Source organism: Roseomonas sp. KE0001, assembly GCF_016107285.1.
Taxonomy (GTDB): Bacteria; Pseudomonadota; Alphaproteobacteria; order Acetobacterales; family Acetobacteraceae; genus Pseudoroseomonas.
On the sequence record NZ_RCVQ01000003.1, the window covers coordinates 332,346 to 442,113 of the forward strand.

General features: G+C 72.9%; 107 protein-coding genes and 1 tRNA gene (2 of these 108 only partly in view). 62 read left to right on the forward strand and 46 right to left on the reverse strand.

Features of this window, described 5'->3' with window-relative positions; all coding sequences use genetic code 11:
- The 10 genes from D9598_RS08060 to D9598_RS08105 form a co-directional block, all read left to right on the forward strand.
- Window positions 1–769 carry the 3' portion of a phage capsid protein gene (locus D9598_RS08060; protein ID WP_198365940.1) on the forward strand. The gene continues 65 nt to the left of window position 1, outside the view, so the window shows 769 of its 834 coding nt (coding positions 66–834); the start codon falls outside the window, past its left edge; it ends in the stop codon at window positions 767–769.
- Window positions 770–842: 73 nt separating this feature from the next.
- Window positions 843–1,412: a hypothetical protein gene (locus tag D9598_RS08065; protein WP_198365941.1), complete on the forward strand. Its 570-nt coding sequence runs from the start codon at window positions 843–845 to the stop codon at window positions 1,410–1,412.
- Between the two features lie 4 nt (window positions 1,413–1,416).
- Window positions 1,417–3,297 carry a hypothetical protein gene (locus tag D9598_RS08070; protein WP_198365942.1) on the forward strand — a complete coding sequence of 627 codons (1,881 nt, stop codon included), beginning with the start codon at window positions 1,417–1,419 and terminating at the stop codon, window positions 3,295–3,297.
- Window positions 3,297–3,737 (forward strand): hypothetical protein, encoded by a 441-nt coding sequence (locus D9598_RS08075; protein WP_198365943.1) that lies wholly within the window; start codon window positions 3,297–3,299, stop codon window positions 3,735–3,737. Before D9598_RS08070 ends, D9598_RS08075 begins: the two co-directional genes overlap by 1 nt.
- Window positions 3,738–3,802: 65 nt before the next feature.
- Window positions 3,803–6,172 (forward strand): glycosyl hydrolase family 28-related protein, encoded by a 2,370-nt coding sequence (locus D9598_RS08080; RefSeq protein WP_198365944.1) that lies wholly within the window; start codon window positions 3,803–3,805, stop codon window positions 6,170–6,172.
- A gap of 49 nt (window positions 6,173–6,221) precedes the next feature.
- Window positions 6,222–6,542 carry a hypothetical protein gene (locus D9598_RS08085; RefSeq protein ID WP_198365945.1) on the forward strand — a complete coding sequence of 107 codons (321 nt, stop codon included), beginning with the start codon at window positions 6,222–6,224 and terminating at the stop codon, window positions 6,540–6,542.
- Window positions 6,523–7,995 (forward strand): phage terminase large subunit, encoded by a 1,473-nt coding sequence (gene terL, locus D9598_RS08090; RefSeq protein WP_198365946.1) that lies wholly within the window; start codon window positions 6,523–6,525, stop codon window positions 7,993–7,995. Before D9598_RS08085 ends, terL begins: the two co-directional genes overlap by 20 nt.
- A 189-nt stretch (window positions 7,996–8,184) precedes the next feature.
- Window positions 8,185–8,568 (forward strand): hypothetical protein, encoded by a 384-nt coding sequence (locus tag D9598_RS08095; protein ID WP_198365947.1) that lies wholly within the window; start codon window positions 8,185–8,187, stop codon window positions 8,566–8,568.
- Window positions 8,569–8,605: 37 nt separating this feature from the next.
- Window positions 8,606–9,067, forward strand: coding sequence for a cell wall hydrolase (locus D9598_RS08100; RefSeq protein ID WP_198365948.1), 462 nt, complete (start codon window positions 8,606–8,608; stop codon window positions 9,065–9,067).
- A gap of 10 nt (window positions 9,068–9,077) precedes the next feature.
- The gene (locus D9598_RS08105) at window positions 9,078–9,431 is read left to right on the forward strand and encodes a DUF952 domain-containing protein (protein ID WP_198365949.1); all 354 of its coding nucleotides are present in this window, start codon (window positions 9,078–9,080) and stop codon (window positions 9,429–9,431) included.
- A 15-nt stretch (window positions 9,432–9,446) separates the two neighbouring features.
- Here D9598_RS08105 and D9598_RS08110 read toward each other — a convergent pair whose 3' ends face one another.
- Window positions 9,447–9,941, reverse strand: a complete 495-nt coding sequence (locus D9598_RS08110) for an MmcB family DNA repair protein (protein ID WP_304621599.1) — start codon at window positions 9,939–9,941, stop codon at window positions 9,447–9,449.
- 51 nt (window positions 9,942–9,992) lie between these two features.
- Here D9598_RS08110 and D9598_RS08115 point away from each other — a divergent pair, with 51 nt between their 5' ends.
- From D9598_RS08115 to D9598_RS08135, 5 genes are all read left to right on the forward strand, one after another.
- Complete coding sequence (locus tag D9598_RS08115) at window positions 9,993–10,511, forward strand: YcgN family cysteine cluster protein (protein WP_198365950.1); 519 nt, start codon at window positions 9,993–9,995, stop codon at window positions 10,509–10,511.
- Window positions 10,512–10,554: 43 nt separating this feature from the next.
- Window positions 10,555–10,869 carry a cupin domain-containing protein gene (locus D9598_RS08120; protein ID WP_198365951.1) on the forward strand — a complete coding sequence of 105 codons (315 nt, stop codon included), beginning with the start codon at window positions 10,555–10,557 and terminating at the stop codon, window positions 10,867–10,869.
- 197 nt (window positions 10,870–11,066) lie between these two features.
- Window positions 11,067–13,604, forward strand: a complete 2,538-nt coding sequence (locus tag D9598_RS08125; protein WP_198365952.1) for a response regulator — start codon at window positions 11,067–11,069, stop codon at window positions 13,602–13,604.
- A gap of 23 nt (window positions 13,605–13,627) precedes the next feature.
- Window positions 13,628–14,359 (forward strand): M48 family metallopeptidase, encoded by a 732-nt coding sequence (locus tag D9598_RS08130; RefSeq protein ID WP_198365953.1) that lies wholly within the window; start codon window positions 13,628–13,630, stop codon window positions 14,357–14,359.
- A 77-nt stretch (window positions 14,360–14,436) separates the two neighbouring features.
- Window positions 14,437–15,189 (forward strand): SDR family NAD(P)-dependent oxidoreductase, encoded by a 753-nt coding sequence (locus D9598_RS08135; protein WP_198365954.1) that lies wholly within the window; start codon window positions 14,437–14,439, stop codon window positions 15,187–15,189.
- Window positions 15,190–15,195: 6 nt separating this feature from the next.
- Here the strand turns inward: D9598_RS08135 and D9598_RS21360 are convergent, their stop codons facing one another.
- From D9598_RS21360 to D9598_RS08155, 4 genes are all read right to left on the reverse strand, one after another.
- Window positions 15,196–15,540, reverse strand: coding sequence for an Hpt domain-containing protein (locus D9598_RS21360; RefSeq protein ID WP_198365955.1), 345 nt, complete (start codon window positions 15,538–15,540; stop codon window positions 15,196–15,198).
- A 77-nt stretch (window positions 15,541–15,617) separates the two neighbouring features.
- Entirely contained in the window at window positions 15,618–16,853 is a 1,236-nt protein-coding gene (locus D9598_RS08145; protein WP_198365956.1) for a multidrug effflux MFS transporter, read from the reverse strand.
- 125 nt (window positions 16,854–16,978) lie between these two features.
- The gene (locus D9598_RS08150; protein WP_198365957.1) at window positions 16,979–17,836 is read right to left on the reverse strand and encodes a TIGR01459 family HAD-type hydrolase; all 858 of its coding nucleotides are present in this window, start codon (window positions 17,834–17,836) and stop codon (window positions 16,979–16,981) included.
- Complete coding sequence (locus D9598_RS08155) at window positions 17,833–18,894, reverse strand: quinone-dependent dihydroorotate dehydrogenase (RefSeq protein WP_198365958.1); 1,062 nt, start codon at window positions 18,892–18,894, stop codon at window positions 17,833–17,835. The genes D9598_RS08150 and D9598_RS08155 overlap by 4 nt, the downstream gene beginning before the upstream one ends.
- A 115-nt stretch (window positions 18,895–19,009) precedes the next feature.
- Here D9598_RS08155 and D9598_RS08160 point away from each other — a divergent pair, with 115 nt between their 5' ends.
- Complete coding sequence (locus tag D9598_RS08160; RefSeq protein ID WP_370591964.1) at window positions 19,010–19,879, forward strand: DMT family transporter; 870 nt, start codon at window positions 19,010–19,012, stop codon at window positions 19,877–19,879.
- A 175-nt stretch (window positions 19,880–20,054) separates the two neighbouring features.
- On the opposite strand, the gene D9598_RS08165 is transcribed toward D9598_RS08160, so the two are convergent.
- Window positions 20,055–22,379, reverse strand: coding sequence for a molybdopterin guanine dinucleotide-containing S/N-oxide reductase (locus D9598_RS08165; protein ID WP_232477019.1), 2,325 nt, complete (start codon window positions 22,377–22,379; stop codon window positions 20,055–20,057).
- Window positions 22,380–22,559: 180 nt separating this feature from the next.
- Here D9598_RS08165 and D9598_RS08170 point away from each other — a divergent pair, with 180 nt between their 5' ends.
- The 7 genes from D9598_RS08170 (at window position 22,560) to D9598_RS08200 (ending at window position 28,709) form a co-directional block, all read left to right on the forward strand.
- On the forward strand, window positions 22,560–23,021 hold the full coding sequence (locus D9598_RS08170) for a YccF domain-containing protein (protein ID WP_198365959.1): 462 nt from the start codon (window positions 22,560–22,562) through the stop codon (window positions 23,019–23,021).
- A gap of 17 nt (window positions 23,022–23,038) precedes the next feature.
- Window positions 23,039–24,307: an NAD(P)/FAD-dependent oxidoreductase gene (locus tag D9598_RS08175; protein WP_198365960.1), complete on the forward strand. Its 1,269-nt coding sequence runs from the start codon at window positions 23,039–23,041 to the stop codon at window positions 24,305–24,307.
- Window positions 24,308–24,341: 34 nt separating this feature from the next.
- On the forward strand, window positions 24,342–25,448 hold the full coding sequence (locus tag D9598_RS08180; protein WP_198365961.1) for an ABC transporter permease: 1,107 nt from the start codon (window positions 24,342–24,344) through the stop codon (window positions 25,446–25,448).
- Window positions 25,448–26,233, forward strand: coding sequence for an ABC transporter ATP-binding protein (locus D9598_RS08185; RefSeq protein WP_198365962.1), 786 nt, complete (start codon window positions 25,448–25,450; stop codon window positions 26,231–26,233). Before D9598_RS08180 ends, D9598_RS08185 begins: the two co-directional genes overlap by 1 nt.
- 3 nt (window positions 26,234–26,236) lie before the next feature.
- The gene (locus D9598_RS08190; protein WP_198365963.1) at window positions 26,237–27,256 is read left to right on the forward strand and encodes an MlaD family protein; all 1,020 of its coding nucleotides are present in this window, start codon (window positions 26,237–26,239) and stop codon (window positions 27,254–27,256) included.
- A gap of 38 nt (window positions 27,257–27,294) precedes the next feature.
- Window positions 27,295–27,900, forward strand: a complete 606-nt coding sequence (locus D9598_RS08195; RefSeq protein ID WP_198365964.1) for an ABC-type transport auxiliary lipoprotein family protein — start codon at window positions 27,295–27,297, stop codon at window positions 27,898–27,900.
- Window positions 27,901–28,025: 125 nt separating this feature from the next.
- On the forward strand, window positions 28,026–28,709 hold the full coding sequence (locus D9598_RS08200) for a hypothetical protein (RefSeq protein ID WP_198365965.1): 684 nt from the start codon (window positions 28,026–28,028) through the stop codon (window positions 28,707–28,709).
- Between the two features lie 22 nt (window positions 28,710–28,731).
- On the opposite strand, the gene D9598_RS08205 is transcribed toward D9598_RS08200, so the two are convergent.
- Together D9598_RS08205 and D9598_RS08210 are read right to left on the reverse strand one after the other, a co-directional pair.
- Window positions 28,732–29,388, reverse strand: a complete 657-nt coding sequence (locus D9598_RS08205) for an OmpW family protein (protein WP_370591965.1) — start codon at window positions 29,386–29,388, stop codon at window positions 28,732–28,734.
- A 128-nt stretch (window positions 29,389–29,516) separates the two neighbouring features.
- Window positions 29,517–30,497 (reverse strand): tripartite tricarboxylate transporter substrate binding protein, encoded by a 981-nt coding sequence (locus D9598_RS08210; protein WP_198365967.1) that lies wholly within the window; start codon window positions 30,495–30,497, stop codon window positions 29,517–29,519.
- Between the two features lie 214 nt (window positions 30,498–30,711).
- On the opposite strand from D9598_RS08210, the gene D9598_RS08215 reads away from it, so the two are divergent.
- The 3 genes from D9598_RS08215 to D9598_RS08225 all read left to right on the forward strand — a co-directional run bounded on the left by D9598_RS08215 (window position 30,712) and on the right by D9598_RS08225 (window position 34,257).
- Window positions 30,712–32,382, forward strand: coding sequence for a formate--tetrahydrofolate ligase (locus D9598_RS08215; RefSeq protein ID WP_198365968.1), 1,671 nt, complete (start codon window positions 30,712–30,714; stop codon window positions 32,380–32,382).
- A 26-nt stretch (window positions 32,383–32,408) separates the two neighbouring features.
- A complete protein-coding gene (locus D9598_RS21460; RefSeq protein WP_304621601.1) occupies window positions 32,409–33,599 on the forward strand; it encodes a tetratricopeptide repeat protein in 1,191 nt (396 codons plus the stop codon).
- Between the two features lie 205 nt (window positions 33,600–33,804).
- The gene (locus tag D9598_RS08225) at window positions 33,805–34,257 is read left to right on the forward strand and encodes a flagellar biosynthesis repressor FlbT (protein WP_198365969.1); all 453 of its coding nucleotides are present in this window, start codon (window positions 33,805–33,807) and stop codon (window positions 34,255–34,257) included.
- Here the strand turns inward: D9598_RS08225 and D9598_RS08230 are convergent.
- Both D9598_RS08230 and D9598_RS08235 read right to left on the reverse strand, forming a co-directional pair.
- On the reverse strand, window positions 34,238–35,272 hold the full coding sequence (locus tag D9598_RS08230; protein WP_198365970.1) for a hypothetical protein: 1,035 nt from the start codon (window positions 35,270–35,272) through the stop codon (window positions 34,238–34,240). The genes D9598_RS08225 and D9598_RS08230 overlap by 20 nt on opposite strands.
- A gap of 3 nt (window positions 35,273–35,275) precedes the next feature.
- Window positions 35,276–35,824: an adenine phosphoribosyltransferase gene (locus tag D9598_RS08235; RefSeq protein WP_198365971.1), complete on the reverse strand. Its 549-nt coding sequence runs from the start codon at window positions 35,822–35,824 to the stop codon at window positions 35,276–35,278.
- A 133-nt stretch (window positions 35,825–35,957) separates the two neighbouring features.
- On the opposite strand from D9598_RS08235, the gene D9598_RS08240 reads away from it, so the two are divergent.
- Window positions 35,958–36,149 (forward strand): DUF2842 domain-containing protein, encoded by a 192-nt coding sequence (locus tag D9598_RS08240; protein ID WP_198365972.1) that lies wholly within the window; start codon window positions 35,958–35,960, stop codon window positions 36,147–36,149.
- 22 nt (window positions 36,150–36,171) lie between these two features.
- On the opposite strand, the gene D9598_RS08245 is transcribed toward D9598_RS08240, so the two are convergent.
- A complete protein-coding gene (locus D9598_RS08245; protein ID WP_198365973.1) occupies window positions 36,172–36,921 on the reverse strand; it encodes a TorF family putative porin in 750 nt (249 codons plus the stop codon).
- Window positions 36,922–37,104: 183 nt separating this feature from the next.
- Window positions 37,105–37,181 (reverse strand) — tRNA-Pro (locus tag D9598_RS08250).
- Between the two features lie 191 nt (window positions 37,182–37,372).
- On the opposite strand from D9598_RS08250, the gene D9598_RS08255 reads away from it, so the two are divergent.
- Window positions 37,373–37,882 carry a cytochrome c gene (locus D9598_RS08255; protein WP_198365974.1) on the forward strand — a complete coding sequence of 170 codons (510 nt, stop codon included), beginning with the start codon at window positions 37,373–37,375 and terminating at the stop codon, window positions 37,880–37,882.
- 39 nt (window positions 37,883–37,921) lie between these two features.
- Here the strand turns inward: D9598_RS08255 and D9598_RS08260 are convergent, their stop codons facing one another.
- Window positions 37,922–38,614: a cytochrome b/b6 domain-containing protein gene (locus D9598_RS08260; RefSeq protein WP_370591966.1), complete on the reverse strand. Its 693-nt coding sequence runs from the start codon at window positions 38,612–38,614 to the stop codon at window positions 37,922–37,924.
- A 110-nt stretch (window positions 38,615–38,724) separates the two neighbouring features.
- Here D9598_RS08260 and D9598_RS08265 point away from each other — a divergent pair, with 110 nt between their 5' ends.
- The 8 genes from D9598_RS08265 (at window position 38,725) to D9598_RS08300 (ending at window position 44,579) form a co-directional block, all read left to right on the forward strand.
- Entirely contained in the window at window positions 38,725–39,699 is a 975-nt protein-coding gene (locus D9598_RS08265; protein WP_198365975.1) for a LysM peptidoglycan-binding domain-containing protein, read from the forward strand.
- Window positions 39,700–39,804: 105 nt separating this feature from the next.
- The gene (locus D9598_RS08270) at window positions 39,805–40,533 is read left to right on the forward strand and encodes a phosphatidylserine decarboxylase (protein ID WP_198365976.1); all 729 of its coding nucleotides are present in this window, start codon (window positions 39,805–39,807) and stop codon (window positions 40,531–40,533) included.
- Window positions 40,533–41,432 carry a phosphatidylcholine/phosphatidylserine synthase gene (locus tag D9598_RS08275; protein ID WP_198365977.1) on the forward strand — a complete coding sequence of 300 codons (900 nt, stop codon included), beginning with the start codon at window positions 40,533–40,535 and terminating at the stop codon, window positions 41,430–41,432. Before D9598_RS08270 ends, D9598_RS08275 begins: the two co-directional genes overlap by 1 nt.
- A gap of 163 nt (window positions 41,433–41,595) precedes the next feature.
- A complete protein-coding gene (locus D9598_RS08280) occupies window positions 41,596–42,294 on the forward strand; it encodes a serine protease (RefSeq protein WP_198365978.1) in 699 nt (232 codons plus the stop codon).
- Between the two features lie 140 nt (window positions 42,295–42,434).
- Window positions 42,435–42,869 (forward strand): CBS domain-containing protein, encoded by a 435-nt coding sequence (locus D9598_RS08285; protein ID WP_198365979.1) that lies wholly within the window; start codon window positions 42,435–42,437, stop codon window positions 42,867–42,869.
- A gap of 113 nt (window positions 42,870–42,982) precedes the next feature.
- Window positions 42,983–43,453, forward strand: a complete 471-nt coding sequence (locus D9598_RS08290) for a hypothetical protein (RefSeq protein WP_198365980.1) — start codon at window positions 42,983–42,985, stop codon at window positions 43,451–43,453.
- A 181-nt stretch (window positions 43,454–43,634) separates the two neighbouring features.
- Window positions 43,635–44,141, forward strand: coding sequence for a large conductance mechanosensitive channel protein MscL (mscL, locus tag D9598_RS08295; RefSeq protein WP_198365981.1), 507 nt, complete (start codon window positions 43,635–43,637; stop codon window positions 44,139–44,141).
- A gap of 45 nt (window positions 44,142–44,186) precedes the next feature.
- Window positions 44,187–44,579, forward strand: coding sequence for a metallopeptidase family protein (locus tag D9598_RS08300; protein ID WP_198365982.1), 393 nt, complete (start codon window positions 44,187–44,189; stop codon window positions 44,577–44,579).
- A 123-nt stretch (window positions 44,580–44,702) separates the two neighbouring features.
- Here D9598_RS08300 and D9598_RS08305 read toward each other — a convergent pair whose 3' ends face one another.
- From D9598_RS08305 to D9598_RS08325, 5 genes are all read right to left on the reverse strand, one after another.
- Window positions 44,703–45,422, reverse strand: a complete 720-nt coding sequence (locus D9598_RS08305) for an NAD-dependent deacylase (protein ID WP_198365983.1) — start codon at window positions 45,420–45,422, stop codon at window positions 44,703–44,705.
- A 93-nt stretch (window positions 45,423–45,515) separates the two neighbouring features.
- Complete coding sequence (locus tag D9598_RS08310; RefSeq protein WP_198365984.1) at window positions 45,516–45,998, reverse strand: copper chaperone PCu(A)C; 483 nt, start codon at window positions 45,996–45,998, stop codon at window positions 45,516–45,518.
- 95 nt (window positions 45,999–46,093) lie between these two features.
- The gene (locus D9598_RS08315) at window positions 46,094–46,471 is read right to left on the reverse strand and encodes a hypothetical protein (protein ID WP_198365985.1); all 378 of its coding nucleotides are present in this window, start codon (window positions 46,469–46,471) and stop codon (window positions 46,094–46,096) included.
- Between the two features lie 55 nt (window positions 46,472–46,526).
- Window positions 46,527–47,126: an RNA 2',3'-cyclic phosphodiesterase gene (gene thpR / locus D9598_RS08320; RefSeq protein ID WP_198365986.1), complete on the reverse strand. Its 600-nt coding sequence runs from the start codon at window positions 47,124–47,126 to the stop codon at window positions 46,527–46,529.
- A gap of 6 nt (window positions 47,127–47,132) precedes the next feature.
- Window positions 47,133–47,831 carry an arylesterase gene (locus tag D9598_RS08325; protein ID WP_198365987.1) on the reverse strand — a complete coding sequence of 233 codons (699 nt, stop codon included), beginning with the start codon at window positions 47,829–47,831 and terminating at the stop codon, window positions 47,133–47,135.
- Here D9598_RS08325 and D9598_RS08330 point away from each other — a divergent pair.
- From D9598_RS08330 to D9598_RS08340, 3 genes are all read left to right on the forward strand, one after another.
- Window positions 47,809–48,543, forward strand: a complete 735-nt coding sequence (locus D9598_RS08330; RefSeq protein WP_232477021.1) for an ABC transporter ATP-binding protein — start codon at window positions 47,809–47,811, stop codon at window positions 48,541–48,543. The two genes, D9598_RS08325 and D9598_RS08330, sit on opposite strands and share 23 nt — an antisense overlap.
- Window positions 48,540–51,044, forward strand: a complete 2,505-nt coding sequence (locus tag D9598_RS08335) for an ABC transporter permease (RefSeq protein WP_198365989.1) — start codon at window positions 48,540–48,542, stop codon at window positions 51,042–51,044. Before D9598_RS08330 ends, D9598_RS08335 begins: the two co-directional genes overlap by 4 nt.
- 143 nt (window positions 51,045–51,187) lie before the next feature.
- Window positions 51,188–51,973, forward strand: a complete 786-nt coding sequence (locus D9598_RS08340; RefSeq protein ID WP_198365990.1) for a Bax inhibitor-1/YccA family protein — start codon at window positions 51,188–51,190, stop codon at window positions 51,971–51,973.
- Between the two features lie 84 nt (window positions 51,974–52,057).
- On the opposite strand, the gene D9598_RS08345 is transcribed toward D9598_RS08340, so the two are convergent.
- From D9598_RS08345 to D9598_RS08360, 4 genes are all read right to left on the reverse strand, one after another.
- Window positions 52,058–52,636, reverse strand: a complete 579-nt coding sequence (locus tag D9598_RS08345) for a CarD family transcriptional regulator (protein WP_198365991.1) — start codon at window positions 52,634–52,636, stop codon at window positions 52,058–52,060.
- Window positions 52,637–52,942: 306 nt separating this feature from the next.
- Window positions 52,943–53,275 (reverse strand): ferredoxin FdxA, encoded by a 333-nt coding sequence (gene fdxA / locus D9598_RS08350; RefSeq protein WP_198365992.1) that lies wholly within the window; start codon window positions 53,273–53,275, stop codon window positions 52,943–52,945.
- Window positions 53,276–53,445: 170 nt separating this feature from the next.
- Window positions 53,446–53,754 (reverse strand): RNA-binding S4 domain-containing protein, encoded by a 309-nt coding sequence (locus D9598_RS08355; RefSeq protein ID WP_198365993.1) that lies wholly within the window; start codon window positions 53,752–53,754, stop codon window positions 53,446–53,448.
- Between the two features lie 13 nt (window positions 53,755–53,767).
- Entirely contained in the window at window positions 53,768–56,626 is a 2,859-nt protein-coding gene (locus D9598_RS08360) for a helicase-related protein (RefSeq protein ID WP_198366186.1), read from the reverse strand.
- Window positions 56,627–56,807: 181 nt separating this feature from the next.
- Between D9598_RS08360 and D9598_RS08365 the strand changes: the two genes are divergently transcribed.
- The gene (locus D9598_RS08365; protein ID WP_198365994.1) at window positions 56,808–57,368 is read left to right on the forward strand and encodes a hypothetical protein; all 561 of its coding nucleotides are present in this window, start codon (window positions 56,808–56,810) and stop codon (window positions 57,366–57,368) included.
- A 52-nt stretch (window positions 57,369–57,420) separates the two neighbouring features.
- Window positions 57,421–58,590, forward strand: coding sequence for an MFS transporter (locus D9598_RS08370; protein WP_198365995.1), 1,170 nt, complete (start codon window positions 57,421–57,423; stop codon window positions 58,588–58,590).
- Here D9598_RS08370 and D9598_RS08375 read toward each other — a convergent pair.
- Both D9598_RS08375 and acnA read right to left on the reverse strand, forming a co-directional pair.
- A complete protein-coding gene (locus D9598_RS08375; RefSeq protein ID WP_198365996.1) occupies window positions 58,587–59,444 on the reverse strand; it encodes a metallophosphoesterase in 858 nt (285 codons plus the stop codon). The genes D9598_RS08370 and D9598_RS08375 overlap by 4 nt on opposite strands.
- Before the next feature lie 496 nt (window positions 59,445–59,940).
- Window positions 59,941–62,637 carry an aconitate hydratase AcnA gene (acnA, locus tag D9598_RS08380; RefSeq protein ID WP_198365997.1) on the reverse strand — a complete coding sequence of 899 codons (2,697 nt, stop codon included), beginning with the start codon at window positions 62,635–62,637 and terminating at the stop codon, window positions 59,941–59,943.
- Between the two features lie 106 nt (window positions 62,638–62,743).
- Between acnA and ccmA the strand changes: the two genes are divergently transcribed.
- Together ccmA and ccmB are read left to right on the forward strand one after the other, a co-directional pair.
- Complete coding sequence (ccmA, locus tag D9598_RS08385; RefSeq protein ID WP_255528662.1) at window positions 62,744–63,373, forward strand: heme ABC exporter ATP-binding protein CcmA; 630 nt, start codon at window positions 62,744–62,746, stop codon at window positions 63,371–63,373.
- Window positions 63,370–64,020: a heme exporter protein CcmB gene (gene ccmB, locus D9598_RS08390; RefSeq protein WP_198365999.1), complete on the forward strand. Its 651-nt coding sequence runs from the start codon at window positions 63,370–63,372 to the stop codon at window positions 64,018–64,020. The genes ccmA and ccmB overlap by 4 nt, the downstream gene beginning before the upstream one ends.
- Before the next feature lie 43 nt (window positions 64,021–64,063).
- Here ccmB and D9598_RS08395 read toward each other — a convergent pair whose 3' ends face one another.
- From D9598_RS08395 to tsaD, 3 genes are read right to left on the reverse strand one after another with little or no spacing between them, the layout of a single operon-like run.
- The gene (locus tag D9598_RS08395) at window positions 64,064–65,086 is read right to left on the reverse strand and encodes an NAD(P)H-dependent glycerol-3-phosphate dehydrogenase (protein ID WP_198366000.1); all 1,023 of its coding nucleotides are present in this window, start codon (window positions 65,084–65,086) and stop codon (window positions 64,064–64,066) included.
- Window positions 65,087–65,093: 7 nt separating this feature from the next.
- Window positions 65,094–65,921 carry a 23S rRNA (adenine(2030)-N(6))-methyltransferase RlmJ gene (locus tag D9598_RS08400; protein WP_198366001.1) on the reverse strand — a complete coding sequence of 276 codons (828 nt, stop codon included), beginning with the start codon at window positions 65,919–65,921 and terminating at the stop codon, window positions 65,094–65,096.
- Window positions 65,918–67,006, reverse strand: a complete 1,089-nt coding sequence (gene tsaD / locus D9598_RS08405) for a tRNA (adenosine(37)-N6)-threonylcarbamoyltransferase complex transferase subunit TsaD (protein WP_232477023.1) — start codon at window positions 67,004–67,006, stop codon at window positions 65,918–65,920. The genes D9598_RS08400 and tsaD overlap by 4 nt, the downstream gene beginning before the upstream one ends.
- A 42-nt stretch (window positions 67,007–67,048) precedes the next feature.
- On the opposite strand from tsaD, the gene hemC reads away from it, so the two are divergent.
- The 6 genes from hemC to D9598_RS08435 all read left to right on the forward strand — a co-directional run bounded on the left by hemC (window position 67,049) and on the right by D9598_RS08435 (window position 73,086).
- The gene (gene hemC / locus D9598_RS08410) at window positions 67,049–68,134 is read left to right on the forward strand and encodes a hydroxymethylbilane synthase (RefSeq protein WP_198366002.1); all 1,086 of its coding nucleotides are present in this window, start codon (window positions 67,049–67,051) and stop codon (window positions 68,132–68,134) included.
- Window positions 68,135–68,138: 4 nt separating this feature from the next.
- Entirely contained in the window at window positions 68,139–68,882 is a 744-nt protein-coding gene (locus tag D9598_RS08415; RefSeq protein ID WP_198366003.1) for a uroporphyrinogen-III synthase, read from the forward strand.
- A 16-nt stretch (window positions 68,883–68,898) separates the two neighbouring features.
- On the forward strand, window positions 68,899–70,362 hold the full coding sequence (locus D9598_RS08420) for a COG4223 family protein (protein ID WP_198366004.1): 1,464 nt from the start codon (window positions 68,899–68,901) through the stop codon (window positions 70,360–70,362).
- Complete coding sequence (locus D9598_RS08425) at window positions 70,362–71,651, forward strand: heme biosynthesis HemY N-terminal domain-containing protein (protein ID WP_198366005.1); 1,290 nt, start codon at window positions 70,362–70,364, stop codon at window positions 71,649–71,651. The genes D9598_RS08420 and D9598_RS08425 overlap by 1 nt, the downstream gene beginning before the upstream one ends.
- 144 nt (window positions 71,652–71,795) lie before the next feature.
- Window positions 71,796–72,329, forward strand: a complete 534-nt coding sequence (locus D9598_RS08430; protein ID WP_198366006.1) for a GNAT family N-acetyltransferase — start codon at window positions 71,796–71,798, stop codon at window positions 72,327–72,329.
- Window positions 72,330–72,450: 121 nt separating this feature from the next.
- Window positions 72,451–73,086, forward strand: a complete 636-nt coding sequence (locus tag D9598_RS08435) for a glutathione S-transferase family protein (RefSeq protein ID WP_198366007.1) — start codon at window positions 72,451–72,453, stop codon at window positions 73,084–73,086.
- Window positions 73,087–73,131: 45 nt separating this feature from the next.
- Here D9598_RS08435 and D9598_RS08440 read toward each other — a convergent pair whose 3' ends face one another.
- The 5 genes from D9598_RS08440 to D9598_RS08460 form a co-directional block, all read right to left on the reverse strand.
- Window positions 73,132–73,569 carry a hypothetical protein gene (locus D9598_RS08440; protein ID WP_198366008.1) on the reverse strand — a complete coding sequence of 146 codons (438 nt, stop codon included), beginning with the start codon at window positions 73,567–73,569 and terminating at the stop codon, window positions 73,132–73,134.
- Between the two features lie 88 nt (window positions 73,570–73,657).
- Window positions 73,658–75,298 carry a DUF4214 domain-containing protein gene (locus tag D9598_RS08445; protein WP_198366009.1) on the reverse strand — a complete coding sequence of 547 codons (1,641 nt, stop codon included), beginning with the start codon at window positions 75,296–75,298 and terminating at the stop codon, window positions 73,658–73,660.
- A gap of 123 nt (window positions 75,299–75,421) precedes the next feature.
- Window positions 75,422–76,654, reverse strand: coding sequence for a CaiB/BaiF CoA-transferase family protein (locus tag D9598_RS08450; protein ID WP_198366010.1), 1,233 nt, complete (start codon window positions 76,652–76,654; stop codon window positions 75,422–75,424).
- Window positions 76,651–77,466, reverse strand: a complete 816-nt coding sequence (locus D9598_RS08455) for a CoA synthetase (RefSeq protein ID WP_232477024.1) — start codon at window positions 77,464–77,466, stop codon at window positions 76,651–76,653. The genes D9598_RS08450 and D9598_RS08455 overlap by 4 nt, the downstream gene beginning before the upstream one ends.
- Window positions 77,463–78,317: a CoA transferase subunit A gene (locus D9598_RS08460; RefSeq protein WP_198366011.1), complete on the reverse strand. Its 855-nt coding sequence runs from the start codon at window positions 78,315–78,317 to the stop codon at window positions 77,463–77,465. The genes D9598_RS08455 and D9598_RS08460 overlap by 4 nt, the downstream gene beginning before the upstream one ends.
- 112 nt (window positions 78,318–78,429) lie before the next feature.
- Here D9598_RS08460 and D9598_RS08465 point away from each other — a divergent pair, with 112 nt between their 5' ends.
- Window positions 78,430–79,011 (forward strand): GNAT family N-acetyltransferase, encoded by a 582-nt coding sequence (locus tag D9598_RS08465; RefSeq protein WP_198366012.1) that lies wholly within the window; start codon window positions 78,430–78,432, stop codon window positions 79,009–79,011.
- A 16-nt stretch (window positions 79,012–79,027) separates the two neighbouring features.
- Here D9598_RS08465 and D9598_RS08470 read toward each other — a convergent pair whose 3' ends face one another.
- Window positions 79,028–79,726, reverse strand: coding sequence for a dienelactone hydrolase family protein (locus D9598_RS08470; RefSeq protein ID WP_198366013.1), 699 nt, complete (start codon window positions 79,724–79,726; stop codon window positions 79,028–79,030).
- A gap of 298 nt (window positions 79,727–80,024) precedes the next feature.
- Between D9598_RS08470 and D9598_RS08475 the strand changes: the two genes are divergently transcribed.
- Window positions 80,025–80,555 (forward strand): flavin reductase, encoded by a 531-nt coding sequence (locus tag D9598_RS08475; RefSeq protein ID WP_198366014.1) that lies wholly within the window; start codon window positions 80,025–80,027, stop codon window positions 80,553–80,555.
- A gap of 56 nt (window positions 80,556–80,611) precedes the next feature.
- Here D9598_RS08475 and D9598_RS08480 read toward each other — a convergent pair whose 3' ends face one another.
- Window positions 80,612–81,850: a polyhydroxyalkanoate depolymerase gene (locus D9598_RS08480; RefSeq protein WP_198366015.1), complete on the reverse strand. Its 1,239-nt coding sequence runs from the start codon at window positions 81,848–81,850 to the stop codon at window positions 80,612–80,614.
- Window positions 81,851–82,051: 201 nt separating this feature from the next.
- Window positions 82,052–83,227 (reverse strand): NAD(P)/FAD-dependent oxidoreductase, encoded by a 1,176-nt coding sequence (locus D9598_RS08485; RefSeq protein WP_198366016.1) that lies wholly within the window; start codon window positions 83,225–83,227, stop codon window positions 82,052–82,054.
- 116 nt (window positions 83,228–83,343) lie between these two features.
- Here D9598_RS08485 and D9598_RS08490 point away from each other — a divergent pair, with 116 nt between their 5' ends.
- Window positions 83,344–84,285, forward strand: a complete 942-nt coding sequence (locus D9598_RS08490; RefSeq protein WP_198366017.1) for a diacylglycerol kinase family protein — start codon at window positions 83,344–83,346, stop codon at window positions 84,283–84,285.
- Window positions 84,282–85,139: an inositol monophosphatase gene (locus tag D9598_RS08495; RefSeq protein WP_198366018.1), complete on the forward strand. Its 858-nt coding sequence runs from the start codon at window positions 84,282–84,284 to the stop codon at window positions 85,137–85,139. Before D9598_RS08490 ends, D9598_RS08495 begins: the two co-directional genes overlap by 4 nt.
- Window positions 85,140–85,181: 42 nt before the next feature.
- On the opposite strand, the gene D9598_RS08500 is transcribed toward D9598_RS08495, so the two are convergent.
- Window positions 85,182–85,355 carry a hypothetical protein gene (locus D9598_RS08500; RefSeq protein WP_198366019.1) on the reverse strand — a complete coding sequence of 58 codons (174 nt, stop codon included), beginning with the start codon at window positions 85,353–85,355 and terminating at the stop codon, window positions 85,182–85,184.
- 162 nt (window positions 85,356–85,517) lie between these two features.
- Here D9598_RS08500 and D9598_RS08505 point away from each other — a divergent pair, with 162 nt between their 5' ends.
- From D9598_RS08505 to D9598_RS08515, 3 genes are all read left to right on the forward strand, one after another.
- Window positions 85,518–87,326 (forward strand): monovalent cation:proton antiporter-2 (CPA2) family protein, encoded by a 1,809-nt coding sequence (locus tag D9598_RS08505; RefSeq protein ID WP_198366020.1) that lies wholly within the window; start codon window positions 85,518–85,520, stop codon window positions 87,324–87,326.
- 62 nt (window positions 87,327–87,388) lie between these two features.
- On the forward strand, window positions 87,389–87,838 hold the full coding sequence (gene soxR, locus D9598_RS08510) for a redox-sensitive transcriptional activator SoxR (RefSeq protein WP_198366021.1): 450 nt from the start codon (window positions 87,389–87,391) through the stop codon (window positions 87,836–87,838).
- 90 nt (window positions 87,839–87,928) lie between these two features.
- Window positions 87,929–88,360 carry a DoxX family protein gene (locus D9598_RS08515; RefSeq protein WP_232477025.1) on the forward strand — a complete coding sequence of 144 codons (432 nt, stop codon included), beginning with the start codon at window positions 87,929–87,931 and terminating at the stop codon, window positions 88,358–88,360.
- 22 nt (window positions 88,361–88,382) lie between these two features.
- Here D9598_RS08515 and D9598_RS08520 read toward each other — a convergent pair whose 3' ends face one another.
- A complete protein-coding gene (locus D9598_RS08520) occupies window positions 88,383–89,009 on the reverse strand; it encodes a DUF882 domain-containing protein (protein ID WP_198366022.1) in 627 nt (208 codons plus the stop codon).
- 131 nt (window positions 89,010–89,140) lie between these two features.
- Window positions 89,141–89,683: an NUDIX hydrolase gene (locus D9598_RS08525; RefSeq protein WP_198366023.1), complete on the reverse strand. Its 543-nt coding sequence runs from the start codon at window positions 89,681–89,683 to the stop codon at window positions 89,141–89,143.
- A 185-nt stretch (window positions 89,684–89,868) separates the two neighbouring features.
- Here D9598_RS08525 and D9598_RS08530 point away from each other — a divergent pair, with 185 nt between their 5' ends.
- From D9598_RS08530 to D9598_RS08540, 3 genes are all read left to right on the forward strand, one after another.
- Complete coding sequence (locus D9598_RS08530; protein WP_198366024.1) at window positions 89,869–90,870, forward strand: glycoside hydrolase family 26 protein; 1,002 nt, start codon at window positions 89,869–89,871, stop codon at window positions 90,868–90,870.
- Between the two features lie 36 nt (window positions 90,871–90,906).
- Complete coding sequence (locus D9598_RS08535) at window positions 90,907–91,626, forward strand: 4'-phosphopantetheinyl transferase superfamily protein (protein ID WP_198366025.1); 720 nt, start codon at window positions 90,907–90,909, stop codon at window positions 91,624–91,626.
- A 226-nt stretch (window positions 91,627–91,852) separates the two neighbouring features.
- Window positions 91,853–94,924: an acetoacetate--CoA ligase gene (locus D9598_RS08540; RefSeq protein WP_198366026.1), complete on the forward strand. Its 3,072-nt coding sequence runs from the start codon at window positions 91,853–91,855 to the stop codon at window positions 94,922–94,924.
- 65 nt (window positions 94,925–94,989) lie between these two features.
- Here D9598_RS08540 and D9598_RS08545 read toward each other — a convergent pair whose 3' ends face one another.
- The 5 genes from D9598_RS08545 to D9598_RS08565 form a co-directional block, all read right to left on the reverse strand.
- The gene (locus tag D9598_RS08545; protein ID WP_198366027.1) at window positions 94,990–97,449 is read right to left on the reverse strand and encodes a glycogen/starch/alpha-glucan phosphorylase; all 2,460 of its coding nucleotides are present in this window, start codon (window positions 97,447–97,449) and stop codon (window positions 94,990–94,992) included.
- Between the two features lie 83 nt (window positions 97,450–97,532).
- Window positions 97,533–98,981 carry a glycogen synthase GlgA gene (gene glgA, locus D9598_RS08550; RefSeq protein WP_198366028.1) on the reverse strand — a complete coding sequence of 483 codons (1,449 nt, stop codon included), beginning with the start codon at window positions 98,979–98,981 and terminating at the stop codon, window positions 97,533–97,535.
- Window positions 98,981–100,258 carry a glucose-1-phosphate adenylyltransferase gene (gene glgC, locus D9598_RS08555; protein ID WP_198366029.1) on the reverse strand — a complete coding sequence of 426 codons (1,278 nt, stop codon included), beginning with the start codon at window positions 100,256–100,258 and terminating at the stop codon, window positions 98,981–98,983. The genes glgA and glgC overlap by 1 nt, the downstream gene beginning before the upstream one ends.
- A gap of 228 nt (window positions 100,259–100,486) precedes the next feature.
- Window positions 100,487–100,723 (reverse strand): hypothetical protein, encoded by a 237-nt coding sequence (locus D9598_RS08560; RefSeq protein WP_198366030.1) that lies wholly within the window; start codon window positions 100,721–100,723, stop codon window positions 100,487–100,489.
- A 185-nt stretch (window positions 100,724–100,908) separates the two neighbouring features.
- A complete protein-coding gene (locus D9598_RS08565) occupies window positions 100,909–101,310 on the reverse strand; it encodes an MAPEG family protein (RefSeq protein WP_198366031.1) in 402 nt (133 codons plus the stop codon).
- A 160-nt stretch (window positions 101,311–101,470) separates the two neighbouring features.
- Between D9598_RS08565 and D9598_RS08570 the strand changes: the two genes are divergently transcribed.
- Both D9598_RS08570 and D9598_RS08575 read left to right on the forward strand, forming a co-directional pair.
- Window positions 101,471–104,428: a glycosyl hydrolase gene (locus tag D9598_RS08570; RefSeq protein ID WP_198366032.1), complete on the forward strand. Its 2,958-nt coding sequence runs from the start codon at window positions 101,471–101,473 to the stop codon at window positions 104,426–104,428.
- 97 nt (window positions 104,429–104,525) lie between these two features.
- Complete coding sequence (locus D9598_RS08575; RefSeq protein WP_198366033.1) at window positions 104,526–104,987, forward strand: nuclear transport factor 2 family protein; 462 nt, start codon at window positions 104,526–104,528, stop codon at window positions 104,985–104,987.
- A gap of 55 nt (window positions 104,988–105,042) precedes the next feature.
- Here D9598_RS08575 and D9598_RS08580 read toward each other — a convergent pair whose 3' ends face one another.
- The 3 genes from D9598_RS08580 to htpG form a co-directional block, all read right to left on the reverse strand.
- Window positions 105,043–105,243, reverse strand: coding sequence for a hypothetical protein (locus D9598_RS08580; RefSeq protein WP_198366034.1), 201 nt, complete (start codon window positions 105,241–105,243; stop codon window positions 105,043–105,045).
- Between the two features lie 69 nt (window positions 105,244–105,312).
- Window positions 105,313–106,890 (reverse strand): aldehyde dehydrogenase (NADP(+)), encoded by a 1,578-nt coding sequence (locus tag D9598_RS08585; protein ID WP_198366035.1) that lies wholly within the window; start codon window positions 106,888–106,890, stop codon window positions 105,313–105,315.
- A gap of 120 nt (window positions 106,891–107,010) precedes the next feature.
- Complete coding sequence (htpG, locus tag D9598_RS08590; protein ID WP_370591968.1) at window positions 107,011–108,849, reverse strand: molecular chaperone HtpG; 1,839 nt, start codon at window positions 108,847–108,849, stop codon at window positions 107,011–107,013.
- Window positions 108,850–109,000: 151 nt separating this feature from the next.
- On the opposite strand from htpG, the gene D9598_RS08595 reads away from it, so the two are divergent.
- On the forward strand, window positions 109,001–109,768 hold the 5' portion of the coding sequence (locus D9598_RS08595; protein WP_198366037.1) for an ABC transporter substrate-binding protein. Its footprint extends 459 nt past the window's final position; only the first 768 of its 1,227 coding nucleotides appear in the window; it begins with the start codon at window positions 109,001–109,003; its stop codon lies off the right edge, out of view.

Genomic DNA, 109,768 nt, shown 5'->3' on the forward strand with positions numbered 1-109,768 from the left:
GCGGCAGGGCAGCAAGCTGCGCCCGACCGTGCGCAGCAAGACCGACATTCGCGGCGCCTCGACCATCTTCCCGATCGTCGGCCGCGGCACGGCGGCGGCGAAGGCGCGCAACGGCGCCGTGCCGGTGATGAACCTGGCGCATTCCAACGTCGAGTGCTTCCTGCAGGACTACTATGCCGGCGAGTGGATCGACCGCCTCGACGAGCTGAAGACGAATGTGGACGAGCGCCAGGTCGTCGCCAATGCCGGCGCCTACGCGCTCGGCCGCAAGACCGACGAGCTGATCATCGCCGCCCTCGACACCGCGACGCAGGAAGCCGTGGGCACCGCGCCGGGCACCGGGGACACCGACGGCCTGACCAAGGCCAAGGTGCTGATGGCCTTCGAGATGCTGGGCGCGGCCGACGTGCCGGATGACGGCAACCGCTTCGCCATCGTCGGCTGGAAGCAGTGGAGCCAGCTGCTGCAGATCGAGGAGTTCGCCAATGCCAACTATGTCGGCGACGACGAGCTGCCCTGGAAGGGCACGCAGGTGAAGCGCTGGCTCGGCGCCACCTGGATGCCGCATTCCGGACTGACCAGGAGCGGCAGCCTCCGCTTCTGCTACTTCTACCACAAGACGGCGGTCGGTCACGCCGTGGCCCAGGACATCGCCACGGACATCACCTGGCATGGCGATCATGCCGCGTACTTCGTCAACAACATGATGAGCCAGGGCTCGGTGCTGATCGACCAGGCCGGCGTCGTGCGGATGCGCGCCGCCGAGTAAGCACCGCCGGCCGGGGAGGCGGATGCCGCCCCGGCCATCACCGCACCCCCGCCCCACCAGGAGGTTTCGACCGATGGCGCTCTCCGCCCTCGTCCTCTGCTCGCGCGCGCTGCTCAAGATCGGCGCGCAGCCCATCGCCTCGCTCGACGAGGGCACCGCCGAGGCGGAGGTTGCGGCCAACCTCTATCCAGCGGCGCGGGACACGCTGCTCTCGGCCTATCCCTGGTCCTTCGCGACCGGGCAGATGGAACTGCCGCGCCTGCTCGCCACGCCGCACGCCGACTTCGCCTTCGCCTACCAGCTCCCGGCCGACTTCCTGCGCGTGCTTTCGGCCGGCGGGGAGGGGCGGGGCAGCGGCCTGGTCTACCGGCTGCACGAGAGCCGCCTGCACACCGACGCGCCGCGCGTCACCTTGACCTACCTGTTCCGGCCGGCGGAATCCGAGTTCCCGCCGTTCTTCGCCGCCGCGCTGGTCACGCGGCTGGCGGCGGAGTTCTGCATTCCGCTGACCGAGAGCACCTCGCGCGCCGAACTTCTGAACCGCCTGGCCGAGAGCGAGTTCCGCAACGCGCGCCTGACCGACAGCCAGCAGCACACCGCGCGCGCGCTGGAGCACTTCCCCCTGATCGCGGCGCGGGGGTGACATCATGGCCGGCGGCCGCAACACCAAGACCAGCTTCACCGCGGGCGAGCTCGGCGACGAACTCCTGGGCCGCCCGGACATGCGCGCCTACGAGAACGGCGCGCGGCGCCTGCGCAATGTCTTCATCCAGCCGACCGGCGGCGTCACCCGCCGCCCCGGCCTGCGGCATGTCGCCATGCTGCCTGGCAAGGCACGGCTGATCGCCTTCGAGTTCAACACCGAGCAGACCTATCTGCTGGTGCTGACGCATCTCCGGCTGCAGGTCTTCATGGACGACGCACCGGTCGCCGAGATCGCCGCGCCCTGGACCGAGGCGATGCTGGACCAGATCGCGCACACGCAGAGCGCCGACACCCTGCTGCTGGCGCATCCCGAGATGATGCCGCAGCGCCTGACGCGCGGCAGCCACACGGCCTGGAGCCTGGCCGCCTGGGACTGGGTGGCGCAGCCCTACTTCCGCTACGCCCCGCCCGGCCTGACGCTGGCGCCGAGCGGCACCGGCGGCACCGTGACGCTGACGGCCAGCGCCGCCTTCTTCCAGGCGGGCCATGTCGGCACGCGGCTGCGGATCGGCGGCCGGCGGATCGTCGTCACGGCCATCGCCTCGCCGGGCGTGGCGACCGCTGTCGTCGAGGAGACGCTGGCCGCTGCCGCCCCGACGGACGACTGGGACGAGGCGGCCTTCAGCGGCGTGCATGGCTGGCCGGTGACGCTCTGCTTCCATCAGGACCGGCTGGTGATCGGCGGCTCGCGCGATCTGCCGAACCGCCTATGGCTGTCGCGTTCGGGCGACCTGTTCAACTTCGACCTCGGCACCGGCCTCGACGACCAGGCGATCGAGTTCGCGCTGCTCTCGGACCAGGTGAACGCCATCCGCGCCGTCTTCTCCGGGCGGCACCTGCAGGTCTTCACCTCCGGCGCCGAATGGATGGTGACGGGCGATCCGATGACGCCGGCCTCGATCCAGCTGCACCGGCAGACGCGCATCGGCTCCCCCATCGCCCGCATCATTCCGCCGGTCGATGTCGATGGCAGCACGATCTTCATCGGCCGCTCCGGCCAGGCGGTGCATGAATACGCCTATACCGATGTCCAGCAGGCCTATCAGGCGAACGACCTGGCGCTGGTCGCGCGGCACCTGGTGCAGGAGCCGGTCTCGATGGTCTACGACCAGACGCGGCGCCTGCTGCACGTCGCGATGGCCGAGGGCTGGCTGGCGACGCTGACGCTCTACCGCACGGAGCTGGTCACGGCCTGGACGCGGCAGGAGACCGCCGGCGCCTTCCGGGCCCTGGCCGAGATCGACGGCACGGTCTGGTGCGCCGTGGAGCGTGACGGCCGCATCAGGCTGGAACGCTTCGATCCCGCCATGGCGGTGGATTCCGGCCTGACCGGCGCCAGTGCGACGCCACGGAGGATCTGGTCGGGCCTCGCGCATCTGGAAGGCCGGAAGGTGCAGGTGGTGGCCGACGGAACGCCGCTGGGCGGCGCGACGGTCGGGGGCGGCGCCGTCACGGTGGAGCCGGAGGCGCAGGCGCTGCAGGTCGGCCTCGGCTTCGCGCATGTCATCGAGCCGCTGCCGCCGCAGCTCTCCGGCGCGGCAGGGGCGCGCAGCGTGCCCCTGCGCCTGATCTCCGCCACCTTTCGCCTGCTCGGCACCGCGGCGCTCTCGGTCGATCTCGGAAGCGGCGCGAGGCCGGTGCCCTTTCGCCGGCTGGACACGCCGATGCTCGACGCGGCGCCGCCGCCCTTCACCGGCGACGTCACCCTGCGCGGCCTGGGCTGGCAGCGTGACGCCCTGCGGCCGCTCTGGCGGATCGAGGGCGAGACACCGCTGCCCCTGACGCTGCTTTCCGTCACCACCGAAACGAGGATGACCGACTGATGGCACAGCTCGCTCCGATCGCCACGCTCGTCGGCACCGGCGCCTCGCTCTATGGCACGGTGCGGCAGGGCCAGGCACAGGCCGCGCAGGCCAAGGCGCAGCAGCAGCAGGAGGCGGAGGGCCTGGCCCTGCGGCAGCAGCAGCTCGCGGTCCAGCAGGAGAGCGAGGCACGCGCGCGGGCCGACCGGCTGGAGCGCACCACGGCGGCCACGCGCGCGCGGCTGGCCGCCTCCGGCGTCAACCCGGACCAGGGATCGGCAGCCGCCATCACGACCGGGCTGGAACGGGATGCGGCGGAGGCTGCGGCGGACAGCAACGAGCAGTTCGCCACCCGCATGGCCGCCGGCCGCAGCTCGCTGCTGAACGCCGACGGCTCGCTGACCACCTGGCTGCGCGCCGGCAACGGCTTCAGCGGCGCACTCCGCTCCCTGCTGGAGTAGGGCGGCTCCGGCTCGCGCCGATGCGGCCCGGCCGCTCCCTTCCCCCCTTTCCAAGAGAGACCCGCATGGCCGAGCATATCCGCATCGGCGACGTCGCGCCGCGTGTGCACTACGTGGCGGACGGCGCGCAGACCGCCTTCGTCTTTCCGTTCCCCATCTTCGAGGAGGCGGATCTTGAGGTCCGCGTCGATGGGCTGGTGACGCAGGAGGGCTTCCTCATCCAGGGCGCCGGCGCCTCGGAAGGCGGCCTGGTCACCTTCCGACAGCCGCCCGCCACGGGCCGGCAGGTGCTGCTGCGCCGCGTTCTGGTGATGCAGCGGGTGACCGACTTCCAGCCGAACGGAGTACTGCGCGCCAACACGCTGAACGACGAGCTCGACCGCCAGACCGCCGGCCTGCAGGAGCTTCGCGAGGATCTCCAGGCCGCGCTCCGCGCCGCGCCCGGCGATGCCCCGGCGACGCTGACGCTGCCCTCGCGTGAGGGGCGCGCCAACAGGTTGCTGGCCTTCGACAGCCTGGGCAATGCCACCGCCGTCGCGCGCGAGCCGGTGCTCTTCGCGCCCTTCGCCGGCGCCATCGCGCGCACCGTCGAGGACAAGCTCGGCGAGCGGCTCTCGGTCCGCGACTTCGGCGCCGCCGGCGATGGCGTGACCGATGATGGTCCGGCCCTGCAGGCGGCGATGAACGCCGCGGCGGCATCCGGCAAGGTGCTCGAGATCGGCGAGGGGAGCCATCGCACGACATCGCCGCTGACCCTGCCCGGCGCCGCCGCCGGCCTCGTCATGCGCGGCAGCATCCTCTATGCCGGGCCCGGCGGCGGCGCCGCGCTGACCATCGGCGACGGCGCGGCCACGCGCAACCAGGGCAAGAGCTACCAGGGCCTGCGCGTGCTGCGCGCCAGCCTCTCCGACTGGCTGGACGAACGCGACATCGGCATCGTGCTGCGCAACCTGGACGCCTGCTCGGTCTCGATCGCGCGCGTCGAGGGCTTCACCATCGGCATCCGCACCCTCGGCGTCGAGCTGGGCTTCGAGGACAGCACGATCCATCTCGGGCGCATCGTCAACAACCGCATCGGCCTCGACATCCGCACCGCGACGGCCGAGGCCTGGAACAACAGCGTGCGCTACATCGGCGGGCACTTCGCCAACTCGGCGGCGACGCATCCCTCGATGGACCGGTTCGGCGTGCGCTTCTCCTGCGAGGCCGGCGCCTACAACCGCCACAACGCGCATCTCTTCCTCGGCCCCGGCTTCGAGCTGCAGCGGGGCGGTGGCGACACGGGCTATCCGCAGCGCGGCGCCATTCCCTTCCTGCTGGAGGCGGGCGACGAGCGCGGCATCCAGGCCGTCGGCGTCCGCATGGAGCAGTGCAGCCGCTATGTCGCGCGTCATGCCGGCGGTGCCAATGACTGCTGCTACGAGGTGAACTACGTCGGCAACTATGCCTTCGAGGGCTGTGCCGTGCACTATCCGGCGACGGCGACGCGGGCTGGCGGCACCGTCATCGCCCGGCACCAGGCCGCGGCGGCGCAGGGCTCCCCCCGCCTGGTCGCCGATGCCGGGCATGTGCGCGGCCGGGCCTTCCGCTGGAGCAACGACGAGATCGGCTTCGAGGGCATGGCCTGCCTGTCGGGCAACCCCGCCGGTCCGCCCTCGACGCTGGATGGCTTCGCCTTTCCGGGCCTGCCGGACATCGTCCTGAACGGCGACAGTGTCGGCCTGCCGACCAGCCGCGCCCTCGGCTTCGTCGTCGATGCCGCCGCCTGCAAGGAGTTCTTCGTCGCGGTCGAGGGCGAGCGGCTCCGCATCGTGGTGCAGCAGTTCGACGCGGGCGGCAACGTCATCCTGCAGGACCGGCCGGTGCTGTTCTCGAACATGAATGTCGTCGGCCGGTTCCCGGGCTCCGCCGAGGCGTCCAACGCGCACTGGTGGGAAGGCAACGCCAATATCGACAGCCTGGTGACCAGCGGCGGCGCGAGCCTGCCGCTGAACCGGCTGCAACGCGTCACCCTGCACGCCGATGCCGCCTGGGCGGTGATCGGCGTGCGGGGCGCGGCGGAGGGCACGCAGCCGACCGCCGTCCTGAAGGCGCTGCGGCTCTACTGCTCGGCGCTGCATGCGCCGGGCATCCTCTATGGCGGGTCGCGCCGCTGGGGCGTCCGCGAGCTGCAGGCGCGCCTCGACTTCGATCCGCCGGAGATCCCCGCCGGCGGCAACGCCACGCAGGTCGTGCCGCTTCCCTTCGTGCAGGGCGGCGACGTGGTGCAGGCCAGCCATACCGCGGCCTCCGGCTTCATCGAATGGAGCGCCGCCACCACCACCACCGGCCAGGGCGGCAGCGTCACCTGCCGCGCCACCAACCGGCACGGCAGCCTGGCGATCAACCTCGCCGCCGGAACCCTGTTCGTGCGCGCCACCAAGCCAAGGATCTGACCATGCACGGGACGTTCCATGCCGGACCCGAACCCGGACCGGAGACGCCATGACACGGCGCGAGATCGTCACGCCCGAGGAACTGCGCGGCGCCATCCGTCGCGTGGTGGACGACTACGAGGCCTTCGTCGCGCGCGGGCCATCCCCCGGCACGCATGACGATGCCAAGGCCTTCGCCGCGCATCACAGCGCGGCAAAGTCGGCCCTGACCCATCTGGAATACCTGCTGAAGCTCGTCCGCTCCGCCGGTGCCGGGGAGGAGCAGGGCGTGGCGGAGGCCGGCGCGTTGCTGCGGCAGGCCCGCAGCGCCCTGGTGGAGACCGCCGAAGCCGAGGAGGCATGCGAGGACGATGACGGACCCTCCGGCTGACCTGCTCGAATTCGTCTGGGTCTGGAACAGCCAGGCCGGGCAGGGCACGCCGCCCGTACACCGTCGCGTCCTGCGCTGGCTGGAGGGCCGTCGCGCGGCGGGTGACCACCGGCTGCTGCTGATGGCCTTCCGCGGCTGCGGCAAGTCCACGCTGGTCGGGCTCTACTGCGCCTGGCTGCTGTATCGCCGGCCGGAGACGCGCATCCTGGTGCTGGCGGCGGACCATCCGCTGGCCACCAAGATGGTCGCCACCGTGCGGCGCATCGTCGAGCGGCACCCGCTCTGCCGTCCGCTCGTCCCGGCCTCGCCCGAGGCCTGGGCGGTGGACCGCTTCACCGTCGAGCGGCCGGGCGCGCTGCGCGACCCCTCGATGCTGGCGGCGGGGCTCGGCGGCAACATCACCGGCCTGCGCGCCGATGTCATCGTCTGCGACGACGTCGAGGTGGCCGGGAACTGCGACACCGCCGGCAAGCGCGCGGAACTGCGGGAGCGGCTGGCCGAGACCGAGTTCATCCTGACGCCGGGCGGCACCATCCTCTATGTCGGGACGCCGCACTGCGCCGAGAGTCTCTACCGCACGGCGCAGGAGGGCGAGAGCTGGCTCGCCGGCTATCGCCGCCTGCGCATCCCGCTGCTGGATGGCGCGGGGCGCAGCGCCTGGCCGGAACGCTTCTCCGAGGCCATGGTGGCGCAGCTGCGCGAGCGGGTCGGGCCGATCCACTTCAGCCGGCAGATGCTGCTGCGGCCGGTGGCGGCGGAGGCGGCGCGGCTCGATCCCGCGCTGCTGATCCGCTACGCCGAGGAGATCGACTACCGCGAGGCGCAGGGGCGGCCGGTGCTCAGCCTGCTCGGCCGCCGCATGGTCTCGGGCGGCGGCTTCTGGGACCCGGCCTTCGGACGGCCGGAGCGTGGCGATTCCAGCGTCCTCGCCGCGACCTACGCCGATGCCGAGGGCAACCACTACCTGCATCGCATCGCCTATATCGTGCAGGAGCCGGACGCGCCGGACGATCCGGCGACCCAGCAATGCCGCGCCGTCGCGCGGCTGGCGCGGGAGCTGCTGCTGCCCGTCGTGCGCGTCGAGACCAACGGGCTCGGCAGGTTCCTGCCGGCGGTGCTGCGGCGGGAGATGGCGCGCGCCGGGGCGGCCTGCGCCGTGGTCGAGCAGCACAGCCACCGCGCCAAGCAGGAACGCATCCTCTCCGCCCTCGACCCGCTGCTGGCGGCACGGAAGCTGCACGCGCACGAGCAGGTGTTCCGCACGCCCTTCCCGGTGGAGATGGCCGAGTGGAAGCCCGACGTCGCGGGCACGCGCGACGATGCGTTGGACGCGCTGTCGGGCTGCCTGCTGGCCGAGCCCGTGCGGCTGCCCGGCGCGCCGCCCGCGGCGCGGGGGGCGGGCTGGCGCGGGATCGACGGAACGGTGCCCGCCCTGACTCAATCTTACATGTAAATGTTCTTGTTTTGTTTGCCATGGGGCCGGCCGGCGGCTAGAGAGGGGCTGTCAGCAGGCAAGTTGCGCCCGCGGCCCCGGCCATCCCGACCCCACCCCCCCCGATCGCTCCCCCACGGCGCCGTGTCATCGACCCTCCCCAGGGCCGATGGCGCGGCGCCGTTCCTCATGCTGGCCAAGGAGGGCCGGATGAACCCGCTCGATCTGGAACCCCAGACTCTGGCCACCACCCTGGCCGCGGCCGTCCAGGCGCCGGTCCTGCTCGTCCTGTTCTGGATGCTGCATGGCCTGCGTCGCGGCCTGCCCGGCCCCGGGCCCGACCTCGCCGACCCCGCGCAGCCCCCCCGGGCGGAAGGCGAGGCCCTGGCCCGGACCCGCGACGAACTGGCCGCCTTCAAGCTGGAGGTGGCGCGGACCTATGTGCCGCTGGCCCTGATCCGAGACGTCGACCAGCGCCTCAGCCAGCACCTGCTGCGCATCGAGGAGAAGCTCGACGCCGTCACCCGCGCCGCCACCGTCACCGCCGCCGTGCAGTCCGCCCGCCAGGGCTGGCGCGGCGACGATGCCCGCTGATCCCGCCCCCCGAACGCCCGCCGGACCGAGGACGCCCATGACGCCCATCACCGCTCCCGATCACGCCCCCTGGACCAGCTGCGCCCGGACGCCGCAGGAGGTGCTGGCCATGACCCTCTGGGCCGAGGCCGGCACCCGCCCGGTGCGGGCCATCGAGGCCCTGGCCGCGACCATCATGAACCGGGTCCGCCTGGCCGAGAGCGGGGCGGTGACGCATTGGGGGAAGGGCCTGGCCGCCATCTGCCGCGCGCCCTTCCAGTTCTCCTGCTGGAACCGCAACCACATCCGGCACATGCTGATGCTGGCCATTCCGCCCGGCGACCCCGCCATGGCGATCTGCCGGCGCATCGCCGCGCGGGCGGCGGCCGGGGCACTGATGGACCCGACCGGCGGGGCCACCCATGCGCATGCCACGGAGGAGATGCCCGACTGGGCGCTGCGCCTGCCGCCACTGGCCGAGATCGGCGGCATGCTGTTCTACCGGCCCTCGGAGGGCTAGAATCCCGGGCATGGAGCCCATCATCTACACCATGATCCGGGATGCCGACTGGCGCGAGGCCCGCGCCGCCGGCATCTATCGCGGCAGCGCGGAGGATGCGCGGGACGGTTTCCTGCATTTCTCGACCGCCGCGCAGTTGCGCGAGAGCGCCGCCCGCCACCGCGCCGGCCAGCCGGATCTCTGGCTGGTGGCGGCCGAGGCGGCGGCGCTCGGCGTCACGCTGCGCTGGGAGCCTTCGGGCGGCGCACGCCCCGGCCTCTTCCCGCATCTCTACGGCCCGCTGCCGCTCCCGGCGGTACGCTGGGCCATGCCTCTGCCGTTGCGGCCTGACGGCACGCATCTCTTCCCGGACGAGATTCCCTGAGCGGTCGGGGCGCCCTCACTCCACCTTCAGTGCCGCGCGCAGCTCCGCGGCGCCGGCGGGATCGCACAGGCCCTGCAGCCGCCCCGCCGCCAGCCGGGCATAGCGCAGCAGCAGCGACCGGCGCCGCGCCGGCGGCAGCCGGTGCTCCGGCGCCGGGCGAAGGATCGCCGCCTCCCCCTCATCCGCCACGATCAGGCCGACATCCTCCGGCAGAAGCGCCTGGGGGAAGTCGAGATCGACCGCGAAGAACAGACGGTCGCACCATTCCCGGTATTCGTGCCACTTGGCATCGGTCTGGAAATCGCGGGCGCAGCTCTTCACCTCGATGGCGGTGAAGCCGCCATCCGGCTCCAGCGCCAGGATATCGAGCCGCCGGCCCGTGGGCAGCGGCACCTCCAGCACCGGCGCCCAACCTAGCCGTCCACACAGGCGGCCCGCGGCGCGGCAGACCCGCAGCGTGCGTTCGGGAGGGGTGAGGAGCGGGAAGGGGGAGCCGGACATCCGTTCCATGTTCGCTCTCCGTTCCTTGGCGCGTCAAGCCCGGCTGGTGTAAGAGGAGCCATGGGCGCGGAACCCCCCTTCTGGAAGATCAAGCCGCTGGCGTCGATGAGCCGGGCGGAATGGGAAAGCCTGTGCGATGGCTGCGGCCGCTGCTGCCTGCACAAGCTGCGCGACGAGGACACCGAGGCCCTGGCCCATACCGCCGTCGCCTGTCGCCTGCTCGACATCGACAGTTGCCGCTGCCGCGACTATGCCAACCGCCGGGCGCATGTGCCGGATTGCGTCAAGCTGACGCCGCGACGGCTGGCCGGAATCGACTGGCTCCCCCCCTCCTGCGCCTATCGCCTGGTGGCGGAGGGGAAGGACCTGCCCTGGTGGCACCCGCTGGTCTCCGGCCGGGCCGGGACGGTGCACGAGGCGGGGGCCTCGGTGCGCGGCCGCGCCGTGCCGGAACGCGCCGTGCGTGACCTCGAGGATCACCTGGCCGACTGGCCGGGGGAATGGCCGGAGGAAGGGTCCGGGCAGGCGCCGACCGCCGGCCCGGCAACCGCCAGCCCGGCAGAAGAGGAGAAGCCCTGATGCGAAACCCCGCCCCCTCCACCCGCCGCCACTGCCGCGCCGCATGAGCGAGCCCCTGCGCTGCCGCGCCCCCGCCATCGCCACGGTGCAGATCGACACCTCCGACCTGCGCGTCACCCGCTGGGACTTTCCGCCCGGCTCCGAAACCGGCTGGCACCGCCACGGCTGGTCCTACGTGGTGGTCCCCGTGCTGGCGGGGCAGATGACGCTGGAACTGCCGGGTGGCGAGACCGCCAGCGTCACCCTGGTGCCCGGCGTCTCCTACGAGCGCAAGGCGGGCGTGGAGCACAACGTCATCAACAACGGCGATGCGCCTTTCGCCTTCGTCGAGATCGAGATGAAGGCCTATCCGGGCTGAAGCGGGGCGGGGATGGGCTTCTCTCGCCCGCCCGGGCTTCCTAGATTGATCGCGCACAACCCCGGCAGTGAGCGGAGCGGACCACGCCTCATGGCGCAGAGAGAGTATTTGTCGTCCCCCCACTCCCGTCGCGACGTGACCCCTCTCCCGGAACTCCCCCCCTCCGGCCCGTCCTGCCGCGCGGGGCGGCCGGCGCCATGAAGCAGCCGGATTTCATGGCGCTCCTCGACGCGGCGCCGCACCCCTACATGGTGCTCGATCCCGAGCTGACGCTGGTCTGGGCGAACCGCGCCTATCTCTCGGCGACCGGGCGCAGCGCCGCCGACATCCTGAATCGCAACCTTTTCCAGGCCTTTCCCAGCGGGCCGCACGACGCGGGTGGCAAGGCCGAGCGCCAGCTCCGGCAATCCCTCGGCACCGTGCTGGAAAGCCGGACGCCGCACAGCATCGCCCTGATCCGCTACGCCATCCCGCGGGAGATGGCCGGGGGCGTGGTCTTCGAGGACCGCTACTGGAGCGCCACCCACACGCCGGTGCTGGACGCCAGCGGGGAGGTGGCCTTCATCCTGCAGCAGACCGACGACGTCACCGAACTCCGGCGCTCCCGCGCGGCCCGCGTGGATGAGCAGGATCGTCCGGCGCGGCTGAGCCGCAGCCTGCTGCGGCGGGCGGAGGTGGTCCAGGAGGTCAACCTCGCCCTCGACGCCGAGCGCAGCCTGCTGCACCGCCTGCTCGAGCAGGCCCCCGCCTTCGGCGCCTTCCTGCGCGGTCCGGAGCATGTCTTCGAGATCGCCAACCAGGCCTATCGCCACCTGGTCGGCCGTGACGACCTGCTGGGCAAGCCGGTGCGCGCGGCGCTGCCGGAACTGAAAGGCCAGCCCTTCTTCGATATCCTGGACCGGGTGTACCAGACCGGCGAGGCCTTCAATGCCCGCGCCATGGGCGCGCGGCTGCGGCAGCAGCATGATGGCGAGCTGGCCGATCTCTATCTCGATTTCATCTACCAGCCGATCCTCGACGCCGCCGGGCAGGTGAGCGGCATCTTCGTCCTCGGCTACGACGTCACCGAGCAGCACCGCACCGCAGCCGAGCTGGAGCGCTACAAGGACCGGCTCGAGGACATGGTGCGCAGCCGCACCCGGGCGCTGGAGGAGAGTGAGGCGGAGCGGCGGCGAACCGAGGTGGCCCTGCGGCAATCGCAGAAGATGGAGGCGATCGGCCAGCTCACCGGCGGTGTCGCGCACGACTTCAACAACCTGCTGCAGATTCTCAGCGGCAACCTTCAGCTGCTGCAGCGCTCGCTGCTGACGGCCGAGGATCAGCGCCGGCTGGAGATGGCGCTCGGCGCCGTCGATCGCGGCGCGAAGCTCGCCTCGCAGCTCCTGGCCTTCGCCCGCCGCCAGCCGCTCGAGCCGCGCGCGGTCAATCTTGGCCGGCTGGTGCGCGACATGGACGACCTGCTGCGCCGGGCCCTGGGCGAGGCGATCGAGCTGGAGACGGTGATCGCCGGCGGGCTGTGGAACACCCTGGCCGATCCCGACCAGGTGCAGAACGCCCTGCTGAACCTCGCGGTCAACGCGCGCGACGCGATGGAAGGTGGCGGCCGGCTGACCATCGAGGCCGGCAATGCCATGTTGGACGACATGTACGCCCGGCAGCATGACGACGTGAAGCCGGGGCAGTACGTCATGCTGGCCGTCTCCGACACCGGCAGCGGCATGCCGCCGGAGCTTCTGGAGAAGGTCTTCGAGCCCTTCTTCACCACCAAGCGCGAGGGGCGCGGCACCGGCCTCGGCCTCTCCATGGTCTACGGCTTCGTCAAGCAGAGCCACGGCCACATCAAGATCTATTCCGAGGTCGGCCAGGGCACCACGATCCGCCTCTACCTGCCGCGCAGCCACAATGCCGAGGAGGCCGTGGCGCCGGCGGTGCCGGCCTCGCTGGAGGGCGGCAGCGAGACCATCCTGGTGGTCGAGGACGACCCCGTGGTGCAGGCCACCGTCGTCGATCTGCTGGGCGATCTCGGCTATACCGTGCTTCGCACCTCGGACGGGCAGAGCGCGCTGACGCTGGCGCGGAGCGGCGTCGCCATCGATCTCCTGTTCACCGACGTGGTGATGCCCGGCCCGGTGCGGGCGCCGGATCTGGCGCGGCAGGTCCAGACCCTGATGCCGCACTGCGCCGTGCTCTTCACCTCCGGCTATACCGAGAACGCCATCGTCCATGGCGGCCGGCTGGACCCGGGCGTGAACCTGCTGTCCAAGCCGTACCGGCGCGAGGATCTGGCGCGCAAGGTCCGGCACACGCTGAACAACCGCCGCCAGGCCCTGGCCGCCGCCGCCCTGCCGCGCGTGCAGATCCCGCCCGCCGCGCTGCCCGCCGCCGCGGGGACCTGGCGCGTGCTGCTGGTCGAGGACGATCCGCTGATCCTGATGGACAGCGAGGACATGCTGTCGGCGCTCGGCTGCCGCGTGGTGGGCGTGCGCGACGCGCCAAGCGCGCTGCGGGAGATGGAGCGGCAGGAGTTCGACCTGCTCTTCACCGATATCGGCCTGCCCGGCATGTCCGGCCCGGAACTGGCGCGGCTGGCCCGCGGGCGGCGGCCGGGGCTGCGGATCATCTTCGCCTCCGGCTATGGCGCGGCAGCGGCGGCCGAGATGCCGGACGCCCTGGCGCTGACCAAGCCCTATGGCCTGCGCGAGCTGGAAGCGGTGCTGCGCCGCGCCATGTCCTGAGCGGCGCCGGCGCCGGCGACCCCATGGCGGCGCCGCGGCGGGAGACGGTGCTGTTGCGGCCGGCCTCCGGCGCCGCCCGGCCCTGCCCGCTGGAGTGGCGGGCCTCGCCCCGCGCGCGGCGGATCACGCTGCGGCTGGACCCGGTCTCCGGTCATGCGGTGCTGACCCTGCCGGCCGGCCTGTCCGCCGGGGCCGGGCGCCGCGCCGGCCTCGCCCTGCTGCGTCGCCATGCCGACTGGATGGCGCTCCGCCTCGCCGCGCTCGGCCCGCCGCTGCGGCTGGCGCATGGCGCGGTGGTGCCGCTCGCCGATGCGCCGCATGCCGTGCTGCACCGGCCGCTGGCGGCGCCTGTGGCGGTGCTGCGGCCCGGCCGCATCCTGGTGGGCGGCGCCGCCGAGGGGCTGGCCGGGCAGGTGCTGGCGCTGCTGCGGCAGGAGGCGGGGCGGCGGATTGCCCTGCATGTCCGGCGCCATGCCGGCGCCCTCGGCGTCGCCCCGCGCGCCATCCGGCTCAAGGACCCCCGCAGCCGCTGGGCCAGTTGCACGGCCGGCGGCGTCCTGGCCTTCTCCTGGCGCCTCGTCATGGCGCCGGACTGGGTGCTGGCCTCGGTGGCGGCGCATGAGGTGGCGCATCTGCGGGAGATGAACCACTCGCCCCGCTTCTGGGCGGCGCTGGCCGGGCTCAGCCCGGATCACGCCGCGGCGCAGGCCTGGCTCCGCCAGCACGGCCCGCGGCTGCTGCGCGTCGGCGCCTGAGCCGCCGGCTTGCGGCTTCACCGCCGTGCCCGGCGCTGCCATACCGGAGGCCTCATCCTCGTCCCGGGAGTTGCCTCATGATCCTTCTTGTCACCGGTGCCACCGCCGGCTTCGGCGCCGCCATCGCCCGCCGCTTCGCCCAGGACGGCGCCCGCATCATCGCCACCGGCCGCCGTGCGGACCGGCTCGAGGCCCTCGCCGGGGAGCTGGGCGCGGATCGGGTGCTGCCCCTGACCTTCGACGTGCGTGACGCCGCCGCGGTGCGCGCCGCCATCGGCGGCCTGCCGGAGGCATGGCGCGACATCGATCTGCTGGTGAACAATGCCGGCCTGGCGCTGGGGCTGGAACCGGCGCAGCGGGCCGATCTCGCCGATTGGGAGACCATGATCGACACCAACGCCAAGGGTCTGGTCGCGGTGACGCATGCCGTGCTGCCCGGCATGGTCGCGCGCAATCGCGGCCATGTGGTGAACATCGGCTCGACGGCCGGCGAATGGCCCTATCCGGGCGGCAACGTCTATGGCGCGACCAAGGCCTTCGTGCACCAGTTCAGCCTGAACCTGCGGGCCGACCTCTTCGGCACCGCGGTGCGCGTGACCGACATCCAGCCCGGCCTGGTCGGCGGCACGGAATTCTCCCGGGTCCGCTTCCAGGGGGACGAGGCCAAGGCCGCCTCGGTCTATCAGGGGACCGAGGCACTGACCCCGGAGGATATCGCCGACGCGGTGCACTGGGTGGCCAGCCGCCCGGCGCGGGTTAATGTCAACACCCTGCAGGTGATGCCGGTCTGCCAGAGCTTCGGCCCGCTCCGCGTGCAGCGCGGCGGCTGAGGCGGCTCAGCCTGGCGGTGACGCCGCCGCCAGGTCGCGAAGCTCGGCCAGCACCAGCCGGAGCTCCTGCTGCACGCCGGCCAGCAGCGCCGACGCGGCCTCGGGCGTGGCCTGGCGCATCGCCAGGCGGGCCTGATGTGCCAGGCGCTGGGCACCGAGGCTTCCTGCGGCGCCCGCCAGGGCGTGGGCACCCTGGCTGAACGCCGCCATGTCCCGCTCGCCAAGCGCCACGGCCATGCGCTCGCCCAGCTCGGCGAGGTCGTGCTCGAAAGTCCGCAGGATGGTCAGGAAGACATCCGGCGGAAGGCCTTCGGACAGAATCGCGACGGTCGTGGGATCAATGGCTTGCACAACTGGACCGTGGCAAAGCCGGAACGTTCGGTCAATGTGTCGGGCCGGCGATTGTGCCGGGCGGGGCGGGGCTTCCGCTACTCGTCCTGATCGCGGCTGCGCCGGGCGCCACGCCAGGCCAGCTGGGCGCCGATGGCGCAGCCGGCCATGGTGGCGGCGGTGCCGATCCCCGACCCCAGCTCGACGGCGCTCGCCACCATCGTCATCACCGCGCCGAAGGCCATCTGCAGGGCGCCCACAAGGCCGGACGCGGTGCCGGCCAGTTGCGGCCGCACGCTGACGGCGGCCGCCACCGCGTTCGGCTGCGACACGCCGTTCCCGAGCGCCACCACCGACATCGGAATGAAGAAGATGACGATGGACAGCGGCAGCAGCGCCTGCGCCAGCACGGCCAGCAGGGCGCCGCCGGTGCTGACGATGAGGCCGAGCCGCAGCATCCGCGCCAGGCCCAGCCGGGAAGAGAAGCGGCCGGCCAGGTAGGAGCCGGCGCCGAAGGCCAGCGAGATCGCCATGAAGGACAGCGCGTAGGCGCGCGGCGTGTGGCCCATCCCCTCCATCAGCACGCGCGGCGCGCCGGCCATGAAGGCGAAGAACAGGCCGGTGGTGCAGGTGGTGATGGCGGCGTAGCAGCGGAAGCTGCGGATGGCGGCGAGCTGGACGAAGGCATGGCCCATGCCGCGCAGCCCCGGCAGCGGCTGCGCGGCGGGCAGGGTCTCCGGCAGGCGCAGGGCCAGCAGGCCGAGAAGGATGCCGAAGCCCACGCAGGCCAGCATGGTGGAGCGCCAGCCGAAGGCCGCCGTCAGCTCGGCGCCGAGCAGCGGCGCCATCATCGGCGCGACCGTCATGCCCATCATGACGAAGCCGATCTTGCTGGCCGCCTGATCGCGCGGGAAGACATCGCGGATGATGGCGCGCACCAGCACCATGCCGGCGCAGCCGCCCGCGGCCTGCGCCGCCCGCGCCACGATCAGCAGGCCGATGCTGGGAGCCAGCAGCGCCGCCAGAGAACCGAGGAGATAGATCGCGAGCCCGCCCAGCAGCACCGGGCGGCGCCCGTAGCGGTCGGACAGCGGGCCATAGATGAGCTGCCCGAGCGCGATGCCGATCAGGTAGATCGTCAGCGACATCTGCACCGTGGTGTAGGGAACGGCGAAAATCCCCGCGAGCAGCGGCAGGGAGGGGATCAGGATCTGCATGCTGAAGGGGCCGAGGCCCATCAGCAGGGTCAGCAGCCAAGTCTTCGGGACGCGGCGGGGCGGCGCCGCGAGACCGCTGGGTGTTTCTTCTTCCTGGACGATATCACGCGGGGACATGGCCCCAGCCTAGGGGCGGGCCGCCCTCCCGGCCAGTCGGGCCGGATCACGATGCATCTTCCCGCCATGCGCCGGGCGCAGCCATGCCCCTGGCCGGAAGCATGGCCGCCCCCGGGCGCCGGCTCCTACCAGCGCAGGCTGCGCAGCGCCGCCATGGGCGCCACGCCTTCCCGCGCCGCCTCGGCGTCGAGCAGCGTCGGCGAGGGATCGGGGCCGAGATTGTCGCCGGCCAGTCCGGTCAGCGCCCAGACCGCGTCCACCCCAATGGCGGCCGCGCCGGCGAGGTCGGTGTGCGGCGTGTCGCCGATGGCGACGATACGGGCCGGCGGCAGGTCGAGCGCCGCCAGCACGGTCTCGTAGACCATAGGGTCCGGCTTGCCGATCTCCATCACCTCGCCGCCCAGCTCCAGGTAGCGGTCGGCGAAGGCGCCGGCGCAGATCAGCCGTTGCCCGCCGACCATCACGGCGCGGTCCGGATTGGTGCAGACCATCGGCAGCCGTGCCGCGGCGGCGGCCTCCAGCATGGGCATGTAGGGCGCGGTGCTCTGCCGCCCATGCGCGAAGTCGGGGCCGGTGTTGAGCACGAAATCGGCCTCCCCGGCGGCGGTGGCCAGGGCGATGTCCAGCCCCTCGATCACCGAGAGGTCGCGCTCGGGGCCGATATGGAAGGCGCGCGTCCCGAGCTTGGCGAAGAAGGGGTGGGTGCGGTCGCGCAGCAGGGTCCAGGCGACCTCGCCGCTGGTCACGATGCCGTCGAACAGCCCGGCGCCCAGGCCCATCTCCTCCAGCGCCGCCTGCACCGTCCAGGAGCGGCGCGGGGCGTTGGAGAGCAGCACGATCCGCCGGCCGCGCGCGCGCAGCTCGGCCAGAGCCTCCGGCACGCCGGGATAGGGGCGCTCGCCATCGTGCAGCACGCCCCAGATGTCGAGGATGAAGCCGTCATGGCTTTCGGCGAGGGGGGCGACGGAGTCCAGGATCTTCATCGGGCATCGGCTCCCACGGCGTCATGGACATGGCGGAAGCCGTCGCGCCGCAGCAGCGCGGCCAGCTCCCGCTTGAGGCGCGGCACCAGGGCGGGGCCGGCATAGGCGAAGGCGGTGTAGAGCTGCACCAGCGCGGCGCCGGCGCGGATCTTCTCGTAGGCCTCGGCGCCGCTGGAGACGCCGCCGCAGCCGATCAGCGTCAGCCGCCCGCGCGCCAGGCCGAAGACGCGGCGCAGCAGGGCGGTGGAAGGGGCGAGGAGCGGCGCGCCGGAAAGGCCGCCGGTCTCGCCCCGGTGCGGGCTGGCGAGGCTCGCGGGCCGGGCGATGGTGGTGTTGCTGACGATCAGCCCGGCCACACCGTGCCCGGCGCAGGTCTCGACCAGGGCGGGCACGGCGTCCTCCGCGAGGTCCGGAGCGATCTTGACCAGCACCGGCGGCTGCCGCGGCGCGGCGGCGCGGGCGGCGGCCACGGCCTCCAGGATGGCGGCCAGCCGCGCCTCGCCCTGCAGGTCCCGCAGCCCCGGCGTGTTGGGCGAGGACACGTTGATGGTGACGTAGTCGGCGACCGGGGCGACGGCGGCATAGAGGGCGGGGTAGTCCCGCTCGGGATCGGCGCCTTCCTTGTTGATGCCGATATTGGCGCCGAGCACCGCCGGCAGCGGCCGCGGCAGCGCGGCGAGCCGGGCGGCGAAGGCCTGGACGCCCTGGTTGTTCATGCCCATGCGGTTGATCACCGCGCGGTCCTCCGGCAGCCGGAAGAGGCGCGGGCGCGGATTGCCCGCCTGCGGGCGCGGCGTCGTCGTGCCGGGCTCGACCAGGCCGAAGCCCAGGCGCATCAGCGCCGCGACGGCCACCGCGTCCTTGTCGAAGCCGGCGGCCAGTCCGATCGGGTTGCGGAAGTCGAGGCCCAGCGCCGTCGTCGCCAGCACCGGGTCGTCCGGGGCCGTGTCCCGGCCGGCGAGGCCGAGGGCCAGGGCCCGGAGCGCGAGGCCATGGGCACGTTCGGCATCGAGGCCGCGCATCAGCGGCATCAGGGCGGAGGCGAGGGCAGGGGTCATGACCGCCCGCTTGTGCCTTTTCGCGCCGCACAAGGGAAGGCCCCGTTTGCGCGGCGGATTGACCGCCGCCGGCCCAGGCCCGAGAAGCCGGGCGGCACCGGGAGGATGGAACGCCGTGCAGGGATCCCTGCTGATGCTGGCCGCGCTGGGCCTCTTCGCCGTGCTCGACACCAACAGCAAGCTGCTCTCCGCCAGCTACCCGGTCGCCCAGGTGGTGCTGATCCGGCAGGGGACGATGCTCTTGCTGCTGCTCCTGGCGCGGCTCCTCCGGCCGGGGGCGGGCGGGCCGCTGGCCACCGCGCATCCCGGCCTGCACCTGCTGCGCGCCGCCGGCATGCTGGGCTCGGCCATCGGCTTCTTCCAGGCGCTGCGCGAGATCCCGCTGGCCGAGGGCTATCTCGTCTACTTCACCGCGCCCTTCATGACGCTGGGCCTCGCCGCCCTGGCGCTGGGCGAGCGTCCGCCACGCGCCGTCTGGCTGTGGAGCGGGGTCGGCTTCCTCGGCGTGCTGGTGGCCATGGCGCCGGGACTCTCCGCCGGCGGCAGCCCGCTGGCCTATGCCTATGCGCTGCTCGGCACGGCGAGCTACGCGGTGGTGCTGACGGTCAATCGCGGCCTGCGGCACGAGCCCGGCATCGCCCGGCTGATCCTCTGGTCGGCGCTGCCGGGCGGGATGGTGCTGGCGCCCTTCGCCCTGGCCGGCTGGGTGCCGCCGTCGCCGGCCGACTGGCTGGCGCTGGCGCTGAACGGCGTCTTCGCGGGGCTTGCCACCATCTGCCTCGCCGGGGCCTTCCGCCGCGCCAGCGTGGCGCAGCTGGCGCCGCTCGAATTCTCCGCGCTGCTCTGGGCCATGCTGGCCGATCTGGCGATCTGGGGCACGCTGCCGGGCCTCGCCACCCTGGCCGGTGGCGCCATCGTCGTCGCCGCCTGCGTCATGAGCCAGCGGGCGCGGCGGACGCCTTCCGGGGCAACGGGAACGGCGTGACGAGGCACGCCGCCGGCGAGCGGCCGCCGGTGATCCGCGGGGCCTTCTCCGCCTCCGGCGCCGGGCCGACCCTCGCCCGGCCGGGCCGCGCAGCACCGCCTCGCGATCGCGGCCCCGTCCGGTCAGCCGGCGGAGCCGCGCCGATGCCGGCGGCGCGGCGTGCCGTCCGCCGGGCTCATTCGGCGGCGGTGGCCAATGCCGCCTCCGGCGGGTCCCAGGCGCGCACGGGCGGCAGGTTGCCGGTGAACTTCTCCACCTGCAGCACGGTGAGCTGGCCGGTGCAGCCCTGCGCCAGCCGGGAGGTGCCGGCATCGCGCGTCAGCACGTTCGGGTTGCCGTGCACGCAGAGCGGCATCTCCTCCTCCGGGTCCGCCGGGTCGTACCAGGCGCCGGTCGCGAGCTGCACCACTCCGGGCATCACCGCCTCGCTCAGCGCGGCGGCGGCGAGGCAGGCGCCGCGCCCGTTGAACAGCCGGACGATATCGCCCTCGGCGATGCCGCGCGCGGCGGCATCCGCGGGATGGATGCGCATCACCTCGCGCCCGCGCCGCTTGCTGTCGGCGCTGGTGCCGCCGAAGTCGAGCTGGCTGTGCAGCCGCGTCGCCGGCTGGTTGGCAACGATCCAGAGCGGGTTCGCGGCATCCGGCACGTCCACCGGCGCGAGCCAGGCCGGATGGCCGGGGCAGTCCTCGTAGCCGAAGCCGGCGATGGTCCCGGAGAAGATCTCCACCTTGCCGCTCGGGGTCGGCAGCGGGTTGGCGGCCGGATCGCGGCGGAAGGCGCCGAGGATGCCGCCGGTATCCTCCTCGCGCGGCAGCTCCAGCTCGCCCATCTCCCAGAAGGTCTCGAAATCCGGCGCGGGCAGGCCGCGCTCGGCCAGCGCCGTCCGGGTGCGGTCGTAGAGATGCGCGAGCCATTCGCGCGGCGTGCGGCCCTCGGTGAACTCGGCCTCCTTGCCGAGCCGCGCCGCGAGGCCCGCGAAGATCGCGTAGTCGTCGCGCGCCTCGCCGTAGGGCTCGGCCAGCTGGTGCATGGCGACCAGCAGCGGATCGGTGGTCGAGCCGGCGATATCCTCCCGCTCCAGCGTCATGGTGCAGGGCAGGACGATGTCGGCATGCCGCGCCGTGGCGGTCCAGGCGGTCTCGTGCACCACCAGCGTGTCGACGCGGGCGAAGGCGCGGCGCAGGCGGTTGATGTCCTGGTGGTGGTGGAAGGGGTTGCCGCCGGCCCAGTAGACCAGGCTGATCTCGGGATAGGTCAGCCTCTGGCCGTTGTAGTCGAAGGGCGCGCCGGGGTTCAGCAGCATGTCGCTGATGCGCGCCACGGGGATGAATTCCGTGACCTTGTTGCGGCCCTGCGGCAGGCCGGCGACCGGCACCGCCACCATGCGCTTGCCGTAATGCGCGATCGAGCCCAGGGCGTAGTTGAAGCCGCCGCCGGGCAGGCCGATCTGCCCCAGCATCGCCGCCAGCACGGCGCCCATCCAGACCGGCTGCTCGCCATGCTCGGCGCGCTGCAGCGCATGCGCCATGGTGATCAGCACGCGCTTGCCGGCGGCCTCCCGCGCGAGGCCCGCGATGCGCGCCTCCGGCACGCCGCAGATGGCGCTGGCCCAGGCGGCGGTCTTCGGCACGCCGTCGGTCCGGCCCATCAGGTACTTCTCGAACTCCGGCCAGCCGGTGCAGTAGGTGTCGAGGAAGGCGCGGTCGTGCAGCCCCTCGCTGGCCAGGGTATGCGCCATGCCGAGCATCATGGCGGTGTCGGTGCCGGGGGTGATGGTCTGCCACTCGGCGCCCGCCTCCTCCGGCAGGTCGTCGCGCAGCGGGCTGATCAGCACGAAGCGGCAGCCGCGCGCCGCCGCGGTCCCCATCGCGCCGCGCTCGATGTGCTGGCTGACGCCGCCACCCGCGACCGCGCTGTTCTTCACCGCCATGCCGCCGAAGGCCAGCACCATCTGGGTGTGTTCCATCACCTGCTCCCAGGTGATGCTGTGCCGCGTCACCGGCTCGAAGGGGCCGAGGACATGCGGGATGATGACGTTGGCGGCGCCGGCGCTGTAGCTGTTGACCGAGCGCACATAGCCGCCGAGCGCGATGTTGAGGAAGCGGTGGATCTGGCTCTGCGCGTGGTGGAAGCGCCCGGCCGAGGACCAGCCGTAGGAGCCGCCGAAGATCGCCTGCGGGCCGCGCGTGTCGCGCAGCCGGGCCAGCTCGCCGGCCAGCAGGTCCAGCGCCCTGTCCCAGGAGACGGCGACGAACTCGTCCCGCCCGCGTCGGTCGCTGGGGCCGGGACCGTTCGCCAGCCAGCCGCGCCGGATCATCGGTCGCGCGATGCGGGCGCGGTGGCGGAGCGCCTTCGGGAAGTTCTGCAGGATCGGCGAGGGGTCGGGATCGCCCGGATGCGGCTCGACGACGAGCGTGCCATCCTGCCAGCCGGCGCGGAACACCCCCCAGTGCGAGGAATGCGGCCGAAGCCCGCTGCGGTCCATCGGCTTGTCCATGCTGCGTCCTCTCTGCTGCGGCGGCGGCGCAGTCTGCGCCGGACGGGCGGGCCTGTCATCCCGGATGGCGGGGGGCCATATCCAGGGCCATATAGGCAGAGCGGTCCGAAAGGCCGCGCTGAAGCCCGGCAACCCGCCGCCGGGTCGCGGCATTGCGGGCGGGAGAAGAGGAGCATCACCGTGGCGCTGCTGCTGAACATCCTGTGGAACGTGCCCGGGCTCGGTTTCATCCCGGCGCTGCTCTGGCTGCTCGCGGCGGCGGTGATGGCCGTCACCATCATCGGCCTGCCTTGGGCGCGCGCCTGCCTGACCCTGGCGCATTACAGCTTCCTGCCCTTCGGCCGGCAGATCGTCTCGCGCAAGGACCTGACGGGCCTCGAATCCCTGGGCACCGGCCCGCTCGGCCTGCTGGCCAACCTGATCTGGTTCCTGCTGGCCGGCATCTGGCTCTGCATCTCGCACCTGACCCTGGCCGCCGCCTCGGCGGTGACCATCATCGGTCTGCCCTTCGCCTGGGCGCACCTGAAGCTCGCCGCCGCCGCCATCTTCCCGGTCGGCAAGCGGGTGGTGCCGAATGCGATGGCCGATGCCATCGCGCTGGGCCGCGGGCAGGAGGCGCTGTCCCGGCAGCGCGGCGGCTGAGGCGCAGAGGCGTTGGCGTGAGTGACCCCGACCTTCTGGTGATCGGCGCCGGGGCGGCGGGCATCGCCGCCGCCCGCGCGGCGCGCGCGGCCGGGCGCGCGGTGCGGGTGCTGGAGGCGCGGGACCGCCCGGGAGGCCGCGCCTGGACCGAGAGCGCGACCCTCGGGGCGCCCTTCGACCTCGGCGCCACCTGGCTGCACCAAGCCGGCGACAACCCCCTGACCCCGCTGGCGCGCGACGCCTTCGACCATGACGCGGTGCGCAGCCACCGCTGCCTGATCGGCGGGCGGCCCGCCGGCGCGGCCGAGATGGCGGAATACGACGCCGCCTATGCCGCCTTTCACGACCGCCTCCGCGCCGCCCGCGCCACGGCGGCGCCCGATGCCGCGGTGGCCGACCACGCGCCGCGCGGCGGGTTCTGGGACGCCACGGTGGCGCATTGGGAAGGGCCGGTGATCTGCGCCGCGCCGCTCGCCGCCATGGACCTGCGCGACTTTCTCGACACCCAGCTCGCAGGGCCGAACCTGCTGCTGCGGGACGGCATCGGCGGGCTCCTGGCGGGGCTCGCGGCGGAGCTGCCCGTCACCTACGGCGCGCCGGTCGAGCGGCTCTCCTGGTCTGGCCCCGGCGTGGTGGCGGAGGGGCCGTTCGGCCGCATCGCGGCGCGGGCCGCCATCGTCACCGCGCCGACTGCCGTGCTGGCCGCCGGCGCCATCCGGTTCGACCCGCCACTGCCGGCGGAGACGGAGCAGGCGATCCATGACCTGCCGCTCGGCCTGCTGAGCAAGATCGGCCTGCGCGCGGCCGGGGAGGACCGGCTGGACCTCGCCCCCTTCGCCGGGCTGGAGCGGCGCGTGGAGGCGGAGGACGAGGCGGCCATGACCTTCATCGCCTGGCCGTTCGGATGCGACCACGTGATGGGCTTCCTGGGTGGCGAGGCGGCCTGGGCGCTGGCGCGGGAGGGCGCCGCCGGCCTCGCCGACCATGCCCGGGCGGAGTTGCGCCGGGCCTATGGCGGGCGCGCCGCCGCCGCGCTGCGCTTCGACCGGCCGCTGGCCAGCGACTGGGGGCGCGACCCCTGGGCGCGCGGCGCCTATTCCCATGCCCGCCCCGGCCGCGCCGCCGCCCGCGCAGCCCTGGCCCGGCCCCTGGGCGGCGGGCGGCTGCGCTTCGCCGGGGAGGCCTGCCACCCGCGTCTCGCCGCCACGGTGGCGGGGGCCTGGGAAAGCGGTCACATTGCCGCGTGGGCCGCTCTGCAACCGGAGGACGTCCGATTCAAGCCTTAACCATCCCTGCCATGCAGCGTATCTGCTACGCTTGATGACAGCACAGGCGGAACAGGCGGGCTTCGACCGTCAGGACGAGACGCTGCGGCTGCGCGGTCCGCTGACGACGCAGCGTGTCGGCCCGCTCTGGCGGGAGGTGCTGCGCGCCGCGCCCGGCGCCCGCCGGCTCGACCTCTCGGCGGTCACCGCGCTGGACACCACCGGCGCCACCCTGGTCCTGGCCGGCGCCTCCGCCGCCTCGAAGGCCGACCCGGTGCCGATCGAGGGGGCGAGCGAATCGGTGGGCGCGGTGCTGGAGCGTGCGCGGGCCGCCCTGGCGGCGCCCCGCCCGGCCGCGGCGCCCGGCGGCCTGTCCTTCGTCGCCGCCACCGGCGCCTGGGGCGTCGGCCTGTGGCACCGCTTCTGGGAATCCACCGGCTTCCTGGGCGAGACGGTGGTGATGGCGTTCGCCGCCCTGCCGCATCCGCGCCGCATGCGCCCGGCCGATCTGTTGCGCCATCTGGACGAGGCGGGGCTGCGCGCCTTCCCGCTCACCGTGCTGCTCGGCACGCTGATCGGCGTCATCCTGGCCTTCCAGTCCTCCATCCCCATGCGCCAGTTCGGCGCCGAGATCTTCATCCCGCCCCTGGTCGGCATCTCCCTGGTCCGCGAGCTGGGGCCGCTGATCGCCGCCGTCATCCTCTCCGGCCGCACCGGCTCGGCCTATGCGGCCGAGCTCGGCACCATGACGGTGAACGAGGAGATCGACGCGCTGCGCATCATGGGCGTCGATCCCATGGCCATGCTGGTGCTGCCCCGCCTGCTGGCCGCCATGCTGGTGATGCCGGTGCTGACCCTGGTGATGAACCTCTCGGGCCTCGCCGGCATGACCGCGGTGATGATCGCCCTCGGCTTCCCGACGGCGCTGGTGCTGAACCAGCTGGAGCAGTGGCTGACGCTCGGCAGCCTCATCGGCGGGCTCGGCAAGTCGGTGCTCTTCGGCCTGGCCATCGCCATGATCGGCTGTCGCGCCGGGCTCTCGGCCGGGCGGGGGCCGCGCGCGGTGGGCGATGCCGCCACGGCGGCCGTGGTCGGCGGCATCGTCGCCACCGTCGTGCTGGACGGGCTCTGCGCCGTGCTCTTCTTCCGGCTGGGCTGGTGATGGACGGCTCCGCCTCCGACATCCACCGCGTCGAGGTGCGCGACCCCGTGGTCGAGGCGCGGGGCGTCGCCATGGCCTTCGGCAGCAACACCCTGTTCCGGGACGTGACCTTCCAGGTCGGGCGGGGCGAGGTCTTCGTCATCCTGGGCGGCTCCGGCTGCGGCAAGTCCACCCTGCTGAAGCTGCTGATCGGCCTCTATCCGCCGACCGCGGGCGAGATCCGCATCCTGGGCGAGGATCTCGGGGCGGCCGACGGCCGGGCGCGGCGGGCGCTGCTGTCCCGGCTCGGGGTGATGTGGCAATCGGGCGCGCTCTTCGGCTCGATGACCCTGCTGGAGAACGTCATGCTGCCGCTGGAGGAGCACACCCGCCTGCCGCCGGCGGCGCGCGAGCAGGTGGCGCGGGTCAAGCTCGGCCTCGTCGGCCTGTCGGATGCCGCCGACCGCCTGCCGGCCGAGATCTCCGGCGGCATGGCGAAGCGCGCCGGCATCGCCCGCGCCATGGCGCTCGACCCGCCGCTGCTCTTCCTCGACGAGCCCTCCGCCGGGCTCGACCCCATCACCTCCGCCGGGCTCGACCAGCTGATCCGCGACCTGGCACGCGACCTCGGCACCACCTTCGTCGTGGTGACGCACGAGTTGCAGAGCATTCTGGCCATCGGAGATCGCTGCATCATGCTGGACAAGCAGGCCAAGGGCATGATCGCCGAGGGCGACCCGCGCGAGCTGCGCGACCACGCGACGCATCCCACCGTGCGCGCCTTCTTCCGCCGGGAGGCGGCCTGAGCCATGGCGACATCCCGCAGCCTCTATGTCCGCGTCGGCGCGTTGATCCTCGCCGGCCTGGTGCTGGGCCTGGGCTTCGTGCTCTTCCTGACCGGCGGCGGTTTCGGGCGGCAGAACCTGGTGTTCGAGACCTATATCCAGGAAAGCGTCACCGGCCTCGAGGTCGGCGCGCCCGTGCGCTACCGCGGCGTGCAGATCGGCCAGGTGAGCGAGATCGGCCTGGTGAACGCCGAGTATCCGCCGACCAGCCGCAACGAGGCGATGGAGGCCTTCCAGCAGGTCCTGGTGCGGATGGCGCTGGACCCGAAGCGGGCGACCCTGGACAACGTCGAGGATGCGCTGCAGGCGGTGCGGAACGGATTGCGCGCGCGCCTCTCGAGCCAGGGCATCACCGGCGTCAACTATATCGAGCTCGACTTCGTCAATCCCGAGCGCTTTCCCGACCGGCCGCTGCCCTGGCGGCCCTCCTTTCCGGTGATCCCCGCCATGCCCTCCACCGTGGCGCAGGTGCAGAACCTGGCCGAGACGGTGCTGAGCCGCATCCAGCAGGCGCCGTTGGAGCAGCTGCTGACCGATGTCAGCGCCATCGTCAGCAGCGCCCGCACGCAGATCAGCGATGGCGACCTGGCGCGCATCCTGCACGAGACGGCCGACACCGTGAGCAGCCTGCGCGTCATGCTGAACGCGACCGATCTTCCCGGTCTGGTGGCCGAGCTGCGCGGCGCCGCCGGCGACCTTCGCGCCTTGGCCGGCGGCCCGGAGACCAAGGCGGCGCTGAACAACGCCGCCGCGGCGGCCGATGAGCTGCGCCGCTCGATGAGCCGGCTGCCGACGGTGATCACGGCACTGGAGCAGACGGCGCGCTCCGCCCGCAACACGACGCAGGACGCGAACGCCGATCTCGGGCCGCTGCTGCGCGATCTCCGGGCGGTGGTGAGCAATCTGCGCGACACGACCGAGACCCTGCGCCGCGCCCCCGGCGCCGCGCTCTTCGGCGCCCCGCCGCCACCGCCCAGCCGCTGACACGTCTCCAGCGCCAGACGAACGAGGGGAAGCCCCGCATGAACCGCCGCCACCTGCTCCTGCTGGCCCTGCCGGCCCTGGCCGCCTGCTCGGTGCTGCCGGACCGGCCCTATGTCGAGACCCTGCGCTTCCCGCTGGACCCGGTCCGCCCGGGAGGCCCCGCCGCGCCGCGCCGCCGCCGGGTCCTGCTGGTGCGGCTGATGCGCGCGGCACCCGGGCAGGACGTGCGCGGCCTGCGGAGCCGGCGGGAGGACGGCACGGAAGCGGTGGATTTCTACGCCGAATGGAGCGCGCCGCCGGTGGAGCTGGCGGAGGAGGCGACGCGCCGCTGGCTGGCGCGCTCGGGCCTGTTCGCCGCCGTGCTGGCGCCGGGCAGCCGGGTGCGGGCGGATCTGATCCTGGAGAGCGAGCTGACCACGCTGATCGCCGATCTGGGCGCCGGCGAGGCGCGGGCGGGCATCTCCGGCGTGCTCAGCCAGGACGGGGGCAATGCGCCCCGGCTGCTGGCGCAGATCTCGGCGCGAGGCCGGGCGCCGCTGCCGGCCGGGCGGCCGCTGCCGCCCGAGGCGCTGGCCCAGGCGATGACGATGGCGATGGCCGATGCCCTGACGCAGCTGGAGCGCAGGCTCGCCCGCTACGCCTGACACCCCCGGCGCTTAACCCTCCGGCAACCTGCCGTCCGATAGTCTCGAAAAGGAGAATTCGCGGCGGAGAAGGTGCTCCACATGAGACGGTTCCACAGCCGGCCCCTGCAGGGCGGCGGTGCCTGATGGCCGAGGGCGATAGCTGGGACGAGGTCTGGCAGGCCTATGACGTGGGTCGGGCCACCCTTGCGGCGCCGCGGCTCAGCGACGCCGCGATCCTCGACCTGCTCGGGCCCTCCGACGCCGATGTGCTGGAGGCCGACGAGGCGCTGGCCCGGCGGATGAGCGTGACGGGCCCGCCGCCGGTGGCGCATCCCGGCCTCAGGCTGGGCTGCTGGCTGATGCTGTTGCTCGGCGCCATGGGGCTGGGCGTGCTGGCCGCGCCGCGCCTGGAGCCGGCGCTGGCCATCGCGCAGCTCTGGTTGCGGCCCGATGTCGGCACCCTGCTGGAGACGCTGCAGGCGAGCCCCGGCCAGTTCGCGGCCAGGCCGATGCCCGCCATCGCCGCCAGCCGCCCCGGCGGCGCCGGCCGCTACCTGGACATGCTGGCGCAGGATCTGCGCAGCGGCTGGAGCGATCCGGAGGCGATGCGGCGCCTGGTCGTGGCGCGGCAGTCCGGCCCCGGCTGGCTGCGCGATCCCGCCCTGCCGGCCCTGGAGCGGATCCACAGCATCGCCGCCACCGGCTGGTCGAGCGTGCGGCTGGAGATCGGGCCGGCGAACGGGCGGGGCGGCCTCAGCCTGGATCTGGACCGGCGGGCGGGCGCGTGGCAGGTCGCGCGCTTTGCCCTGCTCGACTCCCGCCCCTGAAGCCTGCCTCCGGGTCCCGCCGTCAGAAGCGGTAGCGGACCGAGGCGCCGACGATCCAGGGATCGAGATCGGCGCGGGCGCTGATGGCGCCGCTGTTCACCGCCACGTCCGGGCGGAGGAACAGCTTCTTGACGTCGAGGTTCACGCCCCAGTTCGGCGTGATCTCGTAATCCACGCCGGCATTCAGCGCCCAGCCCCAGGCGTTCTTCACATCCACCTTGCTCACCGGCGGCGTGCGGCCGCCGCCCTCGCCGTAGAAGACGGTGTAGTTGATGCCGGCGCCGACATAGGGGCTCAGGCGGGATTGCGGCAGCGGGTGGAACTGCAGGGTGAGCGTCGGCGGCAGGGCCCAGACGCGGCCGAGATCGACATCGCCGATCGCCGAGCCGCGCACCTCGACGTCATGCCGCGTCGTCGCCGCGATCAGGTTGAGGGAGAGGTGGGGCGTGGCGAAGTAGGTGAAGTCGAGCTGCGGGGTCGCGGTGTCGGACGCCTGTGGCTTGCCGCCGATGGCATCCACACGGCCGCCCTTCTCCGGCAGCACGCCGATCACGCCGAAGCCCAGCACCATGTCGCCGGCCCGCTTGCCGCGCACCGCGTCCTGCGCCAGCGCGGGCCCCGCCAGCAGCGCCGAGCCCATGACCACCGCGGCCAGGGCCGCCCCCATCCTCTTCGTCACGTCCGTAACCTTCATCCCATCGGGCGGCGAGAGCGCCGCGCGACGGGAGGCTTAGGCCCGGCCGCCGGGCGCCGCCTTGATCTGAATCAGGGCGGCGCGATTCCGGCGCGGGAGACGCATCCGGGGTGCTATTCGGGCTTGATGCCGGCGGTCTGGATGACCTCGCGCCAGCGCGCGATCTCGGCCTCCTGGAAGCGGCGGAACTCGGCCGGCGTGCTGCCGACGACGGTGAAGCCGATCTGCTCCAGGCGCGGCTTCACCTCCGGGTGGTTCAGGGCCTCGGCCATGGCGGCGTGCAGCCTCTCCTGCACGGGCGCGGGCAGGCCGGCCGGCGCCATCACCGCCTGCCAGGAGGTGACGACGAAGTCCTGCAGCCCGGCCTCGGCCGAGCTCGGCACATCCGGCAGGATCGGGTGGCGCCGCGCATCCGTCACCATCAGGGCGCGCAGCCGGCCGCCCTGGATATGGCCGGCCACCGTGCCGAGGTTCTGGAAGGACATCTGCACATTGCCCGCGATCAGGTCGGTCGCCGCCGCCGCGCCGCCGCGATAGGGCACATGCGCGACATCGACGCCCATGCGCTGCTTGAACAGCTCGGTGGTCATCTGGTCGGAGGAGCCGACGCCGCTCGTCGAGTAGGAGGCGCGCTGCGTCTTCAGCCAGGCGACCAGCTCGGCGACGGTCTTCGCCGGCACCTTCTCCGGATTGACCACCAGCACGTTGGGCGTGGTGACGGCCAGCGTCACCGGCGCGAACTCCTTCACCGGGTCATAGCCCAGATCCGGCCGCAGCGCGGCGTTGATGGCGAAGACACCGATCGAGCCGCAGAGCAGGGTGTGGCCGTCCGGCTCGGCGCGGGCCAGCAGCCGGCCGGCGATCTCGCCATTCGCCCCGGCCCGGTTCTCCACCACCACCGGCTGGCCGATGGTCTGGCTCATGCGGTTGGCGATGGCGCGGGCCACGATGTCGCTCGGCCCGCCGGCGACGAAGGGCACCAGGATGGTCAGCGGGCGGTTCGGCCAGGCGGCCTGCGCCCGGGCGGCGGACAGGGCGGGCAGGGACAGCAGGGGCGTCGCGGCCAGGAGGCCGGTGAGGTCGCGGCGGAGCATCGGGTCGTTCCTCGGCGGTTCTTGCTTATGGAGGTACGATGACACGATCGCGCCCGGGCGCGCCAGGGGGGGCACCCGCCAGCCCGGCCCTGGCATGCCCCGGCCCTGGCATGCCCCGGCCCTGGCATGCCCTGGCCCTGGCAAAGGCGTCTTGCCCGGCGGCTGCGACCTGCGGATAAGCGGGAGGCGTCCCCTCAGCCCGGCAGGAGCCCTGATGACCACCGATCTCGACATCGCGCGCGCGGCCACCCTGCTCCCGATCCAGGAGATCGCCGCGCGAGCCGGGATTCCCGAGACGGCGCTGGAGCCCTATGGGCGGCACAAGGCGAAGATCGGCCTGGATTTCGTCGCCGCGCAGGATGGCCGGCCGGAGGGCGCCCTGGTGCTCGTCACCGGCATCAGCCCGACCCCGGCGGGCGAGGGCAAGACGACGACGACGGTGGGCCTGGGCGATGCGCTGAACAGCCTCGGCACGAAGGCGATGATCGCGCTGCGCGAGCCCTCCCTCGGCCCCTGCTTCGGGGTGAAGGGGGGCGCCACTGGCGGCGGCCATGCCCAGGTCCTGCCGATGGAGGAGATCAACCTCCACTTCACCGGCGACTTCCACGCCATCACCGCCGCCAACAACCTGCTGGCCGCGATGGTGGACAACCACCTCTACTGGGGCAACGAGCTCGGCCTCGATGCGCGCCGCATCGCCTGGCGCCGCGCCATCGACATGAACGACCGCGCGCTGCGCGCCATCACCGCCGGCCTCGGCGGCGTGCCGAACGGCTTCCCGCGCGAGGACGGCTTCGACATCACCGTGGCCTCGGAGGTGATGGCGGTGTTCTGCCTCTCGCGCGATCTGGCGGACCTGCAGGACCGGCTCGGCCGCATCATCGTCGGCCAGACGCGGGAGGGGCGGAACGTCACCGCCCGCGACCTGAAGGCCGACGGCGCGATGGCCGCCCTGCTGCGCGACGCCCTGGCGCCCAACCTGGTGCAGACGCTCGCCGGCAGCCCGGCGCTGGTGCATGGCGGGCCCTTCGCCAATATCGCGCATGGCTGCAACAGCGTCATCGCGACGCGGCTGGCGCTCAGGCTCGCCGATGTGGTGGTGACCGAGGCCGGCTTCGGCGCCGATCTGGGCGCCGAGAAGTTCCTCGACATCAAGTGCCGCGCCGCCGGCCTGGCGCCGGCCGCCTGCGTCGTCGTGGCCACCGTGCGGGCGCTGAAGATGCATGGCGGCGTCGCCAAGGCGGCGCTGGGGGCGGAGGACGTGGCCGCCGTCCATCGCGGCATCGCCAACCTGGCGCGGCATGTGCAGAACATGCAGAAGTTCGGCCTGCCGGTGGTGGTGGCGCTGAACCGCTTCACCTCCGACACGGAGGCCGAGATCGCGGCGGTGAAGGCGGCCATGGCGCGGCTCGGCACCGAGGCGATCCTCTGCACCCACTGGTCGGACGGCGCCGCCGGGGCCGAGGCGCTGGCGCGCGCCGTGCAGGGGCTGATCGCCGCCGGAAGCGCGCGGTTCGAGCCGCTCTACAACGACCATATGTCGCTCGCCGGCAAGATCGAGACGGTGGCGCGCGAGATCTACCACGCCGAGCGCGTCGCCATCCCGCCGCCGGTCGCGGCAAAACTGCGGCGCTTCGAGGAGCAGGGCTTCGGCCATGTGCCGGTCTGCATCGCCAAGACGCAGTACTCCTTCTCGGCCGATCCGACGCAGCTCGGCGCGCCGGAGGGGCATGTGCTGCCGCTGCGGGAGGTGCGGCTCTCGGCCGGGGCGGGCTTCGTCGTCGCCATCGCCGGCGAGATCATGACCATGCCCGGCCTGCCGCGCCGCCCGGCCGCCGAGGGCATCGGCCTGGATGCGCAGGGCCGCATCGAGGGGCTGTTCTGACGCCCCCGCCCGACACCGTCGCGCTGCTGCGCGAGGCCTCGGCGCGCCACGCGGGTGGCGACCTGGCGCGGGCCGAGGCGCTGTACCGCCAGGTGCTGGCGCGCGACCCGCGCGAGGCCAATGCGATGAACCTGCTCGGCGTGCTGCACCGCCAGCGCGGCGACCTGCCCGGCGCGCTGCGGCTGATCCGCCGGGCGTTGGCGCTGCGGCCGGAGGCGCCGGTCTTCCTCGCCGCGCTGGGCGGCGCCCTGGCCGAGGCGGGGCGGCTGGAGGAGGCGGTGGACGCCCTGCGCGCCGCTCTGGCGCGGCGGCCGGACGATGCGGTGAGCCTGCGCAATCTCGGCCAGGCGCTCTGCGCCCTGGGCCGGCCCGGCGAGGCCCTGGCGCCGCTGCGGCGCGCGGTGGCCCTGGCGCCGCGGCAGGGCGAGGCGCATCTCGCCCTGGCGCACGGGCTGCGCGAGGCGGGCGACCCGGCGGCGGCGCTGGAGGCCGCCCGGGCGGCGATGGCCCTGCCTGGACTGTCCGAGGCCCTGGCGCGGCAGGCGGGCTTCCTGCTGGCGGCGCTGGGCGGGGCGGCGGCGCCGGCGCGCGCCCCGGCCGCCTATGTGCGCGACCTGTTCGACCAGTACGCGCCGCGCTTCGCCGCCGAGCTGACGCAACGCCTCGGCTACCGCACGCCGGAGGCGCTGGCGGAGCTGCTGCGCGACTCGGGCGTGGAGGCGGCGCGGCGGCTGCGGGTGCTGGATCTCGGCTGCGGCACCGGCCTGTCCGGCCTGGCCCTGGCGCCCTTCGCCGCCCGGCTGGAAGGGCTCGACCTCTCGCCCTGCATGCTGGCCGAGGCCGCCCGGCAGGGCTGCTACGACGCCCTGCACGAGGCCGACCTGCTCGACTTCCTGCCCGGGCAGGCCGGCCGCCACGACCTCATCGCCGCCGCGGACGTGCTGAACTACCTGGGCGACCTGGCGCCGGCGCTGCGGGCCATGCGGCAGGCGCTGCGGCCGGGCGGGCTGCTCGCCTTCAGTGTCGAGCTGGGGGAGGGGCCGGAGCCCTTCGCCCTGGGCCCGGGGCTGCGCTACCGCCATGCCCCGGACCCGCTGCGCGCCTGCTGCGCCGCCGCCGGGCTGCTGCCGGTGGCGGAGCGCGGGCTGGCGCTGCGGCGGGAGCGGGACCAGCCCGTGCCGGGCCTGCTGCTGCTGCTGCGAGGCCCCGCGTCTTGAGCCTTCGGTAACCCGCGGGCGACAGATTGCCGTTTCGTCACGACCAGCCTGCCGCTGGAGACGGAATGGAGGCGGATGTGCCCGCGCAACGTGAATTCGCCCGCCGGGGCCGGACCGGCCCCCTCGCCGCCCAGGGTCCCATCCCCGGCGCGCGCCCCCCGCTCGGCGCCCCCGGGCGCCCACCCCGCTCCTGAGGGCTCCGCTCATGTCCACGCTCGTGCTGGAACTGCGCCAGGGCGACCTGCTGCTCGTCAATGGCGCCCCGCTCCGCTTCCGCAACCGCGCGCGGGTGGAGCTCTGCGGCCAGGCCCGCTTCCTCTTCGGCAAACAGGTGATGCCGGTGGAGGAGGCGGTGACGCCCGCGCGGCAGATCTACTACGCGCTGCAGACCGCCTATGTCGGCCGCGAGGAGGAGCGCGCCGCCGGCCTCTCCCTGGCGCGGCTGCTCATCAGCGAGGCCGGGGCCAGCTTTCCGGCCGGCCCCGCCGGGCTGCTGCGCGCCGCGCTCGAGGCCGCGGAGCGGGACCAGTGCTATCAGGCTCTCAGGCTGGTCCGGCGCGTGATCCAGCATGAGGATGCGCTGGCGGAGCCGGCGCCGGAGGCTTCGGCGCCGCCGGGCATCGGCGCGGTGGCGGGCGTCAGCCGGGCTGCCAGCTGAGCCGGCGCAGCAGCCATTCGCGATAGGCGAGGACGGCTTCCGGCGGCGGCAGCAGCGTGCCGATGGCGGCGCGGAGCTCGGCGCCCACCAGCGCCGGCCCGGCCCATTCCAGGCTTTGCCGGCCTTCCTCCTCCTGCCAGCGCAGCGCCGCGCGGCGCCAGGTCGCGACGATATCCGCCGAGGTCAGGCCCGGCAGCACGAGCGCCGCGCGCAGGCGCAGCGCGGCGAAGCCGGCCTGCACGGCGAGCTGCTGCGGCGTGGCGGGCAAGGCCGGGGGCAGCAGGGAGGGCAGGTCGGGGCTGTCGCGGCGCTCGGGCGTCTCCAGCTCCGCCCAGGGCGTCAGGCCCAGCTCCAGGGCGCGGCGGCGCGGATGCGGCGCGGCGATCACCATCGCATCCGCCTCGCCGCGGGTGATCGCCGCCTCGGCCGCGGCGCCGGACAGGCCGAAGAGCGGGGCGGCGGCGTGGCCGGTCAGGTCCAGCGCCATCAGCGCCGCGGTCTCCGGCGCCTCGGGGCCCGGCAGGGCGAGGCGGAGCGGTCGGGCCGAGGCGGGCGCGGGCAGGCCGCGCCCGGCCAGCACGGCCCCCTGCCAGGAGGCGCAGAGCGGCAGCCAGTTGGCCGGCTGGAACTGGGCGCGGCTCTCGCCCACCAGCCGGGCATGGGCGGCGAGGCCGGGCAGCACCAGCAGGGTGCGGCCGTCGCCGCCCTCCAGCGTGGCGAAGCGGTTGGCGGCGGTGACGCCGTCCGGACCGCCCAGGATGCTGGTGCGCAGCGCCATGGCCTGGGGCAGGGCGCGGGCCAGGCCGGCGGCGACATTCCGGGCCCATTGCGCGGCGGCGCCGTTCTCGGGGCCCGGCAGCAGCAGGGTGGTGCTGTCGGGCAGCAGGGCGGGCGGCAGCGCCTGGCCGGCGGCGGGGCGGCCCAGGATGGCGGAGCCGCAGCCGAGGCCACCCAGCCCGGCGGCGGCCAGCAGGGCGCGCCGGCCGCAGCGGGGGAGGCCGCCGGCCGCCCTCACGGGTCAGTCTTCATAGGCGGCCAGGGCCGCGACGGGGACATCCAGCCGGTCGCGGCCGCGCAGCCCGGCCAGCTCGATCAGCACGGCGGCCAGCGGCACCTCGGCCCCGGCCCGGCGCAGCAGCTCGACGCCGGCCGCCATGGTGCCGCCGGTGGCCAGGAGATCGTCCAGCACCACGACGCGGTCGCCCGGCTTCACGGCGTCGGCCTGCATCTCGATCCGGTCGGTGCCGTATTCCAGCGCGTAGTCGTAGCCGATGGTCTCGCCCGGCAGCTTGCGCGGCTTGCGCAGCATGATGAAGCCGAGGCCGAGCTCCAGTGCCAGCGGCGCCGCGGTCAGGAAGCCGCGGCTCTCGATGCCGGCCAACAGGGTCGGGCGGTAGGGCCGGACGACCTCGGCCAGCTGCGACATGGCGGCGCGCCAGGCCGGGCCGTCCCGCAGCAGGGTGGAGATGTCGTAGAACAGGATTCCGGGCTTCGGGAAGTCCGGGATGCCGCGGATATGCGCCTTCAGGTCGAAGGCGTCGGTGGCGGCGGGGGGCTGGCCGGGCATCGGGGTCTCTCGGTCGGGTCGGGCCGGAAAAGGCCGGGATGGGGGGCGGACACTAGGCGCGCCGGGCCGCCGCTGCAAACGCCACGTCGGATGGAGGCTTGGCGAAGCCGTGCCATGCTGCCAGGAACGGGCGATGCCACGCATCCTTCTCGCCACCCTTCTCGGCCTCGCGGGCCTGCTGCTCTACCTCGGCCTGGTGCTCTGGCTGGGCGACCGGGTGCAGCGGCTGCACTGGACGCTGCAACTGGTCTTCTACGTGCTGGCCGGCTTCGTCTGGGTCTTCCCGATCCGGCGGTTGATGTTCTGGGCGGCGCGGAAAGACTGATCCGCGGCCACCCGCCGGGCGGTCAGAAGGCCCTGCTCAGTGTCACCATCGCCCGCGCGTCGCAGTATTTCGCGCCGGCGAAGCAGTCGGTCTTGGACAGGTTGGTGTCGTAGTAGCCGACCGTCAGCACGAAGCCGGCATAGATCTCGCGCGAGACCGCGACCGACCAGTTGGCGTAGTCCGGCGCGCCGTAGCGGGGGTTGCGGTCGATCCACTGATAGCCGAAGCGGCCGGCCAGGGTGAAGTCGAGCGGCAGGCCGACATCGGCGCCGGCCTCGAGATAGACGGCCGATCCGGATTCGAAGTAGAAATCGGGCGACCACGCGGCGGTGCCCAGGAACTTCACCGGGTCCAGCGTGTAGCTCGCCTTCGCCATGGCCTCGAAGTAGTTGTAGTCGTATCCGCCTTCGGGCTTGTCGTAGCCGGGATAGGTATAGAAGACGCCGCCCAGGTCGAGCGCCAGCCCGCCCACCTCGAAGCGGTAGCCGGCCAGCAGGTCGAGCTCCTGCCGCGCGTTGCTGCCGGGGAAGGTGACGTTGCTGAGGAAGCCGCCGACATAGAGGCCGCTCTCATGCTGGACGTCGAGCGTCAGCGAGATGGCGGGGCGGTTGCGCGTCTGCGAGATGCCGCGGAACAGGTAATCGGAACTCACGGCCGGCGTGGCGGTCACGGTCAGGCCGACACTGTCGATGGTGGTCTGCGCCGCGGCCGGAAGGCTGAACGACAGAATGCTCAAGGACAAGGCAGAGGCGCAGGCCAGGGGTGATTTCATGGATGTGTTTCCCTCGGCCGGTGGCTTCCCTGCCACCGACCGCAGGGAACGCCGAGCAAGATTCCTGCCAATCCGAAACGAAGCCGGAGGGGGGAACCATCGAGGGATGGAGAACCGAGAAGCCCCGCCTGCCGTTTCCCTGGAGGGAAGGGCAGGCGGGGCTTCCGCCCGGCCGGATCATTTTGGTCGGAGCGAGAGGATTCGAACCTCCGGCCCCTGCGTCCCGAACACAGTGCTCTACCAGGCTGAGCTACGCTCCGTCGTTCCGGCCGGGCGTCATCGGGTCAGGGCGCGGCGTATACCGCCCCGCCGGGGGCTCGGCAAGGGTGGGTGGAGGGTCCGGCGCAGAAAACGGTGCGGAAAAACCGACGGCCGCTTTTCGGCTTCCAATTTTTGTGGCGCGCGAGGCTCAATGCTTCCCCTGCCACTTCTCCTGCCGGAGTTGAACCCGATGAGACTGAAGCCCCTGCTCCTGGCCGGTGCGCTCGCCGCGGCCGGCCCGCTGATCGCCTCCGCCTTCCTGCCCACCCTGACCGGCCCCTGGATCGGCGCGGCCCAGGCCCAGGGTAATGCCGGTGCGGGCAATGCCGGTGCGGGCGATGCCATCGCCGAGCGCAAGGCGGGGCTGAAGCGCATGGCGGGCCATATGGAGGCGATCAAAGGGATCGTCGATGGCGGCGGCGCGGTGGCGCCGGTGGCGGAGCGCGCGCAGGAGATGACCCGCTTCTTCGAGGGCTTCCCGGCGCTCTTCCCGCCCGGCAGCGATCAGGGCGAGACCAGGGCCCGGCCGGAGGTCTGGTCCGACCGCGCCGGTTTCGAGAAGGCCGCCGCCAATATGGTGCTGGCCACCCGCAAGCTCGGCGAGGCGGCGGGCAGCGGCGACACCACGGCGGTGGCCGCCGCCTTCCGCGAGACCGGGGGCACCTGCGGCGCCTGCCACCGCGGCTACCGCGCCCGCTGAGCCGGAGCCGCCGGCCCGGCCCCCCGGGGGGCCGGCGGTTCAGCCCAGGGTGGACAGGGCCCAGACCAGCGCGGCCGCCAGGCCCAGCAGCAGGACGGCCAGCACCGGCGAGCCGAGGCGCGGCGGCTCGCCCGCCCAGCTCGCCGGCAGGCGCTTCACGCCCGTCACCATCGGCCGCACCAGGTCCTGCCGCTTGGCCAGGGCGTAGAGCAGCACGGCGAGGATGTGCAGCCCGGCCAGGGCCAGGATCAGGTTGAAGTTGCGGATGTGGATGAAGGTCATCCAGTCGCTGAGCCAGCCGGGCGCCCGCGCCGCCAGCGGGCCGCGGGTGAAGATGAAGTCGTCGGCGAAGAGGCCGCTGACCGCCTGGAGCAGCAGCACCGCCAGCAGCAGCAGCACCATCCAGCCGCCGGCGGCGTTGTGGCCGAGCTCGGTGTCCGGCTCGCGGCGGAAGAGGTGCCGCAGATGCCCGAGCGCGGCCAGCGGCGAGCGCAGGAAGCGGCCGAAGCGCGCCGTGTCGGAGCCGACCAGGCCCCAGGCCAGCCGGAACAGCAGCAGCGCCAGGATGATGTAGCCGCTGGTCAGGTGCAGATCCATGCGCCCGGTCTCGGCGCTCCACCAGGACAGGCCGATCAGCGCCACCATGCTCCAGTGCAGGGCCCGGACCCAGACGTCCCAGACCTTCACCCTGACCTTGGCCCCGGCCTCCCCGTGCTTCATGGCCTCCGGCACTGGCCCCTCCTTCTCCGGTCCCGCCGCGATAGGACATGCCGTTGCCGCCACCCGGCAAGAGCCTTCTGGTCCTTGTGGCGGAGGGGCGATCCGGGCCAGATTGCGATATCATGATGACAGCGAAGCGAAACGGCCTTCCGGCCCTGCTGGGCGGGACGGCGCTGCTGGCCCTGGCCGGGCTCGCCGGGTGGCTCTGGATGGCGCCGCGGGCCCCGGAGCGGCCGGTTGTCGTGGCCGCCCCGCCGGCGGCGGCCCCGGCCGCCACCACCGCGCCCGCGGCCGACCGGCCCGTGGCGGGAGCGCCGCGCTTCGACATCGCCCGCATCGGCGCCGGTGGCGATGCCGTCATCGCCGGCCAGGCCGCGCCGGGGGACGAGGTCAGCCTCACCGGCAATGATCGCGAGCTGGGCCGGGCTCGCGCCGATTCGCGCGGCGCCTGGGTGATCCTGCCCGAGGTGCCGCTGGCGCCCGGGACCCATGCGCTGTCGGTGCAGGCACGCGGCACCGATGGCAGCAGCCGGCTGGGCGGGGAGACGGTGGTGGTGGTGGTGCCGGAGCGCGGGGGCGAGGCGCCGCTGGCCGTCCTGCTGCCGCCGCCCGAGGCCCCCGGGCTCACCCCGGCGCGAAGCCTGGCCGGCACGCCGGGCCGGCTCGGCCTGGAGGTCATCGAATATGACGAGGAGGGGGCGATGCGCTTCGCCGGCGGCGCCCCGCCCGGCAGCCTGCTCCGCCTCTATATCGATCAGGCCCATGCCGGCGAGGTGCGGGCGGACCGGGAGGGGCGCTGGGAGATGCAGCCGGCGCCGACCCCCGAGCCGGGCCGCCACACCCTGCGGCTGGACCAGATCGGCGCCGGCGGCAAGGTGGCGGCGCGGCTGGAGCTGCCCTTCCAGCGCGACCGCCATGCCGGCCCGCCGGCGGCGGGGCAGGTGGTCGTGCAGCCGGGCAACAGCCTCTGGCGCATCGCCCGCCGCAGCTATGGGCGCGGCACGCGATACACGGTGATCTACGCGGCCAACCGGTCGCAGATCCGCGACCCGGCCCGGATCTACCCGGGGCAGGTCTTCGCCCTGCCGGCGCGCTGAGCCGGGCCGGGCGCCGAACCAGGGGGCGCGCAACCGAGGATCAGACGGCGGGTTGTCCCGCCGGGAGTTGTTTGGCTCCCCGCGACAGACCATAACCGGGGCATCATGGCGCTTATCGAAAGCCTTCGTCTGGTTCTGGCCCCGCCGCATCCGGCCGGCCGTCCCTTCATCATCGGCGGCGCGGCGGTGGCCGTGGTCGGGGGCCTGTTGCTGGGCTCCTGGCTGTTCTGGCTCGGCGCCGCCTTCACCGGCTTCTGCCTGTACTTCTTCCGCGATCCCGAACGCGTGGTGCCGGACCGGCCGGTCTTCGTGGCACCGGCCGATGGTCGGGTGGTCAGCGTGGCCCAGGCCGTGCCGCCCGCCGAGCTGGGCCTCGGCCCGGCGCCGCGCTGGCGCGTCGCCATCTTCCTCTCCGTGCTCGACGTGCATGTGAACCGCAGCCCGGCGGATGGCGTGGTGACCAAGATCGCCTACCGCGCCGGCAAGTTCGTCAATGCGAGCCTGGACAAGGCCAGCGAGGACAATGAGCGCAACGCGCTCGCCATCCGCCTGAGCAACGGGCAGGAGATCGGCGTGGTGCAGATCGCCGGCCTGATCGCCCGCCGCATCCTCTGCGACGTGCGCGAGGGGGACAGCCTGCGCGCCGGCGAGCGCTTCGGCATCATCCGCTTCGGCAGCCGCACCGACCTCTACCTCCCCGAGGGCGTCCGCCCGCTGGTCCTGGAGCACCAGCTGATGGTCGGCGGCGAGACGGTGATCGCGGAGCTGGACCCCGCGCCGCCGCGCCGCGCCGAGGGCCTGGCCGACCCCGCCGCCGCGGGTGGCCTCCTCTGATGGATGCGTCGCGCCGCCGCCGCTTCCGTTTCGCCCGGCGGCAGCGCCCGCGCCTTCAGGGTCAGTCCTTCAACCGGCTGATCCCCAACATCCTGACCCTGCTCGGCCTGTGCGCCGGGCTGCTGGCCATGCGCTTCGCGCTCGACGAGCGCTGGGAACAGGCGGCCGCGCTGATCATCCTGGCCGGCGCCATCGACGGGCTGGACGGCCGCCTGGCGCGGCTGCTCAAGGCGACCAGCCGCTTCGGCGCCGAATTCGACAGCCTGGCCGATTTCCTCTCCTTCGGCGTCGCGCCCTGCATGGTGCTGTATCTCTGGACCATGCACGACTATCGCGGCATCGGCTTCGTGCCCTGCGTCATGTTCGCCGTCTGCATGGCGCTGCGGCTGGCGCGCTTCAACGCCGCGCTGGAGGCGCCCGTGCCGCTGCCGGGGCCGGCGCCCAAGCCGGCCTATGCGCAGAGCTTCTTCACCGGCGTGCCGGCGCCGGCCGGCGCGCTGCTCGCCATGTTCCCGGTCTTCACCTCCCTCGCTTTCGCCGGCTGGGGATGGGACAGCATGGCCAACGCGGTGCGGCATCCGCTGTTCGTCGGGCTGATGCTGATCGGCACGGCGCTGATGCTGGTCAGCACATGGCCGACCTGGTCCTTCAAGAACTTCAAGGTGCGGCGGGAATACGTCCTGCCGCTGCTGCTCTCGATCGGCGCCTATGCCGCGCTGCTGGTCAGCGAGCCCTGGGCGGCCCTGGGGGCGGCGGGGCTGATCTACTGCGCCATGCTGCCCTTCTCGATGCGCTCCTACCTGCAACTGAAGCGCGAGACGGAGGCCCTGATGGAGCCCATCGGCCCCTCGCCCGAGGAAGGCGTGGCGGAGGCCATGCCGGGGCAGCACCGACCCTGACGGGCCTTGCCGCCGGCCGGCGGTGAGGCTCGCAGGCCCGCATGGATCATTCTTGAGACTCCCGCGCCGGAATGCTAAGGATCCCAGGGGTTTCCACGAACATCCTTAACAGATACTAGAGATGTTCAGGGGAAATTAAACCTTTTGGTTTGATGGAGCGGCGATGCGGCGAGGCTGGACAAGGCGGCGTCTGCTGGTCGGGGCGCTGGGCGTTCCGGCCCTGTTGTCCGGCTGCGCGTCGCCGCTGGCGGAGCAGGCGCTGGGAACGCCCGCGCAGGACATCGCCGCGACCGGGATCGCCGCCCTGGAGGGCCGTGGGGTCGCCGTGGCCTTCGATGCCGAGCATGTGCTGACCTGCGCGCATCTCCTGGGCGGGAGCGGGCGGCTCCGCCTGACGCGCGGCGATGGGCGCAGCGAGGCCGAGGGCGTGGTTCTCGCCCGCAGCCGCCGCATGGATCTCGCCGTGCTGCGCGTCCCGCGTGGCTTCCTGGCGCCGGTCCTGCGGGCCGCCGACCGCCCGCGCGAGGGCGAGACGGTCTGGGCGGCCGGTGTGCCGCAACTCGGCGCCGGCATCGCGCGGGGTCATGTCGAGGCGCCGGATGCCGAGATGCCCGGCTTCGGCCGTGGCTTCACCGCCCGCATGCCGGCCCTGATGGGCTATTCCGGCGGTCCGGTCGTGGATGCGGAAGGGCGGCTGCTCGGCCTCACATCGGCCCTGCCGGACCCGGGCGCGGCCGGGGCGCTCGCCCTGCTGACCGGCGCCGACCTCGACGGGCTGACGCGGCGGGACCGCCGGATCTTCGCCCTGGCCATCCATCGCGCCGAGGCCGAGGCCCTGCATCTGCTCTCCCTGACAGGGTAGGGTCCGCAACCGGAGCGCGCGGGGGATCACCGAGTTTTACCTGGACTTCGCTTCCCGCCCGCCGGCATCGTTCCGCGTGACAACCGAAGGAGGGGCGGCCGCCCCGGCCGGGCGCCCCTCCGGAATGAGGGAAGCGTGCCATGACCATCTCCCGGATCCTGCGCGACAAGGGCACAGAGGTCGTCTCTGTCGCCCCCGAGGATGACGCCATCGCCATCGCCCGCGTGCTGGCGCGGCACGGTATCGGCGCCGCCCTGGTGCGCGACGACACCGGCCGCATTCTCGGCATCGTCAGCGAACGTGACATCGTGCGGGCCCTGGCGCGGGACGAGGCCGCCGCCGCCCGGCTGCCCGCCACCCGCCTGATGACCGCGGTGCGCCACACCGTGCTGCCCGAGACCCGCATCACCGAGGCTCTGGCCAAGATGACGGAGGAGCGCGTGCGCCACCTGCCGGTGATGGAGGCGGAGCAGCGGCTGATCGGCATCGTCTCCATCGGCGACCTGGTCAAGGCGCGGATCGCCGATGCGGAGAACGAGGCCAGCGCCCTGCGGGACTACGTCACCTCGGCCTGAGCCGGCTGCGCTCCCAATGGCGAGTCCAGTGGCGAATCCGGCGGCCAAGCGCCAGCGCAACCTTTCGCGCCGGTCCGTGTTTGGCGCTCAGGATGACCACAGGGAGAACTGCCATGAGGATCCTGATGATCGGCGCCGCGGGTCTGGCCCTGACCCTGGCTGCCTGCGGCACCAACGAGCGTGACCGGGTGCAGGGCGGTGCCGCCGCCGGCGCGGCCACCGGGGCCGGCGTGGGCGCGCTGGGCGGGCCGGTGGGCGCCGCGGTGGGCGCCGTGGTCGGCGGTGGCGCGGGCGCCGTGACCGGCGCGACCACCTCGCCGAGCGAGGTGAACCTGGGCAAGCCGCTCTGGCGCGATCCCGAGGTCCGCACCCCGCTGGATGAGCAGAATCGCAGCCGCGCCCGCAGCTCCAGCGGCCAGCGCGGCACGCGCGGCGGCGATGTCAACGCGGCCTTCATGGGCGGCGGCATGGTCGTCGAGGAAGGCGGCACGCCGCGCAACCCCGGCACCGCCCCGGCCTCCACCACGTCCACGGGGACCCCGGGCGCCACGCCGGTCAATCCGGCGCCGCACGCTACCCCGTAAGGGCCGGCCTTCCCGGCGGCGCGCCACGCGGGAGATGGCGCGCCGCTCTCCGGGATGTTCCCTCGGTCACGGTTCCGCCTGGTTTCAGAGTGTGATGATGTGTGGCGGGCCGTCGCCGCAGGATGGCGCCGGCCGCCCCGCCGCATCGCCTTGTGCCGCAAGGCCTGACCGAGGATCCGCCATGAAGCCACCCATTCCCGTCCGCGAACCGCAATGGCTGAAGGAATTCAAGGCCTTCATCATGCGCGGCAATGTCATCGACCTCGCGGTCGGTATTGTCATCGGCGCGGCCTTCACGACCATCGTCAATTCGCTGGTCGCCGACATCATCAACCCCCTCATCGGTCTGCTGATCGGCGGCGTGGACTTCTCCAACCTCTTCGTGGTGCTGAGCGGCGAACGTGGGCCCTCGCTGGAGGCGACGCGGCAGAGCGGTGCCGCGGTCATCGCCATCGGCCTCTTCATCAACGCCATCATCAAGTTCCTGATCGTCGCCATGGCGATCTTCTGGCTGCTGCGCGTGCTGACCAAGCTGCGCATCCGTGAGGAAGCCAAGCCGACCGAGCCGCCGGGCCCGACGACGGAAGAGAAGCTGCTGATGGAGATCCGCGACGCCATCCGCGATCAGGGCCCGTCCACGCCGCTGCCGGCCTCGCCGCTGCCGGCGCCGACACCGCCGGTCCGCTGAGCGGCGCGGTCGCGCCCGGACAGGGGTGGTGATAGAAGCCTGGTCATGCGCTTCAACCATCCCCCCTCCCTCGAGGATCTGCAGGAGATGGCCGAAACGGCCTTCTCCGCCATCCCCCAGGCCCTGCGCGACGCCGTCCGCGGCACCGCCATCCTGGTCGAGGACGTGCCCGACGAGGCCACGCTGGAGGCGCTCGATCTCGAGCATCCCTGGGAACTCACCGGCCTCTACCGCGGCATTCCGCTGACCGAGAAGACGCATCTCGGCGTCGCCTCGGAGCCGGACACCATCCTGCTCTACCGCGAGCCCATTCTGGTGGAGTGGATCGAGACCGGGGAGGATCTGTTCCGCCTGGTCCGCAACGTGCTCATCCACGAGATCGGCCACCATTTCGGCTTCTCGGACGAGGACATCGCCCGCCTCGAGGGCGAAGGCTGAACCGCGGCCCGCCGCGGGCTTGGAGCAGATCCCGATCAGGTGGACTTACCTGATCGGGTGAGGCGGCTCTCGAGAACACTGTGCTGGAGCGGCTGCCGTGAGCCGGTGCGAACGGAAACCGCGCTAGCGGCATTCGGCCAGCAGGCCCTCCACGAAGGGCGGCACGATCTCGGTGGCGGGGCCGCGGTCCACCTCGTCGAAGAGATGCGACACGGCGCTGGGCTCGAGGTTCAGCTCCACCGTGCGGGCACGGTCGCGCACCGCCTCGATGAAGCCCGCCGCCGGATGCACCTGTCCCGAGGTGCCGATGGAGAGGAAAAGCTCGCAGCGCTCCAGCGCCGCCCCGATCAGCGACAGGCCGCGCGGCTCCTCGCCGAACCAGACGATGTCGGGCCGCAGGCCCCCCGCCTGGCCACAGGCGGGGCAGGGCGTCTCCGTCGAAAGATCCTCCGCCCAGTCCTGGCCCCGGCCGCAGCGCAGGCATCGCACGCGGCACAGGCTGCCGTGCATGTGCAGCAGGTGGCGCGTCGCCCCCGCCATGGCGCGGTCGTGCAGGTCATCGACATTCTGCGTCACCAGCAGCACCGGCGAGGGCCAGTGGCGCACCAGGCGCGCCAGGGCGTGGTGCGCGGCATTGGGCTGGATGGCGGGATCACGCAGTTGCGCCCTGCGGGCGTTGTAGAAGGCATGCACGCGGGCCGGGTCGCGCGCGAAGGCCTCGGGCGTCGCGACATCCTCGATCCGGTGCTTCGCCCACAGGCCGCCCTCGTCGCGGAAGGTGGCGAGGCCGGATTCGGCGGAAACCCCGGCGCCGGTCAGGATCAGAAGAGGTGGTGCGCTCATGCCCCGCAGAACTGGGGCGCGGCCGGAGGCGGATCAAGCCTCCGGGGGACCATCCGCGGCGGCGGGGCGGGCACTCCCCCCGCCGCCCTGGCCTCAATGCTGGTGCTGACCGCCGCGCGCCCCGGCGGCCTCCACCGCCAGATCGACCTTCACCGCGCCCGCGCGTTCGAAGACCAGCGTGACCGGCACCTGCTCGCCCTGCTTCAGCGGCTGCTTCAGGCCGATCAGCATCAGGTGGTAGCCCCCCGGGGCGAGCGTCACCTCCTGGCCGGGGGCGATGGCGAGGCCGCCTTCCACCGGCCGCATGCGCATCACCCCGCCATCCTGGATATGGGTGTGGATCTCCACCGCGCGGGCGATGTCGGCCTGGCCGGAGACCAGCCGGTCGGGCGTGGCGCCGGTGTTGCGCAGGGTCATGAAGCCGGCGCCGGTGCCGTTGGCCGGCGCGGCGCGGCTCCAGGGATGGCCGATGGCGATGTCGCCGGCGGTGTAGCTGTGCGCCAGCGCGGCGGCCGGCAGGGCGGCGGCGGCGAGGAGGCCGGGCAGCAGGAGGGAGAAGGAGCGTCGGGACGGCATGATGGCTCACACGGGCTTTGGGCGGCCGAGCGCCGGGACGATGCCGTCCGGCGCCGCCGCCTGGAGAGGACGGAAGGCGTGGCGAGGTCTGGTGCTCAGGCGAGGGGCGGTCCGCGCGGCCCGTGCGCCGCGGGCCATCGGGCCGGACCGGGCCTGTCCGGCGCGCCCGTCATGGTCGGCGGGGCGGCCAGGGCGAGGGCGGCCCCGGCCTGGGGCGTGAGCGGCGGCAGGCCGGTCTGCGGCGGCGGATGGCAGGCCAGGCAGCCGCCCTCCGGCGCCGCGAGGGGGGCGCCGCCTTCCTCCGCCGGCGCGTGCCGCAGCAGCAGGCCCTCCGCGGTGCAGATCGGCACCACCCAGCCGGCCTCGCGCGCGGCGCCGCGCAGGGCGTGATGCAGACAGGCGGCCGGGACCGCGGCCGCCTGCAGCAGCAGCAGGCCGATCAGGACCGGAAGGAGGCGGCGCGGCCGGGACATGCCCCCTGCCTAGAGCAGATTCCGATCCGAGGACATCACCCGATCGGACGCCGCCCTAATGCCCCGCCTCGTGGCTGGCCAGGGGATCGGGGGAGGGATCGAGGGGCGGGCGCGGCCGGCCGTCGAGGGCATAGTCCACCTCCGCCTCGTAATGCGCCTGCTCCTTGCCGAGGCGGGAGGAGAAGAGGCAGAAATGGTCGATCGGCACCGGGTCGGGCCGGAACAGATTGTGCGCCTGGACGAAGGCGATGAGCTTGTCCGGCGCCGCCTTCTCGGTGCGGGCCAGGGTGACGTGCGGGGCGAAGCGCCGCCGCTCGGGCGGCAGGCCGGCGCGCTGCAGGGCGGTCTCCACCTTGCTCTGAAGGTGCAGCAGCGCCTCGTTGCGCTCCGCCTTCACATGCAGCGAAAGCAGCCGGCCGGCCTTCTCGAACAGGTCGACGCCGCCAAGCTGCAGGTCGAAGGGCCGGGCGCGGATGCCGGCCAGGGCCTCGTCCACCTCATCCGCCTGCCAGCCCTCGATCTCGCCGATGAAGCGCAGGGTGAGGTGGTAGTTCTCCGGCGGCACCCAGCGGGCGCCGGGAATGCCGCCCGCCAGGTCGGCCAGGTGTTCCCGCAGCGTATCCGGGATGGGCAGGGCTACGAAAAGGCGTGGCATGATGGCTCATCCTCCCTGCACCTTGGACAACAACCTCCGCACGGCGGGAAGCATCCGCCGTGCCACTTCCTCCGCGCCCCGGGCATTGGGGTGGATGCGGTCGGGCTGGTTGAGCGAGGGCTCGCCAGCGACGCCATCCAGGAGGAAGGGGTAGAAGACCGCCTCGGGATACTCCCGCGCCAGGCGCTGGAAGGTCTCCGAGAACTCGCGCCCGTAATCGGCGCCGAGATTGGGTGGCGCCAGCATGCCGGCCAGCAGCACCGGCAGGCCGCGCGCCTTCAGCCGGGCCAGGATGTCGGACAGGTTGGCGTAGGTCTCGGCCGGCGGGACGCCGCGCAGCCCGTCATTGCCGCCGAGCGCCACGATCACCGCCTGGGGATCGTCGGCCAGCGCCCAGTCGAGGCGCGAGCGGCCGCCCGCCGTGGTGTCGCCGGAGACGCCGGCATCCACCACCGTCACCGCCGCGCCGGCCTCGCGCAGCAGCGCCTCGAGCCGCCGCGGCAGCGCCTCGGCATGGTCCAGCCCGTAGCCGGCGGTGATGGAATCGCCCAGCATCAGCAGCCGGACCGGCTCCGCGGCGCGGGGGCCCGGGATCGCGGCGGGCAGCGCGATCGGGATGAGATACAGTCCGAAACCGAAAAGGGCCCTTCGCACTGCGGCACGGCGGCCATATCTGCGGATCATGCTGGACGCACCCAAGGCCATCCCTTCCTCCGCCGCAAGCCCCGATGGCCCCGCCGCACCGCTGATTCGGGCAAGGGGCCTGACCTTCAAGGTGGCGGCGGCGGGGGGTGAGGTCAACATTCTCCGCGGCCTCGACCTCGATGTGGGGGCCGGGGAGGCAGTCGGGCTGGTTGGCCCCTCGGGCTCCGGCAAGACCAGCCTGCTGATGCTGCTGGCCGGTCTGGAGCGCCCTTCCGGCGGATCCCTGAGCGTCGCCGGGGCGGATCTGGCGGCGATGGACGAGGACGCGCTCGCCCGCTTCCGCCGCGAGAGGCTCGGCATCGTCTTCCAGTCCTTCCACCTCGTGCCGACCATGACGGCGCTGGAGAACGTCGCCATCCCGCTGGAGTTCTCCGGCCGCGCCGACGCCTTCGACCGCGCCCGCGAATCCCTGGAGAAGGTCGGGCTCGGCCACCGGCTGGAGCACTATCCAGGCCAGCTCTCGGGCGGCGAGCAGCAGCGCGCGGCCCTGGCCCGGGCCGTGGTCGCGGGCCCCAGCCTGCTGCTGGCCGACGAGCCCACCGGCAACCTGGACGGCGCCACCGGGCAGAAGGTCATGGACCTGCTGTTCGGCCTGCGCGAGCAGCTCGGCACCACCCTGGTGCTGATCACCCACGACCCGGCCCTGGCCGCGCGCTGCGGCCGGCGCCTGCGGATGGCGGACGGGCTGCTGGCCGGGGACAGCGCCGCATGAGCCAGACCCTGCGGCTCGGCTTCCGCTTCGCCCGGCGGGAACTGCGCGGCGGCATCAGGGGCCTCAGGATCGTGCTGGCCTGCCTGGCGCTCGGCGTCGCCGCCATCGCCGCCGTCGGCACCCTGCGCGCCGCCACCGAGGCCGGGCTGGTCGAGGACGGCGCCCGCATCCTGGGCGGCGACCTGGAGGTGCGGGTCTCCTACCGCCCCATGCCGCAGGCGGCGCGGGACTGGATCGCCGCGCGCGGCGGGCGGCTCTCCGAGGTGGTGGAGATGCGCGCCATGGCGGTCGCCGCCTCCGGCGAGCGCGCCCTGGTCGAGCTGAAGGCGGTGGACCAGGCCTATCCGCTCTATGGCGCGCTGACGCTCGACCCTCCGCAGGCGCGACTCGCCCCCGGCACGGTGGCGCTCGACCCGCTGGTGGCCGAGCGGCTCGGCCTGCGCCCGGGCGATTTGGTGCGGCTGGGCGAGGCCCGCTTCCGCCTCGCCGGCACCGTCGCCTCCGAGCCCGACAAGGTGGCGAGCCCCGCCATCCTCGGCCCCCGCGCCATGATCGCGCTGGCCGACGTGCCGGGCACGGCGCTGATCCAGCCGGGCAGCCTGGTGGAGTACCACTACCGCATCGCCCTGCCGCAGGGGACCGATCCGGCCGGTTTCGCCGCCGCGCTGCGCGCCGCGCAGGATGACGGCGGCTGGCGCATCCGCGACGCGCGCGATGGCTCCCCGGGCGTCAGCCGCTTCCTCGACCGCGCCGCCTCCTTCCTGACGCTGGCCGGGCTGACCGCGCTGCTGGTGGGCGGCATCGGCGTCGCCACCGGCGTGCGTGCCTGGCTCGACCAGCGGGCGCGGACCATCGCCACGCTGCGCTGCCTCGGCGCCCCGGCGCGGGTGATCTTCGTCACCTACCTGATCCAGGTCATGGCGCTGGCCGCGCTCGGCATCGCCATCGGCCTGCTGGCCGGGCAGGGGCTGACGCTGCTCGCCGCCCGCGCGCTGGAGAGCGTCCTGCCGGTGCCGCCGCGCCTCGGCTTCCACGCCCGCCCGCTGGCCGAGGCGGCGCTCTACGGCGTGCTGACCGCCCTGGCCTTCGCCCTCTGGCCGCTCGGCCGGGCGCGGGAGATCCCCGGCGCGGCGCTGTTCCGCGACGCGGTGCAGCCCCAGGCGGCGCGGCCGCGCTGGTCGCTGCTGGCGGTGAACGCCGCCGCCGTGCTGGCGCTCGTGGCGCTCGTCGTCGGCACCGCCGAGCAGCCGCGCTTCGCGCTCGGCTTCTGCGGCGCGGCGCTGGGCACGCTGCTGCTGTTCCGCCTCGGCGCCGCCGGGCTGATGGGGCTGGCGCGGCGGCTGCGCGGCGCGCGGCGGCCGGCGCTGCGGCTGGGCCTGGCCAATCTGCACCGGCCCGGCGCGCCGACGCCGCTCCTGCTGGTGGCGCTCGGCATCGGGCTGACCACCCTCTCGGCCATCGCCATGATCGAGGGCAATCTGCGCCGGCAGATCGGCGGTCAACTGCCGCAGGCGGCGCCGAACTTCTACTTCATCGACATCCAGTCCGATCAGGCGCAGCGCTTCGACGAACTGGCCCGGGCGCAGCCCGGCGTCGCGGAGGTGCGGCGCGTGCCCTCGCTGCGCGCCCGCATCAGCGCCATCAAGGGCGTGCCGGTGGAGCGCATCCAGGCCAGCGAGGACACCGCCTGGGCGCTGCGCGGCGATCGCGGCCTGACCTACGCGGCGACGCCGCCGGAGGGCACGCGCCTCGTCGCCGGGGAATGGTGGCCGGCCGATTACCAGGGGCCGCCGCTGCTCTCCCTCGATGCCCGGCTGGCCGAGGGCTGGGGGGTCGGCCTCGGCGACACGGTGACGGTGAACGTGCTCGGCCGCGACGTCTCCCTCCGGGTCGCCAGCCTGCGGCAGATCGAATGGCAGGGGCTGGGGCTGAACTTCGTGCTGATCGCCTCGCCCGGCCTGCTCTCCAGCGCGCCGCACACGCATATCGCCACCGTGCGCGGCGATCCGGCGCAGGATGCCCGGCTGCTGCGGGTGGTGACCGACGCCTTCCCCAATGTCTCCGGCATCCGCGTGCGGGACGCGCTGGAGGCCGTGGCGGGGCTGCTGGAGCGGCTCGGCGCGGCGATCTCCGCCGTCGCCGCGGTGACGCTGGCGGCCGGCGGGCTGGTGCTGGCCGGCGCCATGGCCGCCGGGCAGCGGCGGCGCATCCGCGATGCCGTGGTGCTGAAGGTGGTGGGCGCGACGCGGGCGCAGATCCGCCGCGCTTGGATGGTGGAGTTCGGCCTGCTCGGCCTGACCGCCGGCCTGCTGGCGGCGCTCTGCGGCACGGCGGCGAGCTGGGCCGTGGCGCGCTTCGTCATGCGGACGGACTGGATCTTCCTGCCCGGCACCCTGGCCGCGACCATCCTCGGCTGCACGGCCCTGACCCTGCTGCTGGGCTATGCGGGAACGGCGCTGGCGCTCCGCACCCGCCCCGCGCCGCTGCTGCGCAACGAATAGGCGGCGGCCGGCGCGGCGGGGGGCGATGAAATTTTCCTGGCGGATGGAGGGCCGCCGCGATAACCGTTGATCGAGATTACGAATCTTCCATATATGATCGCGACACCCGCGGATTCTCCGCGCTGTGAGGAGTTTCGAACCCTATGGCCTCTGGTCCCGACTATCGTTACACGACGGGCGCGACCGGCTGGGGCCGCGCGGCGACGACCGACGCGGCCGCCATCGACGCCGGCCTGCGCGCCTATATGCTGCGCGTCTACAACTGGATGGCGTCCGGCCTGCTGCTGACGGCGATCGTCGCCTATGTCATCGCCAACACCGGCGCGGCCGACCTGTTCTACACCCGCGTGATGACGGCGCGCGGCGCGGCGACGCAGCCGACCATCCTCGGCCTCGCCGCCATGTTCGCGCCGCTGGCCTTCGTGCTGGTGCTCTCCTTCGGCGTCAACCGGATGAGCAAGAGCACGGTGCAGGGGCTGTTCTGGCTGTTCTGCGCCACCATGGGCGCGAGCATGTCGAACATCTTCGCCATCTACGTCGGCGCCTCGATCGCCAGCACCTTCTTCGTCACCGCCGGCATGTTCGCCGCGGTCAGCCTCTACGGCTACACGACGAAGGCGGATCTGACGAAGCTCGGCTCCTTCATGATGATGGGCCTGATCGGCATCATCATCGCCGGCCTGGTGAACATGTTCATCGGCAGCCCGGCCATCGCCTTCGTCATCAGCGTCGTGGGCGTCGTGGTCTTCGTCGGCCTCACCGCCTGGGACACCCAGCGTATCAAGGCGGACTACATCGAGTACGCCTATGCCGAGGGGTCCGAGATGGCGGCCAAGCGCAGCGTCTTCGACGCGCTGGGCCTCTACCTGAACTTCATCAACCTGTTCCAGCTGCTGCTGCAGTTCATGGGCGTCCGCCAGCAGGACTGACCGTCCCGCCCGGCGCGAACGGGAACGGCCCCGGAGGCTTCGGCCTCCGGGGCTTTTTTCATGCGGGCTGTCTCATGCCCGCCCTCAGCCCTGCTTCAGATGCTCCAGCAGCTTGGTCATCGCCGCCGACTTGTCGGTGCCGTCCAGCGCCGCCACCTCGGCCGCCAGCCGGTCCATCGCCAGCTCGTAGATCTGCCGCTCGGAGAAGGACTGGTCGGGCTGGCCGACATTGCGGTGCAGGTCACGCACCACCTCGGCGATCTGCACCGGGTCGCCGCTGTTGATCTTCTGCTCGTATTCCTGGGCACGGCGGGACCACATGGTGCGCTTGATGCGGGCGCGGCCCTTCAGCGTGTCCAGCGCCTCGTCCATGGCGCCGCCGGCGGCGAGCTTGCGAAGGCCCGAGGAGGCCGCCTTGTTCAGCGGCACCCGCAGCGTCATCCGGTTCTCCTCGAAGGTGACGATGATCACCTTGAGTTCCTGCCCGGCCACCGCCATGGTCTCGATGCCCTGCACCTGGCCGACGCCATGGGTCGGATAGACGACGTGGTCGCCCTCCCGGAAGTCGCTGCCGGGATTGCCGAGGGGCTTGGGCGGCGGGGCGGGACGGACGGGGCCGGCGGCGACGCCCTCGCTGGGGGAGGGGGCCTGGCCCTCGGCCATGCCCCGCCGGGCGCCCGGCCGCGCGGGGGAAGCGGTTCTGGTCTCGGCCGCGGCCGGCTGGGATGAGGGGGTAGAGGTTTTCGCGCCGGCGGGTGACTTCATCCGCTTCCTACTCCTGCGAACCGGTGGTACGGAGACGGGCATGGCCACGGGCGCCCTCCCCATGGCCTGCCTCAATCCTACGCAACCTGAAAGGTTGGGGCGGCACGGCCGTACCGGCAACCGGACCCGCGGGAACCATAGCAAAAAAAACCGCTTCCGTCACGCCAGGCCCCCGCGCGCCGGTTGGGGCCGTGGCGCGCCGCGTCAGGGCTGGCCGGGGTTGGGGCTCAGCAGGGCCTTCTTGTCCGGCTTGCCGTTCCATTCCTCGGCATCGGCCGGCGCGTCGCCCTTGCGGGTGATGTTGGGCCATTGCTGGGCATAGTCGCGGTTGATCTCGGCCCAGTCGGCGGCGCGGTCGTCGCTGTCGGGCACGATGGCCTCGGCGGGGCATTCCGGCTCGCAGACACCGCAATCGATGCATTCGTCCGGATGGATGACGAGGAAGTTCTCGCCCACGTAGAAGCAGTCCACCGGACAGACCTCGACGCAGTCCATGTACTTGCAGCGGATGCAGTTCTCGGTGACGACGTAGGTCACGGTCGGAATCCCTCTGCGCCACGCACCGGGCGCACCTGATCTATGTCTGCGGCCCGTGTCTGCGGCCCGGTCGCCCGGGCCGGCCGCGTGCGGCGGAGAAATGGACTGCCGGCGGGCCGGAGGCAACCGTCTTTCTGGCCCCGCCCGCGGAGGGCAGGGCTGCGGCCTGGTCAGGTCCCGCCGCCGCCCGCCGCGTCGAGATCCTCGTAGAGGCCCCGGGCCTCGGGCGCCGGGCCGCGCCGCGCGGCCAGGGCCAGGATGCGCCAGACCCGCACGGTGCCGTGCTGCGGGCCGCCCAGCGCCAGGGTCAGGATGTCACCGGGCCGCAGCCGGGCGTGCGCCTTCTCCACCGGCTGGCGGTTGAGGCGGACCGCGCCGCGCTCCACCAGGCGGGAGCAGTCCGCGCGGGTCTTGGCCACCCGCGCGCACCAGAGCCATTTGTCGAGCCGCTGCCAGTCCCGGTCCTCGGTCTCCGCCACGGCGCCGCCGCCGTCAGTCCTTGCCGAGCTTCAGCCGGGCCAGCACGGCGAAGGGGCTGTCGGGGTCGGGGCCCTTCTCCCGGGCGGGGGCGAAGCTGTAGGAGCGGCCTTCCTGGCGGTCGTCGCGCGGGCGGCGATCGCGCCGCTCGTCGCGCCGTTCATCCCTGGGGCCGCCCTTGCCCTGGAAACGAGGCGGGCCGTCGCGACGCGGCGGGCGCTGGTCGTGGCGCGGGCCGCGCTCGGCGCGGGCCTCGCCCCGCGGCGCGGCCTCGGCCGGAGCCCCCTCGGGGGATGCCGCCTCGGCGGCCGTTCCCTCGGCCGGCGCCCCGGCGGCGGGCCGGGCCTCGCGCGGCGGCCGCTCACCCCCCCGCTCGCTTCCTCGCTCGTTCCCTGGGCGGGACCGCTCGCCACGCCGCTCCCCGCGGGGGCCATGGCGCGGCGGGCGGCCGCGGCCGTGATCCTCGCGCCGGGCGCTGACCATGGCGGGGCCGGGCGGGCCGAAGGCATCCTCGGCCAGGGTCTCGGCCGGGATCAGCCGGAAGCCCAGGGTCTGCAGCACCACCGGCAGCACATCCGCCTTGACGCCCAGGCGGCTGGCGACATCGGGCGGCAGCATGGCCGGCGCCCGGCGCGTCAGGTGGCCCAGCTCGCCGGCGACCCGCTCGGCGACATCGAGGCGCAGCATCACCGGCCCGGCCATCACCCAGCCCATGGTGGCGGCGAAGCCTTCCGGCCAGTCCTCCGGCGGCGGGACGGAGACCAGCCCGCCGCCCGGCAGGGCGGGTGTCGGGCAATCCGCCTTCAGTGCCCAGAGCTGCGCGCGCAGCGCCATCGGGCGCGGCTTCAGCATCTCGGGCAGATAGAGGGCGAAGCGGCCGGCGCGGATGCCGATGGCCTTCAGCTTCTGCCGCAGCTCGGGGTTGATCTCGGCCTCGGTGCCGCCGGGCATCAGGCCGAGATACTCCCGCAGCCGGAAGGCCGGGCCGCGCAGCGTGTTGTCCTCCGCCGCCTTGGCCTCGACCGTGTCGAGCGCCGCGAAGTCGCGCTTCAGCATGGTTTCCAGCCATGTGGCGAGGCGGGAACGCACCCGCTCGCGCTGCGCGCCATCCAGGAACTCGGAGGCCAGCGGCTCGATCAGCGGCTTGTCCGGCGCGGGGCCGGGCCTCAGGCGCGCGATCTCGGCACCGTTCCAGGTGATGCTGTGGGTCGGGGTCAGGGCGAAGGCGTCGTCGGACGCCGTTTCCATCTCAGTCACGCGCTTCGGCATCTCACTCTGCAGGGCACGGCGGGCAGCACGCAGGACGAGCTTGCGCTCCTCCCCATTACCCGCAGACGCATCGGGTTCAAACACGAAACCCGTCACATGGCCAACCGGATGGCCTTCTACCACCACCTCCCCCTTGCGGGTCACGGCGGAGAGCAGCTCTTCCGCCGAGTCGTCGAGGCGTCGGATCAGGTGCGCGGCCCGTCGGTCGACGAAGCGGGCGGTCAGGCGCTCGTGCAGCGCGTCGCTGACCGCGTCCTCGGCGGCGCGGGCCTCGTTCTGGTAGCGGGCCGCGTCGCGGAGCCAGTCGGCACGGGCGGCGATATAGCTCCAGACGCGGATGGCGGAGAGGCGGGCCATCAGCGTGTCGAGGTCGCCCTCGATGCTGGCGCATTGCGCGATCTGCGTGCCCACCCAGTCGGCGGGCAGGTGCCCCTCGCGCGCCAGATGCGTGAAGACGCGGGCGCAGAAGCGGGTGTGGCTGTCATCCGCCAGCTTGCGGAAATCCGGGATCTGGCAGGTCTCCCAGAGCAGGCGGAGGCGGGCGCGGCCGGTCGCCAGGGCGCGCACCTCGGCCTCGCGCGAGAGGGCGGCCAGGGTGATGTGGTCGGTCGCGTCATGGCCCTTGGCCAGGCCCGGCACCGGCGGCGGCGCGGCCAGGCTGTCGAGCAGCGCGTCGATGCCGCTGAAGTCGAGCTCGGCATTGCGCCAGGCCAGCGTCATCAGCGCCTCGAACTGGTGCTCCTCGATCTTGCCGACGATCTCGTCCGGCAGGGGCGGGCAGTCGGCGGTGGTGCCGAAGGTGCCGTCGCGCATGCCGCGCCCGGCGCGCCCGGCGATCTGCGCCGCCTCCTGCGCCGAGAGCGGGCGGGGGCGGTGGCCGTCGAACTTCTGCAGGGAGGCGAAGGCGACATGGTCGACATCCATGTTCAGCCCCATGCCGATCGCATCCGTCGCCACCAGGAAGTCCACCTCGCGGTTCTGGTACAGCGCCACCTGGGCATTGCGGGTGCGCGGGCTGAGCCGGCCCATCACCACGGCGCAGCCGCCGCGCCGGCGGCGGATCGCCTCTGCGATGGCATAGACCTCGCCGGCCGAGAAGGCGACGACGGCCGAGCGCGGCGGCAGCTTGGTCAGCTTGGCCGGGCCGGCATAGGTGAGCTGCGAGAGGCGGGGGCGCGTCTCCACCTCGGCCTGCGGCACCAGCCGCTGCAGCAGCGGCCGGATGGTCTCGGCGCCGAGGAACATGGTCTCGACGAGACCGCGCGCGTGCAGCAGCCGATCGGTGAAGACATGGCCGCGATCCGGGTCGGCGCAGAGCTGGATCTCGTCCACGGCGACGAATTCCACCCGCCGGTCGAGCGGCATGGCCTCCACCGTACAGGCGAACCAGCGCGCCTCGGGCGGGACGATCTTCTCCTCGCCGGTGATCAGGGCAACATGGCGGGCGCCCTTGGCGGCCACCATGCGGTCGTAGTTCTCCCGCGCCAGCAGGCGCAACGGAAAGCCGATGATGCCCGAGGCATGCGCCAGCATGCGCGTGATGGCCAGATGCGTCTTGCCGGTGTTGGTGGGGCCGAGCACCGCCTTCACCCGCGCGGGGAACATGGCTCCGCCAGCGCTGGAGGAGAGGGGGCGCTGGAACGGACGCTGGGCGAGATCGGGCATCGCCCCGCCTGTGTGGCGCCAAAGGGGGGGATTGGCAACCGCCCGTTACAACTTGGCCTCCGGCCTTAACCGGGCGGCAGGGCCTGGCGGGCATCCTGCGGCCTGATCCCGGAACAAGACCATGCGGCGCACCACCTTCCTGATGACCACGGGCCTTTCCGCCCTGCTGGCGCTGGCCGGCCTGGGCGGCCTGGCCGTGACCATGGGCGCGCGCTGGCTGGTGCAGGAGGTGGCGGCGGAAAGCCAGGCCGCCGCCTGGCGCCAGGACCTGGCGTTGCAGGCCGCGATCCTGGCCGGGCGCGCCGCCCGGCTGGAGGCCGGCGACGCCGCCGCGGGCGGGGTGGAGCTGGAGCGGCTGCGCGCCGGACTTGTCACCCTGCTCGGGGACATGGCGGCGGGGGAGAGGCCGGAACTGGCCAGCCTCGCGGCGCGGTTGCCGGCCTCCCCCGGCCCCGCCATCCCGCCGCTGCGGCGGGCGCTGGAACGGTGGGGCGGCGAATGGACGGAGGCGGGGCGGCAGGCGCAGATGCGGGCCGGGCAGGCGCGGCGCCGCCTGGGCGCCCTGCTGGAAGGCCTGTTCTCCGCCGGGATGGTGTTCACCGCCATGGTGATGCTGCGCGCCGTCCTCGGCGTCATCTGCGAGCGGCGCGCCGGGGCGGGGGAGGCGCCGCCGGCGCCCTGAGGCCGGCGGGGCTTCGCAGGCCGCCCTGGCGGGCGCAGCCTGTCCGGCGACCATGCCGCCCCGATTCGCGATCATCCGCTACGTCCTGCTGCTCGGCAGTGTCTTCGCCGGCATCGGCGTGGTGCAGCCCTTCCTGCCGGCCTTCCTGGCGGCACGCGGCCTCTCGCCCGGGGAGGTCTCGCTGGTGCTGGCGGCGGGCTCGGGCATCCGCCTGCTGGCCGGCCCGCTGGCCGGCCGGGGCGCCGACGCGCTGGGTGACCCCCGGCTGCTGCTGGCGCTGGCCGCCCTGGCGGGGGCGCTGGCCTCGGGCGGCTACCTGCTGGCCGGCACGGTGCTCGGCTTCCTGCTGACCCAGCTTGCCTTCCATGCCGCCTCGGCGCCGCTCACCCCGCTGACCGACACGCTCTGCCTCGCCGCCGCGCGCCGGGACTGGCTGGATTACGGGCGGGTGCGCGCGGCGGGCTCCCTGGCCTTCATGGCGGCGGCGATGGTGGCCGGCTGGCTGGCCGGCCGGCTGGGGCTCGGCGTGGTGCCGCTGCTGATGGGCGGCGCCATGCTCGCCACCCTGGCCGCCGCCCTCCTGCTGCCCCGCGCCGCGACGGAGGGCCGGAGCCTGGCGCGGCGGCGGGAGGGCGGCTTCCGCGCCACGCTCCGCCTGCCGGGCTTCATCCGGCTGCTGCTGCTCTCCGGCCTGATCCAGAGCAGCCACGCGGCCTACTACGCCTTCGGCAGCATCCACTGGTCGGCGGCCGGGCTCAGCGCCACCGGCATCGGCCTGCTCTGGGCGCTGGGGGTGGTGGGGGAGGTGCTGCTCTTCCTGCTCGGGCGGCGGCTGGTGGCGCGCCTCGGCGCGCGCGGCCTGGCGCTGCTCGCCGCCGGGGCCGGGGTGCTGCGCTGGAGCACCCTCGCCGGCACCGCCTGGCTGCCCGCCCTGGTGGCGACGCAGCTGCTGCACGCCCTCACCTTCGGCGCCCAGCACCTGGCGGCCATGCAGCTGATCCTGGCCCTGGTGCCGCCGGCCCAGGCCGGAACCGCCCAGACGCTGCATGCGGCGCTGGGCGTGGGGCTGATGAGCGGCAGCATGACGCTGCTCTGCGGCCCGCTCTATGCCGCCTGGGGGGCCGGCGTCTTCCTGGTCATGGCCGGCCTCTGCCTCCTGGCCCTGCCGCTGGCCTTGGGCCTGCCCCAGGGCGGGGCGGGCGCGTCGGCGGCTCCGTCCTAGACGGCGGGAGCGACGGCCTCCGCCTCGTCCAGCGTGTGCGCCGGCCAGGCCGGGGCGGCGGCGCTGACCCAGGCATGGCCGTTCCAGCGGCGCGGCTCGATGCGGGCCTGTCCCTGGCGGATAAGGATGCGGTTGTAGGCATTGGGCTCGCCCCGCAGCCGCGTCGAGATGGCCGAGCCGGCCTGGACCACCAGCAGCTCGGGCCGCGCCGGGCCGCCGGGCCGCGCGGTCTCGGCGACGCCCCGGTGCAGCCGCACATAGCCCCGGTGCAGGTGCCCCGAGAGGATCAGCCGCACCCCCGCCGCCTGCAGGCGCTCCAGCGCCGGCGCGGCGCGGCGCGCCAGCGGCGTGTCCGGCGCGTCCTCCGGCGCCAGGAACGGATGGTGGGCGACGACGATGCGGAACAGGCCGGGCGGCGTCTCCTCCAGCCGGTCCAGCAGGCGCCGCAGCCGGCTGCGCTTCACGCGACCGCCCTCCCAGGAGAGATGCAGCCCGCCGCGCACCACCGTGTTCAGCCCGATCACCGCCATGACCTCGTCGCGCCAGACGGGCTCGGTCTCGCCGCCGATGAAACGGTGCCAGCGGCCGAAGGGATCGAGGAAACGCTCCCAGGGCCAGTAGTTCGTGATGTCGTGATTGCCCGGCACCACCAGCACCGGCGCCTTCAGCGCCTCCAGGAAGCGCCGGGCCGCCTTGTACTCGCGCGAGCGGGCCCGCATCGTCAGGTCGCCGCTGACCGCCACCAGATCGGCCGGGTCGCCGTTCAGCGCCGCCAGCAGCCCCTCGGTCGCCGTCGGGTCGATCCGGTTGAAGTGCAGGTCCGAAATGTGATCGATGCGGCGCGTCTGTGGCATGCCCCCTGTCCCTGTGCCTCCCGTTCCTGTCCAGCTCCGCCCTTGTCCTCCGGCGCGCCGGGGCCGGCGGCCGTCTCCGCAGCGTGAACGCCGCGCCGCCCCGATGGATGCGCCGCACCACCAGGCCCACTGTGTAAGCACGGCCTCCCGCTTGCGATCAGCAGGGCTTGAATGTCCTCGAAGACAGCGCCATTTCAGGATTTCTTCATTGTTGGGCGCGAATACTGAGACGGTCGTCGAGCAAGGAGATAGGCTCATGTCCTGGACCACGCATCAGCAGCCCCTGACCCCCCGCAACCTTTTCCGAGGGCTGGTCGACCTGCCCTGGGGCGCGCCGCTCTATGGACCGGTGCGGCCCCGCCGCCCCTGAGGGCGGCCTCCGCCACGATGGGCGCGTGAAAAAGCCGGGGTCAAGCCCCGGCTTTTTTGTCGTCCTCGCCCCGGTGGGGGATGGGGCCAGGCCCGAAGGCCGGCCCCAAGGCTGACCTGGGGCCGATCAGGCGGCCTTGGCCATGTTGCGCAGCACGTAGTGCAGGATGCCGCCGTTCTTGTAGTACTCGACCTCATCGGCCGTATCGACGCGGCACTGCACCTGGGTCGTGGTGGTGGTGCCATCCGGCCGGTGGATGACGAGATCCAGCAGCATGCGGGGCCGGAGCTCCTCGAGGCCCAGGATGTCGATGGTCTCCTCGCCGGTCAGGCCCAGCGTCTCGCGGCTCTCGCCCGGCTTGAACACCAGCGGCAGCACGCCCATGCCCACCAGGTTCGAGCGGTGGATGCGCTCGAAGCTCTCGGTGATGACCGCCTTCACGCCCAGCAGGAAGGTGCCCTTGGCCGCCCAGTCGCGGGAGGAGCCGGTGCCGTATTCCTTGCCGCCGAAGATCACCAGCGGCACGCCCTCCGCCTTGTAGCGCATGGCGGCGTCATAGATCGGCAGCACGTCGCCCGAGGGCTGGTGCCTAGTGATGCCGCCCTCGATGCCGGGGACCATCTCGTTCTTGATGCGGATGTTGGCGAAGGTGCCGCGCATCATGACTTCATGGTTGCCGCGGCGGGCGCCGTAGCTGTTGAAGTCGTTCTGCCGGACCTGGTGCTCCAGCAGGTACTCGCCGGCGGGCGAGACCTTCTTGATGTTGCCGGCGGGCGAGATGTGGTCGGTGGTGATAGAATCGCCCAGCTTGGCCAGCACCCGCGCGCCGCGCACCGAGGCGATCTCGCCCGGCTCCGGCTGCATGCCCTCGAAATAGGGCGGGTTCTGCACGTAGGTGGAGCCGGAGTTCCAGCGATAGGTGTCCGAGCCGGCATCGACGCGGATCGCCTGCCACTGCGCCGGCCCCTTGAAGACGTCGCTGTAGCGCGCCTGGAACATCTCGCGCGTGACGACGGAGGCGACGGTGTCGTTGACCTCCTTCGTGCTCGGCCAGATGTCCTTCAGGTAGACCGGCTGGCCGTTCGAGCCGGTGCCGATGGCCTCCTTGGTCACGTCGAGCGTGATCGAGCCGGCGAGCGCGTAGAGCACCACCAGCGGCGGCGAGGCCAGGTAGTTGGCGCGCACGTTCTGGTGCACGCGGCCCTCGAAGTTGCGGTTGCCCGACAGCACCGAGACGGCGACCAGCTTGTTCTCCTCGATGGCGTCCACGATCGGGTCGGGCAGCGGGCCCGAATTGCCGATGCAGGTGGTGCAGCCATAGCCCACGGTCTGGAAGCCCAGCGCGTCCAGGTGCGGCGTCAGCCCGGCCTTGTCGAGGTAGTCGGTCACCACCTGGGAGCCGGGGGCCAGCGAGGTCTTGACCCAGGGCTTCGGCTTCAGACCGAGCGCATTGGCCTTCTTCGCCACCAGGCCGGCCGCCACCAGGACATAGGGGTTCGAGGTGTTGGTGCAGGAGGTGATGGCGGCGATCACCACGTCGCCATGGCCGAGGTCGAAATTCGAGCCGGCGACGGGCACGCGCAGATCGGCCTTGTCGCCCGGCACGCCGAGATTGCCCGAGGCCAGCTCCTTGGCGAAGGCGGGGGCGGCGTTGGTCAGCTCGACGCGGTCCTGCGGGCGCTTCGGGCCGGCCATGGAGGGCACCACGGTGCCCATGTCCAGCTCCAGCGTGTCGGTGAAGACCGGGTCGGGCTGGCCTTCCTCGCGGAACATGCCCTGCGCCTTGTAGTATTCGCGCACCAGGTTGATGCGGTGCTCGTCGCGGCCGGAGAGGCGCAGATAGTCGAGCGTGACCTCATCGACGGGGAAGATGCCGCAGGTCGCGCCGTATTCCGGGGCCATGTTGCCGATGGTCGCGCGGTCGGCCAGCGCCATCTCGGCGAGGCCGGGGCCGTAGAACTCGACGAACTTGCCGACGACGCCCTTCTTGCGGAGCATCTGCGTCACCGTCAGCACCAGGTCGGTGGCGGTGACGCCCTCGCGCAGCCTGCCATGCAGCTTGAAGCCGATGACGTCGGGGATCAGCATGGCGATCGGCTGGCCGAGCATGGCTGCCTCCGCCTCGATGCCGCCGACGCCCCAGCCCAGCACGCCGAGGCCGTTCACCATGGTGGTGTGGCTGTCGGTGCCGTAGCAGCTGTCGGGATAGGCGAAGGTCTCGCCGGCGTCGGTCGCGGTCCAGACGCCCTGGGCGAGGTATTCCAGGTTCACCTGATGGCAAATTCCGGTGCCGGGCGGGACGACGCGGAAATTGTTGAAGGCTTCCTGGCCCCAGCGCAGGAACTCGTAGCGCTCGCCATTGCGCTCGAACTCGATGTCGACGTTCTGCTGCAGGGCGGTGGGGGTGGCGGAGACGTCGACCATGACGGAGTGGTCGATGACCAGATCGACGGGCACCAGCGGATTGACGCGGCGCGGGTCGCCGCCGAGCTTCAGGATGCCGTCGCGCATGGCGGCGAGATCGACCACCGCCGGCACGCCGGTGAAGTCCTGCATCAGGATGCGGGCCGGGCGGAAGGGAACCTCCTTCTCGCTCCTGCCCTCCTTCACCCATTCGGCGATCGCCTCGGCGTCCTTCACCGAATAGGCGCGTCCGTCCTCGAAACGAAGGACGTTCTCCAGCAGGACCTTGAGGCTGTAGGGCAGGCGGCTCACGTCGCCGATGCTCTTCGCCGCCTCGGGCAGGCTGAAGTAATGATAGGTCTTGCCGTCTACCGTCAGGGAGCGACGCGCCTTCAGGCTATCCTGCCCGATCATCCGCATGGTCCGGGGTCCCTTGAGTGATTTGCTGCGAACGCTGCCGCTTATTACACGCTGTGCGCCCCCGGTCCATTGCCGGGGCGGGGCTCAGGAACGCCGGGGGGCAGGCTTGCTGGAAGCGAGGGACATGGCGGTGCGGCGCGGGGGAAGGGTGGTCTTCGCCGGTCTTTCCCTCACCCTGCGGCCCGGGGAGGCGCTGGTGCTGACCGGGGCGAACGGCGCCGGCAAGTCCAGCCTGCTGCGCCTGCTGGCCGGGCTGCTGCCGGCGGCGGCGGGCGAGCTGCTCTGGGAGGGCGCGCCGGCCCTGGCCGATGCGCCGGCCCATGCCGCGCGGCTGCGCTACCTGGGCCATGCGGATGCGGTGAAGCCGGCGCTGACGCTGGCGGAGAACCTGGCCTTCTGGTCCCGCCGCTGGGGCGGCGACATCGGCGCGGCCCTGGCGGCGGCGGATCTGGCGCCGCTCGCCGACCTGCCGGCGCGGCTGCTCTCGGCCGGCCAGCGGCGGCGGCTGGCGCTCGCCCGGCTGGCCCTGGCCCCGGCGCCGCTCTGGCTGCTCGACGAGCCGACGGTGGGGCTCGATGCCGCCAGCATCGGGCGGCTGGGCGGGCTGCTGGCGGCGCATCGCGGGGCCGGCGGCATGGTGGTGGTGGCGACGCATGTGGCGCTGCCGCTGCCGGAGGCGCGCGGCCTCGACCTCGGCGCCGCCGCCCCGCCGGAGAGCGAGGACTGGCCGGCATGATGGCGCTGGTCGGGCGGGAACTGCGGCTGGCGCTGCGCCATCCGGCGGAGACCCTGGCGGCGGTGCTGTTCTTCCTGCTGGTCGTGGCGCTCTTCCCCTTCGGCACCGGCCCGGCGCCGGAGCTGCTCGCGCGGCTGGCCCCGGGCGCCCTGCTGGCCACGGCCCTGCTGGCGGCCCTGCTGCCGCTCGACCGCCTCTTCGGCGCAGAGGCCGAGGATGGCTCGCTGGACCAGCTCCTGCTCTCCGGCCTGTCGCGGATGGAGATCGCGGCGGCCAAGGCGGCGGCGCACTGGCTCTGCACCGGGGCGCCGCTGCTGCTGGCCACGCCGCCGGCGGCGGCGATGCTCAACCTGCCGGTCCCGGCCTGGAGCACGGCGGCGGCGGTGCTGGGGCTGGCTACCCTCTACCTGTCGCTGCTCGGCACGGCGGGGGCGGCGCTGACGCTCGGCGCGCGGCGGGGCGGCGTGCTGCTGCCCCTGCTGGTGCTGCCGCTGGCCATCCCGGCCGTCATCTTCGGGGCGGCGGCGATCGAGGCCGCGGCCTCCGGCCTGCCGGCCCGGCCCTTCCTGCTGCTGCTGGGCGCGCTGGTGGCGGCGGCCCTGCCCCTGGCGCCGCTGGCCGCCGGCGCGGCGCTGCGGGCCGAGTGAAGGCATCCCCGCTCACCGGGGCGGTGCCGCTGGCCGGCCGCCCTCACACCTCGTGCCGCCGCGGCCGGGCCATCAGCTCGCGCATCGCCCCCGCGACATCGACCCGGCCCGCCAGCACGGCGGCGACGGCTTCGGTGATCGGCATCTCCACGCCGGCGGCGGTGGCGCGGGCCAGCAGGGCGGGGGCGGTGGCCACCCCTTCCGTCACGCTGTTGCGCGCCGCCAGGATCTCCTCCAGCCGCCGCCCCTGGCCGAGGGCGAAGCCGAGCGAGAAGTTCCGGCTGCCCGGCCCGGTGCAGGTCAGCAGCAGATCGCCCAGGCCCGAGAGGCCGCTCACCGTCTCCGCCCGGCCGCCCAGCGCCACGGCCAGCCGGGCGATCTCCGACAGGCCGCGCGTCACCAGCGCGGCGCGGGCATTCTCGCCGAGCCCGGCGCCCATCACCGCGCCGGCGGCGATGGCGACGACATTCTTGGCCGCGCCGCCGATCTGCGCCCCCACCGGGTCATCCTGGCCGTAGAGGCGGAAGGCGGGCGAGGCGAGGCGGGCGGCGGCGGCCTCGCGCAGCGCGGCGTCGGTGCTGGCCAGGACGGCCGCGGCGGGCAGGCCGGCGGCGATCTCCTCGGCGAAGTTGGGGCCGGAGAGCACCCCCGCCGGCAGGCCGGGCCGCGCCTCGGCCAGGATCTCCAGCGGCAGGCGCAGCCCCGCCGCCGTCACGCCCTTGGCGGCGACCAGGCAGGGCGGCAGCGTCGCCGGGAGCGTCCGCAGCACCGCCGCCAGATGCTGCGTCGGCACCACCAGCAGCGCCAGCTCCGCGCCGGCCAGCGCCGCCCCGGCCTCGTGCGTGACCTGGATCGCCCCGGGCAGGCGATGGCCGGGCAGATGCGCCGCGTTCTCCCGCGCCGCCTGCATCGCCGCCGCCCGGCCCGCATCCCGCGCCCAGAGCGCGACGCTTCCCTCCGCCGCCATCCCATTGGCCGCCCCATGGGCTGTCCGACTGGTCCGGGCGGCCTGGATCGCCAGCGCCGTGCCCCAGGCGCCGGCGCCGATCACCGCGACCTTCTGCATGATGTTCCTATTCCTCGGCGATGCGATGGATGGCGAAGCCCTCGCCGGCCTCGCCCTGCCCGAGCCGCGCCAGCAGGACGGCGAGGATCTCCCCCGCCTCCTCCTCGAACCGCCAGGGCGGGTTGACGACGACGAGGCCGCAGCCGTTCAGCCGCTGCGGATCGGTGGGCTCGCGCAGCCAGAGCTCGCAGGCAAGGATGTCGCGCACCCCGCTCTCCGACAGCGCGGTGTGGAAGGCGCGCACCGGGGCGCGATGCTTGATCGGATACCAGTGCGCCTGCACCGCCGCCCGGAAGCGATGGGCGACCGTGGCCAGGCCCTCCGCCATGCGGGCGAACTCGCCCTCCTGCTCGAAGGGCGGATCGACCAGCACCAGGCCGCGCTTCTCGGCGAAGGGGGTCAGCGCCGTCAGCGCCTCCCAGGCGTCGCGCCGGTGCACGGCGGTCTGCGGGTCGCCGCGGAACAGGGTGCGCAGGGTGGCGTGGTCCTCCTCATGCAGCTCGCAGAGCACCAGCCGGTCGCGCGGGCGCAGCAGCATCCGCACCAGGGAGGGGCTGCCGGGATAGCGCGGCGGGAAGCCGGCATGGCGCACCAGGGTCAGCCATTCGGCCAGCGGCCCGTCCGTGATGTCGAGCAGCCGGCCGATGCCCTGGCGCCACTCGCCGGTGCGCTCCGCCGCCGAGCCGGACAGGTCGTAGGCGCCGATGCCGGCATGGGTGTCGAGCACGCGGAAGGGCGTGTCCTTGGCGGCGAGCCGCCGGACCAGGCGCACCAGGAGGGCGTGCTTGACGCAGTCGGCGAAGTTGCCGGCATGGAAGGCGTGGCGATAGTTCATGCCGCGTCCCCGGCGGGAGCCAGCTCCTCCAGCGGCCAGCGCGGGCGCGGCGCGTGGTCGAGCGGGTCGGTCAGCCCGGCCCGCAGCCGCTCGATCCCGGCCCAGGCGATCATCACCGCGTTGTCGGTGCAGAGCCGGACCGGGGGGGCGACCAGCGGCAGCCCGGCGCGCGCCGCCTCGGCCGTCAGCGCCGCCCGCACGCCCTGATTGGCGGCGACGCCGCCGGCCACCACCAGCGCGGTCGCGCCCGGCAGCATGGCCAGGGCGTGGCGCGCCCGGTCGGCCAGCACGGCGGCGACCACGCGCTGGAAGGAGGCGGCGAGGTCGGCGCGGTCCCGCTCCGCCGCGAGCTTCGGGATGGTCTGCGCGACGGCGGTCTTAAGGCCGCTGAAGGAGAAGTCGCAGCCCGGACGGCCGAACAGGGGCCGGGGCAGGGGGTAGCGCCTCGGGTCGCCGCCGGCGGCGAGCCGCTCCAGCGCTGGCCCGCCGGGCCAGGGCAGGCCCATCAGCTTGGCCGACTTGTCGAAGGCCTCGCCCACCGCGTCGTCCAGCGTCGAGCCGAGGCGGCGGTAGCGCCCCACCCCCTCGACGGCGACGCACTGGCAGTGCCCGCCGGAGAGCAGCAGCAGCAGGTAGGGGAAGGCGACGCCGCCCTCCACCAGCCCGGCCTCCCGCAGCAGCGGCAGGCGGGCGGTCAGCGCATGTCCCTCGAGGTGGTTGACCGCGACGAAGGGCAGCCCGCGCGCGATGGCCATGCCCTTGCCGAAGCCGGAGCCGACGATCAGCCCGCCGATCAGCCCGGGGCCGGCCGTCGCGGCGATGCCGCCCAGCGCCCCGGGGGCGACCCCCGCCTCGGCCATCACCTGGGCGGCGAGCGCCGGCAGATACGCCAGGTGGGCGCGCGCCGCGATCTCCGGCACCACGCCGCCGAAGGGGGTGTGCTCGGCCAGCTGGCTACGCACCGCCTCGGCCAGGATGGTGCCGTCCGGCGCCAGCAGGGCGGCCGCGGTCTCGTCGCAGCTCGCCTCCAAACCCAGAACCGGTCCACCAATCGGCGCCACGCGCATCTCCACCTTCTTTCCCATGCCGGCCTTTCCCAGGCCGGGCCGTGGTTCTATGACGCCGGCATGTCCTTTGCCCACCCCGCCCTGCCGTCTGCCCCGGCGGGCGCCGCCGCGCATCCCCCCGCCGCCCCGCATGCGCCGGGCGGCGGCGCCATCGGCGCGGCAGCGCCCCATGCGGCCGTCAAGCCCCATGCGCGGCGCTCCCTGCCGCTGCGCGTCGGCACGCGGGGCTCGCCCCTGGCGCTCTGGCAGACCCGCACCTTCCTCGACCGCATCCTGCATTTCTGCCCGGTGCTGCGGAACGCCAAGGCCTTCGAGGAGCATGTGATCACCACCTCGGGGGATCGCATCCAGGACCGCCGCCTGGCGGATATCGGCGGCAAGGGCCTCTTCGCCAAGGAGATCCACGAGGCGCTGCTCGACCGGCGGATCGACTTCGCCGTGCACAGCCTGAAGGATCTGGAAACCGAGATGCCGCCCGGCATCGTCCTCGCCTGCACCATGACGCGCGAGGACGCGCGCGACGCCCTGGTGCTGCGCGAAGGGCTGGCGCCGGCGGCCGGCGACGGCCCCTTCGACGCCATCCCGGCCGGGGCGCTGATCGGCACCGCCAGCCTGCGGCGGCAGGCGCAGCTGCTGCACGCGCGGCCCGACCTCAGGGTCGAGATCATCCGCGGCAATGTGAACAGCCGCCTCGCCAAGCTGGCCGGCGGCGCCTACGACGGCACGCTGCTGGCGCTGGCCGGGCTCCGGCGTCTCGGCCTCGAGGGCCACGCCACGCGGCTGCTCGACGCCGAGGCCATGGTGCCGGCGGCCGGCCAGGGCATCGTCGGCATCACCGTGCGCGCCGGAGACGAGGAACTGCACGAGCTGCTCGCCGGCATCGAGGACCGCGTGGCGCGGGCCGTCTCCCGCGCCGAGCGCGCCCTGCTCGCGGCGCTGGACGGCTCCTGCCGCACGCCGATCGGCGGTCATGCCCGACTGCTGCCGGACGGCACCCTCTTCCTGACCGGCCTGGTGGCCCGGCCGGATGGCAGCTTCCTGCTGAAGCGCGGCCTCGGCGGCGCGGCGAGCGAGGCGGAGCGGCTGGGCCGCGCGCTGGGCGACAGCCTGCGGGCGGACAGCCCCGCCGATCTCTTCATCGCCTGACGCCGTGCGGGAGCCGCCCGCCGTCCTGGTCACCCGGCCCGAGCCGGGCTGCGCCGAGACCGCCGCGGCGGTGGCGGCGCTGGGCTGGCGCCCGCTGCTGGCGCCGGCCCTGGTGCTGTCGCCCCTGCCGCTGCCCGCCGATATCGCGCATCCGGTCCAGGCCCTGCTGCTGCCCAGCCGCGCCGCCGCCCGAGCGCTGGCCGGCGCGCTGGACCCTGGCCTGCCGGTGCTGGCCGTCGGGCCCGGCACGGCGGCGGAGGCCGAGGCCGCCGGTTTCCGCGATGTCCGCCACGCGGAGGGCGAGGCGGAGTCCCTGGTCGTGCTGGCCCGTGCCCGGCTGCGGCCGCGCCAGGGCGCGCTGCTGCTCGCGGCCGGACGGGGCTACAGCCGGACGCTGGCGGCGGCATTGCGGGACCAGGGCTTCGCGGTGCGCCACCGCGCCGTCTATGCCGCCCGCCCGGCCACCGCCCTGCCGCCGGAGACGCTGGACGCGCTGCGGCGCGGCCGGGCGCGGGCGGCGCTGTTTCTCTCGCCGCGTTCGGCGCAGGTGACGCAGCGCCTGCTGCGCCGCGCCGGACTGGCCGAAACTGTGCGCGGCATGGTCGCGTTGGCGCTGTCACAGCGTATTGCGCAGTCCCTTGCGGGCATGCCCTGGCGGGCGATCCGTGCTACCCCGGCGCCCGATTCCTTGGCGCTGCTGGCCCTGCTCGGGCGGCCGGCGCCGGGGATGGAGGATGAGGTTGCATGAGGGGCAGGAGAGAGAGATGAGCGACACGCCGAAGAATGGCCCCAGGGGTGACGCCACCGGCAGCCGGCCGGGCGCCGGCCGCAAGGGAGGGCGGGAGACCCCCTCCATTCCACCCCAGGCCATTCCGCCCCGGGCTCTCTCGGCCTCCGAGGCCCGGCCTGCCGGCGCGCCGGCGGACCCGGAAACCACGATCCCGCCCCGGCCGCCCCAGGCCGAGGCGGCGCAGCCGGCGGCCCGGCCCGGAACGGCCTCCCCGGATGCCACCCCCCCGGCACCGCCTTCCGCCAGCGGCGAGGCGCCGGCCGCCCCGGCCGCCTCCGCGGCGCCGGCGGCTCCGGGCAGTGGCGCGGGTCCGCGCCGCGAACCGGCGGGCGGCAGTGGCGGAGGCGGCGGGCAGAAGCCGCCCGCACCGTCGCGCTGGGAGCGGATGGAACCCTATGGGCTGCCGGTCGCGGCCCTGGGCTGCGTGCTGGCGCTGATCGCCCTCGGTGTCGGCCTGACCGACCGGTCCCGGAAGCCGTCCGTCGATCCCGCCCGGGTGGAGGCGCTGGAGCAGCGCCTCGCCGCCCTGCAGCCGGTGCCGCAGCGGCTGGCGGCGCTGGAGAGCGGCCCGCTGGCCCGCCTCGGCCAGCGCCTCGACGCGGCCGAGGCCCTGCAGCGCGAGCGCGACGCCACGCTGGAGCAGTTACGCGGCCGGCTGGAGGCGCTGCGCAGCGATCGCGAGGCCCTGCAACGCCATGCCGATGCCCGTATCGACGAGGTGGAGAAGGCGCTGGCCCAGCGCATCACCGGCGCCGAGGCGCAACTCGCCCAGCGGGTCGCGGCCGCCGAGGCCGCCCTGGGCCCGCGCTTCGCCGCCGTCGAGACCTCCCTGCAGCAGCGCATCGCCGCGGCGCAGGAGGCGGCGCAGCAGCAGCTGGCGGCGCGCGACCGCGAGCTGGATGCCCGATTCGCCAATCTGGAGCAGCGCGAGACCCGCCTGGCCGCCGCCGAGCGCCGCCTCGCCCGGCTGGTCGGCAGCACCGCCGCCGAGGCGCTGCTGGAATCCGGCCGGCCGCTCGGCCCGGCGCTGTCCGGCCTGCCCGAGGCGGCGCCCGAAGCGCTGCGCCGCTATGCCGAGAGCGCCCCGCCGACGCTCGCCGGGCTGCGCCTCTCCTTCGAGGAGGCCGCCCGCGCCGCCGCCGCCCGCGCCGAGCCCGTGACCGAGGGCCAGAGCGTCTGGGAATCCGCCGCCACCCGCCTGGGCAACCTGGTCACCGTGCGGCGGGGCGACACCGTCGTCTGGGGCGATGCGGTGAGCGGCGAGATCGAGGCGGCGCGACGGGCGCTGGAGGCGGGCGACCTCGGCGGTGCGGTCCGCCGCGTCGAGGCCCTGGCCGAGCCGGTGCGCGCGCCGATGCAGGACTGGCTGTCGCGCGCCAAGGGGCTGCTCGCCGCGCGCACCGCGCTCGAGACGCTGCGCGCCGGAGGGCAGGGCTGATGCGCCGCGCCCTCTGGCTGCTGCTGGTCTGCCTCGTCGTCGTCGGCGCCGCCTGGGGGCTGATGCGCCTCGGCGGCGGGGTCGAAGTGCGGGTGGGCGAGTTCTTCATCGCCGTCTCCCTGCCGGTGCTGCTGCTGGCCCTGGCGGCGCTCTTCCTGGTGCTCCTGCTGCTGATCGCCCTGGTGCGCGGCATCATCCACTATCCCGCCCGGCTGCGCGCCCGGCGCGAGGCGCGCAACCGCGCCCGGGCCGAGGCGGCGCTGACCGGCGCCCTGGTCTCGCTGGCCGCCGGCGATGCCGACGGCGCGCGCAACCAGGCGCTGCGGGCCCGCCGCCTGGTGGGCGACAAGCCGCAGCTCCTGGTGCTGATCGCCGAGGCGGAGCGCATGGCGGGGCGCGAGGAGTCGGCCTCCGACGCCTATCACATCCTCTCCCGCCAGCCGGAGGCCCGCTTCCTCGGCCTGCGCGGCCTGCTGCGGCAGGCGATCCAGCGTGAGGACTGGGAGGCGGCGCAGGCCCTGGCGCGGGAGGCCGAGGCGGTCCAGCCGGGCACCACCTGGCTGCGGCAGGAGCGGGCGCTGCTCGCCCGGCGCACGAAGAACTGGGGCGAGGCACTGGCGCTGGCCGGCGCCGGCCCCGCCCGCGCCCCGCTCGCCCTGGCCGCCGCCGGCCAGGAGGCCGAGGAGGCGCGCAAGGCCGAGCTGGAGCGCGAGGCCTTCAAGGCCGATCCGGCCTTCGCCCCCGGCGTGGTGGCGCATGCGGCGCGGATGCGCGGCGCCAAGGCCGAGAAGCGCGCCCGCACCGTGCTGGAGCAGGGCTGGCTGGCCGCCCCGCAGCCGGACATCGCCGAGGCCTATCTGGAGGGGGAGGCCGACCCCCTGGCCCGCGTCAAGCTGGGCGAGGCCCTGGTGGCGCGCAACCGGGCGCATCCGGAAAGCCGCCTGCTGCTGGCGCGGCTCGCCCTGGAGGCCGGGCTGACGGGACGGGCGCGCAGCGAGCTGGAGGCCCTGGCGCAATCGGGCGAGATCGACAAGCGGGGCTATCTGCTGCTGGTCGAGCTGGAGAGGACGGAGCAGGGCGACACGCCGCAGGGGCGTCTGGCCGAGGCGAAGTGGCTGCGGGCCGCCGCCGAGGCGCCGGCGGCGCCGCAATGGTTCTGCGGCCATTGCAACCGCCCGCACGCGGCCTGGGCCCCGCTCTGCGAGGGTTGCGGCACGGTGGGCGAGATCCGCTGGGGCCGACGCGGCCAGGCGAACCTGCCGGCGCCGCTGGCCACCGCCGCGCCCTGATCCGGCGGCGGCGGGGCTTCCCCTGATCGGGATCCGCTCTAGGGTGAAAACCCAATTAGGAGGGGTGGAATGGGTGGGGAGCGGACATTTTCAGGTGGACGCCTTATCCCTTTAACCACGGCACTTTCAGCAGGAGGGCCGAGGATGGACGTTGAAACGCCGAGACTAATCCTGCGCCGACCGCGCCTGACGGATGTGCCGGCTCTGTTCAGATTCCTGGGTAACGCCCAGGCCATGCAGCACACCCACGTCGATGCCTCCTTGCGGAAGTGTCATCGCCGGGTCGCCGTCCACGAATGGCGCCGCCGCCGGGACGGCTACGCGCCGTGGACCATCGTGGCCAAATCGGACAGGCAGATTATCGGTTGGGGTGGGCTTTACGATGACCCGTTCGATCCAGGCTGGGGCGTCGAGGTGGCCTACTTCTTCCATCCATCGGCCTGGGGACAGGGCTACGCTTCGGAGATGGTCGCTGCCTGCATGAGCGTGGCGGATCAAACGCTACAGCTGCCAGAGGTGAGGGCATTCGCTCATCCGGCGAACGCGGGGTCGCAGCGCGTGCTTGAGAAGGCTGGTTTCGAGGTGGTGCGCTTCGTGCCGGAGATGGACCGCTTCCTCTACCGGCGACACCGCCAGGAGCTACGCACGGCGGCTTACCACTGGAGAGGGTGCCTCTAAGGACCGGTTTGGGTCGCCTGCCGCTATAGCCCCCGGCTCAAGGCCAGCGCCGGGAAGGGTGGAATCCCGACTCTCACCATGGCTTGTCTGGCCTATGCTGATGCCCTGGTCAGGGGCAACAATGAACGAACAACCGATCCTCTACGGAGCGTCCTACAGCGTGTATGTGCGTGCGGTCCGTCTGACCCTCGCCGAGAAAGGCGTACCTTACACCCTGGTGCCTGTGGATGTGTTCGCGCCTGGGGGTCCACCGGCTGATTACCTCGCCCGCCAGCCGTTCGGCCGCATCCCGGCTTTTGAACACGGCAGCTTTAATCTTTACGAGGCTGGAGCGATCATGCGCTACGTCGATGAGGTGTTTGCCGGCCCATCCCTCCAGCCGGAGGACGCCGAAGCCCGCGCCAGGACCAATCAGGTCATCAGCATCCTTGATTCCTACGCCTATCCCTCCCTGGTTCGAGGCATCTTCGTGGAGCGGGTATCCGTTCCCAAGCGCGGCCAAATCCCGGATGAGGCGAAAGTTCAGGCCGCCATTCCCATGGCGACCGCCTGCTTGAAGGCTTTGGCCGGCATCAGAGGTACGGGTCCGTTCCTGGCAGGCTCAGTACTGACGTTGGCTGACCTTCATGCAATTCCGATGTTCGCCTACTTCCATGCCGCCCCCGAAGCTGAGGATCTACTTCGCCCGCATGCTGGACTGCGGGAATGGTGGCAGCGCCTTGCGGACCGTCCTAGCGTCCTCGAAACGGCTACCTAAGACTGCATTGGGTCGATTGCGGTCATCCCTGATTGGGTTTTCACCCTAGCGCAGCGGTCGGCGCAGCAGCAGGCCGCCGCGGCGGAAGGCCAGGCCGAGCGCCACCGCGGGCAGGATGGCGGCGCAGGCCGGGCCGGGCGGCATCAGGCGCAGCAGCGCCGCCACCGCCTCGCGCCGCGGCGCCCGCTGGGCCAGGGCGAAGGCGAGCAGCAGGGCCGGCTCGTCGCCCCGCAATCGCGACTCCAACACTCCGCCGATGACGAGGCCCGCGGGCATGAGGCGCAGGGCGGCGTCGAGCGGCCCGGCCGCGGTGCCGGCACCCTCGGCGATCAGCGGCAGGCGCAACTCCGGCAGGCCCGGGCGGCCACGCCGCGCCGCCTCCGCCCAGCGCCGCACGGCTTCCAGCAGGACGGCCTCGGCCAGAGGCAGCGTCTCGGCTTCCTGATCGGTCCAGGGCCAGGTGGGTAGGCCATGTGTCGCCATGGGGGCAGCTCCGCCGGTATCCGGTTCAGGCTGCCGAAATTGAGAATGGTTCGCAAGTTATTCCGGGCCGCCGCCCCACGCGCCGCCCTCAGGCCATTCCGCCGTGGCCGGCCTGCTCCGGCGTGAGGCCCAGGCCGAGGGCCAGCGCCATCTCCGCCCGGTCCAGCACATGCGCCGCCAGGAGATCGGTCCAGTGCTGGACCAGCAGGGCGTCGGGCGCCTCGCCGGTCAGGTTCTCCCAGATCATGGCGACGAAACCATGGTCGGATCCGGCCTCCGGCAGGGCCTGGAACTCCGGCCCTTCCAGCAGGGCCCGCATCAGCCCTTCCGCGTCCAGCTGGCCGCCGCCCACCAGCCCCGCCCAGTGCGTCTGCTCGGCCGGGCTGGGCGCGCGGCCGAGCAGGGTGGCATGCGCCAGGGCGACGAGATGGCCCAGCGGGTCGGCGGCGGGGTCGGGGGCGAAGGCCGGGCCGCTTCCGTCCAGGGCGGGCAGCGGCATGCCGCCCGAGACGCCGAGCGGCCCGTCCAGCGCCAGGACCAGCTCGGCGGGGCCGGCGGGATGGCCCATGGCGAGCTGCCGCAGCCCCTGCGCCAGGGTCGCGCCCAGGCTGGCGCCGAACTGCGGGAGGAAGGCGTCGCTGGCCAGCAGGATGGCGGCGACCTCGGCCAGGGCGGTGCCATCCTCCATCGCCTGGATGCGCACCATCAGCCCCTCCTGCGCCGTCGGCAGGTAGTCCGGCAGGCCACCCCCGGCCTGGGTGAGCTGCAGCCGGTCCGTGGCGCCGAGCCACAGGATCTCGCCGGCGGACAGGCTGGAATGCAGCCCTCCCCAGGGGTCGGTGTCGATGCGCTCGGCCAGCCAGGTCAGCCGTAGGCTGGAGAGCAGGGTGGCGGAGGCCTCGACCTGGATGCGCAGCAGGCTCGCGGCCGGCATGAGCGGCGGCAAGGGGTTGTCCAGCGGCGTGGCGGCGGGCGGGGGCGGGGATTCGGGTGGCGATTCGGGCGGTGAGGGGGGGAGTTCCGGCGGCGGCGGCGATTCCGGTGGGGGCGGCGATTCCGGTGGGGGCGGCGATTCCGGCAAGGCCGGCGGCGCCGGCGTATCCTCCTCCGTCGAGCTGTTCTCTACCTTCACGTCGAGCAGGAAGCTCGCCTCGTTGCGGCCGTCCGAGACCTCGATCATCACCTGGATGGTGGTGCCGCCCTTGCCGAGCAGGTCGCGCCAGGGGAGCAGCTTCAGGAACTTTCCATCCACGATCTCGAAATCGGCGATGTCGAGGCCGGCGACGCTGAAGGTCAGCAGCCCGTCCGAGGTGTCCGGGTCGGCGCCGCGCAACTGGCCGATCATGCCGCCGATGTCGTTCTCCAGCACGGTGCCGCCGGTCTGGAAATAGACCCGGCTGGGCGGCGCGTCGTCATAGCCGCGCAGCGTGACGGACCAGCTCCGGTCGGCCGCGCGCCAGCCCTCGGCGTAGAACAGCTCCAGGCCGAAGGTGAAGACGGGGTCGGTGCCCGAGGCATAGGCCTCGCGGTCGAAGGCCATCACCGGCGTGATGAGGACCTGGCCCAGCAGGGCGTCGTAGCTGGCCTCGAAATACTGCGCGCCGAGGCCGGTCAGCCGGGCCTCCAGCAGGCCCTCCGTCACGGCGGGCGTCAGGACGGCGAGCCAATCGCCCTCCCGGCCGTTCTCCAGGATCTCGCCGGGCACCTCGCCCGAGACCAGCAACTGCACCGCCACCCCCTCCTTCCGATCCCGGTGAGGGTGGAGGGAGGCGGTGAAGAAAGCCTGACCGCGCCGGGGCTCTCCCGGGGGGTGCGGCCCCGGGGAGCACAGCTTGGGGGCGCGGCCTCGCGGTCAGCGCCGCTTCTCGACCAGCACGCCCTCGTCCTTCAGCGCCGCGATCTGCTCGTCGGTATAGCCGTGCCGCTTCAGCACCGCCTCGCCATGCTGGTTGAAGGCGGGCGAGGGCGCGCGGGTGCCGCCCGGCGTGCGGGAGAGCTTGATCGGCGTGCCGAGGGCGCGGAACTCGCCCAGCTCCGTGACCATGCCGCGATGCGCGGTGTGCGGCTCGGCCAGCGCCTCGTCCACGTTCAGCACCGGGCCGGCGGGCAGGCCCGCGGCCAGCATGCGGTCGCAGAGCGCGTGCCCGTCCTCCTGCGAGAGCCGCGCCTCCAGCGCCTCGGTCAGCGCCGCGCGGTTGGTGACGCGGTCGCCATTGGTGCGGAAGCGCGGGTCCTCCGCCAGCCCCTCCAGGCCCAGGAAGGCGCAGAACTTGCGGAAGGCCGGGTCATTGCCGGCGGCGACGAAGATCTCGCAGGTGCGGGTGCGGAACTTCGAATAGGGCGCGATGTTCGGATGCGGATTGCCGGTGGCGACCGGGCGGCGGCCGTTCAGCAGGTAGTTCGCCGCCTGCGGATGCAGCAGGGCGGTGCCGCAGTCGTAGAGCGTCATGTCCACGTACTGGCCCTGGCCGGAGCGGTTGCGCTCCTGCAGCGCCATCAGGATGCCGATGGCGGAGTAGAGGCCGGTGGCCAGGTCGACGATCGGCGTGCCCATCCGCACCGGGCCGGTCTCCGGCGTGCCGTTGATCGACATCAGCCCGCACATGGCCTGGATGATGGCGTCATAGCCCGGCAGCCCGCCGCGCGGGCCGGTGGCGCCGAAGCCGGAGACGCGGCAATGCACCAGCTTCGGGAAGCGCGCGCTCAGCACCTCCTGGTAGCCGAGGCCCCACTTCTCCATCGAGCCCGGCTTGAAGTTCTCCACCAGGACGTCGGCATCCTCGAGCAGCTTCAGCAGCACCTCGCGCCCCGCCGGCCTGGCGAGGTCGAGGGCGATGGACTGCTTGTTGCGGTTGACGCCGATGAAGTAGCTGGCGGCGTCGCCCTGGAAGGGCGGGCCCCATTCGCGCACCTCGTCGCCCTGCGGCGGCTCCACCTTGATCACCTCGGCGCCGTGGTCGGAGAGGATCATGGTGCAGTAGGGTCCGCCGAGCACGCGGGTCAGGTCCACCACCTTGATTCCGGCGAGGGCGCCCGCCGAGGCGGCGAGGCCCTTTCCTTCGGTCGTGGGCAGGGCATCGGTCATGCGGCGGCTCTCCTGTCGAACACACGGGCGCAGAATTCGGGATAGGTCTCCAGCATCTCGTCACAGACCGGGCCGCGCAGCAGGGCAAGCTCCCGCGGCGTCGGGTCGGGCGTGACGGGCAGGCTGGCCGGCTCGTCATAGTCGAAGCCGGCGGCGGCGCGGATGCTGGCGGCATCCTCGCCGGGATGCGCGCTCTCCAGCGCGAAGCGGGCGCGGGCGGGGTCGAAGCGGAACACCGCGCGGCCGGTCACCAGCGCCTGGGCGGTGCCGCGGCGGAAGACGCCCGGCGGCGAGACGCCGGGGGCGGAGACATTGTCCACCCTCTCCACCAGCACGCGGGGCGAGTGCTCCTCCCGGAACAGGATGGTGCGCGGGGTCATGAAGTACATGAAGGCGCTGCCGAAGCTGCCGGGGAAGCGCACCTCGCGCCCCGGCCATTCGCCGGTGCCGACCAGGTTGATGTTGGCCTGGCCGTCGATCTGCCCGCCGCCCAGGAAGAACAGGTCGATCCGCCCCTGGCCGGTGAGGTCGAACAGCTCGCGCGTGCCCTCGGTGAAGGGATTGCCGCTGCGCTTGTGCAGCAGCGACAGGCGCACCTCCTGCCCACCCTTGCGGACCAGCCAGCAGGCCGCGGCGGGGATCGGCGAGGCGGCGCCCACCGCGATGTGACGCGCCGGCGGCGCGGAAGGGTCGCGGATCAGGCGGGCCAGAGCGGCGGCCAGCCGCTCCTCGGGGGCAATCGCGGCGGCCAGCCGCTCCTCGGGGGCGATCGCGGCGGCCAGCCGCTCCCCGGGGGGGAGGGCGCCGCTCATTCCGCGGCCTCCAGCCGGGCGTCCAGCACATGCTCGGCGAGCCAGGCGCGGAAGCCCTCCTCGGTGCGGGCGGCGCGGGCGTAGGCGGCGACATGGGCGGCGTCGAAGCCGTATTCGTCGAGCAGGGCCACCGGATGGGCGCCGCGCTCCGCCACGGCGAAGGCCTCGACATAGGTGCCGCTGATGGTGCCCGGCGCCAGCCGCTCATCCTCCAGCAGGTTGCCGGGGTGCAGCCGCTCCACCGTCACCAGCGTGCGCCTGGCGGCATGGGCGATGGTGGCGCATTCGCGGCGCCGGCCGAGCCAGACATTGCCGTGCCGGTCACCCAGCACGGCGTGGAAGAGGGCGAAGTCGGGCGAGAGCGCCGGCAGCAGCACGATCGGGTCGCCGCCCTGCGCGAAGGGATTGTCGATCACCCGCCAGTCCGGCCGGTGCGCCAGGATGTCGCTGCCCAGGATGCCCCGCAGCGGCATGAAGGGCACGCCCTTCTCCGCCGCCTGCAGCATGGTGTGGATGGCCGGGCAGGTGGCGTCGCGGAGCACCAGGCGGCCTTCCCGCACCGCCGCGCCGAAGCGCGGGGCGAAGCCGGCCTCGCCCAGGCTGACGGCGCTGGTCTGCAACTCGGCCACGCAACCGGCGCCGATCAGCAGATCGGTCGCGAAGCCCGAGACCGGCACGCCGAGCAGCCGGAGGCCGCGCGCGCCGCGCCGGATCAGCGCCTTGGCCAGCGCCACGGAGGGCAGCGAGTTGTCCGGCGGCAGGGCCACCATCGCCCCGTCCGGGATGCGGGCCGCCAGCGCCTCCACGGAAGGGGTCTCGAAGGCGGGGGCCGTCTCGGCCGCTTGGGTCATGCTCACTCCCTTCCAGAACGTTCTTGCCCGGCGGCGCAGCATAGTCCCATCGGCGCCGAGGGGGAGGGGGGATGCTGGCCTCCGGGCCGCGCTTCCGGCTAGCCTCCGGCGCATGGCAGACCCCGTGACGCTGAGCGGCCCCCGTCTTCGCCTCCGCCCCTGGCACGCGGCGGACCGGCCGGCCTTTGCCGCGATGAACGCCGATCTCGAAGTGATGCGCCACTTTCCCGCGCCGCTGGACCGGGGCGAATCCGATGCCTTCATGGACCGTATCGGCGCGCATTTCGCGGAGCACGGCTACGGCTTCTGGGCGCTGGAGCGGCATGCGGAGCCGGGCCTGATCGGGCTTTGCGGCCTGGCGCGCATCCCCTGGGCCGAAATCCCCTGGAGCAACGCCGCCGTGCCGCCGGTCGAGATCGGGTGGCGCCTGGCGATACCCTTCCAGGGCCAGGGCTATGCCGAGGAGGCGGCGCGGATCGCGCTCGCCCATGGCTTCGGGCCGCTCGGCCTCGACGAGATCGTCGCCTTCACCCTGCCGGGCAACACCCGCTCCTGGGGCCTGATGGAGCGGCTGGGCATGCGGCGGGACGGCGCCTTCGACCATCCCCGCCTGCCGCAGGGGCATCCGATGCGGCGCCACCTGCTCTACCGGCTGCGCCGGCCGGACTGGATCGAGGCGCGGCTCGGGGGATAGGACCCCGTGCCGCCGCTCAGCCCAGCGCCTTCGCCAGCAGCTCCGCCGTGCGGCCGTTGGCGATGGTCGCCGCGCGGCCGTCCCAGGAATGGCCGCCCATGCGGGCGAAGGCGTGATCGACCCCCGGATAGACATGCACCGCCGCATGGCTGTTGCCGGCCAGCCCGGCCTGGATCTTCTTCCGCGCCTCCTCGGGCACGAAGCGGTCCTTCTCGGCGATGTGCAGGAGCAGCGGCTTGCCGATGCCGTCCTTGTCCTGCAGCAGGCCGTCGATGCCGACGCCGTAGTAAGAGATGTTGCAGTCGGCGTCCGACTGGGTCGCCATCATGAAGGCCAGGCGGCCGCCGAGGCAGAAGCCCATGGTCCCGGCGCGGCCGTTGCAGCCGGGCATGACGCGCACGGCGGCGAGCGTCGCCTTCAGGTCCTCGACGCCCTTCTGCTGGTCGAAGGCGTTCATCAGCTCGAAGGCGCGGTCCCACTCCTCCTTGCTGCCGTCGGTCAGCTGCACGCCCGGCTCCAGGCGCCAGAACAGGTCGGGGCAGATGGCGATGAAGCCCATGTCGGCGACCCAGTCCGAGAGCGACCGCATGGCGTGGTTCACGCCGAAGATCTCCTGGATCATCACCACCGCGCCGGCCGGGACCTGCTTCGGCATGGCGAGGTAGGCGGCGAAGCTGCCGCTGCCATCGGAGGCCTGGATCGTGATTTCGGGCATTGCTGCGCGCTCCCTGCTGCTTTGGCGAGGGGGGCAGGATAGCCGGATGGCGCCGTGGCGGAAGGAGGGGGTGGTCAGGCTTTCACCGGCGCGTCATGCTTCCGCCCGGCACCGGGCCAGCCGGCCGGCGCCGCGGCCCTTGGCAAGGCGCCGCCCAGCACCCCATCTCCGGGCCTTGAGCAGATCCTGACCGGACGGCACCGTCCGCTCGGGAAGCGGGACCCGCCGGGACGAGGCGCCGGGGCGGCGGCGGGCCGATGCGAAGGGATGCCGCTTCCAGCGCAGGGATTTCCGACCGATGAGTGTGAGCCGCCCCGAATTCCGCGAAGCCATGGCGCGTCTGGGCGCGGCGGTCAGCATCATCAGCACCGACGGACCGGCCGGGCGGGCGGGCCTGACCGCCAGCGCCGTCTGCAGCGTCACCGACGATCCCGCCACGCTGCTGGTCTGCATCAACCGCAACAGCACCCAGATCGGCGCCATCAAGGCCAATGGCGTGCTCTGCGTGAACGTCCTCACGGCCGAGCAGAAGGAGATCTCCAACGTCTTTGCCGGGCTGACCGGCGCGGCCACGGCGGAGCAGCGCTTCCGTGCCGGCCGCTGGAGCCGGCTGGAGACCGGCGCGCCGGTGCTGGACGGCTCGGCCGTGTCGCTCGACTGCGCCATCGAGGAGGTGCTGGAGAAGGGCACCCACAGTGTCTTCTTCGCGCAGATCCGCGGCATCCGCCTGGGCGAGCACGGGCCGGGGCTGATCTGGTGGGGCCGCGAATACCACCCGATCGGGCGGGAGCACGGCCCGAGCGGGTCCCGATCAGGCGGAAGCACCTGATCGGGTGAGGATGCCCGCGTTCCGCCAGAGCGCGGGAGAGAGCCGCCGCTCCCGGCTCAGGAGGCGAGGCGCGACGGGAAGGGCTCGCCCAGGATGGCGCGGCGGACCATCGGATAGACCTCATTGGCCCAGCGGCGCCCGCTGAACACGCCGTAGTGCCCGGCGCCCTGCTGCACGTGGTTGTGCTTGAGCGCCGCCGGCAGGTTGGCGCAGAGCGCGAGCGCCGCCGAGGTCTGGCCGACCGCGCAGATGTCGTCCCGCTCGCCCTCCACCGTCAGCAGCCGGGTGCGGGTGATCGCCTCCGGCCGCACCGGGCGTCCGTGATGGGTCATGTGCCCGAGCGGCAGGTCATGGTCCTGGAAGACCGACTTCACCGTCTGCAGGTAGAACTCGGCCGGCATGTCCATGACGGCGAGGTATTCGTCGTAGAAGCGCCGGTGCGCGTCGGCCAGCTCGGAGTCGCCGCCGACCAGGTTGCGGTACTGTTCCTGATGCGCCGTCACGTGCCGGTTCAGGTTCATGGAGATGAAGGCGCTGATCTGCAGCACGCCCGGATAGACCTTGCGGCCGCTGCCCTGGAAGCGCCAGGGAACGGTCTCGATCAGGTTGCGCTCGAACCAGGCGATCTCGTGCTCCTGGGCCAGGCGGTTCACCTGGGTGGGCCTGACGCGGGTGTCGATCGGGCCGGCCATCAGCACCATGCTGTCCGGCGTCGCGGGGTTCCCGGCCTCGGCCATGACGGCGGCGGCGGCGAGCACCGGCACGGCCGGCTGGCAGACCGCCAGCACATGCCCGCCCGGGCCGATCTCCTCCTGGAAGCGGATGACGTGGTCGATGAACTCGTCGAGCCCGAAGCGGCCGGCCGAGAGCGGCACGTCGCGCGCATTGGTCCAGTCGGTGATGTAGACATCGTTGTCCGGCAGGAGCACCTGCACCGTGCCGCGCAGCAGGGTGGCGAAGTGGCCCGAGATCGGCGCCACCACCAGGACCTTGGGCTGGCTGACGGCGCAGTCCTTGCGGAAGTGCAGCAGGGTGCCGAAGGGCGTGGAGAGCACCGCCTCCTCCTCCACCGCCACCTCCTCGTTGCCGAGCATGACCGTGGTGAAGCCGAAGGGGGGGCGGGTATGGGTGATGCCGCTGCTGCCGACCAGCTCCAGCGCGGCGGTGAACTGGCGCAGCATGAAGGTCTCGGGCCGGCCGCTGTCGAACTGGCGCAGCACCGCCCCGGTGCCCTTGGCGAAAAGGCGCATCGGGGTCAGGAGATCCTGCTGCGCCTGATACAGGGAATACATCATCTGCCCGCGTCTCTCCCGGTTCCGGCCCCTCAGTCGGGCCGCCTCGCTCGCCACCCCGCCGGGCCAGGGGGCCGCGACGCGAGCACGCCATAGTGCGAAGCCATCCGTCAACAATCTGTCAAGCCTGGGGCGGGCTGGTTGGTTGCATGGAGCCCATGCGTCAGGGGCGGGTCTGGTCCGCTTGGCCTCCGGGACGGCCTCTCAGAGGGCCTCGCCGGCGACGTGGCCGCTGGCCCAGGCCCACTGGAAATTGTAGCCCCCGAGCCAGCCGGTCACGTCCACCGCCTCGCCAATGACGAAGAGTCCCGGTACCGCGCGCGCCTGCATGTCGCGCGAGGACAGGGCCGCCGTGTCCACGCCCCCCAGCGTCACCTCGGCCTTGGCGTAGCCCTCCGTGCCGGAGGGGAGGAGGCTCCAGCCGTTGAGCCGGGCGCCGGTCCGCTTCAGGTCGCGGTCGGTCTGCGCCGCCAGGATGCCGGCGGGCAGCCAGGCGGCGGCCAGGGCCTGGGCCAGGCGCTGCGGCAGCATCTCGGCGAGCAGGCTGCGCGGCTCGGCGCGGGGGCGGGCCTGCTTGCCGGCCAGCAGCCGGGCGGTGGCATCCTCGCCCGGCGACAGGTCCAGGGTCAGCGCCTGCCCCTCCCGCCAGGCGGAGGAGGCCTGCAGGATGGCGGGCCCGGAGAGGCCGCGATGGGTGAAGAGCACGGCCTCGGGGAAGGCGTGCCGCCCCGCCCGGGCCACCGCCGGCAGGGAGAGGCCGGAGAGCGGCCGCATCAGCGCCAGCGCCTCGCCCTCGAAGGTCAGCGGCACCAGGCCGGGGCGGATGTCGGTCAGGGGCAGGCCGAAGCGCCGGGCGGTGTCGTGCGCCAGGCCGGTCGCGCCCATCTTCGGGATGGAGAGGCCGCCCGTGGCCAGGACCAGGGCCGGGGCGGTGAAGCGGCCATGGTCGGTGTCCAGGTAGTAAGCGGTATCCCGCCCGATGTCGGCGACGCGGTGGCCGAGACGGAGCGTCACGCCCGCCGCCTCGCATTCCGCCAGCAGCATGGCGACGATCTGCCGCGCCGAGCCGTCGCAGAAGAGCTGGCCCAGCGTCTTCTCATGCCAGGCGATGCGGTGCCGGCCGACCAGCGCCAGGAAATCCGTCGGCCGGTAGCGCGCCAGGGCGGATTTGCAGAAATGCGGATTGGCCGAGAAGAAGCGGTCCGGCGCCGTGTGCAGGTTGGTGAAGTTGCACCGCCCGCCGCCCGAGATCAGGATCTTGGAGCCGGCCTGGGCCGCGTGGTCGAGCAGCAGCACGCGCCGCCCGCGCTGCCCGGCGCGCAGCGCGCACATCAGCCCGGCCGCGCCGGCGCCGAGGATGATCGCATCGAAATCCCGCATCGCCCCCGCCTTAGAGGCGCCGCGCCGTCCCGGCAATCGCGGCCTCGGCCCTGGCGTTTTTCACGCCCCGTCCGGAACCGGGTGGAACGGGAAAGATGGCGCGGAGTTAACGCGGCATGAAAGCCACGCTGTTCCACAACCCCTCCGCCGGGGATGAAGACCATTCCACGGACTCGCTAGCGCGGCTCCTGTGCCGGGCCGGCCTTCCGAGCCAGCCGCATGCGACGCGCGGCAACGCCCTGGAGGACGGGCTGCAGGAGGAGAGCGGGATGGTCATCGTGGCCGGCGGTGACGGCACGGTGGGCAAGATCGCCGCCCGCCTGCCGCGCCGCGACCGGCCACTCGCCATCCTGCCGCTCGGCACCGCCAACAACCTGGCGCGCGCCATGGGCCGCTGGGCCTCGCCGGAGGCCTTTGCCGATCAGTGGCGGCAGGCCGAGGAGCGGCGGCTCGCCGTGGCCTTCGCCGAGGGGCCCTGGGGCTGCCGCCGCTTCGTCGAGGCCGCCGGCTTCGGCGCCTTCGCGGAGGCGGTGCAGGAGGCCGACCGGCAGGGGCTGGAGGGTGTCGCCGCCGGCCGCGCCGCCTTCCGGGCCATCCTGCGCCGCGCCGAGCCGGTGACCCTCCGCCTGGAGGCCGATGGCCAGCCGCGCGAGGTCGAGACGCTGCTGGTCGAGGTGATGAACATCCCGCTCTTCGGCCCCAACCTGCCGCTGGCGCCGGAGGCCGACCCGGGGGACGGGCTGCTCGATCTCGTCACCCTGGCGCCGGAACGCCGCGAGGCCATGCTGCGCTGGCTGGAGCGCCCCGACAAGGGAAAGGCGCCGACCGATGTGCAGCGGGCCGGCCGGATTGTCATCGAATGGCCCGGCGGCCCCTGTCGGCTGGATGACGAATGCGTCTCGCGCGAGGCACCGATGCGGGTCGTCCTCGGCATCGAGGAGGAGCGGCTGCGCGTGCTGGTGCCGCCCGCGGCGGAGCGGAACACGCCGGACTTGGAACCGGACACGGGACAGGCCAAGGGACCGGCCAAGGGACCGGATGGGGAGAGGCGCGCATGACGCTGGACGCGGAGGCGCTGTCGGCCATTGGCCGGATGGCGGTGGAGATGGCTGGGCTCGCCGGGCGCGAGATGTCGGCGGCGCTGGGTCATGCCCTGGCCGTGGCCTACAAGCCCGGCCGGCAAGGGGAGGCGACCCTGCGTGACCCGGTCTCCGAGGTCGATCAGGCGGTGGAGCGGCTGATCCGCGCCCATCTGGCCGAGGCCTTTCCCGACCACGACGTGCTGGGCGAGGAGATGACGGAACGGCCGGCGCGGGGCAGCCCGACCGTGTGGGCGCTGGACCCGGTGGACGGCACGGCCAATTTCATCAACGGCTTCCCGATGTTCGCGGGCTCGGTCGGCGTGCTGCACCGGGGCGTGCCGGTGGCGGGGGCGGTCTGGTGCGCCTCCAGCCATGCCTTGCGCGCGGGGGTGTATCACGCGGTGCGGGGCGGCAGCCTCTATTTCGACGGCACCGCGGTGGCGGCGGCCTTCAACCCAGCGGTGCGGCGCCGCCTCGGCGGCTTCGCCGATGCCTCCGCCTCGCGCGCGCCGGCGCTATGGGAGCCGCGGCGCACCGGCTCGGCTGCCATCGAATGTGCCTTCGTCGCCGCCGGCCTGCTGGAGGTGGCGCGTTTCGAGCACCCCAATGTCTGGGACATCGCCGGCGGCTTCGCGCTGGTCCGCGCCGCCGGCGGCGAGATCCGCACGCTGGGGCCGGACGGATGGGAGGTCTTCGAGAGCTTCGGGGAGGGCGACCCCGCGACGTGGCGGCGGCCGGTCGTGCTGGGGCGGCCGGAGGCGGTGGCCGAACTGTGCCGCCTGTCCGGGGAGGCGGACCGCCCGGAGGGCGGAGGCGCCCCGCTCGCCTGAGGCAGGGCGGGGCCGGGACGGCGCGGCTGGGCGGCGCCGGCCTCAGCCCTGCGAGGCGGCGCGGACCAGCCGCAGCAGCTCCTCCGGGATCGGCGCGTCCTCGGGCAGGTCGTAGGCACGGTGGAAGGTCTCGCGCAGCCACTGGTCCACGGCACGCTGCGGCATGGCGGGCGGCTCGGGGCGGGGATCAGGCTGGCTGTACAGGGCGGCGAACATGGCTTGCATCCAAGCATGATTTAGTGACTTCCGGTTTAACCGCCCGCCGCCTTTTCGGTTGCCCGCTCTCCCGGTCGCGGCCGGGAGGCGTGGCGGAGGAGTGGCGATCTGGCATGATCGGCGGAGAGGCCGCCGGTGGCGGCGGCCGGGGGGGATCGCCGCATGGCCGCCGAGGGATATGCAAGCGAGCTGGGGCCGGTCGTCGGCATCCTGGCGGCCGCGGTGGTGGCGGTGCCGCTGTTCCGCCGGATGGGCCTCGGCTCGGTCCTGGGCTACCTGGCGGCGGGGCTGGCCATCGGTCCCTTCGGCCTGCGGGTGGTGACCGACCCGCAGGCGATCCTGCATGTCGCCGAGCTTGGCGTCGTCATGTTCCTCTTCGTCATCGGGCTGGAGATGCAGCCCTCCCGCCTGTGGGGCCTGCGGCGGCAGATCTTCGGCCTGGGCGTCGCGCAGGTGGCGGTGTGCGGCGCGCTGCTGACCGGCATCATCTGGCTGGCCGGCTTCAGCCCCGCCGTGGCCTTCGTGGCGGCCATGGGCTTCGTGCTCTCCTCCACCGCCATCGCCATGCAGGTGCTGGACGAGCAGGGCGAGACCGCCACCCCGGCGGGGCAGCGCATCGTCTCGATCCTGCTGCTGGAGGATCTCGCCATCGTGCCGCTCCTGGCGCTGGTGGCGCTGCTCGGGCCGGCCCAGGCCGAGGGCGACCGCTGGCTCCATGTCGCCATCGCCCTGGGCAGCCTGGCGGCGCTGCTCGCGGCCGGGCGCTGGCTGCTGAACCCGATGTTCGCGCTGCTCGCCGCCGCCGGGGCGCGGGAGGTGATGACCGGCGCCGCCCTGCTGGTGGTGCTGGGTGCCGCGCTGGCCATGGAGCTGGGCGGGCTCTCCATGGCCATGGGCGCCTTCCTGGCCGGGGTGCTGCTCTCGGAATCGGTGTTCCGTCACCAGCTCGAGACCGATATCGAGCCGTTCCGGGGCCTCCTGCTCGGCCTGTTCTTCATGGGCGTCGGCATGTCGCTCGACCTCGGCGTGCTGGTGCGCGACTGGCCGCTGATCGTGGTGGGCGTGCTGGTGCTGATGCTGGCCAAGGCGGCGGGCGTCTATCTGGTGGGCCGGGCCTTCGGCGCGGGCGGGCGGGAGGCGCTGCGCCGCGCCGCCGTGCTGGCCCAGGGCGGCGAGTTCGCCTTCGTGCTCTACGCCGCGGCGCAGGCCGGCAGCGTGATCGACGCGCGCACCGGCGCGCTGCTCACCGCCGTGATCATCCTGTCCATGGCCCTGACCCCGCCCGCCGTGCTGCTCGCCGCCCGGCTGCCGCGCCGCGCCGAACCCTCCCTGGAGGGAATCGACAAGGCGGATGCGCTGGAGGGCGAGGTGCTGATGATCGGCTTCGGCCGCTTCGCGCAGGTGGCGAGCCAGGGGCTGCTGGCGCGCGGCATCGACCTCTCGATCATCGAATCCAGCACCGAGATGATCCGCACCGCCGCGAGCTTCGGCTTCAAGGTCTATTACGGGGACGGCACCCGGCTCGATGTCCTGCGCACCTCCGGGGCGGGGCGGGCGCGCGCCATCCTGGTCTGCGTCGACAACCGGCAGGCGGCGGACCACATCGTCACCCTGGCGCGGGAGGAGTTCCCCCAGGCGAAGCTCTTCGTCCGCTCCTATGACCGCGGCCATTCCCTCGACCTGATCCGCCAGGGCGTGGACTACGAGATCCGCGAGACCTTCGAATCCGCCATGGCCATGGGCGCCGCCGCCCTGGCCGGCCTCGGCGTGCCGGAGGAGGAGGCGGCCGACCTCATGCGCGACATCCGCCGCCGCGACGCCGCGCGGCTCGACCTGCAGCTCTGCGGCGGGCTGCAGGCGGGACGCGACCTGATGCACGGCAACCGCCCGGTGCCGGGGCCGCTGACCGCGCCGCGCCGGAAGGGACGGGCGCTCAACCCCGAGGCCGAGGTGGCGATGCGGGAGGAGTGAGGCGGCTCGCGAGCGGCGTCTCCCCGCCCTATAACCTCACCCATGGATGAGGTCCCGCCCCGATGAGCCCGCAGGCCCAGGGCCTGAGCGTGGGGGAGGTGGCGCGGCGCAGCGGCGTCGCCGTCTCGACCCTGCATTTCTACGAGGCCCGCGGGCTGATCGAGGGCTGGCGAACCTCCGGCAACCAGCGCCGCTACCACCGCGCCGTGCTGCGCCGCGTCGCCATCATCCGCATCGCGCAACGGGCCGGCATCCCGCTGGCGACCATCCGCGAGGCGCTGGCCGGGCTGCCGCAGGACCATGCGCCGAGCATGGAGGACTGGCGGCGCTTCACCGCCGACTGGAGCGGGATGCTGCAGCAGCGGATCGACAGCCTGGTGCAGTTGCGGGACCAGCTGACCAGCTGCATCGGCTGCGGCTGCCTGTCGCTGCGCGACTGCCCGCTGCGCAACCCCGAGGACCGGCTGGGCCGGGAGGGGCCGGGTCCGCGCCGGCTGGCCGGCTTCGGCTGAGGCGCCGAACCGGGCTTGACCTCAACCGGGCTTGAGGTCCTAGGACGGGCTCCGGCCGCGCCCCGCGCGCGCAGAACCGGAGAACCGATCTTGCGAAGCCCCCCTGGCGCCCCGGCGCCCACCGCCATCGCCGGCATCCTCGAATCCCGCGCCTTCGGCCTCCTGGCGCGCATCCTGCTGACCTTCGTCTTCTGGACCAGTGGCCTGGCCAAGCTGCTGGACTTCAGCGCCAGCGCGGCCGTGATGGAAGGCTTCGGCCTGTCGCCGGGCTGGGCGGTGAACCTGGCGACGCTGGTCCTGCAACTCGGCGCCTCGCTGCTCATCATCCTGAACCGGGCGGTCTGGCCGGCGGCCCTGGCCCTGGCCGTCTTCACCCTGCTCACCATTCCGGTGGCGCATCCCTTCTGGGCGCGCGAGGGGGAGGAGGCCTTCCGGGACCTGACGGTGGCGCTCGAGCATGTCTCGGTGATCGGCGGGCTGGCGCTGGCCGCCATCCTGTCCCGGCGGAGCGGCCGGTTCTGAGGGGTGGGCAGCCCCGGGCGCCTCAGCGCCGTCGGGTGGAGGCCCAGGCCTCGGCCATGCGGTTCATCCGCTCGACACGCGGATCGACACGGACCGGCGCCCGGGCCGCGGCGAGCAGGGTGCCGTCACCGCCCCAGTTGCGCACCGGGCCGGAATCGATGTGCACGAAGCCCTGCTGCGGATAGCTGCCGACCCCACCGCGCCGCAGGCGCAGCGCCGTCTCGACGAAATCCGGCAGGCGGGCCGGGGCCACCTGGATGTCCAGCGCGGCGGCCCGCAGATGCTGGCTGTCGCCCGCGCCATGCACCGCGGCATTGGTGGCCGGCGTGCGGTAGCCGGAGAGGATGAGGAACTCCGTCATCCGCTGCCGCGCGCCCAGATCCCAGAGGATGTCGATCGCCGCCGGGTCGAAGGCGCGGATGGCGCCGGTGCGGGTATCGGCCAGCACCTCGGAGATGTCGGCCATGGCGGCGGCATCCGGGGCAATGCCGTTGTGGTAGATGCCGCTGAAGCGGTTCCCGTTGGCGGCATGGCGCAGCGTGATGCGGCGGGGCTCGGGCCCGGCGGGGCGGCTGCGGCGCGTGGCGGCCAGGGCCAGGCCCGGCACGGAGGCGAGAGTGGCGGCGAGAAAGAGGGTCCGGCGACGCATGGCGCGGACCCTAAGGCAGACCGGGCCGCCGCGATAAGCCCATTTCACGCGATTGGGATCAGAAAATAAGCAAAATGAACCGAATTCTTAATATTGATACGATACGTCGCAATTCGGGGTTGTGGGTTTCCTTACAATAGGCCGTGGATCCTCAGCATGCCAAGAGCGGCGATGCTCATCGCATCCATCAGCCTCCCGTCCCGGATCATCGCCTCGACCTCGGCCAGCGGGATGGCGCGGCAGATCATGTCCTGCTCCGACGCCTCGCGCGCCGCCTCGCCCTGGCGCAGGCCGGTCGCCAGGAAGACATGGCCCCGCTGGTTGCAGTAGCCGGCGCCCTGGAAGATCGTCCCCACCCGCAGCAGATGCCCGGCCACCAGCCCGGTTTCCTCGCGCAGCTCGGCGGCGGCGACCTCCTCCGGCGTCACCTCCGGGCGGGTCTCCCAGGTGCCCATGGGCATTTCCCATTGCCGCGAGCGCACCGGGTAGCGGTACTGCTCGACCAGCGTCAGGCAGCCCTCCTGCCAGGGAGCGACGATGACGAAGTCGGGGCGCTCCACCACGCCGTAGAGACCCTCCGAACCGTCGCGCAGGCGGGTGCGATCCTCCCGCAGCCGCAGCCAGCGGTTCTCATAGGCCACCCGGCTGCTCAGGGTGACGATCTCCTCGCTCATGCCCGCTCCGGGATCTGTTTGCGGGCAGCAGGATAGGCGCCGCGCCGGCTTCACGAAACCGCGGCTGGCGGGGGCGTGAACGCGGGACCATCGCAAATTGAGCGATCAGTCTCTATCGTTGGGACGATCAACCGCCGCAACGCCCTTTGGGCCCGCCCCATGGGGCCGATGAAACAGGATTTGCCATGCGCCGCGATGCGACAGGCCGGACGGCCCTGCACACCGCCCTCAGCCCCGCCGCCGGGAAGCGGCGCCGCCTGGCTCTCGCCCTGTCGGTGCTGGCGGCCCTCGGCCTCGGCCCGGCCGTCGGGGCGCGCGCGGAGGGGCGGGTGCCGATCGGCGCCTATGCGGCGAACGACCCGAAGCTCGTCGAGGAATTCGAGCAGTGGTTCGGCTGCCCGATGGACCAGCTTCTGGTCTTCACCGATCAGGCGAGCTGGGAGGGCATCGGCTGGCCGCAATGGTTCATCAACCAGTTCAAGGCGCTGGACCGGCCGACCCTGTGGTCGGTGGCGATGATCCCCAGGGGCTCCAGCCTGAAGGAGGCGGCCAGCGGGCGCTACAACCGCTACTACGTGTCCGCGGCGCGCGCCCTGGCCGAGACCAAGCCCTTCGCGGATGGCACCATCCGCATCCGCCTGGGCTGGGAGATGAACGGCAACTGGTTCCCCTGGGCGGCGGAGGGCAAGGAGGAGGACTTCATCCGCACCTTCCGCCACATCGTCGATTCCTTCCGATCTGTGTCCGACAAGTTCCGCTTCGAATGGAACTTCAACTACGGGGAGCGGATGGACCCCGCGACGGCCTATCCGGGTGACGACTATGTCGACATCATCGGCATGGACTTCTACTGGAAGCACGAGTACCTGCCGCGCGATCCTGTGGCCGCCTTCGAGCGCATCCGCGATCATCGCTGGGGCCTGCGCTATGTCGAGAACTTCGCCCGCGCGCGCGGCAAGCCCACCGCCTATTCGGAATGGGGCGTGCAGGGCGACAACGCGGCGCCCTTTATCAAGCTGTTCCAGGAATGGATGGCGCAGCACAACGTGCTCTACCACAACTACTGGAATTCCGACGCCGACTATGCCGGCCGCCTCTCCTCGGGCAAGTGGCCCGCCACCGCGCGCGCCTTCCGCGAGACCTTCTGCCCCGCCAGCCGCGCCGAGGCCTCGCCGCCGCGGCGCTGAGCCCCGGCATCCCCCCGGCCGCGCCGGCCGGCGGGCATGACGGTGGGCGAGCTGTCCTGGCCCTGGCCGCCGCGCGCGGCGGCCGACCCGCCGCCGCTGCCGCCCGGGGAGATCCATCTCTGGCTCGCCAGGCTGGACGCGCCGGTCGGGGCGGCGGCGATGGCGCTGCTGGCGCCGGAGGAGCGGACCCGCGCCGCCGCCTTCCGCCGCCCCGCCCTGAGCCAGGCCTATCTGGCCGCGCATCTGGCGCTGCGCCGGCTGCTCGGCGGCTATCTGCGTCGCGCGCCGGCGGGAATCGGCCTGATCCGCGGCCCCGCCGGCAAGCCCGCCCTGCGGCAGGGGCCGGGGGATGCGGCGCCGGGGCTGCAGTTCAACCTCTCCCACGCCGGGGACTGGGCGCTGCTCGGCTTCGCCCGCGGCCGGGCGGTGGGGGTGGACCTCGAGCCGCTGCGGCCCGATCCGCCGCTCGAAGCCGCGAGCCTCGTCTTCTCCCCGGCGGAGCGGCGCCTCCTGGACGCGCAGGACGTGGCATCGCGCGGGACCACCTTCCTGCGGCTCTGGACGCGCAAGGAAGCCCGGCTGAAGGCCGAGGGGCAGGGCTTCTCGCGCGACCCGACACGGCTCTGCACCCTGTCGGAGCAGGGATGGTGGATCGACACGCCCAAGGGGCCGCCGGACCACCTCCTGGCGGTGGCCGCCTCTGCGCGGCCGGCGCGCTGCCTGGGCCATATTCTCTCGGAACAGATCGAAATCTGAGGCAATGCCCGCATCACGAGGTTTTTTGCGTTGCAGCGCAAATCGCGCTTGCACCGGCAAGGGCGCTCATTTCCAATAGGTTACGGCGCCCGACAGGCAATGCGTCGAAAAATAGCCAAAATTCAACTAATTGAGATGATTGCCCCAATTCATTGCGGATGGGAAAATTAAAGACGATCCTTGCGGCGGAATGAGTGCGGGGTGGCGTGAGATGGACGGATTGCCGGTGATTCGAGAAGCGCAGCAGCTGGGCGAGGCGGCTCCGGAAACGGTTCTGCACACCCCCTCCGTCGCCGACATGCTGGGGTGTCAGATGGCCGAATTCGCCGCCTGGCTCGCCGGCCAGGGGCTGCTGGCGGAGCCGGCGGGGCCGGAGGCGCTGCAACGCTACGCCGTGCAGGATTACCGCGGCTTCTGGAGTGCCTTCCTGCGCTGGTCCGGCCTGGATTGCAGCGGCGAGGCCGAGCCCGTCTGCACCGGCGACGATTGCGAGACGGCACGCTTCTTCCCCGGCCTCCGGCTGAACTACGCGGCGAATCTGCTCTCGCCCCGCTGGGACGACGCGGCCCCCGCCGTCACCGCCCTGGTGCCGGGCCGCCCGGCCGAGCGCCTCAGCCGGGGCGCCCTGCGCCAGCGGGTGGCGCGGCTCGCCACCGTGCTGCAGCAGCTCGGTCTCCGCCCCGGGGACCGCGTCGGCGCCGTGATGCGCAACGACGCGGAGGCGGTGGTGGCGGCGCTGGCCGTCGCGGCGCTGGGCGCCACCCTCTCGACCGCCGCGCCGGAGATGGGCAGCGAGGCGATCCTCGACCGCTTCGCGCAGCTCGACCCTGTCCTGCTGCTGGCCCATCTGCGGCCGGCCGCCCAGGATACCGGCCTCGCCCTGACGACGCGCCTGGCCCAGGTGGCGCGGGGCCTGCCCGCCTGCCGCGGCGTGGTGGCGCTGGACGGGCCGGCCGAGATCCCGGAACTGCTGCTGCCGCTGCACGATGCCGCGGCCCTGTGCGCCGCCGTGCGGGCCGAGGCGGCGTGGCAGGAGCATCCCTTCAACCAGCCGCTCTTCATCCTGTTCTCCTCCGGCACCACCGGCCAGCCGAAATGCATCGTGCACGGGGCCGGCGGCACGCTGATCGAGCATGTGAAGGAGCACCGGCTGCACAGCGAGCTGCGGCCCGGCGACAAGCTGTTCTTCCAGACCTCCTGCGGCTGGATGATGTGGAACTGGCAGCTCTCCGCCCTGGCCTCGGGCGCCGAGATCGTCACCTACAGCGGCCCGATCGCCGAGGCCGACACGCTCTGGTCGCTGGTGGAGCAGGAGCGGGTGACGCATTTCGGCACCAGCCCGGGCTATCTGAAGATGTCCGAGACGGCCCGGCTGCATCCGGCGCGGGACCACGACCTCTCGGCGCTGCGCGTCATCCTCTCCACCGGCTCGGTGCTGGACGAGGCGCGCTATCACTGGGTGCGGCGGAAGGTGGGCGACCTGCCGCTGCACTCGATCTCGGGCGGCACCGACATTATCGGCTGTTTCGTGCTCGGCCATCCGCAGCGCCCCGTGCATGCCGGGCAGAGCCAGGCCCGCAGCCTCGGCCTCGATGTCCGCGTGCTCTCGGAAGAGGGGCAGGACCGGCCCGGCGCCGTGGGCGAGCTGGTCTGCGCCAATCCCTTCCCGTCCCGCCCCCTGGGCTTCCACGGCGATGCGGACGGCAGCCGTTTCCATCAGGCCTACTTCGCGCAGAATCCGGGCGTCTGGACGCATGGCGACCTGGCGGAGGCGACGCCGGAGGGCGGCATCCGCATCCATGGCCGGTCCGACGGCATCATGAAGGTGCGCGGCATCCGCATCGGCCCGGCCGAGATCTACCGCGTTCTGCGCCGCTTCCCCGAGATCCGCGACGCCATGGTGGTGCTGCAGCGGGACCCCGAGGTGGCAAGCGAGGGCCGGGCGGTGCTGGCCCTGGTGCTGGAGGCGGGGCGGACGCTGGACGGCCCGCTCATCGCCGAGATCCGCCGCGCCCTGGCGCGCGAGGCCTCGGCGGCGCATGTGCCGGACCTCTTCCTGCAGGTCGCGGAGTTGCCGGTGACCCATACCGGCAAGCCGTCCGAGGCGGCGATGCGCGACGCGGTGAACGGCCTGCCGGTGCGCAACCTCTCCGCCCTGGCCAATCCCGGATGCCTGGAGGCGCTGCGCCACCACCCGGCGCTGCGCCACGCACCGCTGGCCTCTCCCCTGGCGGCCCGCGCCGCGGCGGCCGGCACGCTGAACTTCCTGCGGGAGCTCTGGCAGGAACTGCTCGGCATCGCCCCGATCGCGGCGGAGGACGACTTCTTCGCGCTGGGCGGCCATTCGCTCCTGGCGGCGCGGCTCTTCGCCGAGATCGAGCGGGTGAAGGGCGTGCGCCTGCCGCTCACCACCCTGCTGCGCGCGCCCACCGTGGCCGCGCTCGCCGCGCTGGTCGACGCGCCGGAGCCCGCCCCGCCAGGCGGCCGGCTGGTGGTCATGCGCGAGGGCGAGGCCGGGGCCGGCCCGCCGCTCTTCCTGATCCACAGCATGGCCGGCCGGGTGATGGAGCTCTGGGCGCTGCAGCGGGCGCTGCGCACCGGGCGCCGCATCTACGGCATCCAGGCGCAGGGCCTGGAGCCGGGCGGCGCGGCGCAGAGCTGCGTGCATGCCATGGCGGCCGACTATCTCCGCATCCTGCGGGAGGCGCAGCCGAGGGGGCCCTACTGGCTCGGCGGCTACTCCTTCGGCGGGCTGGTGGCGCTGGAGATGGCGCAGCGGCTGCGGCGCGAGGGCGAGGTGGTCGAGCAGTTGATCGCCATCGACACCAGCGTGCATCCCCGCTTCCTGCCGGGGCCTCAGCGGATGCACCACCTCGTCTCCCGCCCGCTGCGGGTGGCGCGCGACATGCGGACCCGCGGCCTGCGGGGCAATCTCGACTTCCTCGGCAAGAAGGGGATGATGCTGCTGGACCGCGCGCGGGTGCGGCTGGGCCGGCCGGCGCGGCATCTCGACCTTGTGGGCGACCTGACGGCGGATGCGCATCTGCCCGAGGATCTGCGCCGGGTGCGGGGCGGCATCATGCTGGCGACCCGCAACTACCGCCCCCGGCCCTATGCCGGGAAGGTCACCCTGATCCACGCCATGCAGGGCGGCACCTATGACATCCTGCCGACCTGGCGGCGGCTGGCCGGCGAGAATCTCACCCTGCTGCCGACCGAGGGCGACCATCTCACCATGATCCAGGAGCCGCAGGTGCGGAGCCTGGCGCGCCGCCTGGACGCGGTGCTGCGCGACTGAGGGGAGGGGAGGGGGGCGCCAAGCCGGGCACCCCCCCCTTTTTGAAGTGCCCTTGCCGGCGCCGTTCAGCGGGAGGGCACGTTCCAGATGTCCTCCGCGTATTCGCGGATGGTGCGGTCGGAGGAGAACCAGGCCACCCGCGCCGTGTTCAGGATGCTGCTGCGCCACCAGTGCCGCGGCTGGCTCCAGCGCAGGTCGACCGCGCGCTGCGCGGCGTGATAGGCATCGAAATCCGCGCTGACCAGGAAGTGGTCGGCGTTCATCAGGCTCTGGATCAGGCCGGAATAGCGCTCCGGCTCCTCCGGCGAGAAGACGCCGGCCGCCACCGCGTCCAGCACCTCCTCGAGATCGGGCGATTCCCGGATCTGCGCGCGGGCGTCGAAGCCGTCCCGCCGGCGCGCCGTGGCCTGCGCGGCGGTGAGGCCGAAGATGAAGATGTTCTCGGCGCCGACGCGTTCCAGGATCTCGACATTGGCGCCGTCCAGCGTGCCGATGGTCAGCGCCCCATTCAGCGCCAGCTTCATGTTGCCGGTGCCCGAGGCCTCCATGCCGGCGGTCGAGATCTGCTCCGAGAGGTCGGCCGCGGGGATGATGCCCTGCGCCAGGCTGACATTGTAGTTGGGCAGGAACACCACCTTGAGCAGGCCGCGCACCGTGGGATCGCTGTTGATGACGCGGCCAACATCGTTGATCAGCCGGATGATCAGCTTGGCGGTGTGGTAGCTCGGCGCCGCCTTGCCGGCGAAGATCTTCACCCGCGGCACCCAGTCGCGCTGCGGCTGCGCGCGCATCGCGTTGTAGAGCGCGACGGTCTGCAGGATGTTCAGCAACTGCCGCTTGTATTCGTGGATCCGCTTGATCTGCACGTCGAAGAGCGCGTCGGGATCGACGACGATGCCGGTGCGCGCGACGATCTGCCGGGCGAGCGCCTGCTTCGCCTGGTGCCGTTGCCGGGCGAAGCGCTGCTGGAAGGCGCTGTCCTCGGCGAAGGCGTCGAGACCCTCCAGCCGCTCGGGTTCGTCCAGCACCGCCTCGCCCAGCGTCTCGGTCAGCAGGGCGGTGAGCGGCGGGTTGGAGCGCATCAGCCAGCGGCGGAAGGTGATGCCGTTGGTCTTGTTGACGATGCGCCCAGGGCAGACCTGGTTCAGTTCGGCGAAGACGGTCTTGCGCATCAGGTCGGTGTGCAGGGCGGAGACGCCGTTGACGCGGTGCGAGCCGATGAAGGCGAGATGACCCATGCGCACGCGCCGGCCGTGATGCTCGTCGATCAGCGAGACGGCGGCGAGCAGCCCATCCTGCGCACCCTGGTCGCGCGCCGCCTCCAGGTGCTTGGCGTTGATCATGTAGATGATCTGCATGTTGCGCGGCAGGACGCGTTCCATCAGCGCCACCGGCCAGGTCTCCAGCGCCTCCGGCAGCAGGGTGTGGTTGGTGTAGGAGAAGGTGGCGCGGGTGATGTCCCACGCCTTGTCCCAGGCCAGGCCATGCAGATCGACCAGCAGCCGCATCAGCTCGGAGACGGCGATCGCCGGATGCGTGTCGTTGAGCTGCACGGCCGCCTTTCCGGCCAGGCTGTGGATGTCGCCATGCAGGCGCAGGTGCCGGCGCAGCAGGTCCTGCAGCGAGGCGGAGGCGAAGAAGTACTCCTGCCGCAGCCGCAGCTCCTGGCCCGCCGCCGTCTCGTCGCTCGGATAGAGCACGCGGGAGATCGCCTCCGCCCGCACCCGGTTGGCCATGGCGCCGACATGGTCGCCCCGGTTGAACTCCTCCAGGTGGATCGGGTCCGTGGCGCGGGCCGACCAGAGCCGCAGCGTGTTGATCCACTTGCCGCGCCAGCCCACGATCGGCGTGTCATAGGCGATGGCGCGCACCGTCTCGCCCGGATACCAGACCAGCCGCTGCCGCCCGTCCACGCCGGCTTCCGCCGCCACATGGCCGCCGAAGCCGATGTCGTAGATGATGTTGGACCGCTCGAACTCCCAGGGATTGCCCAGCGAGAGCCAGTCCTCGGGCAGCTCGCGCTGGCGGCCGTCCTGGATGACCTGGCGGAACAGCCCGTGCTCGTAACGGATGCCGTAGCCATAGGCGGGGATGCTGAGGCTGGCCATGCTCTCCATGAAGCAGGCGGCGAGGCGGCCTAGGCCGCCATTGCCGAGCGCCGCGTCGGCCTCCTGCGCCGTCACCTCGTCCAGTTCGACGCCGAGGCCCGAGAGAGCCTCGTGCACCGGCTCGGTCATCCCGAGATTCCCCAGCGCGTCCGAGAGCAGCCGCCCGATCAGGAACTCGAGCGACATGTAGCAGACCTGCTTGTGCCCCTGCGCCACCGTCTCGGCGTTGGAGGCGCGCCAGCGGTCCACGATCCGGTGCCGGGTGGCGAGCGTCACGGCCAGGAACCAGTCGCGCGCGCTGGCCCGGTCCGGGTTGGCGCCGACATGGTAGATCAACTGGGCCATGATATCGCGGCGGAGGCTCGCCGCGTCGTCGGCGCTGGTCACGAGGGTGGAATGCACGGGGCTGTCACTCATGCAGGGTATTCCCAGGGCTGAACCCCATCATGCCAGCAGAGGAAGGGCCGCTGTCCAGCGCCTTCGCGCATCCGGCCGGGAGACTAGCGGGACTGCAACTCACGGTAGAGCGATGCATAGCGCGCCGCGGGGCGGCGCCAGCTCACATCGCCGGCCATCCCGGCGCGCTGCGCGCCGCGCCAGGCCGCGTGGTCGGCCCAGAGCGCCGCCAGCCGGTCCAGCGCCGCCTCCAGCGCGGGGGCGGAGGGCGGGGCGAACTGCAGCCCGGTCCCGACCCCGGCGGCCAGCGCCATCTCGTTGGCGTCGATCACCGTATCGGCCAGCCCGCCGACCCGGGCCACCACCGGCAGGGCACCGTAGCGCAGGGCGCAGAGCTGGGTCAGGCCGCAGGGCTCGAAGCGGGACGGCACCAGCAGGGCGTCGCAGCCCGCCTGGATGCGATGGGCCAGCCCCTCATCATAGCCGAGCCGGGCGCCGATCCGACCGGGATGCGCCTCGGCGGCGGCGCGGAAACCGGCCTCCAGGCCGGGATCGCCGGTGCCCAGCACGGCGAGCTGCATGCCGTGGCGGAGCAGGGCCGGAACCGCCTCCAGCACCAGGTCCATGCCCTTCTGCCAGGACAGCCGGCTGATCACGGCCAGCAGCGGCGCGGCGGGGTCCGGCGCCAGCCCCATCTCGGCGCGCAGCGCGGCGCGGTTGGCCTCGCGGCCCTCGAGCCGGCTCGCGTCGTAGGAGGCGGCGAGGTGCGGATCGGTGGCCGGGTCCCAGACCCCGGTGTCGATGCCGTTCAGGATGCCGCTGAGGGTCCGCCCGCGGCTGCGCAGCAGGCCGTCCATGCCCATGCCGCCTTCCGGCGTGCGGATCTCGGCGGCATAGCTCGGCGAGACGGTGGTGACCCGGTCGGCCAGCCGCAGCCCGGCCTTGAGGAAGCCCAGCGCGCCGTAATACTCCACCCCCTCGACCGACCAGGCATGCGGCGGCAGGCCGAGAGCGGTCAGCAACGCACCGGGGAACTGCCCCTGGAAGGCCAGGTTGTGCACCGTCATCACGGTGCCGGGCCGCCCCTCTCTGCCATAGTGCAGATAGGCGGGGGCCAGGCCGGCCTGCCAGTCATGCGCGTGCACGACATCGGGCAGGAAGCCCGGCAGCAGGCCGCGGCCGATTCGTGCCGCCGCCTGGGCCAGGGCGGCGAAGCGGAAGGCGTTGTCCGGCCAGTCCTGCCCGTCCGGGCCGGAATAGGGGTTGCCCTCGCGGGCATAGAGGGAGGGCGCGTCGAGGATGAAGAGGTCGAGCCCGGCGGCGCGCGCCGCCAGCAGGCGGGCGGGATGGCCGAAGAGGCTGTCGCCGAGATCATGCGCCGTCTCGGCCCGCTCCAGCGCGCGCAGCACGCGGGGATAGCCCGGCAGCAGGGTGCGGGTGACGACGCCCTCGGCCTCCAGCGCGGCGGGCAGCGCGCCGGCGACATCGGCAAGCCCCCCGGTCTTGACCAGCGGATAGACCTCGGAGGCGACGGAGAGAAGGCGGAGGCTCATCAGCGCGCTTTGTCGTCCAGCATGTCCAGCATGGGCTGCGTGATCAGGCAGATGCCCTTGTTGGTGCGGCGGAAGCGCCGCGCGTCCAGCTCCGGATCCTCCCCCACCACCATGCCGGGGGGGATCTGGATGCCGCTGTCCACGATGGTGTTGCGCAGCCGCGCGCCGCGGCCGATATCCACGCCCGGCAACAGCACGCAGCCTTCCACCGCGGCGTAGGAATTCACCCGCACCGAGGGGCAGAGCACCGAGCGGCGCACCGAGCCGCCCGAGACGATGCAGCCGCCCGACACCAGGGAGGCGGTGGCCATGCCGCGGCGGCCCTCCACATCGTGCACGAACTTGGCCGGCGGGGTCAGCTCGGCATAGGACCAGATCGGCCATTCGCGGTCGTAGAGGTCGAGCGCCGGGACCACCTCGGTCAGGTCGATATTGGCCTGCCAGTAGGCATCCACGGTTCCGACGTCGCGCCAGTAGGCCTCGGCCTCCTGGCCGGAATGGACGCAGGATTCGGCGAAGCGGTGCGCGTAGGCGCGGCCGTGGCGGACGATGTAGGGGACGAGGTCATGGCCGAAGTCATGGCTCGACTGCGGGTCGGCCGCGTCGCGCCGCAGCTGCTCGGCCAGGAAGCGCGTCTCGAAGACGTAGATGCCCATGCTGGCCAGGGCCATATGCGGCCGGTCCGGCATGCCGGGCGGGTCCTTGGGCTTCTCCAGGAAGGAGATGATGCGCCCGTTCGGCTCGACATGCATCACGCCGAAGCCGGTGGCCTCCAGGCGCGGCACCTCGATGCAGCCGACGGTGACATCCGCGCCGCTGTCCACATGCTGCTGCAGCATGCGTTCGTAATCCATCTTGTAGACATGGTCGCCCGCCAGGACGACGATGTGGCGGGGCGCGTAGCTCTCGATGATGTCGAGGTTCTGGTACACCGCGTCCGCCGTGCCGGTGTACCAGCCGGTCTCGGAGACGCGCTGGCTGGCCGGCAGGATGTCGAAGGTCTCGTTGCGCTCGGGGCGCAGGAAGTTCCAGCCGCGCTGCAGGTGCCGGATCAGGCTGTGCGCCTTGTACTGGGTCGCCACGCCGATACGGCGGATGCCGGAGTTCAGCGCGTTGGACAGCGCGAAGTCGATGATGCGCGACTTGGCGGCGAAGAAGACCGCCGGCTTCACGCGCCGCTCGGTCAGCTCCATCAGCCGGCTGCCCCGCCCACCGGCCAGCACGAAGGCCATGGCGGTGCGGGCGATAGGCCCCTCGATCGTCGGCCTGGAGGGCATGGATGGCGAACTCCCCTGAAACATGTCCTGCCAAAGCGCCCGCCCGGCGGCGGTTGCCGGCTACGGGAAGCGATCTTGCCCGTCCCGCACCGGCGGGCGCCGGCGTGGGACGGGAGGGCATTGAGACATGCTTTGCACGGCCGCGCCATGGTGCGTGGCGCAAAAATGAGCCGCGTCGTCGCAGCGGAGCGGCAGGGCCGCGCCGTGCGGGGGGGAGGGGCGGAAGGCTCAGTCGGCGGATTGCACCAGACGCAGGCCGGGCGCCTCGACCTCCTCCGCCTCGGCCGTGTCATTGGCGGGCTCGACGCTGAAGGCGAGGATGCGCTCGGCGGCGTCCACCTCCATCAATGCCTCCAGGATGGTGCGGCGGTCGGGGCCGGGGCGCTCGTCGAGCGCATCGACCAGCAGAGCCTGCGCGACCTGAACACGAAGCTGCACCTCGTGGAGAGAATCCCGGAGATCCATCGTTTGATTGCCTTATGGGGGGTAGCAGGCGCTTTGTACGATTGTGTAAAAATCTCGTCCATTATTATGATTGAGACGCGGCTCACGCCCCGATTGCGTCTCGCCGCACGAAATTCGGATGGCCGTCACGCCTCTCCTGCGAGGGACCGCGGCAGCAACCCGTATCCCCGGTTGCCGCCGGGACCTCATCCGGCCCAGGGCAGCGCGGAGCCCAGCACCATCAGCAGCCCGGCCACCGAGACGCCCCAGGCCAGCGTCCGCAGATAGGGAATGCCTGCGGCGTAGAGCGGCAGATAGGCCAGCCGCGCCCAGACATAGATCGCCGCGCCCAGCGCGCTCGCCGATCCGCCCCGACCGCTCAGCTGGACGAGCAGGACGGCACCCAGGAAGAAGGGGAAAGTCTCCATGAAATTGGCCTGGGCCCGTTGCAGGCGGCCGGCCATGCCGGTCAGCGGCGGCTGCGGCGTGTCCCGGGGGCCGAGCGCCCAGGCCAGGCCGGACTGTCCGCGCGCCGCGGCGGCGGCCAGGACCAGGTGCAACAGGCCGAGCAGAAGGCTCCAGGCCAGCCAACGCAGTTCAGGGCTCATCGGGGAATATCCTGTTCAGGGCAGGGCGCATTGCCGCCATGCCCGCAATGGTTGCATCAAATCTAATAAATTCTAGCGTCCTTAACGGCTTCTTGACCTCTTGCCGCGATTCTGGGCCCAGGGGCGGCCCTGGCCGCACTCCTTCCAGAAGGCGGGCAAGATGACTGCACTTGGCGTTTATGTCGGCAACAATGCGGGTCAGGTCTCGACCTTCGAGAAGTGGTTGGGGCGCGAGGTCGACAGTGTCCACGGCGTCGTCGGCTTCGCCAACTGGAACGACTTCGTCAGCAGCGCCAGGTGGATGGTCAACGACCTCTGGAAGAACACCGACCGCGACATCTTCTGGTCGGTGCCCCTGATCACGCGGGACGCCAACCTCTCCTCCGCCGCCCGGGGCAGCTACAACCAGCACTACAAGTCGGTCGCGGAAACCCTCCTGAACGGCACGCCGGGCACCGACAAGATCCATATCCGCACCGGCTGGGAGTTCAACGGCGACTGGTTCCACTGGAACGCCATCGGCAAGGAGCAGGACTTCATCGGCGCCTTCCGCCAGATGGTCACCACCTTCCGCTCGGTCTCCGATCGCTTCGTCTTCGAATGGAACGTCGACGCCGCCTCGGGCGGGATGAACCCGGCCAATGCCTATCCGGGCGACGACTATGTCGACATCATCGGCATGGATTTCTACTGGAAGCCCGAATATGTCGGCAGCGATCCGGTCAAGGCCTTCGAGACCATCCGCGACTGGAAGTACGGGCTGAAGTGGCTCGAGGCCTTCGCCGACGCGCATGGCAAGCCCACCGCCTATTCGGAATGGGGCATCAAGACCGACACCGCCGCGCCCTACATCAAGCTGGTGCAGGAGTGGTTCGAGAGCCACGACGTGGTGCTGCAGGCCTACTGGGATTCCGACGCCGCCTATCCCGGCCGCCTGTCGGACGGCACGGAGCCGAAGTCCGGCGCCGCCTACAAGGACGCCTTCTCGGGCCCGGGCACGGAGGGGCCGGCCGTCGTCACCCCGCCCACGCCCACGCCCACGCCCGCGCCCGCGCCCGCCCCGGCTCCGGCCCCGGCGCCTGCGCCGACGCTCCCCGCCGCCAGCGGCGACAGCACCATCACGACCGCCGCCAGCGCCGCCGCCACGCGCAGCCTTCACGGCACCGGCGGCAAGGACACGCTGACCGGCGGCGACGGCCATGACGCGCTCCACTCCCATGGCGGCGGCGACACGCTGAAGGGCGGCCGAGGGGACGACACCTATTACATCGGCGCCCTGACCGATCAGGTCGTGGAACTGGCCGGCGGCGGCGTGGACACGGTCTCGACCTGGATCAGCGGCTATGTGCTGCCGGACCATGTCGAGAACCTGACGCTGACCGGCACCGGCTGGAGCAGCGGCACCGGCAATGCCCTGGCCAACCGGCTGATCGGCAACGACAGCCCGAACGTGCTGAACGGAAAGGGCGGCAACGATCTGCTGACCGGCGGCGGCGGCAACGACACCTTCGTCATCGCCCGGGGCGAGGGCAACGACACCATCACCGACTTCCGGGCGGGCAACGGGCTGGGCGACGTGCTGCGGCTGGACGGCTTCGCCTTCGCGAACTTCGCCGCGGTCAAGGCGGCGGCGCGGCAGTCGGGCGGCGACACGGTGATCGATCTCGGCGGCGGCCAGAGCGTGACGCTGAAGGGCGTCGCCCTCTCCAGCCTAGCGGCCGACGACATCGCCCTGGTCAACAGCACCGCCACCGCGCCGTCACCGGCCCCGGCGCCCGAGCCTTCGCTCAACCCGCCGTCGCCGCTGCCCTCCGCCACCACGACCTCGGCCGCCAGCGCCGCCTATACCCGCACCGTCTGGGGCAGCGCGAAAGCGGAGACCCTGATCGGCACGGACGGCCACGACCAGCTCGTCTCGGCCGGCGGCGGGGACACGCTGAAGGGCGGCAAGGGGGATGACACCTATGTCGTCTACACCGCCACGGACAAGGTGGTGGAACTGGCCGGCCAGGGCATCGACACCGTCACCACCTGGCTCTCCGAATACACCCTGCCCGAGCATGTCGAGAACTTCGTCGCCACGGGAACCTCCTGGACCCAGGCGACCGGCAATGGCCTGGCCAACCGGCTGACCGGCAATGACAGCCCGAACGTGCTGAACGGCAAGGGCGGCAACGACATGCTGACCGGCGGCGGCGGCAACGACACCTTCATCCTGGCCCGGGGCGAGGGGCATGACATCGTCACGGACTTCGCCAGCGGCGACAGGATCTCGCTCCAGGGCTTCGGCTTCTCCGACCTGGGGGCGGTGAAGGCGACGGGCCGCCAGGTGGGCAACGACGCCGTCTTCGACTTCGGCCAGGGCGACGGGCTGACGCTGCGCGGCGTGCAGCTGGAGGCGCTGAAGGCGGCGGATTTCGGCTTCAGCGCGAGCGCCGCCGCCGAAGCCCCCGCACCCGCGCCCGCACCTACGCCCGCACCGGCCCCCTCCACCGGCTCCTCCGCCCCGGCGGCCGGAACCGCCTCGCTGCCGCTCAGCGCGGAGCCGGCGAAGTGGTTCTACGGCACGGCCAGGGCCGAGAGCTGGACCGGCACCGCGGGCGCCGACGGCTACAAGTCGCTGGGCGGGGGCGACACCATGCGGGGCGGGGCGGGCGACGACACCTATGTCGTCTACAGCGCCACGGACAAGGTGGTGGAACTGGCCGGCCAGGGCACCGACACGGTCACCACCTGGATCGACGCCTACACCCTGCCGGACCATGTCGAGAACCTGATCTTCACCGGCACCTCCTGGTCGAAGGGCACCGGCAACGCGCTCGACAATCGCATCATCGGCAATGCCGGCAGCAACGTGCTGGACGGGCGCGGCGGCAATGACGTGCTGACCGGCGGGGCCGGCCGCGACACCTTCATCGTCAACAAGGGCATGGGCCATGATGTCATCACCGACTTCCAGGCGGGCGTGGACCAGCTGCAGCTGAAGGGCTTCGGCGCGGAGGCGACGGTCAGCCAGGCCGGGCAGCTCCTCACCATCCAGGATGCCGGCGGCTGGACCAGCCACGTCACCCTGCTCGGCGGCGTGACGCTGGGCCACGGCGACTACGTCTTCGCGTGAGGCGGGGAGGCGCCGCCGCCTCCCTTGCTCCTTCCCTGGACCTTCCCACCGGCGCGGCATAACGTCGCGGAACAAGAACGAATCCAGGGAGGGTCCGATGATGATGTCTCGCAGGGGCGTGGCGCTGGCCGCCGCGCTCTGTCTGTCGGTGGGGATCGCCGCGCCGCGCGCGGCGGCGGCGCAGGAGGCCCGGGGTGGCGAGGCCGTGGTGGCCCGCGCCGTCGATGCGCTGACCGAGGCCATGCTCAAGGTGGACCGCGCCCGGCTTGCCGCCCTGACGGCCGAGAAGCTGAGCTACGGCCATTCCGCCGGTCGCATCGAGAACAAGGAGCAGTTCATCGCCTATCTCGAATCCAAGGCGAGCGCCTTCACCCGGATCGAGCTGAGCGAGCAGACCATCGACCTCGCCGGTCCGAACGCCATCGTGCGGCACCTGATGGTGGGCGAGACCGTCTCGCCGGCCGGCCAGACGACGCCGGTGCGGATCGGCGTGATGCAGGTCTGGCAGAAGGACGGGAACGACTGGCGGCTGCTGGCGCGCCAGGCCTTCCGCCTCTGAGGCCGCCCGCCTCTGAGTCTACGGGGGGAGGGGACGGGTCCCGCCCCCTCCCGCCTCAGCCCCGCCTCTGGCCGATCAGCCGGGCGATCACCATCAGCACGATGCCGAGCGTGATCACGCCCGAGGTCGCCGGGTCCTCGCGGATGACATCCATCACCGTCTGCGGGATCCAGAGCAGCACGTCCCACCCCAGCATCCGGGCCGCCAGGCCGAGCGCCACGAGCAGACTGCCGATGAACCAGAGCCGTGCCGCCATGCCGCCTCCCCAGGGCGGGCGGCGTCATGCCGCCCGGCCGGGGGTCTAGCACAGCCGCCCCGGCCGTGCTCAGCCCTGCGTCAGCGTGCCATCCACCCGCCGACAGAGGCCGAGCGGATTGCCTTCCCGCAGCGACGGCGGCAGCAGCGCCGCCGGCAGGTTCTGGTAGCAGACCGGGCGCAGGAAGCGCTGGATGGCCAGGGTGCCGACCGAGGTCGAGCGCCCGTCCGAGGTGGAGGGGTAGGGCCCGCCATGCACCATGGCATGGCTGACCTCGACCCCGGTCGGGTAGCCGTTCACCAGGATGCGGCCGACCCGGCGCTCCAGCACCGGCAGCAGTGACCGTGCCGTCTCCAGATCTCCCTCGTCCATCTGCAGCGTGGCGGTAAGCTGACCTTCCAGCCGCTCCGTCAGGGCCAGCACCTGCGCCATGTCGGTGCAGCGGATGACCAGCGAGGCGGAGCCGAACACCTCCTCCGACAGCGCCGGATCGGCGATGAAGTGCTCCGCCGTGGTCTCGAACAGCGCCGCCTGGCCCTGCATCTCGTTGCCGGCCTGGCCCTCGGCCAGCTTCCGGACGCGGTTGTTGCCGGCCAGGTGCCCGACGCCCTCGCGATAGGCCTTCAGGATGCCCGGCGTCAGCATGGTCTGCGCCGCGGCGCCGGAAAGCGCCCCGGCCGCGGTGGCGGTGAAGCGGTCGAGGTCGGGCCCGTCCAGGCCCAGGATCAGGCCGGGATTGGTGCAGAACTGCCCGGCGCCCATGGTGAGCGAGCCGATGAAGTCGCGGCCGATGGCCTCGGCCCGCGCCTTCAGCGCCTCCGGCAGCAGGTAGACCGGGTTGATGCTGCTCATCTCGGCATAGACGGGGATCGGCTCGGGCCGGGCGGCGGCGGTCTGCATCAGCGCCGTGCCGCCGGCGCGCGAGCCGGTGAAGCCCACCGCCTTGATGCGCGGATCGGCGACCAGGCCCTGCCCGACCACGGCGCCGGAGCCGAAGAGCAGGGAGAAGACGCCTTCCGGCAGGCCACAGGCCCGCACCGCCGCCTGGATGGCGCGGCCGACCAGCTCCGAGGTGCCGGGATGCGCCGAATGCGCCTTCACCACCACCGGGCAGCCGGCGGCCAGCGCCGAGGCGGTGTCGCCGCCGGCGACCGAGAAGGCCAGCGGGAAGTTGGAGGCCCCGAAGACGGCGACCGGGCCGAGCGGGATCATCCGCAGCCGCAGGTCCGGGCGGGGCAGCGGCTTGCGGTCGGGCAGGGCGGGGTCGATGCGCGCCTGCTGCCAGCCGCCATCGCGGATCTCGGCGGCGAAGAGGCGGAGCTGGCCGACCGTGCGGCCGCGCTCGCCCTCCAGCCGGGCACGCGGCAGGCCGCTCTCGGCCGTGGCGCGGACGATCAGCTCGTCGCCGATGTCGAGGATGGCCTGGGCGGCCGCCTCCAGGAAGGCGGCGCGCGCCTCGGGGGCGGTCTCGCGGTAGCTGTCGAAGGCGGTCCAGGCCAGGGCGCAGGCGCGCTCCACATCCGCCGCCGTGCCGCCGCCGAAGGCGGGCTCCATGGGCTGGCCGGTGGCCGCCTCGACGGCGCGCACGGGCCTGTCGGTGCCGCGCAGGGCCGTGGCGCCGATCAGCATCTCGCCGGTGATGGGCATGGACATCTCCCCCTTGGGCCGCCGTGTTGTACGATGACCATACGCATGGGCGAGAATGGCCGGGAAATCAAGTGCGGTCCGCCGCCGCCGCCGCCCGGTGGCCGGGCGGCGGCGATCCGCTCAGCCCAGCCGCGCCGCCAGGGCTTCCGTCACCTGCCGGGCGAAGGCCGCGGGGTCGCGCGGGGTGTCGCCATCCTGCAGCCGCGCCAGGTCCAGCAGCAGCCCGGCCTCCTCCCGCAGCTCGGCGCCGGCCGCCGCGCGCTCCGCCAGGCGGCGGATCAGCGGGTGGCGTGGGTTCAGCTCCAGCACCGACATCTCGACGCCAAGGCCCCGCCCGGCGCGGCGCAGCAGCCGCTGCAGCGAGAGGTCCGGCGCGCCGGGCATGGCGGCGAGCGCCACGGCGCTGTCCACCAGGCGCTCGGTGGCGCGCACCTCCGTCACCTCGCCCTCCAGCGCCGCCTTGAGGCTCGGCAGCAGGCCTGCGAGATCGGCCGGGGGCTCGGCCGGCGCGCCCTCGGGGGCGAACCGCGCCAGGTCGGCGCTCTCCTGCGTCACGCTGCGCAGCGGCCTGTCCTCGAAGCGCTCCAGCCGCTCGGGCCAGAAGTTGTCGATCTGGTCGGAGAGCAGCAGCACCTCCAGCCCGCGCGCGCGGAAGCCCTCCAGCTGCGGCGAGGCGGCGAGTGCCGCCGGGTCCTCGCCCACGAGGTAGTAGATGGCCTCCTGCTCCGGCTTCATCCGCGCGACGTAATCGGCGAGCGAGGTCCAGCCCTCCTGGCCGGTGGAGCGGAAGCGCAGCAGCGGCGCGACATCCTTGCGGTGCTCGGCATCCTCCCAGGCGCCTTCCTTCAGCACCGGGCCGAAATTCTCCCAGAACCGCGCATAGTCCTCCGCCTCCTTCGCGCGGCTCCGCAGCTCGGAGAGCACGCGGCCGGTCACCGCCTTGCGGATGCGGCCCAGCACCGGCGTCGCCTGCAGCATCTCGCGGCTGACGTTGAGCGGCAGGTCCTCGGTGTCCACCACGCCCTGGACGAAGCGCAGCCAGGGCGGCAGCAGCCCGGCCTGGTCGGTGATGAACATCCGCCGGACATGCAGCCGCACCCGGCTCTCGCGCTCCCCCTCCACCGCCTGGAAGGGCTTCATGCCGGGGATGAAGAGCAGGGCGCTGAACTCCAGCGTCCCCTCGGCACGCCAGTGCAGCGTCACCCAGGGCTCGTCGAAGACATGGCCGAGATGGCGGTAGAACTCGGTGTAGCTCTCCGCGCTGACCTCCGACTTCGGCTTGCGCCACAGCGCCGTGCCCTCGTTGGCCGGCTCCTCCTTGCCGTCCTGCAGCAGGACGATCGGCACGGTGATGTGGTCGGCCCATTTGCGGATGATGGTGCGCAGCCGCAGCGGCTCCAGGAACTCGGCGGCATCGGCCTTCATGTGCAGCACGATGTCGGTGCCGGCCTCGGCGCGGCCCGCGGGCGCCAGGGTGAACTGGCCGCGCCCCTCCGAGGCCCAGAGCCAGGCCTCCTCGCTGCCCGCCGCGCGCGAGGTCACCTCGACCCGATCGGCCACCATGAAGGCGGAATAGAAGCCGACGCCGAACTGGCCGATGAGGTTCGGCCGGTCGGCGGTCTGGCTCTCGGCCAGGGCCTTGGCGAAGGCCAGGGTGCCGGAGCGGGCGATGGTGCCGAGGTTCTGCGCCAGCTCCGCCTTGCTCATGCCGATGCCCGGATCGGAGAGGGTGAGGGTGCGCGCGGCCTTGTCCGGCACGATGCGGATCCGCGCCTCCCCCGGCAGGCCGAGCTCCAGCCGGGTCAGCGCCTCGAAGCGGCGCTTGTCGATGGCGTCGGCCGCGTTGGCCACAAGCTCGCGCAGGAAGATCTCGCGCTCCGAGTAGAGGGCGTGGACGACCAGATCCAGCAGCCGCCCCACCTCGGCATTGAACTCATGCCGCTCCACCGTCTCGCTCACAGGCCTCTCCTTGGATGGATGCTTTGTCGCGAGGCGCGATATGCGCGGGGCGGGCGCCGGTTTCAACGGCGCTTGCGGCACCGCGGCAGAGCCGCCAAGCTCGCGCCCGCGGCGCCGGCCGCCGCGACGTTCGAGGAAGGAAAAAGACCGGATGACCGAGTTCCGCCGCCGCCATCTGCTGGCGGGGGGCGCCGCCCTGCTGGCGCCCCTGCCGATCGCCCGCGCGCAGCAGGCCGCGCCGGTCCGCATCGGGGTGCTGGCCGACTTCTCCGGCCCCTATCGCGACACCTCCGGCCCCACCGCCCTCGCCTGCGCCCGCCAGGCGGCCGAGGATCTGGGCCTGGCCGCGCGCGGCATCACGGTGGAGTTCGTGCAGGGCGACCACCAGAACAAGCCCGACGTCGCCCTCGCCCTGGCCCGCCGCTGGATCGACCAGGACGGCGTCGACATGATCTGCGAGGTCAACAACTCGGCCATCGCCCTGGCCGTGGCCGGGCTGGTGCAGGAGAAGAACAAGGTCCAGGTGAACACCGGCGCCCTCTCCGCCGCGCTGACCGGCGAGCGCTGCTCGCCCAACACCGTGCACTGGACGGCCGACACCTACATGCTGGCCAAGACGGTGGGCAGCGCCACGGTGCGCAACGGCGGCGACAGCTGGTTCTTCATCACCGCCGACTACGCCTTCGGCCACCAGATGGAGAAGGATCTGACCCGCTTCATCCAGGCCGCGGGCGGCAAGGTGGCGGGCTCGGCGCGCTTCCCCTTCCCGGGCACCACCGACTTCGCCTCCTTCATCCTGCAGGCGGCGGCCAGCCGGGCCAAGGTGGTGGGGCTGCTGATGGCCGGCGCCGACATGGTGAACTGCATCAAGCAGGTGCAGGAGTTCGGTCTGTCGCGGCGCGGGGTGAAGGTGGCCGGC

Excerpts from the sequence above, each read along its gene's own strand:
- D9598_RS08065 (WP_198365941.1), top strand. The coding sequence starts at position 843 with ATGGCGCTCTCCGCCCTCGTCCTCTGCTCGCGCGCGCTGCTCAAGATC.
- D9598_RS08070 (WP_198365942.1), top strand. The coding sequence starts at position 1,417 with ATGGCCGGCGGCCGCAACACCAAGACCAGCTTCACCGCGGGCGAGCTC.
- D9598_RS08075 (WP_198365943.1), top strand. The coding sequence starts at position 3,297 with ATGGCACAGCTCGCTCCGATCGCCACGCTCGTCGGCACCGGCGCCTCG.
- D9598_RS08080 (WP_198365944.1), top strand. The coding sequence starts at position 3,803 with ATGGCCGAGCATATCCGCATCGGCGACGTCGCGCCGCGTGTGCACTAC.
- D9598_RS08085 (WP_198365945.1), top strand. The coding sequence starts at position 6,222 with ATGACACGGCGCGAGATCGTCACGCCCGAGGAACTGCGCGGCGCCATC.
- terL (WP_198365946.1), top strand. The coding sequence starts at position 6,523 with ATGACGGACCCTCCGGCTGACCTGCTCGAATTCGTCTGGGTCTGGAAC.
- D9598_RS08095 (WP_198365947.1), top strand. The coding sequence starts at position 8,185 with ATGAACCCGCTCGATCTGGAACCCCAGACTCTGGCCACCACCCTGGCC.
- D9598_RS08100 (WP_198365948.1), top strand. The coding sequence starts at position 8,606 with ATGACGCCCATCACCGCTCCCGATCACGCCCCCTGGACCAGCTGCGCC.
- D9598_RS08105 (WP_198365949.1), top strand. The coding sequence starts at position 9,078 with ATGGAGCCCATCATCTACACCATGATCCGGGATGCCGACTGGCGCGAG.
- D9598_RS08110 (WP_304621599.1), bottom strand. The coding sequence starts at position 9,941 with ATGGAACGGATGTCCGGCTCCCCCTTCCCGCTCCTCACCCCTCCCGAA.
- D9598_RS08115 (WP_198365950.1), top strand. The coding sequence starts at position 9,993 with ATGGGCGCGGAACCCCCCTTCTGGAAGATCAAGCCGCTGGCGTCGATG.
- D9598_RS08120 (WP_198365951.1), top strand. The coding sequence starts at position 10,555 with ATGAGCGAGCCCCTGCGCTGCCGCGCCCCCGCCATCGCCACGGTGCAG.
- D9598_RS08125 (WP_198365952.1), top strand. The coding sequence starts at position 11,067 with ATGAAGCAGCCGGATTTCATGGCGCTCCTCGACGCGGCGCCGCACCCC.
- D9598_RS08130 (WP_198365953.1), top strand. The coding sequence starts at position 13,628 with ATGGCGGCGCCGCGGCGGGAGACGGTGCTGTTGCGGCCGGCCTCCGGC.
- D9598_RS08135 (WP_198365954.1), top strand. The coding sequence starts at position 14,437 with ATGATCCTTCTTGTCACCGGTGCCACCGCCGGCTTCGGCGCCGCCATC.
- D9598_RS08145 (WP_198365956.1), bottom strand. The coding sequence starts at position 16,853 with ATGTCCCCGCGTGATATCGTCCAGGAAGAAGAAACACCCAGCGGTCTC.
- D9598_RS08150 (WP_198365957.1), bottom strand. The coding sequence starts at position 17,836 with ATGAAGATCCTGGACTCCGTCGCCCCCCTCGCCGAAAGCCATGACGGC.
- D9598_RS08155 (WP_198365958.1), bottom strand. The coding sequence starts at position 18,894 with ATGACCCCTGCCCTCGCCTCCGCCCTGATGCCGCTGATGCGCGGCCTC.
- D9598_RS08165 (WP_232477019.1), bottom strand. The coding sequence starts at position 22,379 with ATGGACAAGCCGATGGACCGCAGCGGGCTTCGGCCGCATTCCTCGCAC.
- D9598_RS08180 (WP_198365961.1), top strand. The coding sequence starts at position 24,342 with ATGACAGCACAGGCGGAACAGGCGGGCTTCGACCGTCAGGACGAGACG.
- D9598_RS08185 (WP_198365962.1), top strand. The coding sequence starts at position 25,448 with ATGGACGGCTCCGCCTCCGACATCCACCGCGTCGAGGTGCGCGACCCC.
- D9598_RS08190 (WP_198365963.1), top strand. The coding sequence starts at position 26,237 with ATGGCGACATCCCGCAGCCTCTATGTCCGCGTCGGCGCGTTGATCCTC.
- D9598_RS08195 (WP_198365964.1), top strand. The coding sequence starts at position 27,295 with ATGAACCGCCGCCACCTGCTCCTGCTGGCCCTGCCGGCCCTGGCCGCC.
- D9598_RS08200 (WP_198365965.1), top strand. The coding sequence starts at position 28,026 with ATGGCCGAGGGCGATAGCTGGGACGAGGTCTGGCAGGCCTATGACGTG.
- D9598_RS08210 (WP_198365967.1), bottom strand. The coding sequence starts at position 30,497 with ATGCTCCGCCGCGACCTCACCGGCCTCCTGGCCGCGACGCCCCTGCTG.
- D9598_RS08215 (WP_198365968.1), top strand. The coding sequence starts at position 30,712 with ATGACCACCGATCTCGACATCGCGCGCGCGGCCACCCTGCTCCCGATC.
- D9598_RS08225 (WP_198365969.1), top strand. The coding sequence starts at position 33,805 with ATGTCCACGCTCGTGCTGGAACTGCGCCAGGGCGACCTGCTGCTCGTC.
- D9598_RS08235 (WP_198365971.1), bottom strand. The coding sequence starts at position 35,824 with ATGCCCGGCCAGCCCCCCGCCGCCACCGACGCCTTCGACCTGAAGGCG.
- D9598_RS08240 (WP_198365972.1), top strand. The coding sequence starts at position 35,958 with ATGCCACGCATCCTTCTCGCCACCCTTCTCGGCCTCGCGGGCCTGCTG.
- D9598_RS08245 (WP_198365973.1), bottom strand. The coding sequence starts at position 36,921 with ATGAAATCACCCCTGGCCTGCGCCTCTGCCTTGTCCTTGAGCATTCTG.
- D9598_RS08255 (WP_198365974.1), top strand. The coding sequence starts at position 37,373 with ATGAGACTGAAGCCCCTGCTCCTGGCCGGTGCGCTCGCCGCGGCCGGC.
- D9598_RS08265 (WP_198365975.1), top strand. The coding sequence starts at position 38,725 with ATGATGACAGCGAAGCGAAACGGCCTTCCGGCCCTGCTGGGCGGGACG.
- D9598_RS08270 (WP_198365976.1), top strand. The coding sequence starts at position 39,805 with ATGGCGCTTATCGAAAGCCTTCGTCTGGTTCTGGCCCCGCCGCATCCG.
- D9598_RS08275 (WP_198365977.1), top strand. The coding sequence starts at position 40,533 with ATGGATGCGTCGCGCCGCCGCCGCTTCCGTTTCGCCCGGCGGCAGCGC.
- D9598_RS08280 (WP_198365978.1), top strand. The coding sequence starts at position 41,596 with ATGCGGCGAGGCTGGACAAGGCGGCGTCTGCTGGTCGGGGCGCTGGGC.
- D9598_RS08285 (WP_198365979.1), top strand. The coding sequence starts at position 42,435 with ATGACCATCTCCCGGATCCTGCGCGACAAGGGCACAGAGGTCGTCTCT.
- D9598_RS08290 (WP_198365980.1), top strand. The coding sequence starts at position 42,983 with ATGAGGATCCTGATGATCGGCGCCGCGGGTCTGGCCCTGACCCTGGCT.
- mscL (WP_198365981.1), top strand. The coding sequence starts at position 43,635 with ATGAAGCCACCCATTCCCGTCCGCGAACCGCAATGGCTGAAGGAATTC.
- D9598_RS08300 (WP_198365982.1), top strand. The coding sequence starts at position 44,187 with ATGCGCTTCAACCATCCCCCCTCCCTCGAGGATCTGCAGGAGATGGCC.
- D9598_RS08305 (WP_198365983.1), bottom strand. The coding sequence starts at position 45,422 with ATGAGCGCACCACCTCTTCTGATCCTGACCGGCGCCGGGGTTTCCGCC.
- D9598_RS08310 (WP_198365984.1), bottom strand. The coding sequence starts at position 45,998 with ATGCCGTCCCGACGCTCCTTCTCCCTCCTGCTGCCCGGCCTCCTCGCC.
- D9598_RS08315 (WP_198365985.1), bottom strand. The coding sequence starts at position 46,471 with ATGTCCCGGCCGCGCCGCCTCCTTCCGGTCCTGATCGGCCTGCTGCTG.
- thpR (WP_198365986.1), bottom strand. The coding sequence starts at position 47,126 with ATGCCACGCCTTTTCGTAGCCCTGCCCATCCCGGATACGCTGCGGGAA.
- D9598_RS08330 (WP_232477021.1), top strand. The coding sequence starts at position 47,809 with ATGCTGGACGCACCCAAGGCCATCCCTTCCTCCGCCGCAAGCCCCGAT.
- D9598_RS08325 (WP_198365987.1), bottom strand. The coding sequence starts at position 47,831 with ATGGCCTTGGGTGCGTCCAGCATGATCCGCAGATATGGCCGCCGTGCC.
- D9598_RS08335 (WP_198365989.1), top strand. The coding sequence starts at position 48,540 with ATGAGCCAGACCCTGCGGCTCGGCTTCCGCTTCGCCCGGCGGGAACTG.
- D9598_RS08340 (WP_198365990.1), top strand. The coding sequence starts at position 51,188 with ATGGCCTCTGGTCCCGACTATCGTTACACGACGGGCGCGACCGGCTGG.
- D9598_RS08345 (WP_198365991.1), bottom strand. The coding sequence starts at position 52,636 with ATGGCCGAGGGCCAGGCCCCCTCCCCCAGCGAGGGCGTCGCCGCCGGC.
- D9598_RS08360 (WP_198366186.1), bottom strand. The coding sequence starts at position 56,626 with ATGTTCCCCGCGCGGGTGAAGGCGGTGCTCGGCCCCACCAACACCGGC.
- D9598_RS08365 (WP_198365994.1), top strand. The coding sequence starts at position 56,808 with ATGCGGCGCACCACCTTCCTGATGACCACGGGCCTTTCCGCCCTGCTG.
- D9598_RS08370 (WP_198365995.1), top strand. The coding sequence starts at position 57,421 with ATGCCGCCCCGATTCGCGATCATCCGCTACGTCCTGCTGCTCGGCAGT.
- D9598_RS08375 (WP_198365996.1), bottom strand. The coding sequence starts at position 59,444 with ATGCCACAGACGCGCCGCATCGATCACATTTCGGACCTGCACTTCAAC.
- acnA (WP_198365997.1), bottom strand. The coding sequence starts at position 62,637 with ATGCGGATGATCGGGCAGGATAGCCTGAAGGCGCGTCGCTCCCTGACG.
- ccmB (WP_198365999.1), top strand. The coding sequence starts at position 63,370 with ATGATGGCGCTGGTCGGGCGGGAACTGCGGCTGGCGCTGCGCCATCCG.
- D9598_RS08395 (WP_198366000.1), bottom strand. The coding sequence starts at position 65,086 with ATGCAGAAGGTCGCGGTGATCGGCGCCGGCGCCTGGGGCACGGCGCTG.
- D9598_RS08400 (WP_198366001.1), bottom strand. The coding sequence starts at position 65,921 with ATGAACTATCGCCACGCCTTCCATGCCGGCAACTTCGCCGACTGCGTC.
- tsaD (WP_232477023.1), bottom strand. The coding sequence starts at position 67,006 with ATGGGAAAGAAGGTGGAGATGCGCGTGGCGCCGATTGGTGGACCGGTT.
- hemC (WP_198366002.1), top strand. The coding sequence starts at position 67,049 with ATGTCCTTTGCCCACCCCGCCCTGCCGTCTGCCCCGGCGGGCGCCGCC.
- D9598_RS08420 (WP_198366004.1), top strand. The coding sequence starts at position 68,899 with ATGAGCGACACGCCGAAGAATGGCCCCAGGGGTGACGCCACCGGCAGC.
- D9598_RS08425 (WP_198366005.1), top strand. The coding sequence starts at position 70,362 with ATGCGCCGCGCCCTCTGGCTGCTGCTGGTCTGCCTCGTCGTCGTCGGC.
- D9598_RS08430 (WP_198366006.1), top strand. The coding sequence starts at position 71,796 with ATGGACGTTGAAACGCCGAGACTAATCCTGCGCCGACCGCGCCTGACG.
- D9598_RS08435 (WP_198366007.1), top strand. The coding sequence starts at position 72,451 with ATGAACGAACAACCGATCCTCTACGGAGCGTCCTACAGCGTGTATGTG.
- D9598_RS08440 (WP_198366008.1), bottom strand. The coding sequence starts at position 73,569 with ATGGCGACACATGGCCTACCCACCTGGCCCTGGACCGATCAGGAAGCC.
- D9598_RS08450 (WP_198366010.1), bottom strand. The coding sequence starts at position 76,654 with ATGACCGATGCCCTGCCCACGACCGAAGGAAAGGGCCTCGCCGCCTCG.
- D9598_RS08455 (WP_232477024.1), bottom strand. The coding sequence starts at position 77,466 with ATGAGCGGCGCCCTCCCCCCCGGGGAGCGGCTGGCCGCCGCGATCGCC.
- D9598_RS08460 (WP_198366011.1), bottom strand. The coding sequence starts at position 78,317 with ATGACCCAAGCGGCCGAGACGGCCCCCGCCTTCGAGACCCCTTCCGTG.
- D9598_RS08465 (WP_198366012.1), top strand. The coding sequence starts at position 78,430 with ATGGCAGACCCCGTGACGCTGAGCGGCCCCCGTCTTCGCCTCCGCCCC.
- D9598_RS08470 (WP_198366013.1), bottom strand. The coding sequence starts at position 79,726 with ATGCCCGAAATCACGATCCAGGCCTCCGATGGCAGCGGCAGCTTCGCC.
- D9598_RS08475 (WP_198366014.1), top strand. The coding sequence starts at position 80,025 with ATGAGTGTGAGCCGCCCCGAATTCCGCGAAGCCATGGCGCGTCTGGGC.
- D9598_RS08480 (WP_198366015.1), bottom strand. The coding sequence starts at position 81,850 with ATGATGTATTCCCTGTATCAGGCGCAGCAGGATCTCCTGACCCCGATG.
- D9598_RS08485 (WP_198366016.1), bottom strand. The coding sequence starts at position 83,227 with ATGCGGGATTTCGATGCGATCATCCTCGGCGCCGGCGCGGCCGGGCTG.
- D9598_RS08490 (WP_198366017.1), top strand. The coding sequence starts at position 83,344 with ATGAAAGCCACGCTGTTCCACAACCCCTCCGCCGGGGATGAAGACCAT.
- D9598_RS08495 (WP_198366018.1), top strand. The coding sequence starts at position 84,282 with ATGACGCTGGACGCGGAGGCGCTGTCGGCCATTGGCCGGATGGCGGTG.
- D9598_RS08500 (WP_198366019.1), bottom strand. The coding sequence starts at position 85,355 with ATGTTCGCCGCCCTGTACAGCCAGCCTGATCCCCGCCCCGAGCCGCCC.
- D9598_RS08505 (WP_198366020.1), top strand. The coding sequence starts at position 85,518 with ATGGCCGCCGAGGGATATGCAAGCGAGCTGGGGCCGGTCGTCGGCATC.
- soxR (WP_198366021.1), top strand. The coding sequence starts at position 87,389 with ATGAGCCCGCAGGCCCAGGGCCTGAGCGTGGGGGAGGTGGCGCGGCGC.
- D9598_RS08520 (WP_198366022.1), bottom strand. The coding sequence starts at position 89,009 with ATGCGTCGCCGGACCCTCTTTCTCGCCGCCACTCTCGCCTCCGTGCCG.
- D9598_RS08525 (WP_198366023.1), bottom strand. The coding sequence starts at position 89,683 with ATGAGCGAGGAGATCGTCACCCTGAGCAGCCGGGTGGCCTATGAGAAC.
- D9598_RS08530 (WP_198366024.1), top strand. The coding sequence starts at position 89,869 with ATGCGCCGCGATGCGACAGGCCGGACGGCCCTGCACACCGCCCTCAGC.
- D9598_RS08535 (WP_198366025.1), top strand. The coding sequence starts at position 90,907 with ATGACGGTGGGCGAGCTGTCCTGGCCCTGGCCGCCGCGCGCGGCGGCC.
- D9598_RS08545 (WP_198366027.1), bottom strand. The coding sequence starts at position 97,449 with ATGAGTGACAGCCCCGTGCATTCCACCCTCGTGACCAGCGCCGACGAC.
- glgA (WP_198366028.1), bottom strand. The coding sequence starts at position 98,981 with ATGAGCCTCCGCCTTCTCTCCGTCGCCTCCGAGGTCTATCCGCTGGTC.
- glgC (WP_198366029.1), bottom strand. The coding sequence starts at position 100,258 with ATGCCCTCCAGGCCGACGATCGAGGGGCCTATCGCCCGCACCGCCATG.
- D9598_RS08560 (WP_198366030.1), bottom strand. The coding sequence starts at position 100,723 with ATGGATCTCCGGGATTCTCTCCACGAGGTGCAGCTTCGTGTTCAGGTC.
- D9598_RS08565 (WP_198366031.1), bottom strand. The coding sequence starts at position 101,310 with ATGAGCCCTGAACTGCGTTGGCTGGCCTGGAGCCTTCTGCTCGGCCTG.
- D9598_RS08570 (WP_198366032.1), top strand. The coding sequence starts at position 101,471 with ATGACTGCACTTGGCGTTTATGTCGGCAACAATGCGGGTCAGGTCTCG.
- D9598_RS08575 (WP_198366033.1), top strand. The coding sequence starts at position 104,526 with ATGATGATGTCTCGCAGGGGCGTGGCGCTGGCCGCCGCGCTCTGTCTG.
- D9598_RS08580 (WP_198366034.1), bottom strand. The coding sequence starts at position 105,243 with ATGGCGGCACGGCTCTGGTTCATCGGCAGTCTGCTCGTGGCGCTCGGC.
- D9598_RS08585 (WP_198366035.1), bottom strand. The coding sequence starts at position 106,890 with ATGCCCATCACCGGCGAGATGCTGATCGGCGCCACGGCCCTGCGCGGC.